Source organism: Psychromonas algicola (assembly GCF_004378355.1).
GTDB lineage: Bacteria > Pseudomonadota > Gammaproteobacteria > Enterobacterales > Psychromonadaceae > Psychromonas.
In genome coordinates, this window is sequence record NZ_SNUB01000004.1 from 1 (window position 1) to 115,343 (window position 115,343).

General features: G+C 36.6%; 90 protein-coding genes, 1 tRNA gene, 1 pseudogene and 1 riboswitch (1 of these 93 running past the window's edge). Of the genes and pseudogenes, 33 read left to right on the forward strand and 59 right to left on the reverse strand.

The annotated features are described in order from the left end of the window. Positions 1-156 precede the first annotated feature (156 nt). Complete coding sequence (locus tag E2R67_RS02880; protein ID WP_134289440.1) at positions 157-4,722, reverse strand: ATP-binding protein; 4,566 nt, start codon at positions 4,720-4,722, stop codon at positions 157-159. A 691-nt stretch (positions 4,723-5,413) separates the two neighbouring features. Then, on the reverse strand, positions 5,414-5,629 hold the full coding sequence (rpmE, locus tag E2R67_RS02885) for a 50S ribosomal protein L31 (RefSeq protein ID WP_134289441.1): 216 nt from the start codon (positions 5,627-5,629) through the stop codon (positions 5,414-5,416). Between the two features lie 362 nt (positions 5,630-5,991). On the opposite strand from rpmE, the gene priA reads away from it, so the two are divergent. Further along, positions 5,992-8,226 carry a primosomal protein N' gene (gene priA, locus E2R67_RS02890; protein ID WP_134289442.1) on the forward strand — a complete coding sequence of 745 codons (2,235 nt, stop codon included), beginning with the start codon at positions 5,992-5,994 and terminating at the stop codon, positions 8,224-8,226. Positions 8,227-8,354: 128 nt separating this feature from the next. On the opposite strand, the gene relA is transcribed toward priA, so the two are convergent. Both relA and rlmD read right to left on the reverse strand, forming a co-directional pair. Next, positions 8,355-10,568 (reverse strand): GTP diphosphokinase, encoded by a 2,214-nt coding sequence (gene relA, locus E2R67_RS02895; RefSeq protein ID WP_134289443.1) that lies wholly within the window; start codon positions 10,566-10,568, stop codon positions 8,355-8,357. 113 nt (positions 10,569-10,681) lie between these two features. Then, positions 10,682-12,019 carry a 23S rRNA (uracil(1939)-C(5))-methyltransferase RlmD gene (gene rlmD, locus E2R67_RS02900; RefSeq protein WP_134289444.1) on the reverse strand — a complete coding sequence of 446 codons (1,338 nt, stop codon included), beginning with the start codon at positions 12,017-12,019 and terminating at the stop codon, positions 10,682-10,684. A 113-nt stretch (positions 12,020-12,132) separates the two neighbouring features. On the opposite strand from rlmD, the gene barA reads away from it, so the two are divergent. After that, positions 12,133-14,907, forward strand: coding sequence for a two-component sensor histidine kinase BarA (barA, locus tag E2R67_RS02905; protein WP_134289445.1), 2,775 nt, complete (start codon positions 12,133-12,135; stop codon positions 14,905-14,907). A gap of 52 nt (positions 14,908-14,959) precedes the next feature. On the opposite strand, the gene E2R67_RS02910 is transcribed toward barA, so the two are convergent. Further along, positions 14,960-16,069 carry a mechanosensitive ion channel family protein gene (locus E2R67_RS02910; protein WP_134289446.1) on the reverse strand — a complete coding sequence of 370 codons (1,110 nt, stop codon included), beginning with the start codon at positions 16,067-16,069 and terminating at the stop codon, positions 14,960-14,962. 313 nt (positions 16,070-16,382) lie between these two features. Here E2R67_RS02910 and E2R67_RS02915 point away from each other — a divergent pair, with 313 nt between their 5' ends. Beyond that, the gene (locus E2R67_RS02915; protein ID WP_134289447.1) at positions 16,383-17,396 is read left to right on the forward strand and encodes a LacI family DNA-binding transcriptional regulator; all 1,014 of its coding nucleotides are present in this window, start codon (positions 16,383-16,385) and stop codon (positions 17,394-17,396) included. Positions 17,397-17,623: 227 nt separating this feature from the next. On the opposite strand, the gene E2R67_RS02920 is transcribed toward E2R67_RS02915, so the two are convergent. The 8 genes from E2R67_RS02920 to rplU all read right to left on the reverse strand — a co-directional run bounded on the left by E2R67_RS02920 (position 17,624) and on the right by rplU (position 25,140). After that, the gene (locus tag E2R67_RS02920) at positions 17,624-18,883 is read right to left on the reverse strand and encodes a carbohydrate porin (RefSeq protein ID WP_134289448.1); all 1,260 of its coding nucleotides are present in this window, start codon (positions 18,881-18,883) and stop codon (positions 17,624-17,626) included. A 121-nt stretch (positions 18,884-19,004) separates the two neighbouring features. Next, positions 19,005-19,328, reverse strand: coding sequence for a PTS lactose/cellobiose transporter subunit IIA (locus E2R67_RS02925; protein WP_134289449.1), 324 nt, complete (start codon positions 19,326-19,328; stop codon positions 19,005-19,007). A gap of 94 nt (positions 19,329-19,422) precedes the next feature. Then, positions 19,423-20,838, reverse strand: a complete 1,416-nt coding sequence (locus tag E2R67_RS02930; protein ID WP_134289450.1) for a glycoside hydrolase family 1 protein — start codon at positions 20,836-20,838, stop codon at positions 19,423-19,425. Positions 20,839-20,907: 69 nt separating this feature from the next. Next, positions 20,908-21,213 carry a PTS sugar transporter subunit IIB gene (locus E2R67_RS02935; RefSeq protein ID WP_134289451.1) on the reverse strand — a complete coding sequence of 102 codons (306 nt, stop codon included), beginning with the start codon at positions 21,211-21,213 and terminating at the stop codon, positions 20,908-20,910. A gap of 42 nt (positions 21,214-21,255) precedes the next feature. Beyond that, complete coding sequence (locus E2R67_RS02940; RefSeq protein WP_134289452.1) at positions 21,256-22,599, reverse strand: PTS sugar transporter subunit IIC; 1,344 nt, start codon at positions 22,597-22,599, stop codon at positions 21,256-21,258. A gap of 401 nt (positions 22,600-23,000) precedes the next feature. After that, positions 23,001-24,167: an Obg family GTPase CgtA gene (cgtA, locus tag E2R67_RS02945; RefSeq protein WP_134289453.1), complete on the reverse strand. Its 1,167-nt coding sequence runs from the start codon at positions 24,165-24,167 to the stop codon at positions 23,001-23,003. A gap of 387 nt (positions 24,168-24,554) precedes the next feature. After that, complete coding sequence (gene rpmA, locus E2R67_RS02950) at positions 24,555-24,812, reverse strand: 50S ribosomal protein L27 (protein ID WP_113818176.1); 258 nt, start codon at positions 24,810-24,812, stop codon at positions 24,555-24,557. Positions 24,813-24,828: 16 nt separating this feature from the next. Next, a complete protein-coding gene (gene rplU, locus E2R67_RS02955; protein WP_025563511.1) occupies positions 24,829-25,140 on the reverse strand; it encodes a 50S ribosomal protein L21 in 312 nt (103 codons plus the stop codon). A 474-nt stretch (positions 25,141-25,614) separates the two neighbouring features. Between rplU and E2R67_RS02960 the strand changes: the two genes are divergently transcribed. The 7 genes from E2R67_RS02960 to ispB all read left to right on the forward strand — a co-directional run bounded on the left by E2R67_RS02960 (position 25,615) and on the right by ispB (position 31,985). Further along, entirely contained in the window at positions 25,615-26,391 is a 777-nt protein-coding gene (locus E2R67_RS02960; RefSeq protein WP_134289454.1) for a DUF3450 domain-containing protein, read from the forward strand. Further along, positions 26,391-27,743 (forward strand): MotA/TolQ/ExbB proton channel family protein, encoded by a 1,353-nt coding sequence (locus tag E2R67_RS02965; RefSeq protein WP_134289455.1) that lies wholly within the window; start codon positions 26,391-26,393, stop codon positions 27,741-27,743. The genes E2R67_RS02960 and E2R67_RS02965 overlap by 1 nt, the downstream gene beginning before the upstream one ends. Before the next feature lie 2 nt (positions 27,744-27,745). After that, complete coding sequence (locus tag E2R67_RS02970) at positions 27,746-28,255, forward strand: MotA/TolQ/ExbB proton channel family protein (RefSeq protein WP_134289456.1); 510 nt, start codon at positions 27,746-27,748, stop codon at positions 28,253-28,255. Continuing rightward, positions 28,256-28,654: an ExbD/TolR family protein gene (locus E2R67_RS02975; RefSeq protein WP_134289457.1), complete on the forward strand. Its 399-nt coding sequence runs from the start codon at positions 28,256-28,258 to the stop codon at positions 28,652-28,654. Next, entirely contained in the window at positions 28,626-29,285 is a 660-nt protein-coding gene (locus E2R67_RS02980; RefSeq protein WP_134289458.1) for an energy transducer TonB, read from the forward strand. The genes E2R67_RS02975 and E2R67_RS02980 overlap by 29 nt, the downstream gene beginning before the upstream one ends. Before the next feature lies 1 nt (position 29,286). After that, positions 29,287-30,627, forward strand: coding sequence for a tetratricopeptide repeat protein (locus E2R67_RS02985; protein ID WP_243836935.1), 1,341 nt, complete (start codon positions 29,287-29,289; stop codon positions 30,625-30,627). Between the two features lie 386 nt (positions 30,628-31,013). Beyond that, positions 31,014-31,985: an octaprenyl diphosphate synthase gene (gene ispB / locus E2R67_RS02990; protein WP_134289460.1), complete on the forward strand. Its 972-nt coding sequence runs from the start codon at positions 31,014-31,016 to the stop codon at positions 31,983-31,985. 98 nt (positions 31,986-32,083) lie between these two features. Here the strand turns inward: ispB and E2R67_RS02995 are convergent, their stop codons facing one another. The 9 genes and pseudogenes from E2R67_RS02995 to tsaE form a co-directional block, all read right to left on the reverse strand. After that, complete coding sequence (locus E2R67_RS02995) at positions 32,084-33,397, reverse strand: adenylosuccinate synthase (protein ID WP_134289461.1); 1,314 nt, start codon at positions 33,395-33,397, stop codon at positions 32,084-32,086. Positions 33,398-33,572: 175 nt separating this feature from the next. Next, positions 33,573-34,439: a protease modulator HflC gene (gene hflC / locus E2R67_RS03000; protein ID WP_134289462.1), complete on the reverse strand. Its 867-nt coding sequence runs from the start codon at positions 34,437-34,439 to the stop codon at positions 33,573-33,575. Then, positions 34,439-35,620 carry an FtsH protease activity modulator HflK gene (hflK, locus tag E2R67_RS03005; protein WP_134289463.1) on the reverse strand — a complete coding sequence of 394 codons (1,182 nt, stop codon included), beginning with the start codon at positions 35,618-35,620 and terminating at the stop codon, positions 34,439-34,441. The genes hflC and hflK overlap by 1 nt, the downstream gene beginning before the upstream one ends. 137 nt (positions 35,621-35,757) lie before the next feature. Continuing rightward, on the reverse strand, positions 35,758-37,089 hold the full coding sequence (gene hflX / locus E2R67_RS03010) for a ribosome rescue GTPase HflX (protein WP_134289464.1): 1,332 nt from the start codon (positions 37,087-37,089) through the stop codon (positions 35,758-35,760). Between the two features lie 286 nt (positions 37,090-37,375). After that, entirely contained in the window at positions 37,376-37,603 is a 228-nt protein-coding gene (hfq, locus tag E2R67_RS03015) for an RNA chaperone Hfq (RefSeq protein WP_134289465.1), read from the reverse strand. A 177-nt stretch (positions 37,604-37,780) separates the two neighbouring features. Then, positions 37,781-38,716 (reverse strand): tRNA (adenosine(37)-N6)-dimethylallyltransferase MiaA, encoded by a 936-nt coding sequence (miaA, locus tag E2R67_RS03020; protein WP_134289466.1) that lies wholly within the window; start codon positions 38,714-38,716, stop codon positions 37,781-37,783. A gap of 1 nt (position 38,717) precedes the next feature. After that, positions 38,718-40,577, reverse strand: coding sequence for a DNA mismatch repair endonuclease MutL (mutL, locus tag E2R67_RS03025; protein WP_134289467.1), 1,860 nt, complete (start codon positions 40,575-40,577; stop codon positions 38,718-38,720). A gap of 1,238 nt (positions 40,578-41,815) precedes the next feature. Beyond that, positions 41,816-43,162 (reverse strand): annotated as a pseudogene (locus E2R67_RS16990) (N-acetylmuramoyl-L-alanine amidase); the annotation flags it as partial. After that, entirely contained in the window at positions 43,159-43,617 is a 459-nt protein-coding gene (gene tsaE / locus E2R67_RS03035; RefSeq protein ID WP_134289469.1) for a tRNA (adenosine(37)-N6)-threonylcarbamoyltransferase complex ATPase subunit type 1 TsaE, read from the reverse strand. The pseudogene E2R67_RS16990 and the gene tsaE, both read right to left, overlap by 4 nt. 330 nt (positions 43,618-43,947) lie before the next feature. Here tsaE and queG point away from each other — a divergent pair, with 330 nt between their 5' ends. Next, on the forward strand, positions 43,948-45,141 hold the full coding sequence (gene queG / locus E2R67_RS03040) for a tRNA epoxyqueuosine(34) reductase QueG (protein WP_134289470.1): 1,194 nt from the start codon (positions 43,948-43,950) through the stop codon (positions 45,139-45,141). 54 nt (positions 45,142-45,195) lie between these two features. Here the strand turns inward: queG and tsaD are convergent, their stop codons facing one another. After that, positions 45,196-46,221, reverse strand: coding sequence for a tRNA (adenosine(37)-N6)-threonylcarbamoyltransferase complex transferase subunit TsaD (tsaD, locus tag E2R67_RS03045; RefSeq protein ID WP_134289471.1), 1,026 nt, complete (start codon positions 46,219-46,221; stop codon positions 45,196-45,198). Positions 46,222-46,504: 283 nt separating this feature from the next. Between tsaD and rpsU the strand changes: the two genes are divergently transcribed. The 5 genes from rpsU (at position 46,505) to E2R67_RS03070 (ending at position 51,340) form a co-directional block, all read left to right on the forward strand. Further along, positions 46,505-46,720 (forward strand): 30S ribosomal protein S21, encoded by a 216-nt coding sequence (gene rpsU, locus E2R67_RS03050; RefSeq protein ID WP_025563760.1) that lies wholly within the window; start codon positions 46,505-46,507, stop codon positions 46,718-46,720. Between the two features lie 18 nt (positions 46,721-46,738). Next, the gene (locus E2R67_RS03055; RefSeq protein ID WP_134289472.1) at positions 46,739-47,182 is read left to right on the forward strand and encodes a GatB/YqeY domain-containing protein; all 444 of its coding nucleotides are present in this window, start codon (positions 46,739-46,741) and stop codon (positions 47,180-47,182) included. A 243-nt stretch (positions 47,183-47,425) separates the two neighbouring features. Beyond that, positions 47,426-49,174, forward strand: coding sequence for a DNA primase (gene dnaG / locus E2R67_RS03060; protein ID WP_134289473.1), 1,749 nt, complete (start codon positions 47,426-47,428; stop codon positions 49,172-49,174). A 95-nt stretch (positions 49,175-49,269) separates the two neighbouring features. After that, entirely contained in the window at positions 49,270-51,111 is a 1,842-nt protein-coding gene (gene rpoD / locus E2R67_RS03065; RefSeq protein ID WP_134289474.1) for an RNA polymerase sigma factor RpoD, read from the forward strand. 152 nt (positions 51,112-51,263) lie between these two features. Beyond that, a tRNA-Ile gene (locus tag E2R67_RS03070) sits at positions 51,264-51,340 on the forward strand. 176 nt (positions 51,341-51,516) lie between these two features. Here E2R67_RS03070 and kdsB read toward each other — a convergent pair. The 13 genes from kdsB to E2R67_RS03130 form a co-directional block, all read right to left on the reverse strand. After that, positions 51,517-52,296: a 3-deoxy-manno-octulosonate cytidylyltransferase gene (gene kdsB, locus E2R67_RS03075; protein WP_134289475.1), complete on the reverse strand. Its 780-nt coding sequence runs from the start codon at positions 52,294-52,296 to the stop codon at positions 51,517-51,519. Positions 52,297-52,755: 459 nt separating this feature from the next. Further along, positions 52,756-53,409 carry a sulfotransferase family 2 domain-containing protein gene (locus E2R67_RS03080; protein WP_134289476.1) on the reverse strand — a complete coding sequence of 218 codons (654 nt, stop codon included), beginning with the start codon at positions 53,407-53,409 and terminating at the stop codon, positions 52,756-52,758. Positions 53,410-53,590: 181 nt separating this feature from the next. Further along, positions 53,591-57,064 carry an HAD family hydrolase gene (locus E2R67_RS03085; RefSeq protein WP_134289477.1) on the reverse strand — a complete coding sequence of 1,158 codons (3,474 nt, stop codon included), beginning with the start codon at positions 57,062-57,064 and terminating at the stop codon, positions 53,591-53,593. A gap of 222 nt (positions 57,065-57,286) precedes the next feature. Then, positions 57,287-58,288 (reverse strand): KpsF/GutQ family sugar-phosphate isomerase, encoded by a 1,002-nt coding sequence (locus E2R67_RS03090; protein WP_243836936.1) that lies wholly within the window; start codon positions 58,286-58,288, stop codon positions 57,287-57,289. Between the two features lie 117 nt (positions 58,289-58,405). After that, positions 58,406-60,145, reverse strand: a complete 1,740-nt coding sequence (locus tag E2R67_RS03095; protein WP_243836937.1) for a polysaccharide biosynthesis/export family protein — start codon at positions 60,143-60,145, stop codon at positions 58,406-58,408. Beyond that, positions 60,145-60,555, reverse strand: coding sequence for a hypothetical protein (locus E2R67_RS03100; protein ID WP_134289478.1), 411 nt, complete (start codon positions 60,553-60,555; stop codon positions 60,145-60,147). Before E2R67_RS03100 ends, E2R67_RS03095 begins: the two co-directional genes overlap by 1 nt. A 56-nt stretch (positions 60,556-60,611) precedes the next feature. After that, the gene (locus tag E2R67_RS03105) at positions 60,612-61,691 is read right to left on the reverse strand and encodes a KpsE/RkpR family capsule polysaccharide export protein (RefSeq protein ID WP_134289562.1); all 1,080 of its coding nucleotides are present in this window, start codon (positions 61,689-61,691) and stop codon (positions 60,612-60,614) included. A gap of 157 nt (positions 61,692-61,848) precedes the next feature. After that, on the reverse strand, positions 61,849-62,514 hold the full coding sequence (locus tag E2R67_RS03110) for an ABC transporter ATP-binding protein (protein ID WP_134289479.1): 666 nt from the start codon (positions 62,512-62,514) through the stop codon (positions 61,849-61,851). Next, complete coding sequence (locus tag E2R67_RS03115; protein WP_134289480.1) at positions 62,511-63,293, reverse strand: ABC transporter permease; 783 nt, start codon at positions 63,291-63,293, stop codon at positions 62,511-62,513. The genes E2R67_RS03110 and E2R67_RS03115 overlap by 4 nt, the downstream gene beginning before the upstream one ends. A 248-nt stretch (positions 63,294-63,541) precedes the next feature. Further along, on the reverse strand, positions 63,542-64,750 hold the full coding sequence (locus E2R67_RS03120; protein ID WP_134289481.1) for a capsule polysaccharide biogenesis protein: 1,209 nt from the start codon (positions 64,748-64,750) through the stop codon (positions 63,542-63,544). Continuing rightward, the gene (locus E2R67_RS03125; RefSeq protein WP_243836938.1) at positions 64,747-66,654 is read right to left on the reverse strand and encodes a capsule polysaccharide biogenesis protein; all 1,908 of its coding nucleotides are present in this window, start codon (positions 66,652-66,654) and stop codon (positions 64,747-64,749) included. Before E2R67_RS03125 ends, E2R67_RS03120 begins: the two co-directional genes overlap by 4 nt. 5 nt (positions 66,655-66,659) lie before the next feature. Next, entirely contained in the window at positions 66,660-66,872 is a 213-nt protein-coding gene (locus tag E2R67_RS16815; RefSeq protein ID WP_243836939.1) for a hypothetical protein, read from the reverse strand. A 579-nt stretch (positions 66,873-67,451) separates the two neighbouring features. Further along, positions 67,452-69,092 (reverse strand): sensor domain-containing diguanylate cyclase, encoded by a 1,641-nt coding sequence (locus tag E2R67_RS03130; RefSeq protein WP_134289482.1) that lies wholly within the window; start codon positions 69,090-69,092, stop codon positions 67,452-67,454. Positions 69,093-69,693: 601 nt separating this feature from the next. On the opposite strand from E2R67_RS03130, the gene E2R67_RS03135 reads away from it, so the two are divergent. Beyond that, a complete protein-coding gene (locus tag E2R67_RS03135; RefSeq protein WP_134289563.1) occupies positions 69,694-70,083 on the forward strand; it encodes a DUF2750 domain-containing protein in 390 nt (129 codons plus the stop codon). A gap of 98 nt (positions 70,084-70,181) precedes the next feature. Beyond that, positions 70,182-70,838 (forward strand): DUF1007 family protein, encoded by a 657-nt coding sequence (locus E2R67_RS03140; RefSeq protein WP_134289483.1) that lies wholly within the window; start codon positions 70,182-70,184, stop codon positions 70,836-70,838. Positions 70,839-70,895: 57 nt separating this feature from the next. On the opposite strand, the gene bamJ is transcribed toward E2R67_RS03140, so the two are convergent. From bamJ to E2R67_RS03160, 4 genes are all read right to left on the reverse strand, one after another. Further along, a complete protein-coding gene (gene bamJ / locus E2R67_RS03145) occupies positions 70,896-71,369 on the reverse strand; it encodes a BamJ family beta-barrel-assembly machinery protein (RefSeq protein ID WP_134289484.1) in 474 nt (157 codons plus the stop codon). 166 nt (positions 71,370-71,535) lie between these two features. Next, positions 71,536-74,628 carry a multidrug efflux RND transporter permease subunit gene (locus E2R67_RS03150; RefSeq protein ID WP_134289485.1) on the reverse strand — a complete coding sequence of 1,031 codons (3,093 nt, stop codon included), beginning with the start codon at positions 74,626-74,628 and terminating at the stop codon, positions 71,536-71,538. Continuing rightward, positions 74,628-75,776 (reverse strand): efflux RND transporter periplasmic adaptor subunit, encoded by a 1,149-nt coding sequence (locus E2R67_RS03155; RefSeq protein WP_445177026.1) that lies wholly within the window; start codon positions 75,774-75,776, stop codon positions 74,628-74,630. The genes E2R67_RS03150 and E2R67_RS03155 overlap by 1 nt, the downstream gene beginning before the upstream one ends. Before the next feature lie 215 nt (positions 75,777-75,991). Further along, positions 75,992-76,672, reverse strand: a complete 681-nt coding sequence (locus E2R67_RS03160; protein ID WP_445177027.1) for a nitroreductase family protein — start codon at positions 76,670-76,672, stop codon at positions 75,992-75,994. A gap of 172 nt (positions 76,673-76,844) precedes the next feature. Between E2R67_RS03160 and E2R67_RS03165 the strand changes: the two genes are divergently transcribed. The 5 genes from E2R67_RS03165 to purB all read left to right on the forward strand — a co-directional run bounded on the left by E2R67_RS03165 (position 76,845) and on the right by purB (position 82,965). Continuing rightward, the gene (locus tag E2R67_RS03165) at positions 76,845-77,141 is read left to right on the forward strand and encodes a hypothetical protein (RefSeq protein ID WP_134289487.1); all 297 of its coding nucleotides are present in this window, start codon (positions 76,845-76,847) and stop codon (positions 77,139-77,141) included. Between the two features lie 227 nt (positions 77,142-77,368). Beyond that, positions 77,369-79,492: a methyl-accepting chemotaxis protein gene (locus E2R67_RS03170; RefSeq protein ID WP_134289488.1), complete on the forward strand. Its 2,124-nt coding sequence runs from the start codon at positions 77,369-77,371 to the stop codon at positions 79,490-79,492. Between the two features lie 224 nt (positions 79,493-79,716). Continuing rightward, positions 79,717-80,820: a tRNA 2-thiouridine(34) synthase MnmA gene (mnmA, locus tag E2R67_RS03175; RefSeq protein WP_134289489.1), complete on the forward strand. Its 1,104-nt coding sequence runs from the start codon at positions 79,717-79,719 to the stop codon at positions 80,818-80,820. Positions 80,821-80,912: 92 nt separating this feature from the next. Continuing rightward, the gene (gene hflD, locus E2R67_RS03180) at positions 80,913-81,542 is read left to right on the forward strand and encodes a high frequency lysogenization protein HflD (RefSeq protein WP_134289490.1); all 630 of its coding nucleotides are present in this window, start codon (positions 80,913-80,915) and stop codon (positions 81,540-81,542) included. Between the two features lie 52 nt (positions 81,543-81,594). Next, positions 81,595-82,965, forward strand: coding sequence for an adenylosuccinate lyase (gene purB, locus E2R67_RS03185; RefSeq protein WP_134289491.1), 1,371 nt, complete (start codon positions 81,595-81,597; stop codon positions 82,963-82,965). A gap of 104 nt (positions 82,966-83,069) precedes the next feature. Here purB and E2R67_RS03190 read toward each other — a convergent pair whose 3' ends face one another. Together E2R67_RS03190 and E2R67_RS03195 are read right to left on the reverse strand one after the other, a co-directional pair. Next, positions 83,070-84,989, reverse strand: coding sequence for a hypothetical protein (locus tag E2R67_RS03190; RefSeq protein WP_208379447.1), 1,920 nt, complete (start codon positions 84,987-84,989; stop codon positions 83,070-83,072). 274 nt (positions 84,990-85,263) lie between these two features. Beyond that, positions 85,264-86,169: a DMT family transporter gene (locus E2R67_RS03195; RefSeq protein WP_134289492.1), complete on the reverse strand. Its 906-nt coding sequence runs from the start codon at positions 86,167-86,169 to the stop codon at positions 85,264-85,266. Between the two features lie 200 nt (positions 86,170-86,369). Between E2R67_RS03195 and E2R67_RS03200 the strand changes: the two genes are divergently transcribed. Next, positions 86,370-87,497: a ribosomal protein uL16 3-hydroxylase gene (locus E2R67_RS03200; RefSeq protein WP_134289493.1), complete on the forward strand. Its 1,128-nt coding sequence runs from the start codon at positions 86,370-86,372 to the stop codon at positions 87,495-87,497. Positions 87,498-87,565: 68 nt separating this feature from the next. Here E2R67_RS03200 and E2R67_RS03205 read toward each other — a convergent pair whose 3' ends face one another. Then, positions 87,566-88,165, reverse strand: coding sequence for a LysE family translocator (locus E2R67_RS03205; protein ID WP_134289494.1), 600 nt, complete (start codon positions 88,163-88,165; stop codon positions 87,566-87,568). Positions 88,166-88,528: 363 nt separating this feature from the next. On the opposite strand from E2R67_RS03205, the gene E2R67_RS03210 reads away from it, so the two are divergent. Beyond that, positions 88,529-89,143, forward strand: a complete 615-nt coding sequence (locus E2R67_RS03210) for a flavin reductase family protein (protein WP_134289495.1) — start codon at positions 88,529-88,531, stop codon at positions 89,141-89,143. Between the two features lie 70 nt (positions 89,144-89,213). On the opposite strand, the gene adk is transcribed toward E2R67_RS03210, so the two are convergent. The 5 genes from adk to E2R67_RS03235 all read right to left on the reverse strand — a co-directional run bounded on the left by adk (position 89,214) and on the right by E2R67_RS03235 (position 96,215). Further along, positions 89,214-89,858: an adenylate kinase gene (gene adk / locus E2R67_RS03215; RefSeq protein WP_134289496.1), complete on the reverse strand. Its 645-nt coding sequence runs from the start codon at positions 89,856-89,858 to the stop codon at positions 89,214-89,216. A gap of 142 nt (positions 89,859-90,000) precedes the next feature. Continuing rightward, on the reverse strand, positions 90,001-91,902 hold the full coding sequence (gene htpG / locus E2R67_RS03220; protein WP_134289497.1) for a molecular chaperone HtpG: 1,902 nt from the start codon (positions 91,900-91,902) through the stop codon (positions 90,001-90,003). Positions 91,903-92,263: 361 nt separating this feature from the next. Further along, a complete protein-coding gene (locus E2R67_RS03225) occupies positions 92,264-92,614 on the reverse strand; it encodes a hypothetical protein (RefSeq protein WP_134289498.1) in 351 nt (116 codons plus the stop codon). Positions 92,615-92,798: 184 nt separating this feature from the next. Next, complete coding sequence (locus E2R67_RS03230; RefSeq protein WP_134289499.1) at positions 92,799-93,503, reverse strand: hypothetical protein; 705 nt, start codon at positions 93,501-93,503, stop codon at positions 92,799-92,801. A 12-nt stretch (positions 93,504-93,515) separates the two neighbouring features. Next, positions 93,516-96,215: a hypothetical protein gene (locus E2R67_RS03235; RefSeq protein ID WP_134289500.1), complete on the reverse strand. Its 2,700-nt coding sequence runs from the start codon at positions 96,213-96,215 to the stop codon at positions 93,516-93,518. A gap of 430 nt (positions 96,216-96,645) precedes the next feature. Here E2R67_RS03235 and gloA point away from each other — a divergent pair, with 430 nt between their 5' ends. Next, positions 96,646-97,176, forward strand: a complete 531-nt coding sequence (gene gloA / locus E2R67_RS03240; protein ID WP_134289501.1) for a lactoylglutathione lyase — start codon at positions 96,646-96,648, stop codon at positions 97,174-97,176. Positions 97,177-97,357: 181 nt separating this feature from the next. Further along, complete coding sequence (locus tag E2R67_RS03245; RefSeq protein ID WP_166739297.1) at positions 97,358-98,050, forward strand: DUF4303 domain-containing protein; 693 nt, start codon at positions 97,358-97,360, stop codon at positions 98,048-98,050. Between the two features lie 102 nt (positions 98,051-98,152). Here the strand turns inward: E2R67_RS03245 and E2R67_RS03250 are convergent, their stop codons facing one another. Beyond that, positions 98,153-98,818 (reverse strand): TorF family putative porin, encoded by a 666-nt coding sequence (locus E2R67_RS03250; protein WP_134289503.1) that lies wholly within the window; start codon positions 98,816-98,818, stop codon positions 98,153-98,155. 224 nt (positions 98,819-99,042) lie between these two features. Between E2R67_RS03250 and E2R67_RS16915 the strand changes: the two genes are divergently transcribed. Then, on the forward strand, positions 99,043-99,177 hold the full coding sequence (locus E2R67_RS16915) for a YHS domain-containing (seleno)protein (RefSeq protein WP_279587484.1): 135 nt from the start codon (positions 99,043-99,045) through the stop codon (positions 99,175-99,177). 94 nt (positions 99,178-99,271) lie between these two features. Here E2R67_RS16915 and alr read toward each other — a convergent pair whose 3' ends face one another. Beyond that, entirely contained in the window at positions 99,272-100,348 is a 1,077-nt protein-coding gene (gene alr, locus E2R67_RS03255; RefSeq protein WP_134289504.1) for an alanine racemase, read from the reverse strand. A gap of 707 nt (positions 100,349-101,055) precedes the next feature. Between alr and dgcN the strand changes: the two genes are divergently transcribed. From dgcN to E2R67_RS03270, 3 genes are read left to right on the forward strand one after another with little or no spacing between them, the layout of a single operon-like run. Beyond that, positions 101,056-102,060 (forward strand): N-acetyltransferase DgcN, encoded by a 1,005-nt coding sequence (dgcN, locus tag E2R67_RS03260; RefSeq protein WP_134289505.1) that lies wholly within the window; start codon positions 101,056-101,058, stop codon positions 102,058-102,060. A 10-nt stretch (positions 102,061-102,070) separates the two neighbouring features. Further along, positions 102,071-103,048 (forward strand): N-acetyl-D-Glu racemase DgcA, encoded by a 978-nt coding sequence (gene dgcA / locus E2R67_RS03265; RefSeq protein ID WP_208379448.1) that lies wholly within the window; start codon positions 102,071-102,073, stop codon positions 103,046-103,048. 57 nt (positions 103,049-103,105) lie between these two features. Continuing rightward, on the forward strand, positions 103,106-103,963 hold the full coding sequence (locus E2R67_RS03270; RefSeq protein ID WP_134289507.1) for a D-amino-acid transaminase: 858 nt from the start codon (positions 103,106-103,108) through the stop codon (positions 103,961-103,963). Positions 103,964-104,026: 63 nt separating this feature from the next. Here E2R67_RS03270 and E2R67_RS03275 read toward each other — a convergent pair whose 3' ends face one another. The 5 genes from E2R67_RS03275 to E2R67_RS03295 all read right to left on the reverse strand — a co-directional run bounded on the left by E2R67_RS03275 (position 104,027) and on the right by E2R67_RS03295 (position 108,474). Next, positions 104,027-105,739, reverse strand: coding sequence for an ABC transporter ATP-binding protein (locus E2R67_RS03275; RefSeq protein ID WP_208379449.1), 1,713 nt, complete (start codon positions 105,737-105,739; stop codon positions 104,027-104,029). 168 nt (positions 105,740-105,907) lie between these two features. Continuing rightward, entirely contained in the window at positions 105,908-106,339 is a 432-nt protein-coding gene (locus tag E2R67_RS03280) for a GNAT family N-acetyltransferase (protein WP_134289509.1), read from the reverse strand. Positions 106,340-106,527: 188 nt separating this feature from the next. Beyond that, complete coding sequence (locus E2R67_RS03285; RefSeq protein ID WP_134289510.1) at positions 106,528-106,851, reverse strand: AzlD domain-containing protein; 324 nt, start codon at positions 106,849-106,851, stop codon at positions 106,528-106,530. Continuing rightward, a complete protein-coding gene (locus E2R67_RS03290) occupies positions 106,844-107,587 on the reverse strand; it encodes an AzlC family ABC transporter permease (RefSeq protein WP_134289511.1) in 744 nt (247 codons plus the stop codon). The genes E2R67_RS03285 and E2R67_RS03290 overlap by 8 nt, the downstream gene beginning before the upstream one ends. A gap of 44 nt (positions 107,588-107,631) precedes the next feature. Then, complete coding sequence (locus E2R67_RS03295; RefSeq protein WP_134289512.1) at positions 107,632-108,474, reverse strand: AraC family transcriptional regulator; 843 nt, start codon at positions 108,472-108,474, stop codon at positions 107,632-107,634. A gap of 248 nt (positions 108,475-108,722) precedes the next feature. On the opposite strand from E2R67_RS03295, the gene E2R67_RS03300 reads away from it, so the two are divergent. Together E2R67_RS03300 and E2R67_RS03305 are read left to right on the forward strand one after the other, a co-directional pair. After that, positions 108,723-109,484, forward strand: coding sequence for a DUF4303 domain-containing protein (locus tag E2R67_RS03300; protein ID WP_166739298.1), 762 nt, complete (start codon positions 108,723-108,725; stop codon positions 109,482-109,484). A 26-nt stretch (positions 109,485-109,510) separates the two neighbouring features. Next, entirely contained in the window at positions 109,511-111,970 is a 2,460-nt protein-coding gene (locus E2R67_RS03305) for a DUF4303 domain-containing protein (RefSeq protein ID WP_166739299.1), read from the forward strand. Positions 111,971-112,092: 122 nt separating this feature from the next. Here the strand turns inward: E2R67_RS03305 and E2R67_RS03310 are convergent, their stop codons facing one another. The 4 genes from E2R67_RS03310 to E2R67_RS03325 all read right to left on the reverse strand — a co-directional run. After that, positions 112,093-112,476: a VOC family protein gene (locus E2R67_RS03310; protein ID WP_134289515.1), complete on the reverse strand. Its 384-nt coding sequence runs from the start codon at positions 112,474-112,476 to the stop codon at positions 112,093-112,095. Between the two features lie 40 nt (positions 112,477-112,516). Beyond that, positions 112,517-113,365: a PhzF family phenazine biosynthesis protein gene (locus tag E2R67_RS03315; RefSeq protein ID WP_134289516.1), complete on the reverse strand. Its 849-nt coding sequence runs from the start codon at positions 113,363-113,365 to the stop codon at positions 112,517-112,519. A 93-nt stretch (positions 113,366-113,458) separates the two neighbouring features. Then, a complete protein-coding gene (locus E2R67_RS03320) occupies positions 113,459-114,385 on the reverse strand; it encodes a DMT family transporter (protein ID WP_166739300.1) in 927 nt (308 codons plus the stop codon). 323 nt (positions 114,386-114,708) lie between these two features. After that, a riboswitch (FMN riboswitch) is annotated at positions 114,709-114,894 on the reverse strand. A gap of 125 nt (positions 114,895-115,019) precedes the next feature. Then, positions 115,020-115,343 carry the 3' portion of a DUF302 domain-containing protein gene (locus E2R67_RS03325; protein ID WP_134289518.1) on the reverse strand. 126 nt of this gene lie beyond the right edge of the window, so the window shows 324 of its 450 coding nt (coding positions 127-450); its start codon lies off the right edge, out of view; its stop codon occupies positions 115,020-115,022.

A 115,343-nucleotide genomic window follows, 5' to 3' on the forward strand; every position in this document is an offset into this window, starting at 1 on the left:
ATTGATGTGCGAGCGAGTGCTTCTGAAAGTTCCATAAAAAAATCCCATGACCTTTTGAGTCATAGGATTTTGATCTTCTTACGTTAAAAATCAACTAATTTTTCTTAACTGATCGGCATTAAGTCAATCGACTGGCTTTTTTACAAGGTAACAAGTTTATAGAGGCGTTATGATGTATAACAGATCACCGCTTGAAACCTGCTGCCCATTTGCATTAATAATACGTTCAACTCTAAATTTAGTTTTTGCATCGTATAACACAGCATCTTTACGGTTAAAGCTTGCTAATGTAACAGGAGAGAACATTTTCATTGCCTCCATTAAACCTAAGGTTTGCTCTACATTAACGATATCACCTTCCAATACAAAGTCTGGCTCTGCTGGAGATGAAGCTCGGTAGAAGATACCAGCACTTTGTGCAATCACTTTAAGCTCGTTACTACCATCAACCTGAATTGACTCTGCAGCACCTTCTAGCCCAGAAGCAGCAGAGGCTTCCATCTCTTCGATCATTACTTGTTGATCAAGTTGAGCCATGAACTTAGGTAAGTAAGTTGTATCGTAGTTACCGTTTAAGAAAGTCTCATCTTTTAAGATACGTTGTAATAACGGAATATTAGTTGCAATTCCTTTAATACTTACTTTATCTAAGAATTTAAGTAGTTTCTTAACTGTGTCATTTCTATCTTTACCATGACAAATAAACTGTGCTACCAAGCTGTCGTAATAAGGAGAAACTTCTTTTCCTGTTGCAATCATAGACATCACTTCTACATCGTCTTGCTCAGGAATAATACATTCAACAACTTTACCTGGATGTGGTAATAACTGCATAACGCCATCAGAATCTAGTCCCGCTTTCTCAGCGGTTACGCGTACTTCAATTGCGTAGCCTTTTTTCTGTGGTTTCAATGAAGAAATGTCAGCACCAGAAGCGATATCGTATTGTGCTTTCACAATATCAATACAAGATGTTGCTTCTGTTACAGGATGCTCAACTTGTAGACGAGTATTCATTTCCATGAAGTAGATATCATCAGCATCTAAGTCATAAATGAACTCAACTGTACCAGCGCCCATGTAATCAACCGCATTGGCTAAAGCAGCAGTATGTTTTAATGCTTCTTTTTCTAATCTTTCAGGCAACATAGTTGATGCAGATTCTTCAACTACTTTTTGGTTGTTACGTTGAACTGAACAATCACGAATACCTAGTACTTTAGTATTACCAAAGGTATCACGTAATAATTGCACTTCAATATGACGTAGAGAGGTAATGTATTTCTCTAGGTATAAATCACCGTTACCAAATGCACCACGAGCTTCTGCAGATACTTGGTTAAACCCAGCAAACATATCTTCAGCTTTTTCAATAACTAAAATACCTTTACCACCACCACCATTTACGGCTTTAAGTAATACTGGGTATCCCATGCTATTAGCAATATCTAACGCTTGCTCTGCACCAGTCAATATACCATGAGAACCTGGAACTACTGGCACTCCGTTATCTTGTGCGGTTTTAATTGCATTTGATTTATTACCCATGGTTAACATGCTGTTCATGCTTGGGCCAACAAAGTTAATTCCGTGGCTTACACATAAATCTGCAAAATGTGGGCTTTCAGATAAGAAACCAATACCAGGATGTAATGCATCAACCTGCTCATATTCAGCAACTTTTAATACTGAACTTGCATTCAAGTAACTTTCATCTGAAGTATTACCGCCTAAACAAACTAGTTTATCGCCCTCACCTAGCATATCAGCAGGTACAGCAGTCATATCAGGGTCAGAAGCAACTAACACAACGTTAATATTGTTTTCTTTAGCAATACGAATCAATTTAACCGCAGTACAACCACGAGCATGTACCAACACTTTCTTAACTGGTTTCATTAACTCACGAGGATCAGACTGAGAGAAAGTATCATCTTCGATATTACAAACAGGAACAAAACCAGATAATGCACGTTGAATAGTTTCTTCAACTGTCACAACAGGCATTGGCATGTTTTCATCAATATCACGTAACTTATCGTTTAAGTCATCTGAGAACGGGTTAATAACCAAGCCGTCCATTGCACCAGGCACACGAGATAAGTAGTTAGATAATGTAGATGTTGATGGTAAATATGCAGGAACAACCATTTGTCCAGCAAACGGCATATTAGTACCAGAAAGGTAGTAAGTTTGTGCTAGAGGATGCGTTACGAAACTCGCTTGCGCACCACCAGTACAGTCGCCGTAACCAAACATAACAACAGGTAAATCGTTATCACGAATAAAACGTGTAATACGATCATTAACAACCGACATAGAGAAGAGAGCAGCAGCTCCTTCTTTAGTTTGCATACCGCCAGAACTAATGAAAGCAACAACAGGAATATGTTTTTGAGCACATTTAACTAATAGCGCACAGAATTTCTCTGCACTCGCCATATCAAAAGCACCTGCTTGGAAAGATAGGTTAGAAACAGCAACACCTACAGTCTGAACATCACCGTTTTCTAGTTTAAATTCACCAGTACCAGTAATTAAACCACATGGTTTGATATTCTTATCTAAAGCATCTTCAACGGATAAACGGAAACCAGGGAACTCTAATAAGTTAGCAGTCATTAAATCAGCACGAGACTCTTTAAAGTTACCAAAGAATTTTTCAATGATAGCTTCGTGAGAGTTATTCTTTTTACCTTTTTCTGAACGCAAAACAGCTTGAATCAATAGATCTTGATAACCCATAGTCAAACGATTCCAGAAGTCTTTACGACGACCAATTCTTACAGGGTTAATTGCACCATTGTAAGCACTTTCATCATCACGACTGCTGTAATATTCAGGTAATAATTTCTCGAACAAGTAAGTCAAAATAACAAATAGACTTGAGTTCATTTGTGGAGCACCAATACTCTTCCATTCTTCAACCTTAGCTAAGATTTCTCCACGCTCAGATTGTTCAGCAAAGTATTGTAACCAAGCATTAAAGGTTGTTTTTAGTTGCTCATAATCATCATCACTTACTTTACTTAATGCAGCTTTAAGCGAACTACGTACTAATGAAGACACAGATTCACGAGAAAGCTCTTTAGTCGCCATGGCTTCTTTAGCAATAGACGCTAAGTTGCCCATTGTATTATCATATAAAGCATTAAATACAAGCATATGACGACAATGTACGATAAAGCATGCACGCGTTTCAGCATGTGCCACTACATCAATGATGTTTAATTCAGCCAGTTCAGGCCATGAATCCGTAAGCGGTAAGCTTTTTTCATCTTCTAAATGTTTAATGAGAGAATGGAAATTGTTTTCAGCGCTTGTTTTCCAACGATTATATAAAGACCAAGTTAAGTTAATCATTAACGCACTTAATGCATTATTATAATTTTCTTTTGGCTCACCTAAGATCAGTTTAGTGAAGGCATTACGTTCAACCTCTTTATCATCACGTTTCTGTAGGAAAGTTTTCCAACTTTTATTTAATGTATCGTCGTAGATTAATTTGTCTGGATTTTCTAACCAATTCAAAAATACTTGTTGACGATCTGCTTCTATACGCGCTTTTAGATCACCTTCTGGAATGGTTAATTTAGATAAACGGCCGTATTCATTCTTTTGGATCGCTTTAATACGAGAACGCAAAGTCAAGTAACGCATATAACGGTAAGTAGTACCAAATGCATTATTATGAACCGTTGGGTTTTTCGCTAACAGATGTGCATCCGTTGCATTTTCAATAGCAGTTAATTTACTTGATGGATCAAGGTAACGCGCAATACTACGATTGTAGTGCTCTAAAATATCTGGGTATTTACGAACAAAGTTAACCGATTTAGATTCAATCGATAAAATACCAGAGATAATTGCTTTTTGAAGATTATGCTGACGCTCATCTTGGTCAACAGGAGAGTAATCAACAATACCGTCAATACAACCCATTGTTAATAATTCTTCAGGTGAGACACCTACAGATTGAGCACATTCCTGCCAAGATAGGTTGTATTTACGCGCAATACTTTGTAAACCTTTTGGCTGGATAGTATTAAAAATACCATCACGAACAGATAATAAAATATTTGCAGTCGCTAGTGGAATAGCACCACCAGAGTAACCAACACCAACAACAACACCAATAGTTGGGACATCGACGTTAGCACTTTCAGTGATCATTTGAGAAATACTGTGAGCTTGATTTTGACTATTTGCTTCTTCGCCAGCATCTGCCCCAGGAGTATCAATTAAATAAACAATTGGAAGCGATAAATCGGCAAATTTACGGATAGCTTTACTTGCAGCTAAATGATGCTCAGGCATCCATGCACCGTTGTTTGAACTACGCTCTTGCGCAATCAAACCAATACGACGAGTGTAACCACCAAAATCTAATTCCATTTCAGCGGAATAGAAAGCACCGTTTAATTGTTGTGAAACAATTTTACCATTAAAACCTTCAATGATGCTTTTAGCACCAGGACGCTTATTGCTTTCAGCAGGAGTTACCGTGCGTGCAATATAAGCATCGACGTCTAATTTTTTGATCGTCGCTAAGTTCGCTTGGATACGTTTACTATCGATTAGACCTTCTAAACCATCGGTATTTGATGGTAATGAATTATCTGGAAACAAAGAGAAGTCTTTTGCGATATGCTCAGCATGAATAAATAGCGGATCTGCGATGTTATTTACTTCAAACTGAGAAGATGAAGGTTTTCCTGTCATACGATTACCCTTGCAAGAAAGTGGTTAAAATTTTTAATGGGACAATTTACAACTTATTAGCATTTGATTCCAGTATTGTTCTTCAATCAATACGAATCGCGCACTAATAACTTAAAGAATGTGAAGTAAAAGCCAAATGGCACCTCAAATATAGGCGCTATTCTCGTCTATTGAGATAAAAAAAACAACAATAGTGCAATTTTTAACGCGAAATACAGAGAAATAGAACGTTTATTGAGCGTTTTATTACAATTTATCTATCTAAAAACAACGAGAACTTCTTTTTATTTGAGATAAGAATAAATTATATTAGAAATATAACAGACTGATATAAAAGAGCTTATACTCTAATTTCGTTTGTTTTAAACTTTATTTAAAGAACACTCTAAAAAAATATAATGTCTAATAAGTTCTGTTATCGAGCTATCATCTTCTTTTACATAAGCATTACATTTATCTAACAAACAACCTTTAACCATACCTACATTTAATGTTCAGATTTAATACCGATTTAGTTAAATATGTTATCTAAATTTTATGAAGAAAAAACAGTTCAATTCAAGGCGTAAATTGACACCTTTCGAGAGGTTAACTTCGTTAACCTTCTATCAGTAGTATTAAGTAAAACACTTCAAATTTTAGATACAAAAAAAGCACCCAAAGGTGCTTTTTGAAAACGCTATACTTAATCTTATTTAGAAGATAAAGCACCGAAACGTTTTTTGAACTTGTCAATACGACCACCAGTATCAACAACACGTTGAGTACCAGTATAGAATGGGTGACAAGCTGAACAGATATCTAAAGTTAACTCTTCTTTACCAAGAGTAGAACCAACTTTAATAACGTTACCACATGAACAAGTAGCAGTAACTAATTTGTATTCTGGATGAATTTCATTTTTCATAAGTAAAACCTCTAGTAGCCGTGTCGCTGCTCAGCTTGGATGAATTATTTCAACCAACAAAGTACCACACGTATTTTTTAAGATGCGAATTGTATAGTAACAAATTAAAAAAGTACAACTTAAAATAATTAATATTTCTCTTCTCACTTTTTACAAAATAAACACATATGAATTACCTTAAAAAGGTCGTTTTATAATAAATAATATTTCTCCAATTAGGTTCTCTATGTTGACTAATTAAACTATTACTATCATTCGATTTCGCATAAACTAATAAAATTATCACTCTTAAACAGAAGCCACTAACTAAACAGGTTACAATACTTCTTTTATACGACTCCTTTATCGATGATCAAATACCTATGAATGAACCAATAATATGTCGAGTTGCTTTAGCGATTCCTTTACATAAACAATTTGATTATTTGTTACCAGCACATATGGTTAAAGACAACTCAATGACTTTAATAGGCTGTCGAGTATTAGTACCATTTGGTGGCGGCCCTCGTAAGCAAGTCGGTGTGATCACTGCAACGCCTAAAGAATCAGACTTTGCAATTGAGAAACTCAAGTCGGTCACACAATTGTTAGATAAAGCGCCTTTATTAAGTACACCTTTATATGACTTATTGCATTGGGCAGCAGTTTATTACCAACATCCCTTTGGTGATGTGTTTCAACAAGCAATTCCAACTTTATTACGTAAAGGCAAAGCAGCCGCCTTTAAAACACAAGAGTACTGGAAACTTGAGCAAGATGGATTTGACTTTAATCAGCTAGCTAGAGCGAAAAAACAATTGCATGCTGCCACTTTATTGCAAGATTTTCCCTTGTCCTATGAAGCACTTAAGGGAGAAGGAGTTAGCAGATCCACCTTAAATAGCTTACAAGAAAAAAAGGTCGTTGCAGCCTATGAGCAAATGCCTTCTTCAAACTCAACGTGGATCAATAATGTCCAAGAATTACAGCAGAAACCTAATTTAAGTGCAGAACAAGCCATTGCAATAACCAGTGTGACGCAACAGTTAAATAAGTTTCGTTGCTATTTATTAGAAGGGATCACCGGTAGTGGTAAAACCGAGGTTTATTTAAATATTCTAAAAGCGGTTTTAGAGCAAGGTCAGCAAGCATTGATCATTGTTCCTGAAATCGGTTTGACACCGCAAACCATTAAACGCTTTCAAGCGCGTTTTAATGTCCCTATTTACTTAAAGCATTCAGCATTAAACGAGCAGCAGCAATTAGATACATGGTTACACGCTAAACAAGGGAGTGCAGCGATTGTAATTGGCACACGCAGTGCTATTTTTAGTGACTTTACCAACTTAGGTTTAATTATTTTAGATGAAGAGCACGATGCCTCTTTTAAACAACAAGATAGTTTCCGCTACCATGCTCGCGATTTTGCAATAAAGCGCGCCTCACAGGAAAGCATTCCAATATTATTAGGCTCTGCGACGCCCGCATTTGAATCATTAAATAATGCATTATCAGGTCGTTATCATCATTTATTTTTAACGCATCGTCCTGGTAACGCTAAACCACCTAAAAATGATTTAATTAATTTAACAGGCTTACCACTCAAATCAGGGCTATCACCGCAGCTCATTGAATTGATGCAACAACATTTGGCTAAAAATAACCAAGTTATCCTATTTTTAAATCGCCGAGGTTATGCTCCAGTATTGATGTGTCATGAATGTGGTTGGTTAGCTAAGTGTCAACGTTGTGACGCTTTTTATACTTACCATAAAAGTGCCAATTACTTACATTGCCATCATTGTATGGCCACACACCCAGTGCCAGAGCAATGCCATGATTGTGGTTCAACACATTTACACTCTACGGGGGTTGGGACAGAGCAACTTGAAGAAACCTTAAATCAGCTTTTCCCAGATCATCCAACAGTGCGCATAGACAGAGATAATACGCGTAAAAAAGATAGCTTTAACGATTACCTTAACGATATCAATAGTGGTAAATACAAAATATTATTAGGCACACAAATGCTAGCTAAGGGGCATCACTTTCCAGATGTAACTTTGGTCGCTTTGGTAGACGTTGACGGCGCATTGTTTAGTAATGATTTCCGAGCAAGCGAACGTTTAGGCCAGTTATTTACACAGGTTGCAGGCCGAGCAGGACGCGCCGAAAAGAAAGGACAAGTGGTTTTACAAACTTTTCATCCTGAACACAATCTATTACAAGAGTTAATTAATAATGGTTATGGTGACTTTTCTCGTACTGCACTGCAAGAAAGAAAAATGGCACAATTACCGCCCTTCTCTTTCCAAGCTTTAATTAGAGCAGAAGCGTTAAATGCCACACAAGCAGAAAACTTCTTAACGCTTTGCAAACAAACTTTAAATCAGATTGCAGAAACGAATAAAATAGCGGACAGATTATTGATTTTAGGCCCAATTGCCGCTTCAATGGAAAGACGAGCAGGCAAATATCGTTTTCAACTATTAATACAAAGTGAGCAACGCGTATTAATTACAAAAACATTAAATATCGCATTAGCTTATTTTGAAAAGTTACCAGAAGGAAGGAAAGTGCGTTGGTCGATTGATGTTGACCCAATAGATTTTATCTAATAGAAAATGAACCTAACGTTCAATACAAAAATGCCCACTCTTTCCAAAGAAAAGAGTGGGCATTTATTAATGAGACATGCTTTTAATCTTAGTTAATAAACCATTTCATCCAATATCAGAGACGAATATCATAAACGATGTGCATCTGATACGTTCTTCAATTGCTTTAACTTATTAAGCAAGCCATTAATTTCTTTGTTGTTACTTACTTCAATTGAAAGATCGACGGTGGCCGTTAATGTTTTAGCATTAGTTTGGCTGTTTACACCAACTAAATGCACTTTCTCATTAGATAAGACAGTGGTTATATCTTTCAACAACCCGTTTCTATCATCGGCAATCAAACGTAGCGTTAATGTATAACCAGATGATTGTGAATCCCCCCAATTTGCATTAATGATGCGCTCTGGATGTACCTCTTCTAAATCAGCCAATTGTTCACAGTTCTTTCTATGGATAGAAATACCGCGCCCCTGTGTAATATAACCAACAATATTTTCACCAGGAACAGGCTGACAGCAACGAGCAATGTTATGCATCAAATTACCTACCCCGTCGATAATAATATCCTTACCTGTGTTTTTAGGGGCAACTTGTGTTTTGCGGTTCTGTAGCTCTAATAACGCGGCTTCGTCTTGTTGTTCAAGGGTTTTTTGATGATGAAAACCATCTAAAAAATGAACAAGCTGATTAATACGTAAATCGCCATTACCAATTCCCGCATAAATATCATCGGCGGTACCGACATTAAATCGTGAAATAGCAGGTGTAATATCAGTCAGTTTTAAGTTTATTTTTGATAATTCAATTTCTAGTAATTCACGGCCAGCAATAACATTCTTATCACGGTCTTGTTTTCTAAACCAAGTCGCAACCTTATGGCGAGCACGTGGAGCCTTGATATAACCAAGCTGAGGATTTAACCAATCACGACTTGGGTTAGGCTCTTTCTGGGTTAAGATCTCAACTTGATCACCGGTTTTTAATTGGTAAGTAAACGGAACAATATGATCCGCAATTTTAGCACCAATACAACGATGCCCAATTTGGCTATGAATATAATAAGCAAAATCTAATGGAGTTGAACCTGCCGGTAAATCTATCACTTCACCTTTAGGTGTAAACACATAGACCCTATCGTCAAACACTTGGCTACGTACTTCATCTAGTAAATTATCACCATCGCTCATATCCTCTTGCCACGCTAAGAGTTTACGTAACCATGCTATTTTTTCTTCATAGTTATTGGCTGACTTCCCACCAGCAGATCCTTCTTTGTACTTCCAATGCGCAGCCACTCCTAACTCAGAATCGTCATGCATTTGCTGAGTACGAATTTGTACTTCTACAGGCTTGCCACTATCACCTAATACAACAGTATGAATCGATTGATAACCATTAGGTTTGGGGTTGGCAATATAATCATCAAATTCACGAGGAATATGACGCCATTTGGTATGAATAGCCCCTAAAGCAGCATAACAATCTTGCAACTTTTCAACGACCACACGAACGGCTCTCACATCATAAAGCTCATCAAAGGCGAGATCTTTTTTCTGCATTTTCCGATAAATACTATAAATATGTTTAGGGCGACCATACGCTGTCCCTTCAATATTCATCTCAACGAGTGAGGCTTTAACAGTATTCACAAAGTCTTGAATATAATTTTCTCGGTCAATTCTTTTTTCATCAAGCTGCTTAGCAATTTTTTTATAGGTTTCAGCCTGCATATAACGGAAAGAAAGGTCTTCAAGCTCCCACTTTAACTGACCAATACCGAGTCTGTTTGCTAAAGGAGCATAAATAGTTGAAATTTCACGGGCAACTTGCTTTTTAGTTTCTTCGTCTGCAATTTTAACTTGTCTTAAATAACAAATACGCTCAGCTAATTTGATCACAACTGCACGCACATCTTCCACCATCGCCAAGAGCATATGTCTTAAGTTATCAACTTGAGAAGCCGCACTTTTTTCACCACCACGATCCTGAAGGGCACGAATGCCTTCCATTTCCATTGCGCCTTTAGATAACTTAGCAATGCGTTTAGGCCATAACTCATCGACTTTTTCAGGACTTAATACGTCTTGTGCTAGCAAGGGAAAAATCAACGCGGCATTGAGCGTATCCATGTCCATATTTAAGGTCACTAGGATTTCAACCATTTCACAACCAAGTTGTAATGCAGCGCGTTGCTGGTCTGAATCACAAAGTTCACTTACTTTCTTATGGTTATCGAGTAGATTAGCTTGATCTTCTTTACTTAAACCGAATGCAGTCACCCACTTTTTAGGATCTTTTAACGCGCTTTGATAAAAATGTGTATCACGAACAGAAACCATCTCAATGCCCTCAAAAATAATATTTAACTTGTTATTATAAAAAACAAATACAAGTTAATTTCAAACAATCATACTTAAAACTGTTAACTTATAAAGTCGTTACCACTCAAAGATTATTTTTTAATAAATAAAGCCATAGATTCCATATGAGCCGTTTGTGGAAACATATCAATTAACCCTACTTTATCTAACAAATATCCTTGTGCTAATAATAATTCACTGTCTCTCGCTAAAGTAACCGGATCACAGGAAACATAAACGATATGCGTTGGTTTTTTGCTTGCTAAAAATGACATACATTCCGCAGCACCAGCTCGTGCAGGATCAAGCAAGACTTTGTTATAATCCAACTTAGCCCAATCAGCTTTTAGTTCGTTTAAATCACTTAGATCCGCTTGGAAAAACTGAGTATTGGTTAGCCCTGAAAGTAATGCATTTTCAGTGCCTCTATCAACCATTTTTTGAATTCCTTCAACGCCTACCACTTGTTTTACTCTTTTAGCGATAGGTAGAGTGAAGTTGCCTAACCCACAAAACAGATCTAACACTTGATCCGTTGTTTCTAATTCAAGCCAGTTAATAGCCTGTGCTACCATTTGCTGGTTTACTTTCGCGTTAACTTGTAAAAAGTCATCAATATGAAACTCGAATTCACAATCCTGCTCTGGCAATGAATAAGTTAACTTGTGTTCAGCGGTTAAACATTGAATATCCGTCGGGCTACTTTGAGCATAAAAATACAATTGATGTTTATTTGAAAATTCAAAAATTAGTTGAATATCTTGCTCCGACAATGGTTTTAAATGGCGTAAAAGTACTGCAACAGAGTCTTGTGCTTCAACTAACTCTATATGCCCTAAAGATGTTTTACCTTGTAATTCATTTAATAGTGCTTTCAAGGGAACAATCAATTTTTCAAGCGCAGGTACTAACACCGGGCAAACTTGCTGATTAATTAATTCCTTACTCGCAGCACGTCGAAACCCCATGTCCACTTTCTTCGTTTTCTTATTAAACATCACCCCCAAACGAGCACAACGTCTATAATGCCAAGCATCTGCCACTAAAGCTGGTTGTAACTCCTCTGGCTTATATTTAGCAAAGCGTTCAAAAAGCGTCACTAAACCTTCTTGTTTAATAGAAACCTGCGTTGTTTGCTCAACATGCTGTAAATGACAGCCCCCACATTCATGGTAATGTGGACAATCAGGTTCAATACGCAGTTCACTTTGTTTATGTGTTTTTAAAATGCGCCCTTTTTTATAGCGTTTTTTATCTTCAACAATAGTAATATCAACCACTTCATCAACTAAACCACCTTCTACGAACAAAGGTTTGTTTTGATGAAATAACATCCCCCGCCCTTGATGATCTAATTTTTCAATCAGACAGTTTTTAATTACATTATTATTTTGTTTATTTGTGCGCGTTGCTTTAAAGAACTGAGCCATAAGTATTTCACAGGTGAATAAGCTATGCCATGATAGCCATTACGTTTATCGGTATGCTATTGTCACATAAAACATAGCAGCATTCATTACTCGATTAAAATTAGACTTATCCTATGACTAAATATGGCTTACGCGCACAAGTTATTGCTTTTACTATTTTACCTACCGTTATTATTGGAGGTATTTTAGCCGGTTATTTTTCTTTCCATCGCTATCAACAGGCCAATGAGTTTTTAATTGATCGCGCCATTAATATTGCAGAGCCTTTAGCTATTATTAGTGAATATGGTATGCAAGATGAAACAAGGACAATTCTTCGACGACTTGTCAGCGCAACGCACCGACAAAATAGTCCAATGATAAAAAGTGTTGCTATTTTTACCGCAGAGAATGAACTATTTGTCATTAGTAATTACCACAGAGATTCGCAACAACTTCGTTTAGATGAAAACCAACCTATCCCTGATATACCAGAAATTAAAAACTTAGACAAAACCATTGTTGTTTACACGCCGATTGTTGATGAAAGTAATTTCTTAGAGTATCAATTAAGTTTTGACCAACCACGAAAGATCATTGGTTATGTTGCATTAGAAATTAACAAGGATGAAGTTGAGTTACTTCTATATCGAGATGGTGCTTTATCAATATTAGTCGTGCTATTGGGAATATTGGGGAGTTTCTATTTAGCATTCAGACAAGCTGAACGGATCACAGCCCCAATTTCAGGTATGGCCTCAGTGGTTGAAAAAATCAGTCTTGGGCGTTTAAATTCTCGTGTTAAAGGCGAATACAAAGGAGAAATCGGTTTATTACAACATGGTATTAATGAAATGGCTGCAGCGATGTCTAAGCATCATGAAGAAATGCAGGACAGTATTGATTTAGCCACCAGCGAATTAAGAGAAACATTAGACCAAATGGAAGTTCAAAATATTGAACTTGATATCACGCGTAAAAAAGCACAGCAGGCAGCCTCTGTAAAATCAGAGTTTTTAGCCAATATGAGTCATGAATTACGCACCCCTCTCAATGGCGTTATTGGATTTGCTCGTCAGTTATTAAAAACCAAAATGACCAATAATCAAATTGATTATCTGCAAACTATCGAACGCTCTGCGGGTAATCTATTAAATATCATTAATGACATTCTTGATTTCTCTAAATTAGAAGCAGGCAAATTAACACTCGAACATATTCCCTTTGATCTACGTGACTGTCTTGATGAAACAATGCATTTATTAGCACAAAGCGCACATGAAAAAAATATTGAATTAAGTATGCTTGTTGGTGAAGACGTCCCTAAAGAACTTGTTGGTGACTCAATGCGTCTACAACAAATTTTAACTAACCTCATTGGCAACGCAGTCAAATTTACCGAAAAAGGAAATATCGAATTACAGATACAACGTTTTGATGAAAAAGAGGAAACCGATAATACTATTAAGCTTAAGTTTATTATTTCGGACACTGGTATTGGTATTTCAGAACAACAACAAAAGCAATTATTCAAAGCCTTTGGTCAAGCAGATAGTAGTATTACGCGTCAATATGGAGGAACAGGTTTAGGACTTGTGATCACACAAAAACTTGTTCGACAAATGAAAGGTAGCATTGATCTAAAATCAACCCCTAATACAGGTTCAGTGTTCTGGTTCACCATTGAAATAGAAAAGAACCCACGCGCACTACTTACGTCACTGCCTCTAAAAAGGCTTTCAGAGCGTAAAATCCTTGCCTATGAAGCAAATGAATATGCAGTAAAAGCTTGTTCACAACTATTAAAACAATGGCAAATGCATTACATCATGGCAGAAACAGAGTTACAGTGGAAAAAGGCATTAACTGAACATTATGACTGTATCGTACTTGGCCATAACAATAATATGCGTGTTTTATTAAACCAAATAGAACAAGCCAAAAAACATACAGATAATATAATTGTACTACTTAACTCAAGTGATCCGAGTATTTATGAGCAATTAATGAATACAGGTATTACACACTGTTTAAGTAAGCCAATTAACCATAAAAACTTTGCTAACGCTCTTGTTTCAAATGAAACGACTCGCTCTAATTTACATGTTGAAGAGAAAATTCAACGTAAAAATATTAACGTGATGGCCGTGGATGACAATCCAGCGAATTTGAAATTGATATCAGCCATGTTAGCCGATCGCGTCAAGAATGTAACGACCTGTAAAAATGGGCAAGAAGCAGTGGACAATGCTAAGCAATTGCCTTTTGATCTCATTTTCATGGATATACAAATGCCCGTTCTCGATGGGGTGACAGCTTGTGCACAAATCAAAAAAGATTCTTTAAATCAAAAAAGTCCAATCATCGCAGTAACCGCTCATGTATTGCCAGGAGAAAAAGAGCAGTTTTTACAAAAAGGAATGGATGATTGCTTAGCCAAACCAATTGATGAAATTGCTCTACAAAGCATGATTGATAAATGGGTTCCCAATGCAAAACTAATTGAAACGGTTTCCCACAACGCATTAATAGAAACCAATATTAATGACGATATAAGACTCACCAATAAACAATCTTTTGACTGGTCTCTAGCGTTAAAACAATCTGCAGGCAAAACAGACTTAGCCAAAGAAATGCTAATTATGCTACTTAATGAATTTTCAGATATACGTAATATGACTGAGCGTGCAATTCAGGGAGAAGTGGACAATGATCGATTTACTCAATCAATCCATAAATTCCATGGAGGTTGTAGTTATAGCGGAGTACCAAAACTAAAGAATATTGCAGGTTTAATAGAAAAAGAATTGAAACTAGGTGTCGCACCTAACTTATTAGAGCCAGAGCTTTTAGAGTTATTAGATGAATTGGATAATGTCGAAAAAGAAGCGCAGCCTTATTTAACTTAAAAAGGCCTAATGAATAGGCCTTATATCAAGTGTATCGGTAAATTAACTATAGCTATTGAATACTGTCTGATTGATTTAATAATGCACTGTGTTCTTCTTTATCTAAGTGCAATTGACGAGTCGGGAAGGCAAACTCAGCATTATTTTTAGCCACAATTTGTGCAACTTTTAATAAAACATCCTGCTTAATTTCATGGAACAACACCCAATTAGTCGTTTTAGTAAAGGTGTAGATAAAGAAATCTAAAGTTGAATTATTAAACAAATCAAAGTTTACAATTAAGGTTTGTGCTTGATCGATATCTGGATGATTCTCTAGCATCGACCTTACTTCTTTTATGATCACTTCCACTTGGCCAATATCTTTATAACGCAATCCAAATGTTTCTTTAATACGTCGATTACTCATGCGCGATGGGTTTTCAACCACGATATGAGTAAACAAACTATTAGGCACATAAATAGGACGTTTATCAAAGGTACGAATGCGTGTTACACGCCAGCCAATTTCTTCCACAGTGCCTTCGATTGATTTATCTGGACTACGGATCCAGTCCCCTACTTTAAAAGGCTTATCCATATAAACCATTGCTGCACCAAAGAGATTTGAAAGTAGATCTTTTGCTGCCATACCTACAATTAGCCCCCCCATGCCACCAAAAGCAAGCACACCTGAAATACTAACACCTAAGGTTTGTATAACGGATAACGTAATAATGGTTATCACAGACAATTTAGCTAACTTTGCTAATGCTGTCACGGTTGTGGTATCTTTTTCATCATCAGCGACAAAGGTATGTTCCATTTTGTAAATTAATCGCCAAAACACCCAGCCAATTAATAATAAGATAGCTACTTTTTGAAACAGAGGGAGGTATTCAGAAATAGCTAGATCTTCACTTTTTGCAATAACTCTTAATGACATCGAACCACCCATTAAAACGATGATCCAATTAATCGGTCTATTTATACTAAAAAAGACAATATCATCCCAAGTATTCGAGGTTTTAGCCGTTATTTTTTCTGTTCTTTTAGCAAAGGAGCGCCAAAGAAGTTGCAGCAATAAGGTAATACCTAAGACGATTGCAAAATTAACCGACCAATTACCAATATTTAAGGAAATTAACCAGTTACTTAAATATGATTCAGACTGTTCAAACATGTAGATTCCTAATAAATTAAAGGCATTAAAAAAAATAATGATACTGATAAAACAAACGCAAAACTAGTGAGAAATATTAAGCTGGTTAAGCAAAGATCCTTTACTCCTTCTGCCATCTATTAAAAATTTAACTTTTAATGGGGTATTAAAGCTATAGCAGAGTTATACCGCATAATGACAATCTTATAAGTTAACAAATAATATCGCTATATTTATCTTTTTGCTACAATTCATAAAACCCCTATTCCACGATACAGAAAATATATTTTAAATTTTTATTTTTAATGATATTTCTATTTGAATTAAGAGACTTATGCCAACAATAAATGATGTATCCAAGTTAGCAGGAGTATCAAAAGCAACTGTATCCCGCGTTATTAATAATAAAGGGCAAATCAAAGATTCCACTAGAAAACTTGTGTTTCAGGCAATGGAAACCTTAAATTACAAACCCAATACTCTGGCTCAAGCTTTAGCAACCAAAACATCGAATAGTATAGGTTTAATCACTTCGATCTTTGATGGTAACTACTTTGGTGTGCTATTGAAAGAATCCGCTAAACTAGCCGATCAAGCGGGAAAACAACTTATTGTTACCGATGGACACAATGATCCTCAGCGAGAGATGGAAGCCATTGATTCATTAGTGGCACGTCGTTGTGATGTCATTCTATTGTATAGTCGAAAATTAACTCAACAAGATTTTAAAGATATTAAAGCACGTACTAGTGTACCGATTGTTGTTATGAACCGAAAAATTAATGACGCTACTTATTATTCGGTTTGGTTTGATCATTTTCATGCCTCCGCATTAGCTGTTAATCATTTACTTGAGTTAGGCCATACGACTATTGCTTGTATCACTGCATCAGTTTCTTCAAGAACAGTAAAGTTACGTTATAAAGCTTTCCAAGAATGTTTAAAACAACAGCAATTAATACTTAATAAAGATCTTGTTGTTGCAGGTGATTATACGATTGAAGGGGGTTACAACGCCTGTAAGCAAATTATCGCGCAGAAACAGCCCTTTACTGCTTTGTATGCTTTTAACGATGATATGGCGATAGGAGCGATTCGAGCATTACATGAAGTAGGCATAAAAGTACCAGAGCAAGTCTCCGTGGTAGGGATAGATAATGAACCTTTTGGCTCCTATGTAACTCCCTCACTAACCACAGTAGAGTTACCAATAAGAGATATTACTAATGCAGCAATGAAAATTGCACTGGATCTTGCAAATGGTGTTGAAATATCAGTCACAGAAACCACCTTTCGTGGAAAAGTCATCACTAGAGAGTCAACAACAGCGAATTCTCGCTCTATCTAATAACAATCAAATTATCCATAAAAAAGGCCTAACAAAAACTTGTTAGGCCAAGGGCACTCTATGAAATATGACCTGTAAACAGGCTTCAAATATTTAAAAATTAAATTGTATGGCAATTTAAACAACAAGCGTTAAAATAACCATGAAACTACTGGCTCTGTCGCCAAACTGAATCCAGTAGTTTCGCTCTAGCCTATTTATAATAAACTTATAAGTAGGCTTTTTTTTTACCACCAAGATTCGAACATTGCACCAAGAGTAAATGTATCTTGTGCAGTTGTAGTATCTTCAACTTCTACTTCAGCATCACCAACTGTGGCATAAAAACGCAACATAGGACGAGCATTAGCAAAAGCATCAATAGCAATATTTTGTGACAATGTAACTTTCCAAGCCGTATTAGTTGCATCTTGGTTATCAAAATCAACAATCGAATAACCTGCTTCTAACCAAGTTGAATGCACAGAGTTCCAAGTATACAAACCACGTGAAATAACACTGTAGTTAGTCGTATCTAAGCTATCATCCTGGCCTTTTGCATAATTATGGTAAGCCCCTAAATATTCCAATGCCATGGTTTCATTAAATTTAACATTACCTTCCATTGAGAAATACAGTGTGGTTAAATCGTCTTCGCGCGTGAACACGGAATTGTCAGCACCATCAGCATAACGAACAATAAATTTATTCCCTCCCATAGACCAGCTTTGATCAAATACAGCAGCCAGTTGATATGAGTTATCTGATTCCGCATAAGTTGCATCAGAAGCTTCTACCGCATCAGTAAAAATATATCCACCACTACCATCATCTGTAACCGTTGCATCTGAGGCAGCAACAGCATCAACCGCAGCAGCTGGATCATCAGAGCTAAAACCAACATTAAATAAGAAACTTAGCGCTAAAGAATCAGAAAGATTTAAACCATGCAATTTAGAAGTAAAAGCATAATCACCGTTATCTCCAGTACCTGAAGCAGCCTGACCAACAACAGCAAAGTCTAATTTAGTCGAGTCGCCTAATTCAATATTTTTAACACCTGCCCCTTGCCCATCATGAGACATATAAAAATAATCGTTTAAACCTTGCTGTGGACGCTGGTGGAAGTCACGGCCAGCCCATACATAAGCATTAGGTTGAGATTCAAAAATATTACTACCGCCTGCATAGAACTTTTTAAGACCAACATTATCGCCCCAATGCTCTAGCATCACAGCAACATCCCACTTGGCACCTTCAGCATTAACAAACTTTTTAGTAAACTGGAATTCACCACCATTCCCTTCATTACCTAAACGACCTGCAGCATTACCCGCTTTTTGATCATCAGCAGCAACAGTTGTTGAATCTCCATCAGCATAAGCCATGCCATAACGGGCATACCCACTGAATATAAAAGTATCCGACTCTTCAGCCATTGAAGTAACTGGAAAAGCTGATAAAGCAGCTGCGATTGAGAGCGGCAATAATTTTAAGTTCATTTTCATCTTAACTTCCTTATTAAAATAATTAACTTTGGGTAATGCTGTTAACATCAAATAGTTAATGAATAACAGCCGTATAACAAAGTAGTTATGTATTAAAACCAACATACATAACCACAGTGAACTATTTAGCTTGTAGCAGCCGATGAATATTAATCAATTCTTCAATCATCTCCTTCGCTAACATGGCTGTCATAATATGATCTTGTGCGTGTACCATAATGAGGTTAACAGGTACTTTTCCTTCGCCTTCATCCATGCCAATTAAAGCAGTTTGTACTTTATGTGCTTTTTTTGAGGCAGCAAGAGACTGTGTCAATAAACCATCAACTTCATCCCATTTTCCGGCTTTGGCAGCATTTAATGCTTCCATAGCACAAGATTTTGATTCGCCTGCATTGATAATTAATTCCATTACCGTTGCTTCTAATTCGTCACCTGAAATCATGTTTTTCTCCGAATTCTAATTTGTTAACGATTGGCTTTATTACTTTACATAAAAGACTTTATGGTTCTTTCAGCAAAAAATTGAGTAATAAAACTTAATCTTTTAAACTTTCACCGCGAGTCTCAATCACTTCTTTAAACCAATGGAAAGAAGCTTTTTTCTTACGTGCTAAATCATTAGCGTGGTCGACATAAATAAAGCCATATTGTTTTTTATAACCATTCAACCAACTTAATAAATCAATGGCAGACCAAGCGTAATAACCTTTAACATGAACTCCCTGTTTAATAGCTTCACGAACAGCGCATAAATGGTCATTAATAAAATCGATACGAGGTGTATCAAGAATGTCACCATTAATAATTACGTCTTCGTCACCCAAACCATTTTCAGTGATATAAAATTTGATTTGTCCGTAATGTTCTTTAAGCATCACGAGGCCAGAAACAAAACCTTCTGGAGATATTTCCCAATCCCATTTTGTGTACTTTTTGTCAGCCATTTTGACACTTTTATAAACATGGTCGAAACTTGGGTTACCTGGAGATCCGGTTGAGTTTTCGCGTGTAATCTCAACTTTTTCAACTTCACCATTAATTTTCTCAACTCGCATAGGCTGATAGTAGTTCAGTCCCATAAAATCATTTAATGGCGCAGCTTGTTTGATTGTTTTTAGCTCTGCGTCAGTCCAATTAGGCAATAAACCACTGGCTTCAAGCTGCTTTACAACGTATTCGGGATATTCACCTTTTAAAATAGGATCGTAAAACCAATTCATATTGTATTGATTGGCATGCATAGCGGCGAAGATGTTTTCTTCTGAATCATCAACTCCATAAGCAGGACAGAAAACATGACTTAAACCAATTTCACCGTACTGTTTAAGCTTTTTATATTCAATGATGGTACGTGCGTGGGCATAAAAGACATTATGTGTAACATCAAAGTATTTTTTAGGATCATTTTGAATACCAGGGGGATGCGCACCAGACATATAGCCGAGTGATGCAAAGACAACCGTTTCATTAAATGTAATGAAATGTTTCACGCGGTCTCCAAAAGCATTAAAACAAATCTTCGCATATTCTACATAAGCATCACCTGTTTCTTTATTTAACCAAGCCCCTGCTTTTTCCAGTGGTAAAGGCAAATCCCAATGATATAAAGTAACGAATGGAACAATCCCGTATTTCAAGCATTCATCAATTAAATTATTATAAAAATCAATGCCTTTTTGATTTATTTCACCTGTACCTGTTGGAAGAATACGCGCCCATGAAATTGAAAAACGGTAAGACTCTAACCCCATTTCAGCCATTAGCTTGATATCTTCTTTATAACGATTGTAATGATCAATCGCGATATCACCATTTGTGCCTTCGAAGGTTTTACCTGGTATCTTAACGAATTCATCCCAATTGGTAGGGCCTTTACCGTCTTGATCCCAAGCTCCCTCTACTTGATACGAAGCTGTCGCCGCACCAAATAAAAAGTCATTTGCAAATTTCATATTATTACCTTTTAAAATCAGTTTTAAATACAGCTAATAACAACTTGTTATTAGCTGTAATAATATTATTTAAGCTAAAAGCGCTAAGGCACTGGTTAATATTTTTTCACCGTTTACCATTCCATAATCAACCATATCGATAACCTCAACTTTTTTACCGTAAGGTGTTGCGAGCTTTTGCAATTCATCCTTTTTAAAACGGATCTGTGGACCTAATAAAAATAAGTCATACTCTTCAACATGGTCTTGGAAGGATTCAAAGCCTTGTGCTTCAATAAGCACATCCACTTTTTTCTCTTCAGCGGAAGCGCGCATCTTTTTAACAACCATAGATGTTGACATTCCAGCGGAGCATAATAGTAAAATCTTTTTCATATAAACCTCTCTATCTATTCATCATTACGACTAATGATGTTTTTAAGCGTTAACTTTTTGTTGTTCTTTTAACTGTTCAGAAGCTGATTTTAAATCTTCATTTTCTTGTTCTGCAGCTAACTTATCTTGGTATTTAAAGAACGGGAAGTAGACAAACAGAGTCATCACAAAGACACAAATTTGTAATACTGCAGCCGTCCAACCACCAATAATAAATCCACTTAAGATCATTGGTGTTGTCCAAGGCACTTGTACTGCTGTAAATGGGCCAACTAAACCAACGTTAATTGAAAAATAAACCATACAAACAGATAACACAGGCGCTAAAATAAATGGAACAAGCATAATAGGGTTAAATACAATTGGCGTAGCAAAGATGATAGGCTCATTGATATTGAAGATACCCGGAATCAGTGACAAACGACCTAATTGCTTCATTTGCACAGAACGTGAAAATAAAACCATGCAACATACAAGACCAAAAGTAAGACCAGAACCACCTACAGTGATAAATTGATCTACGAATTGGTTAGTTACGATCTTCGCATTTTCACCTGCAATTAAGGCTTCACCAGCATTTACTAAAGACTGATTATGCAACGCATTCGCTGTTACGATAGGTCCCATAATTCCCATTACAATAACTGGACCATGCACACCACACCACCATAGTAGAGAAATCATAATTGCTATAGTTAGCGCACCCCAGAAAGAATCTGACATATTTTGTAATGGCGTTTGTAATATATAATAAATAGTTTCAATCAAAGTGGATTCAAATACACGATCAAAAATGATGTAAGTAAGGAAGGCTAATAAAATAATAACAAAGCCAGGAATCAATGATTTGAAGGCATTTGAAACCCCTTCTGGCACAGCATCAGGTAATTTAATAATCCAATCATTTTTTAATGCTGTTGAATATATTTTACCAACAACCAAACCGATAATAATGGCAGCAATCATCCCTTTACCGCCTAAAAATGCCTTAGGAATAACTCCTCCTATTTCAGTAACACCATCAGGAGCCACGACGAAAGCAGGTAAAAGAATAAGCATAGAAACAATACTTAAGACACCAGCATTAGCACCTGGATAACCTTCATATTTAACATAGGTATAAGCAATACCAAATGCGCCGACTAAAGCAAGGATATCAAATGTTGCACCTACGACTTGGAATAATGGCGTTCTCCATTCTGCGCCAAAAATACCCGCCATAAACTCGTCGTAACCATTAATCGGGATAAAGGCAAACAATAGAAAGACCGAACCGACAATAGTCAGCGGCATTGTCAGCATAAAACCTTCCTTGATAGCGACAAGAGGTTTAGAGTTTACAACCTGCAACACTTTTCCTAATAACCAATTTAATCGATCGTTCATATTATTCTCCCTCAGATTTTCATCATTAATATTTAAACAACGTATGTAGCTGAATTAAATGTAACCGATTACTGTAACCGGTTACATTACAGTAAATCATAAATTCGACCTTACTCACAATTAACCCCAACAATTAATCAAAAACAAGTGAACACGCACACAATATCAATTAATCATTTTAAATCAATAGGTTAAATAACTTAAAAGTTACTTTTAAGTTAAGCAGTAATATTTAATGGAGGAAATTAAGAATAAAGTAACTACGAAAAATTAGCTTAGATCTAGCTATAGCAGCCCTTTAGAGTAATAACAGGCCTTCGCTAGAAGTAAATTTAAGATAATAAAAAACCCATACAAAATACTTTGTATGGGTTTTTACAAATAGAGCTGAAGTTTAAGAATTAATCTCTAACGTAAATAACTTCCATCATTTCGTCTTCATCATCCCAATCTTCGTCATCAATATGCACAGCACCTTCAACCGCATCGATTGCTGATTTATGATAATCATCCCATTGGAATTCAACCTGTTGACGCTCTTCTTCTTGACTGAACTCAGCTGGTAACTCTTCAATATAAGCAACAAGCTCTTTACAAACTTCATGTGTACCAGTCTTAGAAATAGCTGCAACTTTATAAACAGGACCATCCCATTCAAGTGCATCTTTAACGCGTTGCATCACTTCTTCAGCTTCGTCTTCCAATAATAAATCAATTTTATTAAAGATTAACCAGCGTGGTTTTTCAGCTAACTTAGGGCTATGTTTCTTAAGTTCTTCTAAAATAACTAACGCATTTTCAGCAGGATCACTACCATCAGCAGGCAACAAATCAATCATATGCAGTAAAACACGACAACGTTCTAAATGACGTAAAAAGCGAGTTCCTAACCCTGCACCATCAGAAGCGCCTTCTATTAACCCAGGAATATCTGCGATAACAAAGCTATTACCATGCCCCATACTTACCACCCCTAGATTAGGGATCAAGGTAGTAAACGGGTAATCTGCAACTTTAGGTTTAGCGGCAGAGACACTACGGATAAAAGTAGATTTACCAGCATTAGGCAGACCTAGCATGCCCACATCGGCAAGCAATAACAGTTCTAATAATAAATTACGAACTTCGCCAGGTGTCCCTTCCGTCTTTTGACGAGGCGCACGGTTAGTTGAAGTTTTAAAACGTGCATTACCTAAACCGTGGAAGCCACCTTTTGCCACCATTAATTTTTGGCCGTGCTTGGTTAAATCACCTACGATTTCACCGGTATCATCATCTCGACAACGTGTTCCAACAGGTACTTTGATGATCTTATCTTTACCACGCGATCCAGTACAGTCAGAAACTTGTCCATTTTCACCACGTTCAGCGCTATAAAAACGAACAAAACGGAAGTCGATTAGTGTGTTTAAGTTTTCATCAGCTTCTAGGTAAACATCACCACCATCACCACCGTCGCCACCATTTGGACCACCACGTGGAATATATTTTTCAGTACGGAAGCCAACAACACCGTTTCCACCGTCACCAGCGTCCACTTTAATTCTTGCTTCATCAACAAATTTCATTTCAATCTCCAAAAAACACACTCACACTTTACGTGCAATGATTATACTTATTTCTATTGATCATAGTTTATACCAATCACGATAAATAGCTTATCTATTTTACTGGCTAAAAGAGCTCACTTCTTTGTTATAAATTTCGTAAAGGGAACTGCCATTAAAGTATTAAAGTGTTTTACTTAATACTACCGATAGAGGGTTAACGAAGTTAACCTCTCGAAAGGTGTCAATTTATGCCTCGAATTGAACTATTTTTTCTGCACAAAATTTAGATAACATATTCAACGTAATTGGTATGACATCTTTATTTCAATAGAAATAAATAAGCAAATATATAGGTAAAAAAAAACCTCGCATTTGCGAGGCTTTTAAAGTTTTGCTTCGAAAGAACTACTCTGCAACAATGCTCACGAATGAACGTACAGGTTTACCTTTCTTTTCGAACTTAACAGTACCAGTCGCTTTAGCGAATAGTGTGTGGTCTTTACCTAAGCCAACATTTAGACCAGCGTGGAATTTAGTACCACGTTGACGAACTAAAATGTTACCAGCTAATACAGATTCGCCACCAAAACGTTTAACACCTAAGCGTTTACTTTCTGAATCGCGACCATTATTAGTACTACCACCAGCTTTTTTATGTGCCATTTTTAATAACTCCTAATTAAGCGTTAATCGCAGTAATTTTAATTTCAGTAAACCACTGGCGGTGACCAGCTTGCTTACGAGAATGTTTACGACGGCGGAACTTAACGATTTTAACTTTCTTGCCACGACCGTGAGCTACTACTTCTGCAGTAACTTTACTTCCTTCAACGTATGGAACACCAACTTTAACGTCTTCAGCACTTGCTACTAATAGAACTTTATCAAATTCTACAGTTGCGCCAGCTTCAACATCAAGTTTTTCCAAACGAAGAGTTTGTTCAACAGCAACACGGTGTTGCTTGCCACCACTCTGGATAACAGCGTACATGTTTCTTACTCCGTTCAGGCATCTCGTGCGGTTTTATTTCAACCTCAACATCGAGAGCACACTAATTAATTACAATGGTCGCGGATTCTACAGAGACATAGCCAGTTTGGCAATCAGTTTTGGATAAAATATTGTAATTAGTTTCTCTGTTTATCATTTAGCATTTAAAGCGAATGAAAAACACTTATTTTTCAATAAGATAAAACTATCAAAAGTACAATATAAAAATCACAAAAGATGAACGGCAGAATCGCGACAAAACTAAGTTAATGGTTTTACCACCCTTTTTTATTAAGGCTCATTTTACAAGCAAATAACTTCACAATAAATAGAAAATTGAATGAATAAATAAAGAAATAAAAAATAAGATTTATTACCAACTTATTGCCAAACTCCACGCCTTAAGTATAATGATTCTCATTTAGAAGTTGGTATTTCACTGACAATCACGTTTTATTTAATGGCCACAACAATATGAACTATTCAAAAATATGCATAATTAGCTTATTTAGCTACCTATCGCTATTACCAGTGAAAGCTGAAACTGAACTCAACAGCGTTATATCTGCAAAGCAAGAAACGCAACGTCAGGCCCAAAAGACGCAGCAACAAATTATTGAATTAGATGAAAAAACCAGTGAAGTGGTGAATGAATATCGCGCTTTACTTCGTGAAAATGCGATTTTAGACACATACAACCAGCAATTAGATAAACAACAATTACAACAGCAAAAAAAATTACAAAGCCTAGCAATGAACATGGCAAACGTACGTGAAGTACGTATGGAGTTAATGCCATTAATGCAAGAAATGGTAAAAGTACTGACATTATTCGTCAATAATGATGTTCCATTTCTATGGCAAGAACGCCAATTGCGTTTAACCGAATTAAACAACCTATTAGATAACCCTAATGTTAATGTAGCCGATAAATATCGCCGTATTGTAGAAGCTTATCAAATTGAAACTGAGTACGGTGACACGCTAGAAACATGGCAAGCACAATTACCGCTAAGTACTGAAAATAAAGCGGTGCAGCTAATTAAAGTTGGCCGTATAGCCTTATACTATCTCACTCCAGATCAACAAATGGCAGGTTACTGGGATAACAATGCTCGCACATGGAAAACATTGCCTGAAAGTTGGTTAACCAAGGTCAAGCAAGCCTATCAAATTGCTAACAACAAAACCGTACCTAGTTTATTGGCCCTCCCCTATTTACCAGCACAGCGACAACAGGAGGCACAATAATGTTAATGACTCACTGCAAAAAGATAACAGCCATTAGTTTGAGTTTATTGTTCTTGTCAGCGAACGCGACTCCGCTAGATGACTTATTAGAGCAAGTAAAGAAAAGCAACAATATAGAAACGAACATTGATACAAAAGCATTAACAGAGTTTAAAAATGACTTAAAAACTCAACAAGCAAATCTAAAAAAACAACGTGATCGTAATAAAGCATTACAGCAAAAAATGACAAGATCACAGGATAATATTGCGATTAATAATAAAAAGATCGCAACGCAACAACAAGTCGCGAATACTGAAAAAGCAGATTTAGACAAAGTCTTTGATGAATTTAAAAGAGCCAGTCAAGATTTAAGCGGGCAATTAAAGAAAAGTCCAATTAGCGCATCTTTAACAGGCCGTTCAGCTCGATTATCCCCTTACAGTGAAGCAGATTTCGAACCAGACTTAACAGCTATAAAGACACTTTGGTTGCTATTCACCGAGCAGATGGTTGCAACAAGCAAAATAACAACCGTAGAGCAAACGGTCACCATGGCTGATGGTAATAAAGCAGTATTAACGGTCACTAATATTGCAGGCTTTTCCGCCTTTAGCCCTGAAGGGGCCTTATTGTATAAACCAGCAAGTGAAACTTACCAACTATTAACGCCTAAATCAGCAGATATTGATGCTCGGATTGAAGCCTTTGAACAAGTTGATAACGGATTTATCAGTCTACTCATTGATCCAACTTCAGGCGCTTTATTAGAACGTTCAACGCATACACCTGCTTGGTGGAAAGTCTTTTCAGATGCAGGCATTGTAGGTGGAATTATCGTAGTTGTTGGTGTGCTAGGTATTGTTATTGCCCTACTACGCTTTTTGCTGTTAACCAAAGAATCAAAACTAATTCATATCCAAAAACAGCAGTTAACTAAGATTGGCGACAATTCACTAGGTCGTATTATCAGTGTTGCAGATCAACATGCTAACAGTAATGCAGAAGAATTAATGCGCTTTCTCGATGAAGCCGTACTCGGAGAGATACCCGAATTCCGTAAAGGTTTAGGTACCTTAGCGGTACTTGCCACCGTCGCTCCCTTGCTCGGTTTATTAGGAACGGTTGCAGGTATGATTGAAACATTCCACGCAATCACCGCTTATGGGAATAGTGATCCACAAGTACTTTCAAGCGGTATTTCCCAAGCATTATTAACCACTAAATTTGGATTAATAGCCGCCGTTCCGTTATTGCTATGCCATAGTTTTTTAAGTAGTAAAAGTGACAGTATTTTAAATGTGATTGAACACCAAACCGCTGGGTTATTAGCACAGCGTCAACAATCACTTACTAACCGTAGCGAGCTATAAGTATGCAAGCGTTTACTGACTTTCTGAGCGATACATCAGCTATATTTTGGATCATTATGATGCTATCCGTTGTGATGTGGTGGACGATCGCTCGTTGCTATTTACAGTGTTATTTTGAGTACCCTAAGCTTTTAGCGCATTACCGAAGATCTTGGGCAAAGTGGCAAGATCAACCTCACTTATTAGCGATAGCAATTCGCGATGGTTTTACAGCAGAGCTAAATAACTTACTCACTCGGAATCTAATCTTCATCAAAACATTAACCGCTGTTTTGCCTTTATTAGGTTTACTCGGCACAGTGGATGGAATGATTGATAACTTTTCAGTGTTATCTAATAGCTTAGGCGTATCTGAATTATTTAGTAGCGGTATTGCTCAAGCATTACTGACTACATTGGCAGGATTAGTCACAGGTTTATCAGGCTTATTTTTTTGCCATAGCTTAACTAAAAAAACCAATTTACTCACGCTAGATCTTTCACAGCAACTAGTGATAGCAAAAGGAATATAAATGAGAAGTCGATTCACACGTAATCAAGATGCAGTTAATGTCGATTTGACTCCAATGATCGATATGGTTTTTATCTTATTGATTTTTTTCTTAGTCACCGCGTCATTTAACAAAATGAATGCCATTGATATCCAACGTCCAGATGGCAGCACAAATGATTCACAAGATGCCGTTGCACTCGTTATTTCAATTGATCCTCAAAATGGTGTCTGGCTCGAAGGAGAGCCAATTGATATTCGAAAATTACGCAGCCGTGTTAAATCACTAAGCGGTGGAGAACACACCTCGGTCATGTTAAATGCAGATCGCTCAGTAAATACAGGACGATTAATCGAAGTATTAGACCAAGTTAGATTAGCAGGAGTAAATAATGTTGCAGTTGCTACAGCCGGGCAGTAAACACTTCTCATTTGCTGCATTCACACTCGCAATCGTAGTGAACGTTAGTTTAGCGGGGCTTATTTATGGATTAACCATTGGGAACAGTAAACAACCAATTAAAGATCCACTCACAATAAATTTCCGCCAATTTACTGACTCTACGGTAGAGGAGCAGAATAATGAACCTGAGTTAGAGCCGATCGAAGAGCCGCAACCAATAACAGCAGCATTACCTCCTGCAGTGCAAGCAACATTTGATGCTCCAGACATCAGCTTTAACAACAGTATTAGTTTACCGGCGGTTTCTGTACCTACTTTTAATGTTTCTCCACAGCTTGTGGATGTAACCAGTGCAATTCAACCGGAAGCGGTATTAGCAGAGCCACAAATAGGATTAGCGAAAATACGTCATAAAAGTAACCCAGAATATCCCTATAAGGCACGACGTTTGAAAATAGAAGGCTATGTATTACTACACGTATTGATTGACGATGCAGGACGCCCAAAAGAAATTAAAGTCATTGAAGAGCAACCTCGTGGTTATTTTGCTAAAGCATCTCGTAAAGCAGTTGGCCGCTGGGAGTTTGAAAAAACACCAGCAGGTACAACAGAATGGAAAAAAGTAAAACTAGGCTTTGAACTCAACTAACATGAAATCACATTACTCATCATTTTTTACCTCAGTGTTGTCATTATTGTGCATCAGCTTATTGTTTATTCCTCAAGTAAGCGAAGCTCAAGTGCCCCCTTCTATTTATAATCGTTATCAAACATTGGCAACCTCGTTTACTCAAATAATCGAAGAAAAAGAAAAACAACCAACCGAGGAGTCGAAGCAAAAGTTAATCGAAAATATTAAGCTTTTTTATCAACAGCAAAGCACCCATTCATTAGAGCGTCAGCTACTTGCAAGTAACTTATATTTACAAGTTTTGCTAATGCAACAAAATTACTCACAAAGCTATCAAGTGGTTGAATCATTATTAAGCCAATCTCTAAGCCAACAGCAACAACTCACTTTTCACCAGTTGGCTGGCCAGTTAGCAGCACAATTTAAAGATGCGAGCGACGCAAGCTCAATGCAATGGTCATTGGTTGAAAAACATTTTACGGCTTGGTTTTCTATTCTTAAAAAATTAGATAAAAAACAACGAAGTAACTATAAAATAAGCGAGAAACAAGAAGCAAGTAATGCGGCTTTATTAGCTCAAGCTTTTTATCTTCAACATAAATTAAACGAAGCACTTTTTCCTGCTAAACAAGCTTACAATTTATTTCCTAAAGAAGAGCCTTATTTAAAGTTATTACTTGCGCTTTTACAAGGGTTAGAAAAATACAAAGAGCTTAACCAATATTTACAAATAGCTGTGATCGATTTTCCTCAATCGGAGGATTATTGGCACCGTCTTGCTTATAGTTATTTAAGCCTAGATAACAATGAGTTGGCATTATCTACACTTGCCATCACACGAAACCAAGGTTTGTTGAATACACAAGGCTATAAAATATTAGCTTCACTGTATTTGCAATTACAACAACCCAGACTGGCTGCTGATGTTTATCTTGAAGGAGCAAAGAACAAGCGACTTGAAAAAGATGAAAGCTATTATGAAATATTAACTAATGCTTGGTTAATGGCCAGAGATAGAAAACAGGCATTAAATCTACTTGCATCAGCAAAGAAAGCAGGATTTCAATCTAACAAACAGGAACAACAGCAAGCACAATTGCTTTATTTAGAAGGACGCTGGGAAGAAGCTGAAGTTGCTTATAAGTCATTATTAAGAAACCACATAGAAGATAAAACTCAATCAACGACGAAACAACAAGATAAAAACAAACTCACCATAGACAAATGGCACTTTTTACTGGCAATGAGCCAAATTGAACAAAATAAAAAAACACAAGCCAAAGCAAGCTTATTAAGCCTACAAACTAAGCAATATCAAGGTTATGCAAAAGAATGGATAGCACAATTAGAAGAAAAATAACGAAGTAATGAGAGTGCATTTTGAAAAACAAAAAAGACTAAAGTTCAATCGCTTATGCTTGTTATTTAGGTATTAATAGCGTGAATTAAGCAAAACATAAAAAGGTTAAATTAATGATAAATTATTTAAACAAAATGATTTAACAGAAGAATAAGTTACCAAATAGATAAAAGCCACACATTAAACGAATAAAGACAATAAATATCAACAAGTTAACTTACAGAAAGAGTAAACAATTAATCAACAACAATAGTGAAGCCTTAAGTACTACACTTATTCCTCAATTAATAAACCTTATTAACCAACTATCCCCTGTTGAGATATTACTCATAAACGGCAATAATAGTGCTCTCGCTTTATATTGCGTCCAATGGAAATTTTTACCTATGAATATTAAACAAATTCAGCAGCTTTCTTCTGTAGATATGACTCAAGTAAATCAATTGATTACTGAGCAATTAAGCTCCGATGTTGCGTTAATAAATCAGCTTGGTTTTTATATCATTAATAGTGGAGGCAAACGTATACGTCCTCTTATTACCGTGCTGGCGGCACAGGCAATTAATGTTTATAACCCACAAATGACCAAGCTTGCTGCGATTATAGAATTCATTCATACGGCAACGTTATTACATGATGACGTGGTCGATGAATCTGATTTACGTCGAGGTGAAAAAACAGCAAATGCATTATTTGGTAATGCAGCTAGTGTGTTAGTGGGCGACTTCCTATATAGCCGTTCATTTGAAATGATGACAGAGCTTGAAAACTTGAAAGTCATGAAAGTATTAGCTAGCGCAACTAATGTGATTGCTGAAGGTGAAGTATTACAATTAATGAATTGTAATAACCCCGATACAACAGAACAGACCTATATGGATGTTATCTACTTTAAAACAGCTAAATTGTTTGAAGCAGCGACACAATTAGTGGCGGTTTTAGGTGAGCAACCTAAGGCAATAGAAGACGCACTACTCGACTACGGTAAATATCTAGGCACAGCCTTCCAATTAACCGATGACGTTATGGACTACGCTTCAGATGCTGATGAAATGGGTAAAAACACGGGCGATGATCTAGCCGAAGGAAAACCAACTCTTCCGTTACTCTATGCAATGCAACAAGGCACCCCAAAGCAAGTAGCCTTAATTAGAGAAGCCATTGAAAAAGCCAATGGGATGGATTATTTTGACGAGATAATGCAAGCGTTAAAAGAAACCAATGCATTAGAATATACCAAACAACGAGCAATTGAAGAGTCAGAGAAAGCCATTTCAGCAATCAGCATACTACCAGAGAGCGAATACAAGCAGGCATTAATAAGTTTAGCGAATATTGCAGCAAATAGAATAAGTTAGCTAATGAGAAACTTTTCTTTTGTATAACAATTTATAAAAACAAAAAAGCCGTAAATTAATTTACGGCTTTTTACATTGTAGCGAATTAAACAATCAGATTAGTTAAATGGATTAACCTGAATCATTGTTTCGTTACGATCTGGACCAGTAGAGATAATATCAATTGGTACGCCAGTAATTTCTTCTAAGCGTTTGATATAAGCTTTAGCGTTCGTAGGTAACGCATCATAGCTTGTTACACCAAATGATACTTCAGACCAACCAGGCATAGTTTCATAAACAGGAACTGCTTGTTCATAACCATCAGCTGCCATCGGTGGTACATCGACTACTTTGCCATCAGGCATAGTGTAACCAGTACAGATTTTAATTTCTTCTAAGCCGTCTAAAACATCAAGCTTAGTTAAACAAAAACCAGTAATACTGTTTAATTGTACTGCGCGTTTGATAGCAACCGCATCAAACCAACCCGTACGACGTAAACGACCAGTCGTAGCACCAAACTCATGACCAACTGTACCCATGTGATGACCAGCAGGATCTAACTTATCAATGCCATCATAAAGTTCTGTAGGGAAAGGACCTGAACCCACACGTGTTGTGTAAGCTTTTACGATACCTAACACATAGTCAAGATGCGTTGGACCAAAACCACTACCAGTAGCAACACCACCAGCTGTAGTATTTGAAGAAGTTACGTAAGGGTAAGTACCATGGTCGATGTCAAGTAATGTACCTTGAGCGCCTTCAAATAAAATATTTTCACCACGACGACGAGCTTTATCAAGTTCATCGGTAACATCAATAACCATACTAATTAATAGTGGCGCCATTTCTGTCATTTGAGCAAGTACATCTTCGTAGCTTACTGGATCAACTTTGTAGTAATTAACTAATTGGAAGTTATGGTATTCAACAACTTCTTTTAGTTTCACTGCAAATTTTTCCATATCGAATAAGTCATCAACACGTAAACCGCGACGAGCAACTTTATCTTCGTAAGCAGGACCGATACCGCGACCGGTAGTACCAATTGCTTTATTGCCACGCGCTTTTTCACGAGCAACATCTAATGCAACATGGTAAGGAAGAATTAAAGGACAACCTTCACTGATTGAAAGGCGTTCTTTAGCAGGAATACCTCGTTCGATAAGCATGTTCATTTCTTTAAACAATGCATCAGGCGCTAATACCACACCATTACCGATAACACATTTTACATTTTCACGTAAAATACCAGATGGGATCAAATGAAGAACAGTCTTCTCTCCATCAAGTACTAGTGTATGACCAGCATTGTGTCCACCTTGATAGCGAACAACCCATTGTGCTTTGTCTGTTAGTAGGTCAACGACCTTCCCTTTACCTTCATCACCCCATTGAGTGCCAAGAATTACTACATTTTTTCCCATCAGAATCACATATCTCTAGCGAATTAAGCGGGGATTTTAGCAAAAAGAGAACAGTTGAATCAATATCTTTGTGAGTTAATCCGAATATATATAATTGCAGATACAAAAAAGGCCGATAAATCGGCCTTATTACAATGAGTTAGTACACTTTTATAAAAAGTGATTCAGCAAAAATTTATTTTTGACTGCCCATATATTTAAAGAAATCAGAGTCAGGACTTAATACCATTACGTCTTGTTTGTCTGCAAAGCTTTTTTGGTAAGCTTGCATACTACGCATAAAGGCATAAAACTCAGGATCTTTAGAGAAAGCCGCAGAGTAAATCTTCGATGATGCAGCATCACCTCGACCACGAATTTCAGCTGACTCTTTATTTGCTTGCGCTAACATAATTGACACTTTACGGTCGATATTCGCGCGGATCACTTCAGACTTCTCTTGACCCTGTGAACGATGCTCTTTTGCAACCGCTTGACGTTCAGCACGCATACGCTTGTAAATACTATTGCTCACACCATCAGGTAAGTTAATGCGTTTGATGCGAACATCAATCACTCGAATGCCTAATTCAGAAGAACGCGCCATACGCTTTAACGCCGTTTCCATGACTTCTCCACGCTTACCAGAAACAATATCAGTAATAGTATGAGAGCCAATTTCATTACGTAAACCGTTATTAATTTTACGTTTTAATAACGCTTCAGCTTGCATTTTATTACCGCCAGTCGCTAAGTAATAAACGGCTAAATCTTCTATTTGCCATTTCACGTAAGAATCGATAATTAAATCTTTCTTTTCTGAAGTAACAAAACGATCAGGTTGATCATCTAACGTTTGTATACGTGTATCCATGGTACGAACAGAATCGATAAATGGCACTTTAAAATGTAAGCCAGGTGCAAAAACAACAGGCTGACCTTCACTATCACGCTTTACTTTACTGAATTGCATCACGATACCATGCTGCCCTTCAGACACAACAAACGCGCTGGTCATAAAGACAAACAATAGAATGGCTGGCAGGATTAATAATTTCTTCATTAGTATGTTCTCCCAGTGCTACGAGTACTTGATGAAAGTCTATCGCTGCTTGTTGCACGTTCGTTTTGATCCGCTTCTTCATCGGTACGAGAACGCGTTTCAATTTCAGTTTCAACAGGTAAAAGCGAAGCAGAGTTGTTACTGTTACTCATTAATTTATCAAGTGGTAGGAAAGTTAAATTTCCACCCGATTTATTATCAATTAACACTTTTGAACTCTTACTTAACACTTGCTCCATTGATTCAATATATAAACGCTGACGCGTCACTTCAGGGTTAGCCTGATATTCAGGTAACAACTGATTAAATTTAGCAACGGCACCTTGTGCTTGTAAAATAATACCTTCTTCATAAGAACGTGCTTGTTGTTCAATTCGTTTCACTTGACCACGAGCAATCGGTTCTTTCTCACGCTCATAAGCTTCAGCTTCACGTACAAAACGCTCTTCATCTTCTTGTGCTGCGATTGCATCATCAAAGGCATCTTTAACTTGTTCTGGTGGACGTGTTTCTTGTAAATTCACATCAACAATATCAATACCCAAATCATAAGGTGCAATGATTTTATCTAACATTTCCCATGTTTCTTGACGAACTACTTCACGGCCAGTCGTTAGTGTATCGTCCATTGTTGAGTGACCAACAACAAAACGTAAAGAACTATCTAATGCTTGCAATAAACTATTATCAGCATTGGTTACGCTGAATAGATATTTTTCAGGCGCAACGATACGGTATTGAACCTCCATCGCTACTCGAACAATGTTTTCATCTTCAGTTAACATGAAGCCACTAGTAGGCATAGTACGGAAAGCTTCAACATTAATTGGAATGATTTGGTCAATAAACTTTGGATTCCAATGTAAGCCAGGCTCTACTTGAGAGTGGTAAGCACCTAAGCGTAATACAACACCACGGTCAGATTCTTTTACTGTGTACCAGCCACTCGCAAACCAAACAACGGCTAAAACAGCAACAACAGCAATTGCAACAAACTTGCCTCCGCCATTACCACTTGTCGGTCCTTTTGCTGGTTTTTTACCAAACAAACCACCTATAGTGTCAGAGATCTTTTGAAAGATAACATCAAGATCTGGTGGACCTTGTTCGTTCTTTTTGTCGTTTTTGTTCCACGGGTCCTGATCTTTTTTATCATCCTTTCCCGGTTCATTCCAAGCCATGTTAGCTCCCGATTTACTCATAATTTGAATTAAGAAATTCTGTTTAATAATGAATCATTTAACAGAATTTACCCTACACTAAAATTCTTACTGCAATGTAACAATGTTCACTCTAATAATAAAGCCTTTATGACATATTAGGTCCAATCTTCTTTTTCTAACTCTTCTACAGTTTGATAATTAGGATCAACTATAAACTTCTCTATGTAGTCTCCTTCTTGTTTTATCAACCTTTGCCAATCAGTGTTATTTAAACGAATGTCGATAACACAATCACCATTCTCTGCATATTGTTCATTCTCAATACACTCTAATTCATAAAATAATGCACGTAATTTACCTTCAGCAGGCGGAATAGATAACTGTAATGAACGTATTTGCCCAGATAACAAATGAGTTAACGCTTCAAACAGTAAATCAACACCTATATCTTTTTGAGCTGACAACCAAACTCTAACAGGCTTACCTAAGTCATCATAATCAATACGTGGCTCAGGTGTTTCTAGCGCATCAATTTTATTCATAACCATAAGATGAGGCACTTCACCTGCATCAATTTCATCTAATACATGATTAACCGCATCAACGTTTGCAAGATAGTTTTCATCTGAACAATCAACAACATGCAATAGTAAAGTCGCTTCACGTGTTTCTTGTAAGGTTGCTTTAAAAGCAGCGACTAAATCATGTGGTAAATGACGAATGAAACCTACTGTATCAGCCAAGATACAAGTCCCCACATCATCCACCGATATTTTACGTAACGTTGGGTCAAGCGTTGCAAACAATTGGTCTGCCGCATAAACTTTTGCTTCAGTAATCTGATTAAATAAAGTCGATTTACCCGCATTGGTATAACCAACCAAAGAAACCGTTGGGACTTCATTACGTAGACGAGAGCGACGCCCTTGTTCACGTTGTTTAGATACTTTCTCTAATCGTGACTTAATTGTAGTAATACGCGCGCCGAGCAATCGACGATCAGATTCAAGTTGTGTTTCACCTGGACCACGCATCCCAACCCCACCTTTTTGTTTATCAAGGTGAGACCAACCACGCACTAGGCGACTCGACATATAATGTAATTGGGCTAATTCTACTTGTAACTTACCTTCGTAAGTACGTGCTCGTTGTGCAAAGATATCCAAGATGAGTGCGGTTCTGTCTAATACTAAGCACTCACAAAGTTCTTCCATATTACGCAGTTGCGCTGGTGTTAATGCATGATTAAATATAACAATATCAGCTTGCATGGTATGAACAGTATCAGCAATTTCTTGTGCTTTACCTGTTCCAACAAAAAATCGAGCATGAGGAGATTTTCTAGGACCAGTAACGGTTGCCACTGGATTAACCCCTGCTGAACTGACTAACAGCTTTAATTCATCGAGGTCTTCTTTATTATTTTCATCGGTAAAAGAGATGTGAACTAAAACAGCCTGTTCACCGGCTTCGTAACGATCAAACAATTAACTCTCCAATATACTCAGTTTTATACCAATTACATTAAATAAGTGTTCTAAATTTTGCGTAGAAAAAATGGCTTAGTTCAAGGCGTAAGTTGAGATAAAGGGTTGTTTCCTTTATCTCAACTTATAACGAAGAAATAAGTTATTTTAACAAGTAAAATAGATCAGTTAATTAGTATAATTGGCATTATTAACAAATGAGCCTTAATCGTACCACAGCTAAACAATCATTAGATAGAACACTAACTTGTATATTGGTAAGTTAATTCATAAAAACAGTAGAAACTTATTCTTCGTGAGGAATACTTGGTATATCACGAGTTGGCACAACGGTAGAAATCGCGTGCTTATAAACCATTTGGCTTACCGTATTTTTTAATAAGATAACAAATTGGTCAAAAGATTCAATTTGCCCTTGTAACTTAATGCCGTTTACCAAGTAAATTGCAACGGGAATGCGCTCCTTGCGTAGTGTATTCAAGAAAGGGTCTTGAAGTGATTGTCCTTTTGCCATGAGATATCCTTATTATTATTATGACTAACGAATATGAGTATAGAGAAAGGTTAGAAAAAAACTGACGAAAATTGTGAAACATTGATCAGTAACACTTTATAACGCCTGTATTTATAATAACCACGATTTATATCATGCTTTTTTATTGCTGTTTATTTTATTTTGTTTATTGATAGATTAAAGTGTAGACCTAATTTTATCAAAATTATTTATATCAGCACTTTCTAACCAAGTAATTTCTTGTTTCCAACCGCGTAACCAAGTCATTTGCCTTTTAGCAAGTTGTCTTGTTGCAACCACGCCTCTAAAGCGCATTTCTTCTCGGTCTAATTTACCTTCAATAAATTCCCACATTTGTCGATATCCTACGCAGCGCATAGAAGGTAAATCTAAATGTAAATCACCGCGATCATATAGACCCTGAACTTCTTGCTCAAATCCAGCAGCTAACATTAAATCAAAACGTTTTTCTATACGCTCATGTAATACAGATTTCTCTGCTGGAGCGATAGCAAACTGTTGAATATCAAAGGGAATTGGTTCACTTTTTACAGCAGTTAATTCAGTCATGCTTTTACCACTAATACGGTACACTTCAATTGCTCGTGCTAATCGTTGTGGATCATTCACATGAATACGCCGTGCTGAAACGGGGTCAATTTCTCTTAATTCATCGTGCAAAGCTTGCCAACTTGATGCTTCGACTTGTTTTTCAATACTGGCTCTTATTGCAGGATCTGCACTTGGTAAAGGAGATAAGCCTTCAACTAATGCTTTGTAATAAAGCATGGTACCGCCCACTAATAATGGCGTATTTCCACGAGCCACAATATCATGCATCAATGCCAGGGCATCATCACGAAAATCCCCAGCGGAATAACTTTGTATAGGGTCAATGATATCAACTAATAAATGTGGCGCAAGTGCTTGTTCTTCTGTACTTGGTTTTGCCGTACCAATATCCATGCCTTTATAGATTAAAGCCGAATCAACACTAATAATTTCGCAGCGACATTCTTGCGCGAGTTTGATCGCTAAATCAGTTTTTCCAGAGGCCGTCGGCCCCATTAAAAAAATAGCTTTAGGAAGTGAACTTGTTTTAACGTCACTCATATCAGTGAACACCTTGTATTAACAATGATAGATCCGGTTGCTTAAAGCAGCATTTTAACTCAGCCTCAGAAAAGCGAGCTAATGATTTCAATAACGACTCAACTTCCACGACCGATGGTGATTTTTTTGTTTCATGTTCAAATAATAATTCAGCAAGTTGGTCACATAATCTTTTGACACTTTCCTCTGCATCATCAGTAATGACCTGAGTTGAAGCAAATAATTTAGCTAAAATAGCAGCAACAGGAGCATGACGAAAAGCGCTAGGCACCTGATTAACAATAATAAATTTAGATTGGAATTTATAACTAAACCCCAAACGATTTAATAATTGATTAGACTGCTCTGCAATTGTTGCCATATTTTGGTCTGCTTCAAAACGAACAGGTAATAACAAAGGTTGAGAAATAACTTCTCCATCTTGCCAAGCAGTAAACAAGCGTTGTGAAACGAGATGTATATTCGCTTTAGATAATGACATTAATAACAGGCCATTATTAGTTAGCTTACTGAAGGGCAAATGATTTACTTTTAATAATGCATATTCAGAATTAATAAAGGCAACCACTTGATGACTTAAGTTAACTTCTTCTGTTGCAACAAAGGTTTCACTGTTGTTATTAGGTGCAATAGGTTGTTGGTAAGCTTCAGCAACAAAATCGCAATAGGCATCCACTTGTTGATCACTTAAACCTACATTTGCAGCTTGATGAGCCCCACCAGAATACCCTTGAACTCTAGAAGGAGATTGTTGCGTACCATATTCCACCTGTTCATGAAAATGGCTAGGCGGTTGATATGAATGCTCTACCAATCGCCCTTGTTCATTTGCCGTTGCTACATCATTTTGATGACTCAGTAACGAGCTATCGTTAAGCGTAATATTTAATGTACTGCTAATAAAATCATGCACCCAACGTGCTTGATGAAATCTGACTTCATGCTTCGATGGATGCACATTAACATCGACTTCCTTAGCATCACATTCAATATAAATAATGTAACCGGGAAACATGCCCTGCGGCAAAAAGTGAGCATAAACTTGCTTAATAGCATGATTAACTAATTTATCGCGGATCATACGACCATTGATATAACAGTATTGCACATCTGCGAGTGGACGAGGAGATAGTCGGTCTGATACCCAACCAGATATTGTTAATGCTTGATCTGAATGTTCAAAATGCAAAGCATGTTTCATAAACTGTTCACTACAAATCGCAGCAATACGTTTTTCTTGTTGTTTTTGCTCTGGCGCAGCACGGTATTGCCTAACCACTTTATTGTTATGTTTAAGCGTAATGGCAATATCAAAACGACTCAATGCAATACGTTTAATGAGCTCGTCAATATGTTGGAATTCGGTTTTCTCAGTTTTTAAAAAACGGCGTCGAGCAGGCGTATTAAAAAACAAATCTAAGACTTCAACCGTTGTACCTTGAGGATGAGCGGCGGGTTGAACATTTACTTCCATGTCGCGACCTTCTGCAATCGCCTGCCAAGCTTGTTCTTGCTCGGCAGGTTTAGAAGTAAATGTTAAACGAGAAACAGAACTCACACTGGCAAGCGCTTCTCCCCTGAACCCCAAACTAACAATCGCTTCTAAATCATCAAGATGGCTGATTTTACTTGTTGCATGTCGGCTTAATGCTAAGGTAAGTTCTTCTTTACTTACCCCTTTGCCATTATCTTTAATGCGAATGCATTTAGCGCCACCCTGCTCGATTTCAATATCAATACGAGTTGCGCCTGCATCTAAACTGTTTTCTACAAGCTCTTTAACCACAGAAGCTGGACGTTCAACAACTTCTCCGGCTGCTATTTGGTTGGCTAACCTAGCAGGCAGTATTTTAATAGACATAATAATAAACCCGTAGACTAGCTGATAGGAATAGTAAGCACTTGCCCTATTGCAAGCGATTTAGAACGTAATTTATTCACAGAAACAATCACACTTGTTGTTGTGCCATAACGTTTTGCAATAATTGATAATGACTCACCACTGCGTACTTTATGTTGAGTTTTAGTAATTTTTTTCGTAGGTATTTTTAGTTTTTGACCAATTGCTAAGGAATTAGATCGTAAATTATTATGCACTTTCAATTGTAGTGCTGTAGTGCCATACCTTTTAGCAATGGTTGATAAGGACTGCCCACTTCTTACGGTATGCACACTTGGTTTAATCACTGCGATATAATTGGCACTTGGAATTTTTAATTGCTGCCCAATCGCTAATTGTGAAGAACGCAATTTATTATAAGCTTTAAATTGTTCAGATGTACGACCGTAACGTTGCGCAATAACCGATAAAGACTCACCACGTTTTACTTTATGAATCGTTGGAGTACTGGCTTTAAAAGATTGCCCAGAATAAACAGGCACTTTAATAAATTGCCCAATTTCTAATGTTGTTGATCTTAACTTATTATATTGTTTCAACGTGGCAAGGTTAACCTTGTATCGTTGTGCAATGGCGGACAAAGTCTCACCACGCTGTACTTTGTGCATCAACTCTTTCTGAGCGATAGTCACGCCAGATGCAGGAATTTTTATTTGTTGCCCAATTGACAGCGTTGTAGAGCGCAACCCATTATAAGATTTTAACTGCGCAGTGGTTTTATTATATTTCGCAGCAATTAAAGATAACGACTCACCACGCTTAACCTTATGATTGATTTCCTTTTGAGCCACAAAATTAGGTACCGAAGACGGTATTTTAATTTTTTGCCCAATGGTTAACGTTGTTGAATGTAAATTATTGTAAGCCTTAAGCTGTGCAGTTGTTTTATTATATTTAGCGGCAATTAAAGAAAGAAACTCGCCACGCTTAACTTGATGCACGACTTCAGTCTCAACGCTTGCATTGGATGAGAATGAATCAAAGCCACCACCTGGTATTTTAATTTTTTGACCAATCGCTAAAGAAGTTGAACGCAAATTGTTGTACGACTTCAGCTCTGTAGTGGTTTTGTTGTATTTCACTGCGATCAGAGAAAGCGATTCACCACTTTTTACAACGTGTGTAACAAAAGGTTTAATATCTAATGTTGATACATTTGAGTTAGTTGATTCTGCTTTAGCTACCGCATGGTAATTAGTAGGAATGCTTAATACTTGCCCAATCTGCAAAATATCTGATTTTAATTGATTGTGTTGTTTTAACTGAGAACGACTAATACTGTAACGCTTAGCAACGGCAGACAAAGACTCACCACGAGCAACAGTATGTTTTAAAGTTCGTTTATTTTGAGCAAATAAAGTACCTTGAGGTGGCGTGTCGCTGAAGTGTTTATAAATCCCTTTATACACAGCATTGGCTATTTTATTTTGGAACCCAGCTTGGTTTAACAAGCGTTCTTCAGTGCGATTAGTTATAAAACCAGCTTCCACTAAAATAGAAGGAATATCAGGAGATTTCAGTACCGCTAAGCTTGCGTGTACAGGTTTTTTCTTGTGCATATGAGTTACTTTAGATAATTCAGTATTCACCAAATCACCAATGGCATAACCCACTCCCATGGCGTTTCCCATGGACATATCAAGTAGCATTTTATTCAAAAATGGGACACTATCGGAATCTTGAATAATATCACCAGCCCCACCTAGTAGCTCAGAATGGGCTTCATGCTTTTCCATCCATTGACCTAATTCAGAAGTCGCTCGACGATTAGAAAGTACCCAAACAGAAGCTCCGCGAGGACGACTAGAAGTGAATCCATCGGCATGAATTGAAACAAGAAAATCCGCTTTCCCTTTACGTGCAATTTCAGAGCGTTTGTTTAAATTAACAAAGTAATCCCCCTTTCTTATTAAGAAAGCCTGCATCCCTTTTTGAGCATTAATTTTTGCAGCTAAACGCTTCGCAATTTGAAGCGTCACTTTTTTCTCATAAGTATATTTACCTAGAGCACCGGGATCATCTCCCCCATGCCCTGCATCAACGGCAACAATAATGTCTCGGCCATCTTTAGCAACAGCAATGGATTTCGGAACCACCACGACTTCTTGCTTATTTGGTAAATCAATTACTAAACGATGACCGTAAGGTTTAGCCGGAGGTAAACTAAAAACAGTGGCTTTGCTGCTTTCTTTTAAATCTAAAACAAGACGAAATGCGCCAGCTTTATCCGTTGAACTTGCTCTTACATCTTTAACAACCGGACCATCACCAACAATTTCATCTAAATTGGCTTTATTGATGGTTGAGTTTAAATCGATCACTAAACGATCAGGTTTAGTCAGATAATGAATTTCATAACTTGGTTTTTGACCAAGATCGAGAACAACCCTTGTATTATCAGGGGACGGCCAAACACGTACATTTTCGAGCTCATTTTTTTCAGCAGCAATAACACTAAAACTCGGCAAAACAACCGCTAAGCACAAAAATCGAGCAAATGTACTTAACACTGAATTAACCGATAAAAATGCATTCTCAACTATCATAATTGTTCTAATACTCTTAACCCAACATCTGTATTTGCTTGCAAAGTAATTTCTCGCTGTTCGCCAACATAGGCAATCGTTAAATCAATATCCGGCTCAGGTAAAAAGCCAACACCCTTTTCAGGCCATTCCACTAAACAATGACTTGTATCGCCAAAATAATCACGTATCCCCATAAACTCTAATTCTTCAGGATCAGATAAACGGTAAAGATCAAAGTGATACACTTGCCACTTTGATAATTCATAGGGCTCAACCAATGTATAAGTTGGACTTTTCACATTGCCAACATGCCCTAAACCTTGAATAAACCCACGCGTTAAGGTTGTTTTTCCTGCACCTAAGGTCCCATGCAAATAAATACATGTGGCGACATCACAAACTTGACTTAAGCGCTTCCCAAATAAAACGGTTTGCTCAGAATCTAATAATTTTTCTTTTAACAAAGTAGGCATTTGGTTTCACTAACATCCAATATAAATAAAGAGTACTCAAGGTTAATTGATTATATAAGAATATGCATATTAATAAATATTCTAATATTGAAATTTTTAATAACCAGATAATAGCAGAAATCACCTGTTTCATGCCACCTCTCGCCACGTTAGAATGCAACACAAACGACAGCTCAGTGCTAATGAAGACATTAATTTCTGTTTATTGTTCAATACAATCTATGAGTTATACGAAAAAACAAAGTTTTAGAGTGTGTTAAACTCAGCCAGCAAGGTTAAAATGACAGTTTCAACTTACATTTCTTACTGCTAACAATTAAAAAGTTAATCATGACAAATACGCAATCCCCTACAGCGCCTCAATCAGAAACTGCATCCAATAAATATGCAAGTCTATCGACTGATGATTTAGCAAAACTCGCTCAAGATATAAAAGATTGGGGAAAAGATCTTGGCTTTCAAAAAGTTGGGATCACTGATATTAACTTAGCAGATCAAGAAGCCAACTTACAAAAATGGTTGGATAACGACTACCACGGCGAAATGGATTATATGGCAAAACACGGAATGAAACGTGCTCGCCCCGATGAATTATTACCCGGCACCGTTAGAGTTATTTCAGCAAGAATGGATTATTTACCTGAAGAAGCTCAATTTGCTTCAAACCTAGAAAGCAAAGATCTCGCTTATATAAGTCGTTATGCATTGGGGAGAGATTATCATAAAGTACTGCGAAAAAAGCTAAAACAACTTGGTGATAAAATTCATAGTGAAATTAGTGAGTTAGGCTTTCGCCCTTTTGTAGACAGTGCGCCAGTATTAGAGCGTCCATTAGCAGAAAAAGCAGGCCTAGGCTGGGTTGGTAAACACTCACTATTGTTAGACAAAGACTCTGGCTCTTGGTTTTTTATTGGCGAATTATTAATTGATTTGCCCTTGCCTATAGACGCAGCATTGGAAAATCAATGTGGAAGTTGTGTTGCTTGTTTAAAAATCTGCCCAACTCAAGCAATTGTTGCCCCTTATGTTGTAGACGGGAGACGTTGTATTTCATATCTCACCATTGAATTACAAGGTGCAATTCCCGAAGAATTTCGTAAAGCCATGGGGAATCGTATATATGGTTGTGATGACTGCCAGTTAATTTGTCCTTGGAATCGCTTTGCGGAAACAACTCAAGAGCCAGATTATCAAGCAAAAGACTTCTTACAAAAACAACCTTTAATAACTTTGTTCAATTGGTCTGAAGCAGAATTCTTAAAAAATACCGAAGGGTCGCCGATCCGTCGAATTGGCTATCAACGTTGGTTAAGAAATATAGCTATTGCTCTAGGCAATGCACCTAGCAGTATTGAAACCATTACGACATTACAAAATAAGTTATCAGCAAGTGAAGATGAATTGGTTAACGAACATATAGAATGGGCTTTACAAGAGCAGCAACAAAAACTCCCTATTAAAGCGGATAGATTGAATTTACGTTTGATTAATAGCGTCAAAAAAGGATTACCAAGAGACGCTTAAATTAGTTAGCAATCATTAAACCCGTATAAACGTGTTTAATGATCGCAACAAACCTTATGCCGGTTCATTAACACTTGAAAGATCTTGCAAAGGCCAGCGAGGTTTTGCTTTAATCTCAAGATCTTGGAAATGCCCAGCTTTCAAACGTTGCATGCCAGCATAAGCAATCATTGCACCATTATCCGTACAAAATTCACTACGTGGGTAAAACACTTCACCACCCAATTTTTTCATTGTTTCTGCAAGTTGCTCACGTAAAGCACTATTTGCACTTACACCACCTGCAACAATTAAACGTTTTAAACCTGTTTGTTTTAAAGCACGTTTACATTTAATCGCAATCGTATCAATCACCGCTTCTTGGAAAGCGTAAGCGATATCAGCCTGTGTTTGTGCATCGTCACCTTCCTTTGCAATAGTCACTGCAGCAGAGGTTTTTAAGCCACTAAAACTAAAGTCTAAACCCGGACGATCTGTCATAGGACGAGGAAATTTAAAGCGCCCTGCAACACCTTGTTCTGCCATTTTAGCTAAACGCGGTCCACCAGGATAATCTAATCCTAATAATTTCGCGGTTTTATCAAAAGCTTCACCCGCCGCATCATCAATACTTTCACCTAATAAAGTGTATTCACCGATAGCATCAACTTGCACTAGTAAGGTATGTCCGCCAGAGACTAACAAAGCAACAAAAGGAAAATCAGGTTTGTTCTCTTCTAACATAGGCGCTAATAAGTGACCTTCCATATGATGCACAGCAATCGCTGGTTTATCCCATGCAAATGCCAAGCTACGCCCAATACATGAACCAACTAATAATGCTCCTACTAAACCCGGACCTGCTGTATAAGCAATGGCATCGATATCGTCTTTAGTGCAATTAGCGAGTTTAAGTGCATCTTTAATTAATGGTATGGTTTTACGAACATGATCACGCGAAGCAAGCTCTGGCACAACGCCACCATAATCGGCATGTAACTTAACTTGACTATATAATTGGTGCGACAACAACCCTTCTTGGTCATCATAAACGGCAATCCCCGTTTCATCGCATGATGTTTCAATGCCTAAAATTCGCATAATAAACAGCCCTATATAATGTTATCGCTGATTATCAAAATGACCTCAGCTTACTTAAAATAAAAAATTAAACGCATTCTATCGGAAAAGTACAATAAACACTGATTTTTTTCTTTATACTGACAATAAAGAAGCCGATCTAAAGATCATTAGGATCTTTACGCATTTTTCATCAAAATTAATACGGAATTTCTTTACATTTGCCCCTGAATAGGATTAAAATCTCGCACCAATTTAAATGCACTGGTCAATTTACGACCGTAACCATAAAGGTAATAGGCATATGCCAGTAATTAAACTTCGTGAAAACGAACCATTTGACGTAGCACTACGTCGTTTTAAACGTTCTTGTGAAAAAGCAGGTATCTTAGCAGAAACACGTAAGCGTGAATTCTTCGAAAAACCTACTACAGTTCGCAAACGTGCTAAAGCAGCAGCTGTTAAACGTCACTTGAAAAAACTTTCTCGTGATAACGCTCGTCGCGTACGTCTATACTAGAATAGTTAGAGGTTCTTAATGGCTTTAAAAGCAAGATTAAAAGAAGAACTAAAGCTAGCAATGCGCGCTAAGGATAAGTTTCGTTTAAAAACTATCCGCTCATTACTTGCTGCAGTGAATCAAATTGAAATCGACGATAAAGTTGAACTGAATAATGATGCTGTTACGGCAGTCGTTGTTAAATCAGTGAAACAACGTAAAGATTCAATTAGCCAGTTTGAAAAAGCTGAGCGCAACGATCTTGCTGATATTGAAAAAACAGAACTTGCTATTTTAGAAGAGTTTTTACCCCAAGCACTTACTTCGGAAGAAGTAGAAGCACATATCAAACAAGCTATCGCATCAGTAGATGCAAAAGGCATGCAAGATATGGGTAAAGTGATGGGTGTACTCCAAAAAGACATTCAAGGGCAAGCAGATATGGCAGAAGTAAGTAAACTTGTAAGAGCTAACTTACTTTAAGCTGTTTGTTCGTTGTTGATTAAAAAAGCCTCAGCTTAATTAATAAGTCTGAGGCTTTTTTGTTTAATCACAATCATACATCGTTATGTTAAGCCTTGAAAAAAAAGTTATAGATTAGATAGAATAAGTTGTAAAATGCTCCACTTAATTTAATTAACTTTCATTGAACCAATTAGACCTTCAGCTTTCTACTTATAATAAATATACCTAACATTATTCAATTTACATTTATAGGATCCAACAATGGCTGGCCGTATTCCTAAAAATTTCATCGATGACCTTATCTCACGAAGTGATATCGTAGATGTAATTGATAGCCGCGTTAAATTGAGAAAAAAAGGTAAAGATTATCGTGCTTGTTGCCCTTTTCATAACGGCAGTAATAACTCTTCATTTTCAGTAAGTTCAGATAAACAGTTTTACCATTGCTTTAACTGCGGCGTGAGTGGCAATGTAGTGACATTCTTAATGGAATACGATGGCATTGAATTTGTAGATGCTGTTGAAGTACTTGCAGAGCAGCTTTCCATTGAAGTACCACGCGAAGAAACCGGCCACAAACAAAATGCAACAAGTTATGTAGATAGAAAAGATCTGTATCAATTAATGGCAGATATTACCCGCTATTATCAACAACAACTACGTACTCACAAAAACAGTGAAAAAGTCATTAGCTATCTAAAAAATAGAGGGCTATCGGGTAAAACCGCCAAATACTTCCAAATTGGTTATGCCCCTGACGGTTGGGATGAAGTGCGTAAAACCTTTGCCATTAATAAACAAACAGAACAGCAATTGATTGATGCCGGCATGTTGATCAGTAAAGATAACGGCGGTAGCTATGATCGCTTCCGTGACCGTTTAATGTTCCCGATTCTTGATCGCCGAGGCAGAGTGATTGGTTTTGGTGGGCGTGTATTTGACGATACAACACCTAAGTATCTGAATTCGCCAGAAACACCTATCTTTCATAAAGGCAAAGAACTTTATGGATTATATCAAGTCAAACAAGCTGAAAAGGATGTAAAACGCATTCTAGTGGTTGAAGGTTATATGGACGTAGTTGCCTTAGGTCAATTTGATATTAACTACGCCGTTGCATCACTAGGAACAGCCACCACACCGGATCATATTCAACTATTATTCAGACAAACAAGTGAAGTCATTTGTTGTTTTGATGGTGATAATGCAGGAAGAACAGCCGCATGGCGAGCACTTGAAAATGCCCTTCCCGCTATTCAAGACGGTCGAACGTTACGCTTTATGTTTTTACCCGATGGTGAAGATCCTGATAGTTTGGTTCAAAAAGAAGGTAAAGACTTCTTTGAAAAGCTAATTGATCAAGCGATGCCGCTTTCAGACTTTTTATTTCAACAATTGTTAACCCAAGTTGATATGCGCAGTGCCGATAGCAAATCAAAATTAGCACAACTGGCTATTCCGCTATTAACTAAATTACCAGACTCTGTATTCAGACAAATGATGGAAACCCGTTTAATCAGTTTATTGGGGATTGAAAAAGAAGGTTTGCAGAAACTATTACCTGCGCCTCAAGCTGTTGAAAAAAAAGCAACATCACAAAAAATAACACCAATGCGTTTAGCTATTTCGTTGCTATTACAAGATCCACAAATGGCTTATCAATTGGCAGAAATACCAGAATTTAAAGAAATGCAGATACCGGGCTTAACTCTTTTGAACTCACTACTTGAAATATGTAGAGTGACCCCCCATCTATCTACTGGTCTATTATTAGAACATTGGCGTAACGAACCTGAAGAAAAACTATTAATTACACTAGCAACTTGGAAACACCAAGTACAAGAAGATAAATATGAAGAAGTATTTTTTGATATATTAGATAAATTTTTATCAATGCACCTTACGCAACGTATTGAATTTTTGAAACAAAAATCAAGGCAAGGTGAAACTTTAACAAAAGAAGAAACGTTACAATTAACTCAACTTATAAAAGAACAAAAACAGCATTAATGGGATTAGCATTAAATTTAATTTAGGCGTATAATCGAGCGCTTATATTTTTTCCCATTTACACCACATTTTACGACTAATTTTGGATGGTACCTATGGCGCAAACACCTCAATCACTACTTAAAGAGTTGATCATTAAAGGTAAAGAGAACGGTTTCTTAACGTTCGCAGAAGTAAATGATCATCTTCCGCAAGATATCGTGGATTCTGAGCAAATTGAAGATATCATTCAAATGATTAATGACATGGGGATTCGTGTTGTTGAAACAGCACCGGATGCAGATGATCTTATATTATCTGGAACGGATAACGATGAACCTGATGAAGATGCAGTAGAAGCAGCGGCACAAGTTTTAGCAACGGTTGAATCAGAAATCGGCCGTACAACCGATCCAGTACGTATGTACATGCGTGAAATGGGTACTGTTGAGCTATTGACGCGTGAAGGCGAGATCGTTATTGCTAAGCGTATCGAAGAAGGCATCAAAGAAGTACAAAATTCAGTTTCTGAATACCCTGCCACTATCCGTAACTTATTAGATAACTACGATAGCTACGAAGCAGAAGAAATGAAATTAACTGATTTAATCAGTGGCTTCATTGATCCAAATGACGATATGACACAAGCCGTTAGTGCAACTAATATCGGTTCAGAATTATCAAATAAAGAATTAGATGATGACGAAGAAGTAGAAGATGCTGAAGAAGAAGAGGAAGGTCCAAAAGGTCCTTGCCCTGAAGAAGCATTAGAGAAATTTACAGAATTACGTCGTTTAAATAACATCGTAGAAAAATCAATTGCGAAAAATGGTCGTAAACATGCTGACACACTAGCAGCGATACAAGAGCAAGCAGAATACTTCCAGCAGTTTAAACTGATCCCTAAACAATTTGACCGCATGGTGAAATTGATCCGCGGCAATATGAATGCGGCTCGAATACAAGAACGTTTAATATTAAAAATCTGTGTTGAGCAATGCAAAATGCCTAAAGCCGATTTCATTAAAATGTTCAAAGGCAACGAAACAAATAGCGCTTGGTTAGAAAAACTATTATCAGGTAACGAACCTTATGTAGCAGGCATTAAAGAATCTGAAGAAGATTTAGAGCGTTGTATTCGTAAAATGCTAGCCATTGAAGATGAAAGCGCATTAACCATTACTAACTTGAAAGAAATTTCTCGCTCAATGAGCATTGGTGAAACCAAAGCTCGTCGTGCAAAAAAAGAAATGGTTGAAGCTAACTTACGTCTTGTTATCTCGATTGCTAAGAAATACACAAACCGTGGTTTACAGTTCTTAGATTTAATCCAAGAAGGTAATATCGGCCTAATGAAAGCCGTTGATAAATTTGAATACCGTCGTGGTTACAAATTCTCAACTTACGCGACATGGTGGATCCGTCAAGCAATTACTCGTTCAATTGCTGACCAAGCACGTACCATCCGTATTCCTGTACATATGATTGAAACGATTAATAAATTAAACCGTATCTCTCGTCAAATGTTACAAGAAATGGGTCGAGAGCCACAACCAGAAGAATTAGCAGAACGCATGATGATGCCTGAAGATAAAATTCGTAAGGTATTAAAAATTGCTAAAGAGCCAATTTCAATGGAAACGCCAATCGGTGATGATGAAGATTCACACTTAGGTGACTTCATTGAAGATACAACGATTGCATTACCAGTAGATAGCGCAACAAGCGAAAGTCTTAAGAATGCAACAAACGATGTATTAGAAGGCTTAACAGCTCGTGAAGCGAAAGTATTACGTATGCGTTTTGGTATCGATATGAACACTGACCACACATTAGAAGAAGTGGGCAAACAGTTCGACGTAACCCGTGAGCGTATTCGTCAAATCGAAGCAAAAGCATTACGTAAACTACGTCATCCAAGCCGTAGTGAACAACTTCGCAGCTTCTTAGACGAATAAAAAGGTAGTTAAATAGGCAAATAACGCAAAAGAAAGGCAACATTATTTAATTTATTTTAAAAATGTTATCTTTTACGCTGATTAAATAAGCAATCAATCGCGATAAGCTAGACAGGTAAAACAGTAGCTTATATAATCAGCCCACAATTTTAGGCCCTTTAGCTCAGTTGGTTAGAGCATACGACTCATAATCGTCAGGTCCCCCGTTCGAGTCGGGGAAGGGCCACCATATATAGCAAGGCGTAGCAGGTTAATACCTACTACGCCTTTTTTATATCTGCAATAAGGGGTGTAGTTGTGGGTGTAGTTAGGGACTTACTAACATGACGATTAGTCATTTTTATCCAAAAAAAGAGCTCATTAGAGCTCTCTTTAATCATTTAAAATGTCATCTACTTCTTAGCGTTAAGCTTGTTTGATAATATCAATAACCCGAGCTAAATCTTCTTCTGTATCAACGCCGTGTGCCGGTGCAGAAGCAATAATACCGCATTGAATGGTAATACCATGTTGTAGCGGCCTTAACTGCTCAAGGGACTCTAACTGTTCAAGTGGAGAAGCAGATAGTGTTGGAATACGCTTAAGCGTATCAACACGGTACGCATACATACCTATATGACGATAAACATCAGTTTCAGGTAATATCTCACTGCCTGCGGCAAATTCATCGCGTGGCCACGGAATAGGCGCTCGGCTAAAGTATAAAGCCTCATTACTATGACTCAATACCGCTTTAACAACATTTGGGTTGGTAAAATCTGCAAAGGTTTTGATGGGAGTAACCAGCGTAGCCAAACCAGCACCAGATGAATTTTTCAATAAATCAGCAACATCACTAATTAGTTGAGAATCTATTAATGGTTCATCACCTTGCAAATTAACAACAATATCATCATCTGCCCAGCCTGACTTTTCAGCCACTTCAGCCAATCGTTCCGTGCCAGAAGAATGGTTAACGGAGGTCATCGCCACATCACCGCCAAAACCTTTTACCACTTCTGCAATACGCTCATCATCAGTTGCAACCACAATACTACTAAAGCCAGCTTCTAAAGCACGTTGATAAACATGCCAAATCATCGGATGCCCAACAATATCGCGTAAAGGCTTACCCGGTAAACGGCTAGAGCCAAAGCGGGCAGGGATGACTATGTGAATTTGATTCGTTAAAAGAATGTAATTCATTATAAATAACCTTAATAAATAACTTTAAAATATATTCAACATTAACTTTATCAGTAATTTGTTTATACATTCGATGTATCTAAAATTATGATTACTGCCTCACATGACCATTAAAAAGTATAAATTGTATCAGAATAAATACTACGGTGATTCCGTATCTGTTTATCAAAAAATAACGTACTTCATAAGTAATTAAGGAACTTTGAGTTTTATTATTAATGGGAGAATAAATATTGTCATAGTCATAACTAACCTACATATAAATAAAAGAATAATATCAACTACATCAGCAATAAAGGAATTATTAAAGCATATATGATTTATTGATGAATATTCTTTTATAATATGTATTTGACAAAGTTAAGCTAAGCGGCTAACAAAAAAACTCTTCCATAATGTTTTTTGATAATAACTATTAATTATCCAAATATTTTATTAAATTTATTCTAAATTAATACATCAATCATTATCTAACTTTTCAAATTTATAACCAAACGCATTAATATCATCTAAATAAATATCTCTAACCTCTCTACGAGTATGCCCGTTATAATAATGACTATAGTGTTTATGTTTTGATTTGTTTATTACAGGGAGAGCAGGTAACGATATACCATATTCAGATTCTACAAATGCCTGAACAACTTTAAAATCTTCAGGTAAAGATTCAAATCTACATATAAACTTGCTTAGCATACCTGAACGGCTTTTTAAAATACTCATTTGAGAGCGAATATGAACGTCAGAAATTTCTTTATGATGTACTTTTAATTTATCTACAAAATCACTAAAACTCATATTTTTTTGCATATCATAAGAAGATAAGCGTTCATGCCAACCATCTTTTCTATTTATTTTATCGCTATAAGTTGAGATCAGTCGATCCCATGGGTTCCTAACTACAGTAAAAGAAAAACAACTAGGGAATAATTCTTCAGCTTCAGCTTTAGTAATTTGAAATTCAGCAAATATTTTATGTACTTTTTTAGAATCGACCTCTTTTGGTAAATCTAATAATGGTAATAATGATGACTTTACTGATGAATTTGCACACTTGGGCATACCCAAGAATATAATATTATGTTTTGGTAATTTATAATAGACTGGTTGCATGTTAACCTCATAATTGAAAATACTTTCATAGTACTAAAGTTTCGTCATCCAATAATAGGATGATATCCATTCGGTGATAATAAGACTTAAACTTATACAACAATATAAATTGTAAAGTTGATAATATAATTTATTTAAGTCAGGTAAATAGTTTAAATATTATAATTCTTTTCACAATCCTTTATATATTAAAAAACTTGCAAATAGGTTTCAAAAATTTTGAATCTCGTAAAAATGCTCGAGGATTAGTTTTAAATTTTCGTATTTTCCTTTTATATATAGATAAGGTTTGTTCCTTAAAAGGAAGTATTTCAGAATTTGAATTAGATTCGACGTTACTTACAAAATTAGAATTAACTAAAACTTTGGCTCCCTCTTTCCACCAACTATCTTTCAAAAAATCAGAATAATTAGCATTTGTAATTTTCGAATATAAGACACTAGGTATAAGATAGCGTGAATTGTTTCCTCCAAATTGGTCCACAAAAGAAATATCATCAAACATTTTTGCATCCTTAAGTAAAGGGGATTGAATAAATTTAATATAAGATTTAAGTGAACGAGTTGGTGAAACTTCATATATTAGAACATTTCCACCTACAGATTTTTTTATTATCGAAACATAATCTTTAACTCCTTCATGTACCTCTTCTACAACTTTGAACCTACGGTTTTCATCCCCAGAAACATAAACCTCTTTTAGTTCCCCTTCTTTACGAATGAATTTTTTAAAAGAAGGTATTGCTGGAAGAAACAAAAATTCAAACATCCCAATATTTTTACAATATGGATGTTGGCTAAATTTATTCTCTTCAAAATTAGCCAAGTAACCTTTAATATCGAAGCCTTTATCATAAACAGATTTTGCACCATAAAATGTCATAAAGTAATAACCTCCAATATCAGTGCGCCCCCCCAATAATTTACCTAAATAATTTTGTAATGATGCATTATGACCAATATCAACGATTGAGGATTTTCGTTTAGAATTGATACCGGTAGAATCCAGATACTGAAGCAAACAATCGCGTTCTTCTTTGGCCTTAGTTAGAATTAAATCTTTATTAAGAAGTAAAAAAAGTTTAAACTTTTTAAGTTGACTACTGCGTTTTATATCAACTACCTGCTCAATATTATCAAACCCAGCATCCTTTACTTTTTTTATATCTATTTCACTTTTTTGAATGTCAAATCGAGCTTCCATTATTTGATGTAGTGCGACTTTTGAAAACGCAAGAGAAGTAGAGTCTAAAATATCTTGCTCTGTTTCCAAACTAGCAGAACTATAACAACGTCGAGAAGCAAGAAGATAATGAGACTTAGGGGCATTAGGTATATTTGAACTAATTTCATCATAAATAGTTTTGACTAAATAACCATCTCGAGCCAAAAAGTATAAATCTTCAACTCCATCTCTGATCGCTTGTTCAAGAATCCATTTTGTGAAGCCTAGTAAAACTGGACCACAAGCTTCAAAACCCAATCTATACGGCTTCCCTTCAAACCAATCCGTTTTTGTTTGTTTGTTATCATAAAACTTCCGAGAAATAGCACCGTGCATTAAAGATGAGCCTAAACTATCACTAATCTCTGATGGGTGATATATATCAGAGTATAAACGAGATGAAACATAAGTATCTTGGATTAAAGGTATATGTATAGCTGAAATCCCTGCCTCTTTAGCTTTTAAAAAGTCAGATAAATAGTTATCACCAATATGTAGAATTGAACCTCCTACTTGCTCTGATTTTACAAATTCAAACAACGTCCCAGATTTCTTAAGAAGGTTATATTCACTTGAAACATAACATTTATCATAATTACTATAACCGAGCTTTCGTACAATAAATTCAATATCAGAAGCAGGCAAATACATATCTGAAACTAGTATTACTTTTTTACCCAATGCTATTGCATGATTATAGAGTTCCTCCCCTAATTTTCGAACCATCATAACTTCATTTTCAATACGAATTTCTAACTTGCGCAGTTTTACAATACTTTTTTTCGATAAGTTCGTTAATAATCTAATTTTGTTATAGACATCTAGAAAACTAATCTCTTCTTTGTTATCACTTCTGATTTTTTTAATTACATTATTGGCTGCTCGTTCTCTTAAACGCCTAAATCCACCATATTGTATTAATGATTTATTTTCACTAGAAAAAATTGCAGTAGCTTCTGTATCCATTAGATCAAAAACATGATTCGGATGCATCAATCGACGTGTAATTAAGGTGTCAAAAATATCAAATGAGATTACATCATGCTTTTCGATTTCTCTTTTAACGTCAAAAACATTTACAGGCTGATTCGAAAACATGTTTACTGATTGAGTTGAAGACATATGAGAAGCAAATCTATTTAAATCGTCCATAACCTGTTTAGTTTGAATACCAGCAGTAAGCTGATCAAAAATAAGTTGTTCATTTTCAGGTTCTTTAAAATAATCGAATTCAATACTTCCATTACGGTGTTTTTTTATCGCCTCATCCAAGAAAGCATATAGCCAATCACCATTCTGTACCTTAGAATTCATTAATGGGTAATAACGAGTCAATAGATGGTATAAAGCGCCATCAAAATTAACTTTTGCATCTAGGTTGCTGTCTAGAACCACAGCAGCTTCTTCTAATTCCCCTGCATTGAAGGTAGCCAAATGCGAGTTGCCAATCGAAAATAGTGGCTTCCTCCAAAATACAGCTTGAAGTCCAACAGATGACGAAACTGTTGCAACTGCGTCCACATAAGGTAAAATCCACTGTGAACACCAACGAATTTTTTGAATTTTTGAATTATATAAAAGATTAGAGTATTCTAATTGTAATTTCTCAAATTCAGTTTGAATTATAAAGTTTTTATCTGCAGCATGAAAAGTGACGTAGATACCAATAGATGGATCAACTCTTTTTAAAATATACCTTACTAAATCTAATTGGCATTTTATATCTGAATTTTCAGGTAGATTATCATCGAAAGCAAAATATTTCGAAACTTGCAAAGGGACTAATATAACTTTTTTGTAATTCCCTCGTATATCATCAGATTTAATTGGATTATATCTATCAATAAAATCTGCGTAGGTACTTCTAAGTGCAGTAAGACGTTCCAATTGCTTTTCTGTAACTTTCAAATTAATTAATTCATTTTTAAATTTACGAATATAACTATCTTTATAAATACCACAAGGATCAAAGCAACCAAGCTCAGGAAATGGCGCTCGAGATAAAGCCCCAAGCATACTATTTAAGAATGCAGCATTAGGAAATAAACTTTTAAGATAAGGTGCATTACTTTCATAACAAATAATAACATCTGGAATAAATGTTCCTAAAGATTTTTTGCAAAGCTCTTCCATTGCTTTTTTATCTTTATCTGAATACTCTCCTGTATACCATTTACTAGCAATAACGTTACTTTCAGGAAACAAGTCTGATATATTTTTTTGAATAATAGAATGAATTTTTACATCTTCTAATAATTTTTCTTCATTCGCAGCTTTTACAACTTCCTGACTAGATAAAAGATGAACTTCACAATTTGAATTCTTTTTTAAAGCAAGCATCTCTTTTGAAATGTGATTTCTTATTGTTCCTAATCTAAAAAGGGTGTTACCTAACTCTTTACGAGGCTCTATAAAATATAGTACTTTCATGAAAATCCTTAAAAAATATTAAAAATTAGATTTTACGATCCACTAACTAGTTCTTATACAAAGTAGAAACGTTACTTTCTATTGAAACAATTACTCTATGGCTAGCTACAAAAAAATCACCATAACAATTACCAAAATTTAAATATTGCTTACATAATAAACTTGGCTAATTAGAATAAATTCAATCAAACCTAGCCAATACAAAACTCACAATATAAAAATTTAAATTTTATATATATCAATTAATCCAACAACTAAATGTAAATCATTAAGAACAATAAGAGATGATACTTTTCCATCTTGCATTTTCTCTTCAGCGTCATTTAACATGTCATGCTCAAAACACACTATAGGTGCAGCACTCATCACATCTTGAGCTCTAAATTCGCTAAGCAGCTTATCCCCTCCTAACGAACGACGTAAATCACCATCTGTAATGACACCAACGAGGTTCTTATTGTTTGTTACGATTGCGAGCCCTTTACGCCCTTTATTCATCGTGATAATGACATCATTCATCTTATCTAAAATATCGACAATTGGCAGATTTTCATTTGTCATAACATCTTTAACTTGTGTTAACAAACGTTTCCCTAATGACCCTCCAGGATGAAAGCGTGCAAAATCATTCGGTGCAAAACCACGTTTATGCATCAGTGCAATAGCAAGCGCATCCCCTAAGGCCGTCGTTAATGTGGTCGAGGTGGTTGGTGCTAAATTGTTGGGGCAGGTTTCTTTTTCCATTTTCAGCTCTAACACGGCATTTGAGTTTTTAGCCATGGTTGATTCAGCATTGTTACAAATAGAAATAATCGGGTTAGCAAACCCTTTCAACGATGGGATCAATTGTAACACTTCATCGGTTTCGCCACTATTTGAAATGAGGATCACCACATCTTCTTTAGTGATCATCCCTAAATCGCCATGAAAGGCTTCACCAGGGTGAACAAAAAAACTTGGCGTGCCTGTAGAGGCTAACGTAGCACAAATTTTACGCCCAATAAGACCTGATTTCCCCATACCAGAAATAATAATATGCCCTTTACATTGATACATGTAACTTAACGCTTTATGAAACTCTAACTGATTAAAGTTATTGCCTAATGAAAGTAGCGCTTCACCCTGCTCTGTTAATGTTTTTTGAATGCTTTCCAGCGCTGAACCTTCAAATGGTGTTTGCTCATATGCTTTATCAACATTTAATTGCATGCTACTACTGTTCATTTTTACCTTCTTATTTCTATACGTTTATTCGGTTTAATTATTAGTTGTTAATTAGCCTTCGCCAAATAAAGTACATCAACTAATATCAATGATTCATTAACTGGTGCTTAAACTGCACTATATGCTCAAGGCAACATTTGCTGCGACGGCTATTTGATATAAAATTTGAGTGATATCTTTCACTGTTTGCAGGGTTTTTGCTTCCACCTTTGGCATCACGATAATTTGATCACCACGTTGAATTTGTGTATCGGTATCGAAGATTACCGTGCCGTTTGCTCTCACAATAGAGATTCTTTGATCTTCCGCTCGTTCGGTAAATCCCCCCGCCCAAGCAATATAGTCATCGACTTTTGCTTCGCTATTAAAAACGATGGCTTGTGGTACTGTTACCTCGCCAGCCACCTGAACCAGGTCAGTATAATGAGGTATAACAATTTTATCACCTTTTTCTAACAAAATATTCGCAGAATGGCCATTATCAGACACAATCACCTTACCCAGCGGCTGAACTTTGCGTGCTTTTTCAGTGAATTGCATGACCATTTCAGCTTCTTTAGCACGAAGTGATGCATCACCATCGGAAGAAACAGGTGTTGTAAATACGCTACGTTCAAGTCTATCAAGCGAATCATTAAGTAGTTGTTTTTGGCGTTGAGCGACACTTTCACGCAAAATATAAATTGATTTTTGATCGGTGAGTGCTGGGTTGATAGGTATATGGCTGAGTAAATCATGTAATCGAGTAGTGTTTTTAACCGTAAAATATGATGGCCCCATGTAACTGCCCGATATTTGAACATCAATAATTTGTGTATGTTGATCAGCATTAAACACAACGCTATCGCCATCTTGCAATGAAAAACTTTCAAAGTCTGCAGCTTCTAAATACACAGAGAAAGGCCCTGTTTCACGATGTCCATAAACGCCAATATGACTTATTTTCGCTAATGGTTTCGCATAGCTGGCTAATTCTTTACCTGTAGATATTTTATTAATAAGTTCAAATCGAAACGGATTACGTACCGCACCAGATACATTAATCGCTGATTTTTGTGGTTTCACTAATATAATGTCTTTATCTTTAAAGTTTATATTAGGAAGCTGTCCCGTTTGTACGAATTTGTATAAATCAATGGCCATGACCACTTGATTGTTTCTTAGCACTTGAATATCACGATAGCTGCCACGCTCAGAGTCGATCCCTCCCGCGCGCTTCAGAAAATACAACAAACTATCCGACGCCATTCCCGCATATTGACCTGGGCGAATGACAGGTCCAGAAATATAAACACTGACAGGCGTAGCAGATAGTAAATTGACATAGACATTGACATTATTGGTATAGGTCGCTTTAATTTTATTGGTTACGAAGGTATTGATATTACTTGCTTTTACCCCTTGTACTTTTATCGGGCCAATTTTGGGAATAAAAATATTGCCCTGATTATCTACTGTAACGAGATCAGAGTAATTAACCCCACCCCACATCCAAATATTAATTTTATCGCCGGCTGCAATCAGGTAGTTGTTACTCAAACCATCACTTCTTTCAGATTCGTAACCTCCAGCAAATAAATTAGCACCGTAAGGCGGCGGTAGCACTTCCCTAGATGAAGGTAATAGTCGGTTGATATCAACTTCACCCGGTAACAGTAAATCGCTTCTTCCTTTTTGTTGATATGTTTCACTACTCAATGTATTCGTTGCAAGAGAAGGAGCCATACCAATTTCAGGAATACCGAAGCCAGAGTTATTATCTTGTGTACTATCAATTGAACTTGGTTCAAAGGCAGCAAAAACAGGCTGCGCGATAAAGATAAGACATAGCATGTTAAATTTCAGAATATTCATCATTACATCTCCACCGAATAGTGAGTGTCAATTATCTCATTTTCGAGAAACCAACCTTTGTCCATTTTGTCATTGCTATCAATAAAATAATTTTCACAGGCAATCCGTTTACTTACTTCTTTATTGTTATCTTCAAATATTAATTCTCGACACGTTACCCCTAAAGCAGAAACGTAAAATGGACTTAACATAATTTTATAGCGTTGATGTGAGAGCATGGACTGATTTTCATCTTCTAAAAGCGGCCAATACTGTAACGGCAACATGATTTTGTCGGGTTTTTCCATCGAAGGTGTCACTAACGCTAATGAAGCACTGACGGTGCGAGGCCCACTAGAGCAAGCGCTAAGAACTAATAATGAACCCATTATTAGTGTTTTTCTAAGAATAATGCGTGTAAATACTTTTTTCATAATAGACAAACTCAAATAGGTTTAGGGTTAATGGGGATTAAAAAGGTAACAACTAATTAGTCATGATGTTCTTTAATTACCGATAGGATTAATCGCCCAACCAAATAAATAAGCAAAATGACAACAAACCAAGTAAAAATGCTATACAAGCGTTCAGGGTATCGCTGATCTTCCGCCAACCTTGGGTGCACAATCACTAACAAATATTTAAGGTTTTCAAAGGCTTCAGCACGAGTAACTTCTAAACTTGTCAAAGCCGATTTATACAGGTCAGCCGCAAATACAGCATTAAGCTCTAGCTCCTTGAAATCAAAATTTATTTTATTCAGTGATTTTTTATCTTGATTGGTCAACCGAGATTTCTCTTCTTGTAATTGTGACGTTAAAGCCGTTATTTCATAACCTAAGGCTTTTATCTCAGGGGCATCAGCCCTTAAATAAGCTTGAAGTGATTTCAATTGAGTTTTCTTTTCTATCAAGGATGACTCTATTTCATTGATCACAGAAAACAATGCGGCACTTTGCATTTCAGGATTAAACAATGAATTTTTATCTTGAAAATTAATGAGTTTAATTTGTTGTTTTTTCAAATCATTATAAGCTCTTTGTACTTCACCTTTTGCATAGTCCATGTGTTGTTGTGCCATATCATCACCAAGACCATTAATTAGCTTTTTACTAATATCCAATAAGCTTTGTGCTAATAGCAATGCATATTCAGGATCAAAGCTTTCAGCCTCTACTAATAATATTTCTGACAATTCATCATAACGTACAGTGACGTGATCTTGATAGTAAGTAACATATTCTTCTTTTGAACTGTTCTCTCTTAACCGGCTTAGTGCATCCCAACTTTTTTGTTGGTAATGTGCCCTTAAACCAATCTCATTATCTAATGCAAAGGCCATCTCTTGCGATAGAATATACTCTTGTAAAATTAATGCATCTCGTGTTGACGTGGAAGAGCCGCCCAAAGCCATTAACCCCCCCAATTGTACTGATTGACTTGATGCTTGTTTAACCACAAACTGTACTTGACTCACATACCGGGGAGAAGCAATTAACGTAAAATAAACGATCACTAATAATGAAGCTAACAACACTAAGGCGAAAGAGCCTATTTTAGCTCTTGCCATATAAATCGTTTTTCGCGCCTTTATGTAAGCTTTTGAATCTACAAAAAATGATTTAGGATTACGTTTCAACTTTTTAATTTTCCGGTGAGAAGTTGATAATAATTCAGGTTTATTTATTTTATTAGAATTATTACTACTTAGTTGATTTGTATTTTCATTACTTAACATAGATATCCCGATATTTTTTTATTGCCTCACCCAAACTATCAAAAAATATTAAATTTTGTTCATGAATAAGTACTCCCGCATCACAATACTTTTTAAGGCCGCGTATAGAATGATTAACCATAATTAATTTAGTTTTTTCATATTTATCTAGCAATAATTTTTCACTTTTTTTTCTAAAATTAGCATCACCAACCGCGCCTAACTCATCAATTAATAACACATCAAAGTCAAAGTCAAAGCCCATGGTTAAGCCAAAGGTAATACGAGCTCTCATACCACTAGAATAATTTTTTACGGGTTCATCAAAAAACCGTCCTATTTCAGCAAACTCTTCAACTTGTTGTTCAATCGCTTTAGTATTGTTATAACCATGGATACGCGCTACAAATCGTACATTTTCACGCGCGCTCATAGAGCCTTGCAGGCCCCCTTGTAACCCTAAGGGCCAAGATATATTTTTTTGGGAATGAATACGTCCGCGACTTGGCATATCGGCGCCCCCCATAAGTCTAATCAAGGTTGATTTCCCCACACCATTGGGGCCTAAAATGGCAATATTACGATCCGTAGGCAGACTAATATTCACGTCTTTAAAAACGTAATGACGTCCTTTTTTTGTTTTATAGTATTTATCTAAATGCTCAAAATGGATCATGTTGTAATAAACCTCAACCTATTCACATAAAAGGTTGTCAAACCTAAGCTAAAACTCACTAACGCACATATTCCTAGATATAACCAACTGCCAACAGGTGTCACATAAGTACTAAAGTAAGCATCTCGACTAAGTTCCATAACATGAAAAATCGGGTTCCAATCAAATAAATACCAATATGTAGTAGGGATCATAGTCGCACTGTACATTATTCCAGAGATAAAAAGCAGTGGACGAGTGATAATACCTACCATTTTTTTAGCATCTCCCCAATAGGACATTGCACTACATAGCATCAGGCCAAAGCCTATCGCCATTAAAGCTAACAAAGCACTTGCTGCAAGGACTTTTAAAAAGTCATCGGGCACAACATCAAAACCCAGCCAAGCCAAAAAGCTAAAAATAATACAATAGACAATAAGGTAAATAGATAATTCAATGATAACTCTAGTCACAATAGGGTCAATGGCAGACACTTGACGGTAAGCCATTAACGCCTTATTAGCTTCTACCGCTGAAGACAGGTGATTTAATAAATTAGTGAAAAGTTTGAATGGCAGCAAAGCAACAAATAAAAATACGGCAACCGGTATATTGGCCAGACTATGCCGCCCTACTAAGGTAAAGATAAGCCCCAAAACCGCAACAGTAGCAATCGGTTCCATAAGCGCCCAGAAATAACCTAAGCGGTTGGCGCCAAACCGAGTTTTTATTTCACGCATCATTAATGCATGGACCGTATCTCGCATAATAATTAGTGAGGATCTATTTTTATTCACGTGAACTCATTTCAATTTTTGCAATTAATGGGTATTGGTTATTTTCTTTTTCTATTTTTCAATTCACTGTAGGAAAACAAACCAACAACATATAATTATTTTATAAGAGTGTGATAATAGGGGAATCGCTATCTCTTATCAACCAAAACTAAGGTCAACTAAAATGAAGAGCGAACCTAAAATCAGATGCAGTTGGGAGTTTTCATATTCCCCATCTGCATTCTCTTTTTTTACATGGGGTCATTTCATTATTTTTTTGAACGACAAGCTGAATTAATTTTTAAATATAAGTTTTCTGCTAGTTTTTCAGAACGCTTATAAAAGTCACCAGAAATCTGACTCTGTTGGCAAAGATAAGTTCTAAATTTAGCAAATAATAGAGAGTCAACTTTGAAACTATCTTGCCAAAATTCATCCAAATTTTTGCCATAAGTAAGCCCTTCAATATTGTAAATCGCTTTGCCTAAGGCAATAGTGGGTAAACTATGTATTAAAGCAGAAAGTCCAACTGTACTATTAACGGTGACCACTCCTTTTGCATGCTTATAAATATCTGGCAAGTTAAAATCATGCCCATACAAGACTCGGTCGCCTAAATCCAACTCATTAGTTAATTGTTTAATAAACTCGCCATAATGTGCAAAACCACGATTCTGCGGATGATGCTTTATTAATAATGCTTGCTCAGGGCCTGCATTTACGGCAAAAGAATGCATTATTTCTGAAATGGCTTCTGTAACAAATTCAAAACGAGAATGTTCTCTTAATTGAAAATCCACTTCAACTTGTAAAGGCAAAAGAAAAAATTGTTTATCATATTGCTTAATAAATCGTTTATAACGTTTCGAATCACCTAATTTAGAAAACCACTTTTGTTTAAAGCTTTTTAGCCAAAAAATCGTTTCTTGTGGCATCGTCCATGGACGGTGATGAGAATAATGACGGTACACTTTTTTTGTAAAGTGTATATAAAGATAATAGATAGTCGCAAACCAAGCTCGCTGAGCAAAAGTAGGACCTACCATCAATGAGCTTTTTATTGCTTGAGGTTGTATCGCTTGAAATTTTTCAGGATGATTGAATAAAGAAGAGTTTGCATTACACCCATCTTTTTCCAATGTCACAAACCCCATTCGAAGGTAGCCTTCTTCCAATGCCCAAAAATCGATCCCACATTCAGTTGCTACCTGTTTGGCGATTTTATGGTAGAAGCGACAGTCACCATAAACAATCACTGTCGCAATGCTATGCTCTTTAATAAAATCGCTTAAATATGCATGCCATTTTTCACTTTCATCCACATATTCAAAAACATGATCCGCTCCTGAATAATGTCTATCACCTCCGTTAAAGTTAATTTTATAGGTTTGGTGACCCTGTGCTGAGACATAGTGTGCGAATTTTTTAAAAAATGGACCAAGTGGCCCTTGTAAAAACAGTATATTTTTCATTTTCATTTCAAGTACATCGCTTCGTAGAGGTAACGGATTTTGCGGATGAATCGAGAGAGCTTGGTACTTTTCAAAGATCTACTTTGCAAAGTGTTATTGCTGCGCATTGCAGTTAACAAATCAATCACTCTTTCTGGCGATGTTAATAATCCTGTCGTCCAATCAACGTATTTTGGGTACATAATTAAAGTGGCAAAAACTAATTGATTTAAGGTTAATTTATTGTGACGTTCCACAAAATCGAGTAGATCAGTGGTTAAACCCCAACCTGCATAAAATGGTGAACCATAGGTATTAACTTTTTTTCCTCTGAGCAACGCTTCAAATCCAGTCAAAGAGGTTAATGTACACACTCTATCGCACAATTCCAACACGGAAGTGATATCCACGTCCGCAAGATAAACATCAGCAAACGCTAAGGCAGCTTCTTCACCAAGCGCTCCAGGCCTAACACCAGAATAGAGATCGGGGTGTTCTTTATAGATAACGAGGCTATCGGGGTAATCTTGACGTACTTGCTTTAACAAAGCTAAATTCGTTTTTATTGTTCCACGACTATTAGCGATTGACTGATCTTGCTCAAATTGCCCAGGTACTAAAATTATTTCTTGCTGGCTTGCTGATAACTTATGCAAGGTTTGCATTGTAGCCAATGCGGCATCGGATAAATGCTTTTCCCCAACATTGTATTTGCTTACAGCACGTTCAACGACTGACTGAGCGAGTCGATGCGCTCGTAAATTTTGCTCTTCTGTTAGCTCGATTGTATTAAGAATATCAACGATATCAGATGGCTTATCGGGGACATAATACATACTCTGTTTATCAATCACTAAGGATGAAGGTCGACGTAAATCCGCACCGAGTCCAATTGAACGAATAAAACCATCCTCAATAAACCATACTGGACAGGATTTTTTCAGCTCTGCTACCCACTCGCTGTGATTCGCTCCCCACAATAAAACCGCTACATTGGATGTTGATGAGACTATTTTTTTTAACTTATTTTGGTTGTTAATAAAAACAACTTTTTTTGCCATACGTCCGACAAACTGTTTTATAAAAGCACGCTTCCAAAGAGAAAAAGAGAACGCATAACAAACGTCTACTGTTTCACCTTGAATATTCAATTGCAGTGTCAACCAATCTATAATTGTCTCTACTTCACACAATTCGCTTGTTTCAGGATTTAAATAATCTGGATACTTTATTAACGCGGCACTAATAAGCTCAGTCAATGTTAATTTCTGAGTACGTCGTTCGCAAATTTGCTTATCTATCGTTAATCCCCAGCCGGCATAAAAAGGCATGCCATAACAATGAACAGGTACCCCATATAACAACCCTTCAAAACCTAATTGTGAAGTAACGGTATAAACTCGTTCAACCTTGTTGAACAGTGCTTTAATTTCGCAGTCATCAGCTAATAACCGCACTCTAGAATCCGAACAAGTAGTAGTATCAAGATAACCTTGTTTTTTACCTTTAATAACATCGGGATGGGTTTTAACGATGACCAAGTGCTCTGGATAATCAGCCAATGCATCGGAAATCATTTGCGTGAATGCTTGAGTAGAGCCTAAGCCATATTCAACAGACATATCACCAGCTGTTTGATCGACGACTAAAATAACACTATGTTCAGCTTGATCCGCTAACCATTGTGGAAGAGAGTTTCGTTTATGATTATATTTGGAGATTCCAATTTCAGTAAGCTGTTGACATAACCTTTGCCCCCGTTTTTCTAGCTCAGGAGTAAACCATTGTTTTAACGACAAGCATAACAATTCAAGCTCATTAGATCGTGTCGCGTCGTAGTAGATGCCTGTTTTATCTTGAATCAATGATAAGCGCTTTGACTTATCCGTTGGGTGACCTAAATAACCAATAAAACCATCTTCTAAGGACAAGTAATCTAAATTATTTTGAATGGCGAATTGTTTGGCTTTAATTGTATTTTTTTATTACCCCAACCAACCACTCGATCTTTTTCCAAAATTAAAGGACGATTCCGAATAAATCCCCTTTGTATTTTTTTTACTTTGTCGCCCAAAAACAAGCTTAGATCAGAATTAGCGGCAATACCTTTTGATGCGGTCCAGATAGTCGGTTCTATTTTTGTAGGCATGTATTCCTCTAAACTAAATGGAAATTTTATCTAATTAATCACGAATTAAACCGCTATTAAACTCTAAACTGCATTGTTCTTATTTGTGATTAATAATTATACCAATCACGATAAATAGCTTACTTTTAGCACATTAATTTTCTAAAAATAATAGCACAAAAATTTGCGAGCAACAGTACACCTTTAATCATGTTTGAGTATAAATTTGACTCTTTCAACAATTCTTTATATCACAACTTATATCATTATTTACAATTGTTTATATTACTATTTACTTTATTTATATCGATAGTTCTTTTTACTATTCCTCATCGTAACTGGAGTGACATACACTCAAAAAACCATCACTGGGTTAGAAATGTTATGAAAGGTCGACGAAAGTGGTTAAGCTGCAAACAAATCAATTAGCTTATAAAGGTGACATGATCTTTGGACTTAAACGCTCATAGGTGAGCTAGTTATCATCTAATTACAAATTGAATATTAATTATCTAATTTTTTATAATGTATGAACGCTACAGAAAAAAATTAAATTTACCAGTTATAGAGAGACGGAATATAGTGGATATACGGTATATATCACGCTTTTATTATTTTATTTCTTCCTGTCACTTTAGCTCGGTACAAGGCTCTATCGGCTCTCTGCAGCCAATCTTCAAAGTATTCATCAATTAACATCGTTGCCATTCCCGCACTGAAAGTAACCTTGTTAGCGGGTGAAAAATCCATTCCTTCAATTGTTTTACGAATTGTTTCCATATGATCAAAAACCACATCGGAAGTTGTTTCTGGAATGAGAATAACAAATTCTTCTCCCCCCCAACGGCAAACAATGTTTTCTTTACGCACGTTAGAAAGTAAAACCGTTGCAACACGACGTAAAACATCATCTCCAACATTATGACCACACTTGTCGTTAATCGCTTTAAAGTCATCGATATCCAACAAAACCAAGGTCATGCTGTGGCCATGTCTGCTGGCGCGAGAAATTTCTTTTTCAACTAAGACATTAAAAGCGCGGCGATTATAAAGTTGAGTTAAAGAGTCTTTCGAAGCAAGCTCTTCAAGCTTATCATTCTGCTCACTAAGCAGTTGATTTTTGTTAGAGATCTCTTGAGTTCTATAAACAATCATTTGTTCTAGATTGGTTGTATGATGATATATTTTTTGTGCACTATCGTAAAAAGCTTTCGAGAGCTCTCCGATTTCATCTTTAGCATTTACTAGGATTAAATCATTTCCATTTTTCGCTTCTTTTACACTTTTGGTTAGCTCTACGATAGGCTTGGTTATTCTATTAGACAAACGACTGATTAATAATAAAAAAATCGCCGTTAACAAAATAGAAATCATCAATATATTGCGCATAATATTGTTAATTTCTCGAAAAACCTCAGACTCGTTGGTTGTAATAAAAAAGTTCCAGCCAGGCAAATAATCGATTTTTGAGAAAGTCACTATTTTGGATTCATTATTTATCATGTCTAGATATTGTCCGTATCCATCGTACTGTTTTCTGGTTTGTTTTGTTATTTTATAAAATCCAGGAAAAGTTTCGCTTTCTTCCTCTTGTAAAGTCACTTTCATTACAAAGTCTTGTATTGGATGAGAAACAACAAGATCGTTAGAATCAGTTAACCACGCAAAGCTGCCTTTTGATAATTTAATGCTCGATAGTTTATTAGAAATAACCCCGAGTGGAACAGCGACAGCCAAGGTGGCAAGCCATTTATTATTAATATCTAAACGAGGAACGGCAACAATAACAACAGGATCTGGGGTAAAGCGGCTATAAAGAGGAACCGTAATATTATATGTTTTGTTTTCCCATTGCTCGTTACGTAAAAACAAGGGATGGTCCACTTTATGGTGGCCGCCAGAAGCATCAGTTAAATTTAATTCATTATCAACATAAATCGCATTAATAAAATCTCCATTACCAATATTTATTAACCTCTGCAATTTGTGAATGATTGCAGCTTGATCATTGGACTTTATTTGAGGATCGTCGCTAAGCATGCGCAACATAGCCACATATTTAGCGAACTCTTTGCTTAATAATGCGGCATGCATTTTAGATATTTCAGAAGAGTTTTCTAATTCTAATTTAAGAATATTATCTCTTTCATTCACAAAAACGGCTAATAAAAGCAAAGAAATAAAGGCGATCATAAGCAGAGAATAAGTAGTAACCACTTTGGCTTTTATACTATGAAACATAACACCTCTTAAAAACCTATTGTTTATGCTTACTATGAATACAAGTTGATGATATGGCGTTAAGAATAAATAATATGGGCTAATTCACAATTAAGAAGAAGAGTTATTATTATTATACCAATCACGATAAATAGCTTATCTATTTTACTGGCTAAAACAGCCCACTTCTCCGTTATACTTTTATTTTGTAGATGTCGTAAAGGGACTGCCATTAAATTATTAAAGTGTTTTATTTAAAACTACCGATAGAAGGTTAACGAAGTTAACCTCTCGAAAGGTGTCAATTTATGCCTTGAATTCAACTGTTTTTCCTTCGTAAAATTTAAATAACATATTTAACGCAATCGGTATTATTTAAATTCAGGCTATTAAAGGTAACTGAATAGACTGAAAAATCAACGAAAAAGTACAAGAAATCAACTTACTAAGTACTTTTATAGACACTTTTTTATTTTAATAATACTTTTAAAATACAATTAAACAGCCCACTATTACTATTGAGATAGCTAAATGCTCGTTATTCATTACAACTTTATTCACAATGCTAGTAAAATTAATTATTTACTTTAAGCTAAAACAATACTTAATTAAGAGTGGATATATCATGAACGCTTTACCCCCTGAACGTATTAAAGAAATTCTAAAATTAGACCAACAACAACGCTTTCAATACCTTTGTAAAGAAGTGAATAAACAACAACAAGTTTGGTTGTTAATTGATGAGCACGGTTGTGTGATGCTTAATACTGAAGATGAAGACTGTGTACCAGTTTGGCCAAATAAAGAGTTTGCGGAAGATTGGGCGACTGAAGAATGGTCTCACTGTAAAGCAGAAGCAATTAGCTTAGAAAAATGGCGTCAACGTTGGACACAAGGTTTAGAAGAAGATGAACTATCTATTGTTGTATTCCCTGATAAAGACCTCAATGGTTTAATTTTCTTCCCAGACGAATTTGAACATGAGTTATTATTACAAAATAAAAAAAGATAATAGTTAAACGCTGGCTCTCAATGTCTTTATTAATAGAGCATTGAGTGCTGAGTTCTTTTATCGCAATTCTTTACATTGTCATATTTTAAGAGATTCATATGCTAGCTTACCTTTTTTCTTTAACTCGCATTTTATTTAAAAAATTACTTTTGATTTGTTGCTTATTTGTACCAATATTCGCTTCTGCTCATCCACACTCTTGGGTTGATACAAACACTTATATCAACAGCAACGATACGCATATCACTTCTTTGTATATGACTTGGACTTTTGATCAAGAGACCTCTGAGTATATGTTACAAGGTGAAGATACAAGTGCGGAGCATATCGAAAAGACATTACAGAGGCTTGCTGAAGGTGTGGTTAACAATATGTATAACGAGCATTACTTTACCTACTTTTATGCGAATGAATCACCTGTTCGCTTTAAAGCTGCTCGTTACCCTCAATTAATACGAAAACAAGATAAATTGATATTGAGCTTTGAGATCCCTTTATCTAAGCCTGTCGTTTTTTCACAAAACAACTTTAAATTGTTTATTTATGATCCGACTTATTATGTAGATATGTCTTGGTTAAATGAGCAAGAAATGCAAGTTTCAGAGCAAATCGCAAAACGATGTAAGGGGAATATATTAGCGGCAGGAGCGTCACAGGGAGAGCGTGATTATGTGCTTGCATTAGCAGCAGATGTAGCACCTGATGATGGTCTTGGAGAACGCTTTTCTCAACAATATGAATTACTTTGCAATTAAGATTCAAAGCCGTTAAAAGCATAAAACCCTGAAGGATTTTATGCTTTTAAGTTGCTCTTAGTTATTAATTTTTATTAATTCCACTTCAAAAATCAATAATGAGCCAGCAGGTATTTTACCTACACCTCGATTTCCATAAGCAAGTTTACTTGGGATGTAAAAACGGAATTTATCACCTTCAACCATCAACTGAAGACCTTCTGTCCATCCTGGAATGACCTGCTTTAATCCAAAAGAAATTGTTTTATTGCGATCCACAGAGCTATCAAAGACAGTGCCGTCCATTAAAGTTCCATGATAATGAACTTCAACATTACTTTCAGCCGTAGGGTGAACTGTGCCTTCACCTTTTTCTAATACGATATATTGCATACCAGAATCAGTGCTGATAACACCTTCTTGGGTTGCATTTGCAGTTAAATACACCTCTCCTAACTGAATGTTTTCAGAAGCATTTTTACCTGAGTTCATGCGTTGAAAAATAAAAAATGCAAGTATTAGAATTAATACTATTAAAATGAATTTGAGCATATTGTTACCTGTTTATGATATGAATAAAATTAACTTTTCCGCTGTAATTTAACATTAAATAGTGATTCTCACTAAATGAATTAATCTAATTTCAGGAAAATAATAAAACTCATGTATAAAAAAAGCGAAGTCTTTCAACTTCGCTTTTTACAGATAAAGATTACATTTACTTACTTAAACGTAATTCTTCATTTAATAATTTTTCTACATGGCCCGGTGAATGTGTATTACCTGAAATTAAGCGATACATTGCAGGGATAACAAATAAAGTGACCACTGTCGCAAAGGCCATCCCGAAGAAGATAACCGTCCCTACTGCAATACGACTTTCCGATCCCGCGCCCGTTGAAGTAATTAATGGAATGGCTCCCGCTAAGGTTGTAAATGCAGTCATTAAAATAGGACGTAAACGACGCACAGAAGCATCAAGGATCGCCGTTTCTAATTCAAGCCCACGATCTCGCAGTTGGTTCGCAAATTCAACAATCAAGATACCATTTTTAGTTACCATACCTATCAACATGATCATGCCGATTTGACTGTAAATATTTAAACCTTGAGTCATTATAACCATACCAATGAATCCACCTAGCACCCCCATTGGAACAGTAAACATAACCACTAGTGGGTTAATAAAACTTTCAAATTGAGCTGCTAAAACTAAATAAGCCACCAGCAACGCTAAACCAAATACAATTAACACGCTACTGCGGTTTTCTTTATATTGCTTAGATTCACCGCTATAGGAAATATTAATATCCACTGGTAATAACTCTATTGCTTTAGCATCTAAGTAATCTAATACTTCACCTATCGACTTACCTTCTGCAGCTTCGCCTCCAAGAGTAATAGACTTCTGTTTGTTATAACGAGAGAGTCGATTGGCTGAAGCAATTTCTTCAATATCAGCAATGGTATCTAATGTGATTAGTTCGCCGTCATCGGTACGCATATAAATCTGGCTTAAATCACTAACATTATTGAAACTATCTTCATCACCACGTAGATAAACATCATATTCTTCACCACGCTCGACATAGGTAGTCTCGCTAGTTCCGCCAAGCATGATCTCTAATGTTTCAGACACTTCTTTAAGGCTCACACCTAACTCTGCAGCGCGTTGTTTATCTAAGTTAACCACTAACTCTGGTGTCTTTTCTGAATAATCCAAATCGCCATTTACTAACATGCCGTCGGCTTCAGCGTGTTGTTTTAATAAATTTGCATATTCTTCTAGTTCCGAATAATCCGAACCACCTAATACGAATCCAATTTGGTCACCAGACCCACCTCTAAATCCTGGTAATAAAGGTCTAACTCGTACATCAGGTAAACCTTGTAATGCTTTTCGCACTATACCCAGCGCTTCACTCGCGGGAACGGTTCTATCATTCCAATCCTCTAACACCATGATAACAAAACCAGTTTGGTCACCAGCATTACCACCAAAGGCAGGAGCTTCAGTACTAAAAGATTTAATCACACCTTTACCAAGTAATGGCATAAGGCGCTCTTGAACTAAATCCATATTAGTTGTCATGCGGTTATAACTTGTTGCTTCAGCGCCTCTTACAAAAGCAAAAATAACACCACGATCCTCTTTAGGTGCTAATTGCGAAGGTACTTGTTGCATTAAGAAATAACTGCCACCAATACAAGAAAGGATAATCAATGGCGCTGCTAAACGTGCTTTTAAAGCATGAACTAAACCAGCACGATAAACATTTTCTATGCGATGGAATTGTTTATCAATCCAAAGATTAAAACGATTTTTTTGCTGTTTTTCAGAAAGCATTTTGCTTGCAAGCACAGGTGTCAGCGTTAATGCGATGAAGGATGAGAAAATAACCGACATAGATAAGAGCACTGAGAATTCAGTAAATAATAATCCAACCATGCCATCCATAAAGGAAATAGGTAAGAAAACCATGACCAATACTAACGTGGTTGCAATAACAGCAAACCCAACTTCGCGAGTCCCCTTATAAGCTGCCATTAATGGCTTTTCACCTTTTTCAAGATGGTGGAATATATTTTCAACCACAACAATCGCATCATCAACAACCAGTCCGATAGACAGAATAAGGGCCATTAAGGTGATCAGGTTGATGGAGAAACCAAAGTAAGATGCCGCAATAAAAGAAGAGATTAGTGAAACAGGTACTGTTATCGCTGGAATAATCGTTGCTCGAGCTTGCCCAATGAAGATATAAAGCACAAGCACAACTAATCCCCCCGTTAATAACAAGGTACTGTAAACTTCTTCAATAGAACGTTCGATGAAAATAGTTGAGTCGTAATTCACCTGCAATTGCGTATTTTCAGGCAGAAACTGTTGAATATTATCAACTTCTTTACGCACCGCAGCAGCAACCTCTAATGGGTTCGCATCAGACTGAGCCACAATACCTAAACTTAAGTTAACAATTCCGTTATTTTTAAAGGATGAACTTTCATTTTCTGCACCAATATAAACCTGTGCAACATCTTTTAAATAAATAGGATCGCCATTATTCGCGGTACGTACTACTAAATAATCAAAATCTTCTGGCTCTGCATATAAACGAGCGGTTCTCACTGACATCACTGTGGTGTCGTTACGTACTTCACCGCCGGGGCTTTCAACATTTTCAGTTTGTAAGGCGCTAACAATATCGCTAGTCGTCACTGAACGCCCTGCCATCAATTCAGGGAATAACTTAACGTACATGACTTTATATAAACCACCCGATAAATTAACCGAGCTCACTCCACTTATTAAACTGAAACGATCAACTAATGAACGCTGTGCATAATCAGTTAGCTGTGTTCTGTCCATGGTGGTGGAATTAAGATTAATATATATGGAAGGTTCACCCGAACCATTGTTTTTAGAAACTATAGGTTCATTAGCTTCATCAGGTAAGGCACGTTCGGCTCTTGCTACGGCGTCACGAATATCACTCACACCTTCAGTTAAATCCCAGCCGAGATCGAAAGTAACTGTGATACGAGAACGACCATTTCGCGTTACTGATTTAACTTCATCAATGCCACTGATTCCTGTCACTTGCTGCTCAATAACAGCAGTCACTTGGCTTTCCATGATAGTTGCGCTTGCACCAGTATAAGTTGTGGTAATAGAGACAACAGGATTTTCAACGTCTGGCATTTCTCGTACAGATAACTGAGTAAATGAAACAATACCAAAAACACATAACAACAGGCTTAACACTATGGCCATGACTGGCCTTTTTACCGAAGTATCAGATAACCACATTATTTAGCATCCTTCTCAGTAGAAGCCGTTGCTTGAGTTAAGTCTGTCACATTTAAACCATCACGCATATTGACTAACCCTTGCACAACAATTCGCTCACCTAACTCTAAACCCGATTCAATTAACACTTGGTCACCAATACGTGCGCCTAATACAACTTGTCTGCGCTCGACTGTGTATGCTTTAGTATTCGCTCCGCCCTTCTGACCTGCGCGGCCTTTTTGAGCAGGCTTAGCTGTTTCTGCTGAATCTGCTTTTTTCTCTTTCGGCGCTTTAGCGGCTTCTTTAAGTACATACACAAAGCGTTTAGTCCCTGAGTATTCTAGCGCTTGAACTGGAATAATAGGTGCGTCTATCGCATCAAAAACCAAAGTCGATGACAACATCATGCCCGGTTTTAATTGCTCATTGTTATTATTAAATAATAATCGTACACGTAGGTTTAAGGTATCTGAGTTAACACGAGAATCCACTGCTTTAACATATCCAGTAAAAGTTGTGTTTTTCCATGCTCGACTTACAGCAGACACATCCATTCCTACATTTAACATAGAGAGGTAACGCTCAGGAACAGGTAAGTCCAATGTCATTTCAGCAAGGTTATCTAATGTTAATAAAGTTTCACCTACAGAAACCAACTTACCTTCACTAAAATCGATTAAACCAATCGTACCCGAAAAAGGAGCCATGATACTGTGATTATCCACCAGCACTTGAGCTGCTAACAAACGTGCATTGGCAATTTCTACCGTAGCCAATTGCGCATTATATTCAGTTTGTGTAATGGCCTGCTTTTTGATTAGTAACTGATATTCTTTTAGCTTTCTTTTTTCATCGATTAAATAAGCATTGGCTTCAGCTAAGAGAGCATTTGCTTTTGACGCATCTAATTCAATTAATAATTGCCCCTTTTTAACTTTCTGATTAGCTTCCACATTAATTTTGATCACCTTTGCAGAAACTTCTGAAGCAATACTCACGAACTGTTTAGATTGTAGCTTCCCAATAAGAGACAAAGACTGAGAGACTTGGTGAATGGCAACCTCTTCAGTATGCACAGGAGTAGGCGGAGCGGTACGGGCTAACGTATTAGAACTAAACCAAACCAACATTAAACTAATAATAACAGCATTCAATTTATTCATTATTTTTATTCTCATAGAAAAGCCTGTTTCACAGTAAAACAGATAGTTATATCAAGGTATAATTGTCATCATAAAGCAAAAATAACTAAACAATGTGAAGAAAATATGGAGATTTCGTTTTTCACTTGAAATTGAAGATTATTGTGACGCAGGTATCTTTAAGTAGAATTGTAAAAGTAGGCTCAAAAAAACAAGCCTACAAAAAGACTTTTAAATGACTAAATAACCATTAATACTTTGTCCATTGCTAAACGAGATTTAGGTAATTTTGCATTATAATCTTCAGATTGATCATGGTAACCAATGGCTAAAGCCACTTCACATTCATACCCACCTAATTCTTTAGCAAATATTTCACTTACGAGTTCACTATCAACACCTTCCATAGGAGTAGAGTCAATTTTTAAGCGCGCTAAAGTATGCATTGCATTACCTAATGCGATATAAACCTGCGGCTTGGTCCAATTCGCGTTGTTGCCATTTGAATCTGTATTCATATCTGCAAAAGCATAAGAGCCAAAAGCTGTTTCCTTTTTTTCTGCCGGTAAGCGTTTATCAACAATATGTTGGTCGACTACCTTTTCATAATCTGCACGTGTATAAGCAGGATTATGTGCAAATAAAATAATATGAGAACAAGCGAAAATATGTGGTTGATTAAATTGATGCTTATTCGCGAAAGAATCAAACATTCTTTGTTTTGCAGCATCACTTTCAATAACGATGAACTTCCAAGGTTGCGAATTAATAGAAGAAGGAGAAAGACGCAAAGCTTGATACAAAACAGCTAAGTCTTGTTCTGACACTTTTTTACTTGGATCATATTTCTTAGAAGTATAACGCGTTGTTAAATCACTAATAATTGCTTCATGCACTTTACTTTTTTGTTCATCGTTCATCATCGTACCTACCATTAATAAAGTCATTCATTGCTTAATGTCATATTTAAATGACACCGACAAAGAAGTTGTTTTCATTTTATTTTTATTCTCTTCCTCTTTTGGCGAATAAGGACATAAAAACATTTTTGCTGTAAAGTCTTCATCATATTCCTAAAAGGAGCAAGATTAAATGCCAGAAGGTATTAATAATATACAAGAATCACTAGAGCAAATAACACAATCACTTAATGCAATGCATCTTTCACAATTAACAGCTTACGCATATGGTTTGCCTCCTCTATTTTTTTGCAGCCAATATTATGAATTAGATGATGAATCGATCATCGAACAATGTAAGCAGCGATTAGTTAAATTAATAAGCAGTGACGAAACCACAGTATTACAGATAAGTAAATTATTAGCAGATAAAGAGTACTTTGATGCAGAAGAAGCTCGATTGAGAGTTGCTCCGACCCCAAGCGAATAAATTAGCTATTATCCGGGTTGTATTTAAAGTAAATACAATCCCTCTTTTATTAAAATCCCCCTTCAAATAAATAACCAAATACTTACATAAACACCATCCTAAAAAACAAAAAAGCAAATAATAATCAATAAAAGCAAAATAATACCTCTTAATTTCAATCTGGTGCTTACATTTTGTTACATTCATGTATAGGGTTTAGCCAGTTTTTATTATATGAGGAATAAAATATGAACCTGTCAGCTAAAGAGCGACATTGGTTACCAGTATTTGGTGCAACAGGAAAGATTGCACAAAGAAGAGCTTGTTGGTTAAACCGAGGACGTAAAAAGGTATTAGAGCAAACCTTTAATAGTACCGCTGAAACACGGGTACATATTTTAAAATCTTGGGTAAATACCCAATGGAATTTTCTTAATGATGCTTCATTATATCTTGCCACTAAATCACAAGATGAATGGAAAACCTATCTTCAAAGTTTATTGGCACGAGGCAATGACTTCTCCGAATTATTTATATTAACCACCGATGGCACACTTGCCGCATCTAGTTTACATTCTTCATCTCCACGTACTATCAACACAGAGATTCTTAATAAAGGCTTACAGTCTCCCTTTTTACATGGCCCTTATATTGATCCATTAACTGAAAGTATCGGACCATCAAGTTCAAAATTTCATGATGCGGTTACATTAATGTTCTATCAGCCACTAGTTGTCGATGATCAAGTCATTGGCTGCCTATGCGCTCGTGTACCTAACGATGTAATGGGCGATCTTATTCAACGTGAAGCAGGCCACATTTATGGCGAGTCCGGTGATAATTACATTTTCATGGTGAAATCAAACCAAGATCCTTCCATTATCGCAGGTACCGCTTTATCACGTTCTCGCTTTGAAGATAACGCATTTTCCCATGGAGAAAACCTAAAATCAGGTGTACATACTGATTGGGGAACCGTGAAAATTAAAGCACATACAGAATTTGAAATTCGCTTTACCGATCCAGCCACCAACGAATTGCATCCAGGTGTTAGAGAAACCATTAAAAACGGCGACAACTTATATGTTGATTACCCGGGTTATTCCGATTATCGACATATTCCAGTAATAGGAAAAGGAATAACCTTCCAATTACAAGGGTCTCCCGATGTATGGGGAATGATGTGTGAAGCAGATTTAGAAGAAGTATATCGACACCGCTCATTGACCTATACCTTAGGTAAAAAGCTATCTTTAGCTGTTTTACTTACTTTTACAGTAGCTTCATTATTAACTCATTACTTAGCACTTTCTTATTTACAAAGCACTGTCACCTTAGGTATTTCTTTGTTTATTGCCATGATGTGTTTTTGTATTTGTGCAGTCAGACCCGTTACTGAACGCTTAAGAGAAATGAATGCGGTTGTACAAATGCTAGCGGAAGGAGATGCTAATCTAAATCAACGTTTTGATACCTCTAAGTTCAGCGCCGATGAATGTGGTGATATGGGACGTTGGATCAACAGCTTTATCGATCGTTTGGATAACATGTTAGGGGAAATGATCCACGCCTCTAGCGAGGTAAGAGAAGTAAGCGAATCAATGCATCGTCGCTGTATTAGCGTTGATAATTCTACTCAAATCACAACCAAATCTATTGAGACTATGTTGACTCTATCTGGCAGTCAGCAAGATGAAATTGGGCATGCGACGCATTCAGCACAATTGATGAATGAATTGATGATTGATGTGTTCGCTAAAACACAGGAAGAATATAAACAAGCCCTTGAAAATACAAATAAAATTAAAGAGATTGTTTTAGCTTCTTCTAAAAGCGTTCATGATGTGAATGATCAAATGAAAGAAATTGGCGCAATAGTAGGTTTGATCACCGACATTACAGACCAAACTAACCTACTTGCATTAAATGCAGCGATTGAAGCAGCAAGAGCCGGTGAACATGGCCGAGGTTTTTCTGTGGTAGCAGATGAAGTGCGTAACCTTGCCACTAAAACCTCTGAAGCAGCCAACCATATTGGCAATATCATGTCTAAACTCAGTAAAGAATCTGAGATGGCAGTGAAATATATGGAGCAAGGGGTTACTAACGTAGACCAAAGCAATTTAGCAATGGATTCAGGCGATAGAAACTTAAGCTTAAAAACAGCTGTTGAAGATATGTTTAATACCATGAACCAAATCGCAAGTAACAGTGAGTTACATGGTGAAACAGCAAAAGAAGCACAACACACGACAGTAGAAATGGAGGTTTCGTCGCAGCAATTAATACGTCAAACTACCTTAATGAAAAACTCTATTGCACGTCTAAATCAATTAGCAGAACGTTTTGAAGTAACCAAACGCTCAGCCTAAATGGTTTAATCAAAACGGGTAGTTACCATTACTACCCGTTTATTTCTTGAGCTTTTAAATGACAAATAATAACCTCGCTTAACGTCATATCTGATGCACCAATTCCCTTATAAAATAAACACAATAAATAATAATCCTCATTTGTTAAACAGATGTCACATTATTAGTTTAATTGGCCATGAATTCTGCTAAAATCTGGCGCTGAATTCGTTGGAGAATAATTTATGAAAGACAATAGCCAAACTAAAGTGATCGTCGGTATTTCCGGCGGCGTTGATTCCTCTGTATCTGCTTATTTATTGCAGCAGCAAGGTTATCAAGTAGAAGGCTTATTCATGAAAAACTGGGAAGAAGACGATACTGATGAGTATTGCTCTGCCGCTCAGGATCTTCAAGATGCACAAGCAGTTTGTGACAAGTTAGGTATCAAGCTACATACCATCAACTTCGCAGCAGAATATTGGGATAACGTATTCGAACACTTTTTAGAAGAATACAAAGCAGGCCGCACGCCAAACCCAGATATTATGTGTAATAAAGAAATTAAATTTAAAGCCTTCCTAGAATTTGCGGCTGAAGACTTAGGCGCAGATTTTATTGCAACAGGCCATTACTGTCGTCGTCGAGATGTCGATGGTAAAGCACAACTTCTACGCGGACTCGATACCAATAAAGATCAAAGCTACTTCCTTTACGCAGTAGGTGGAGAGCAAATTGCACAAACACTCTTCCCTGTTGGCGAATTAGAAAAACCTGAAGTACGCCGTATTGCTGAAGAGCAAGATCTCGTCACTCATAACAAAAAAGACAGTACTGGTATCTGTTTTATTGGTGAACGCAAATTTACTGATTTTCTACAAACCTATCTACCTGCTCAGCCAGGTGATATTGTCACACCCGATAATGAAGTGATTGGTCAACATCAAGGTTTGATGTACCACACATTAGGTCAACGTAAAGGTTTAGGGATTGGTGGTTTACAAAACTCCAATGAAAATCCTTGGTACGTTGTGGGTAAAGACATGGAAAATAACAGATTATTGGTGGCACAAGGTGCTGACCACCCTGCTCTATTTTCTTATGGTTTAATCGCAAAACAATGTGATTGGGTAGATAGAACGCCTAAAACAGAAAACTTCAAATGTACTGTTAAAACACGTTATCGCCAAACTGATATTCCATGTACAGTCAATCCGATTGATGACGATACCTTGGAGGTTATTTTTGACCAACCACAGGCAGCCGTTACACCGGGGCAGTCAGCCGTATTCTATCTAGACGAAGTTTGTTTAGGTGGTGCGATCATTGAACAGCATTTACAAAAATGATTAATTAAAACAACTAAAAATAACAACAAGAGTTAGTTCGTAGATAAACATCAATATTGATCAACATTTATTAAATAAGAAGTGGTTTCATTATGTCATACCATAATCTAGAATCTCGCAGCATCGCTTTTGCTGCTATGTGCCAAGCAGCTTACTTAGTTGATAAGATTGCAAGCAAAGGTATTTGTCCAGATGCAGTCGCATTTAACGCTTCATTACATTCAATCATGCGTACAGATGCTTCATCACCATTAGAAATATTTGGTGGGCACGAATCATTAAAACTAGGCTACCAAACCGTGATTACGCAGTTAGACAATGAAAATGGTAGTCGTAATCTTCAGGTGACTAAATACGTAGCAGGGCTACTGGCATTAGAGCGCAAATTATCAGCGAACTCAGGCACATTAAACTTACTAGGTGAGCGCATCAATCAAGTCAATCGTCAATTAGCCACTTTTGAAATTGATGACAATAGCGTACTAAGTAATCTAGATTCAATTTATCGCGATCTAATCAGTAACCTAGGTCCAAAAATTCAAGTAAATGGTAACCCAACCTATTTACAGCAAGAGCATACACAACATAAGATCCGCGCACTATTATTAGCAGGCGTGCGTGCTGCCGTATTATGGCGACAAGTGGGTGGTAAACGCCGTCAACTATTCTTATCGCGTAAAGCGATTGTGCATCAAATAAAATTAAACTTACATCGAACTTAATCCGTTTTTTCAGATGGGAAAACAACTCACTATTTACATTTAGGAGCAACAAATGGAACTTTCAGGACTAACAGCTGTATCACCAGTTGATGGCCGTTACGGTAGCAAAACTGCAATTTTACGCGATATATTCAGTGAATTTGGTTTAATCAAATTCCGCGTACAAGTTGAAGTGCGTTGGTTACAAAAACTAGCACAAACAGATGGTATCGCAGAAGTTCCAGCTTTCTCTGCTGAAGCAAATGCTCACTTAGATGCAATTGTTGCAAACTTCAATGAAGCAGACGCACAACGCGTTAAAGACATCGAAGCAACAACCAATCACGATGTAAAAGCAGTTGAATACTTTTTAAAAGAAAAAGTCGCAGATGTAGCAGAATTAGACGCAGTTTCTGAATTTATTCACTTTGCTTGTACTTCAGAAGACATCAATAACTTATCTCACGCGTTAATGTTAGCGACCGCTAAAAACCAAGTTATCTTGCCTTACTGCAACCGTATCGTTGATGCAATTAAAGAAAAAGCAATTGAATACAAAGCAATGCCAATGATGTCTCGTACACATGGTCAACCAGCTTCTCCAACAACATTAGGTAAAGAGTTTGCAAACGTGGTTGCTCGTCTACAGCGCCAAGTTAAGCAAATTGAAGCGACAGAGCAACTAGGTAAAACTAACGGTGCTGTTGGTAACTACAATGCTCACCTTAGCGCTTACCCAGAAGTTAACTGGCAAGGTTTTGCTGAAGAGTTCGTGACTAGCTTAGGCGTAACCTTCAACCCGTTCACAACACAAATCGAACCACATGATTACATTGCAGAATTATTTGATGCGATCGCACGTTTCAATACCATCTTGTTAGATTTTGACCGTGACGTGTGGGGTTACATCTGCCTTGGTCACTTCAAACAGAAAACAATTGCGGGCGAAATTGGCTCTTCAACCATGCCACACAAAGTAAACCCAATTGATTTTGAAAACTCTGAAGGTAACTTAGGTCTAGCAAATGCTATCTTCGATCACCTAGCAGCGAAACTACCAGTTTCTCGCTGGCAGCGTGACTTAACAGACTCAACGGTATTACGTAACTTAGGTGTTGCTATCGGTTATTCTGTTATCGCTTATGAAGCAAGCTTAAAAGGTATTAGCAAGCTTGAAGCAAACGAAGCTAACATGTTGAAAGATTTAGATGCAAACTGGGAAGTGCTAGCAGAGCCAATCCAAACGGTAATGCGTCGTTACGCTATCGAAAAACCATACGAGAAACTAAAAGAGTTAACACGTGGTAAACGTGTAGATGGCCCAGGAATGGCTGAATTCATCGATACACTAGAATTACCAGAAGCAGTGAAAACAGAGCTTAAAGCAATGACACCTGCTTCATACATTGGTCAAGCGGTTGAATTAGTAGAAAAAATGGCTTAAAGCCGATTAATTAGCTTCAAAAAATAAAAAGGCCAATCAATTAACATTGATTGGCCTTAAACAAAGATTGCAATATGGATATGCTTTATTAAATAAGTATTTTACTAATAAACATAAACCGCGCCAGAGGTATAAGCTGTATCATCGCCTCCCTCTTCAGTTTGTTTATTTTCAGTTCCATCTGTAATAATGCCGGTTTGACTACTGTCTTCCAATCTGGCACCAACGGCTAACGTAGTTCCATCATTACTTAACGCTAACCCATCCCCAAAGTCATCACCTGCTCCGGTATTAGACGCCTTTATATAAGCACTTTGAACCCAAACACCATTATTATTAGTAAATAGATATACGGCTCCAGAATCAGTGGCAGTATCAATGTCACCGCCAGTGGCTGTGCTTTCAGAACCATCAATAATAATACCCGTTGCACTATTATCTTCTCGGTAAGCACCAACCACTAATGTATTCCCATCTCCACTTAAAGCAATACTACGACCAAAATAGTCTAAACTTTCTGTATTAGATGCCTTTATATAAGCACTTTGAGTCCAACCAACACTACTATTAGTAAATAAGTATACGGCACCTGAATCATTCTCTTTGCTTATATCCCCAGTACTTTCTGAATTATCTGTAAAAATACCGGTTGCACTGTTATCTTCTTTGGAAGCACTAACAGCTAACGTATTTCCATCATGACTTAAGCTAAGATTACTACCAAAAGAATCATTATTGCTCTTATTTGACGCTTCAAGGTAAGTAGTTTGCGACCAAATATCACTGCTAGCATTAAATATGTAGACTTGTTCGTCTGCAGTGCCTACCGCTAGAGTATCACCATTAAAGCTCAAAGCTGCAGCAAAGCCAAAGCCTGCCACAGTGGTTTCAGGCGCTTTAATGTAAGCCGTCTGTACCCAAGAGCCATCTGCATTTTTACTATATGAATACACTGCACCAGATGCACTTGCAGTACCAATCTCTTGTGTTGTCTCTGAGCCATCGGTTATAACGCCAGTCAACCCATTATTGTCACCTGACGCTGTTACAACAAGCGTATTCCCATCACCACTTAAAGCAACTTTACCACCAAAGTACTCACTTTCACCTGGAATAGATGCTTTAATATAAGCACTTTGTGTCCAAGCACCATCATTGTAATTAAATACATACGCGGCACCGGACTCATTAAGCGTAGAGGTATTCGTAATCTCAGAAGAGTCCATAAACACTCCTGCGGCATCATTGCTCTCACCATAAGCGCCAACAACAAGTGTCGTACCATCATCACTTAAGGCAAGATCAGAACCAAAACCACTATAAGAGCTTGGGTTGGATGCTTTAACATAAGCCGTCTGTACCCACTTACCACTGTCATTACTGAATATATATACGGCACCAGACTCATCAATCGTACCAGCATCAGACACTTCAGATCCGTCAGTTATCACTCCCGAGGCAGAGTTGCTTTCACCATATGCACCGACAGCCAATGTATGACCATCACCACTAAGCGCAACACCATTTTCACCAAAATAGTCACCTTCACCTGCATTAGAGGCTTTGAAATAACCAATCATTTTAGTAATTTCGTCTGTACTTACATTTGCTTCAGAGGAAGCTTCAAACTCGCTGCCCGACGACGCTAAAATAAAATAATCCGTTGACATGGCATTCACTAAACTAGGTATCGCGACTGTTGCTGTTAATTCATCTGTCACAGAGCCTAGTGAATTACAATTATTAACTTGTGATACGTCTTTTTCACATATTGTATAAGTGGTGGTTTGATTATTATTTGTGGTTGCAGTTTCCCATGAGAAACTCATTGTTTTAATATCAGTAGCAGAAGATTCAATACTATTTAGATTGAATGTGGTTAAAATAACCGGACTACTCTCTGAGGCGTTATCAGAATTACTACTTTTTTTACTATCACTACAAGCAGATAAGAGAATAGTCAAAATGACGACAGTAAACATACGTAAATGACAACGAAGTAAGTTTAATATAAAGAGGGTCATACGAAAATTCCTTGAATTAATAGGTAACCACAGGAGTGAGAGTACTGTGTTATAAATAGCAAATGAGATTTAGTACTATGTTGTTTAGGATGTGCCGCTCAAAAAACAAGACAGAATTGTCCTTTTAAAATTTAATGTTGTCAATAGTACAATATCAATTTTAAGGGATTTAGGAATATAAGAAAATCACACTAGTAAACATCAATTATTTAAGAAACTGCATTTACTATGTGAATTTAGGAATCGTTTTAAGTGACTAAGATTAAATTAATTTTTATATTTTAGTTTCCTTTCTCAACCAAAGTAAAAAAGGCTGTAAACCGCTATAACAGGCAATGCCAACAGAACAAATGATAATAGAAACCGCCATTTGTAAGCTCATGTGCTGGTCTAAAAACAGCATCGCTAAAATCACCGAAACAATAGGTACCAACGCCATAATAGTAGAAGCAGAGACCGCTCCTAACTTGTTGATTGAATAACTCATGCAAAACAAGGCTAAGATACTTACTACTACACCTTGATAAACACCTTGCAGTAAAATTTCATCGAATGGTGCAACGTTAAAATGGCTAGGTAAGAAAAACCAAATAGGCGTAAAGAAAATCGCGTTAATCAAAGGCACAGCAATTAAAATAGTTTTAATATTAATTTGCCATATCTTCATAGACACAGAGTAAAAAGCAATAAAAAAAGCAGCCAATAATAACCACAGTAATGCACTTAATGACGCTCCACCAGAGCTTGTAAATAATAAAGCATTAGCCACTAAAATTAATAACACACCAAAGTATTGTGAGTTGTTTAAACGTCCACGCTTCCAAACAAACAAAATGGCAGCGCACATGATAGGCAAGGTTCCATTAATAATAACACCTGTATTAGCAGCATCAGAAATCAGCAATCCAATTAAACTTGCACACACATAAAAAGTGCCACAGCAAAGACTACAAAGAATGATCGGCCATGTAAAAATAGCTTTAAGCGAAGTTTTACTTAACAAAGCATAGACAAAAACTAAGGTACCAGCCGTTGCAAAACGAATTCCAGTGACATCCCAAACCGTTAATGCATGAGAGACGCCCCACTTTGAAATAATGATCCAACCAGACCAAATCATCACCACAGCAAGTCCAGCAAATAGGCCGGTGATATTATTAAACTTCAATGATCTTTCCAATTCAATTTCCTTACAATACAAGGCGTTGCTTTTACAAAGCGGTCGATCACAATACTAATGATTGAATTACAAAGCAATGATTTAAATTTCATCACTCTTATTAAAGCTTGTTATAGATAACAAACTAAAGTGGATCACTACCGTAAAAATCAATCAACTGCTACACTCCTGCTCATTCCAATACTCAAAGGCGTTACCCCATGTTTGAACTTAATTTTGAAATTAACCAGTTTTTAGATACATACTGGCAAAAGAAACCAGCACTCATTAAACAGGGGTTTGTAGACTTCCAAGATCCTATTGCTGTAGATGAATTAGCAGGATTAGCCATGGAAGAAGATTTAGAAAGTCGCTTGGTTTATCAACAAGATGGAACATGGCAAGCAGAGTTAGGGCCTTTTAAAACCTTCGATAAATTAGAAAATGATGGTGCCACTTTATTAGTGCAAGCCGTTGACCATTGGCATCCAGATGCACAGCAACTGGTACGCCCTTTCCGCTTTTTACCAAACTGGCGTATCGATGATTTAATGATCAGCTATTCAACACCAAAAGGTGGAGTCGGCCCACATATTGATAACTACGACGTATTTATCATTCAAGGCCAAGGCAAACGTCATTGGCGTGTGGGTGAACGTCAGGAACTTCCTGAGTTTGCAGCACATGGTGCGTTAAAACATTGTGCTGAATTTGAAGCGGCTATTGATGTTGAAATGGAACCTGGCGATATTCTTTATATTCCAAGTGGTTGTCCACATGAAGGATACGCAGTAGAGCCCTCAATCAATTACAGTGTCGGTTTTCGAGCGCCAGATCAAAATGACTTACTAAGCAGCTTTACCGATTATAATATTGATAACAATGAAGACGCATTGCGTTACACCGATATCCCAATGCAAGTACGTGAAAAACCGGGACAAATTGAACAAGTTGAATTAGAAAAAATTCACCAAGTGATGTTAGAAAGCTGTAAAACGCCAGAACATTTAATGCCATGGTTTGGACGCATGATCAGCGAAGCAAAACATGATTTAGACATTGCGATTCCGGATCAAGCAATTGAATGCGAAGACATTATTGCTTTTCTAGAAGATGGCGCTCAATTTACACGTTTAGGTGGTTTACGCGCAGTTTATTTTCAACAATCGCCAGAGCAAGTCTTCATTAACGGTGATGCTTACGATTTTACTGGCTTTACCGACCTTGCCCCCTGTCTTTGCGATCAAGATGAAACAGCAAGTGAATTAGTAGAAATATTTAAAGATGCACCAGAAGCCTTAGCGTTATTCACTCACCTTGTGAATCGAGGTTATTGGTATGCAGAATAAAGTACGCTGAATAATCTGGTTAAAAACCTAGCTGCATTTCCTATACAGAATAGGAAATGCAGCGCTCGTTATGCTATTAAGCTGAACGCTCCAAGGTACAATGATATACATCCCACCAAACTCATAAAGACACCCGGTAAATAATACAAAATAGCTTGGCTTTTTTGATAGCTAAATAACTGTTTAGCAAGTACCGCATAAGCCAACATAATCGACATATCAATAATCACCCAAATACTCACAAAGATAATAGATTGCTGTACAAACGACTCACCAACAACAATGAATGAAGGTAAAAAAGCTAAAAAGAATAAAATATCTTTAGGGTTAGAGAGTCCCACTTTCATAGTGCGCCAAAAGCAATCTTTATGATGTGATTGTGCTTTTTCAATATGTACCTTACTACGTAAAATAGAAACACCTAAATAAGCAAGATATAACCCACCAATCACCCTGCCCCAATCTAAAATTGTTTCATCAATTTCAAGCGCGAAATGAATCACAATCAAAGAAACCACCAACAGTAAAAAGGCAGAAATCGCACCGCCGATAATCGTCCCCGTTGGCCAGCCGTGTTTTGAATCAGATATCACTAAGGAAATAACTGGCCCTGGCGAAGAGATGAGCAAAGTAATCGACAGAGCAAAAGTAAGATATAAAGAAACCATGGTGATCAATCCGAAAATTATAAATAGTTGAAAACATCATATTCTGTTTGCTTCTAATTTCCAATAAAAACAAGGTCTTAATCACCCCTTGATTTTATTACTGTTATTTAACTGTCACCTATTTAGTGATCACCATAAATATGTCAGGATAGAGAAAGCTATTACACCAACCATCACAGGTAATACCAATTACATTAAATAAGTGTTCTGAATTTTGCGCAGGTAAAATGGCTTAGTTCAAGGCATAAGTTGAGGTAAAGGGTTGTTTCCTTTATGAAACTTATAACGAAGAAATAAGTTATTTTAACAAGTAAAATAGATCAGTTAATTAGTGTGATTGGTATAACTACCAAGGAAAAAATTATGCTATTGGATTTTTCAGAGCTTGAAACTAGCGAACGTTATCATTTAATGACACAAACCATTATTCCGCGTCCTATTGCTTGGGTATTGACGGACTCAGGAGATGAAAACTACAACCTTGCTCCTTTTTCTTATTTTACTGCGCTATCAACAGAGCCAGCATTATTAATGATTTCAGTGACTAAAAAACCTAATGGTGACGTAAAAGATACTTTAACCAATGTATTAAAAAACAAAAAGATGGTGATTCATATTGCCTCTGACGAACAAGCAGAATTGGTTACCCAAACAGCCGCAACCTTAGATCATGGTGAATCAGAATTAACAGAAACCAATTTAACAACCACCATTTTTGAAGGTTTTTCACTGCCGCGTTTAACAGAATGCAACATTGCCTACGGTTGTGAATTATATGAAATAAAAGAGATTGGTGATGCACCACAAACACTGATATTTGTTGAAGTGAAACAGCTTTATATTAACGATAAAGTGCTCAATACAGATAACCCACAGCGTATTAAAATCGCAGCAGATAAAGTCAAACCATTAGCACGATTAGGTGGAGGAGAATACGCTTCATTAACCAAACCTTTCAGCTTAAACCGACCTAGTTAGTTTCTGTTTATTACGGATATAAAAAAGGGGCTCTCGCCCCTAAAGTATATTGCTTGTTAATAATTAAGTATTAACCAAGGATCGCTGCAAGTTCTGCGCTGATCACATCAACTGCTTTAGTGCCATCAAACTTATGATGTGCTCCGTTACCTTGAGCTGCTTCATTTTTATAATAAGCAATCAAAGGTGCAGTTTGTGTATGGTAAATATCTAGACGCTTACGAACTGTTGCTTCTTCATCATCAGGACGAATCACAAGATCTTCACCTGTAACATCATCTTTACCTTCCGTTTTTGGCGGATTGTAAACGATATGGTAAGTACGACCAGAGCCAGAGTGAACACGACGGCCAGCCATACGCTTAACGATTTCTTCGTCAGGCACATCAAATTCAAGTACGAAATCAATAACCACACCCGCCGCTTTCATTGCGTCTGCTTGTGGAATAGTACGAGGGAAGCCATCTAGTAAGAACCCTTTTGCACAATCTTCTTGTGCAATACGTTCTTTTACTAATCCAATGATTAAGTCATCAGAAACCAATTGACCTGCGTCCATTAATTCTTTTGCTTTTAAACCAAGTTCAGTACCGGCTTTTGCAGCTGCACGTAACATGTCACCCGTAGAAATTTGTGGGATACCATATTTGTCCATCATAAATTGAGCCTGAGTACCTTTACCTGCACCTGGAGCACCTAGTAAAATAATGCGCATGTTAGCTTCCTATATTATTAAAAATCATTAAAAAATAATTAAAAAAAATCAAACTGAAATCTACACGTTTTTGCGTGATTTCTCAAGATGAAGAACCTAAAAGGCCAGCATTAAGCTGGCCTTTGATTCATTTATGAGCGACTTAGCCTAATAACAGCTTATTAATACGAGCCACAAATTCAGACGGATCATCTAAACTACCCTTTTCAGAAAGTACTGCTTGTTGTAATAACAGCTCAGTCCATTCAGCAAATAACTCTTCATCAGCCATATCAGCTAATTTAGTGATCATCACATGCTCTGGGTTAATTTCGAAAACAGGCTTACTTTCAGGAACTGGTTGTCCCATTTGCGCCATCAATTTCGCCATTTGTGTGCTCATATCGTCACTATCAGCAACAATACAAGTTGGTGTAGACGTTAGACGTTGCGTTAAACGTACATCTTTAACTTTATCGCCTAGCACTTTCTTAACACGTTCGATGAAGCTAGCAAATTCAGTTTCTTGTTTTTCTTGCTCTTTCTTCTCTTCTTCAGAATCTAGTTTACCTAGATCTAAATCGCCTTGCGTTACGCTTACAAACGTTTTACCGTCATACTCAGGTAAATGGCCTAATAACCACTCATCAACACGATCAGATAGTAATAAGACTTCGATACCTTTCTTACGTAGCACTTCTAAGTGCGGGCTATTTTTAGCGGCATTGAAGCTATCAGCAGTAATGTAGTAGATCTTATCTTGCTCTTCGTTCATACGTGAAATGTATGCATCTAAAGACACAGTTTGATCGGCAACATCTGCTTCAGTTGAAGCAAAACGGAATAACTGAGCAATTTGCTCTTTGTTACTTGGATCTTCAGCAGGCCCTTCTTTTAATACTTGGCCAAACTCTTTCCAAAACGCGTTGTATTCAGTTTCATTTTTCTTAGCAAACTTAGTGAGCATAGAAAGTGCACGTTTAGTACAAGCACTACGTAGCTTAGTCGTTACGCGAGTATCTTGTAGGATTTCACGCGATACGTTTAGTGGTAAATCGTTTGAATCTAACACACCTTTTACGAAGCGTAAGTAAGTCGGCATAAACTGCTCAGCGTCATCCATAATGAAGACACGTTGAACGTAAAGTTTTAAACCATGTGCTTTTTCACGATTCCATAAATCGTATGGTGCGCGTTTTGGGATGTAAAGTAAGCTTGTGTATTCTTGCTCACCTTCAACTTTATTGTGAGACCATGTTAGTGGATCTTCAAAGTCATTCGCAATGTGCTTGTAGAATTCTTTGTATTGCTCATCTTTTAATTCAGATTTAGCGCAGCTCCATAAAGCCGTTGCTTTATTCACACTTTCCCAAGCCGCTTCAACAGCAGGAATTTTTTCACCATCTGGACCGTCAGATTCAGGCACTGCTTCTTTATACATTTCAACTGGGATGCTGATATGGTCAGAATATTTAGATACAACAGTACGTAATTTGTAGTCGTTTAAGAATTCAGTTTCGTCATCACGTAGATGTAGAACAATTTCAGTACCACGATCCGCTTTCTCGATATCAGTAACAGTGTAGTCAGCTTCACCTGTTGATTCCCAAGAAGTCCCCGTTGAAGCTGCTTCGCCAGCTTTACGAGTATTCACAGTTACTTTATCAGCAACGATAAATGCAGAGTAGAAACCTACACCAAATTGACCAATTAACTGTGAATCTTTAACTTGATCACCAGATAGTTGCTCAAAGAAATCACTTGTGCCTGATTTAGCAATGGTACCTAAATGCTCGATCACTTCATCACGCGTCATACCAATACCATTATCGCTAATAGTGATTGTTTTTGCTTCTTCGTCAAAGCTTAAACGTACGCGTAAATCTGCATCGTTTTCAAAAAGGCTACCGTCAGATAGTGCTTTAAAGCGTAGTTTATCAGCAGCATCTGCCGCATTAGAAACAAGTTCACGTAGGAAGATTTCTTTATTTGAATATAAAGAGTGGATCATTAATTTAAGCAGTTTACCGGTGTCGGCACTGAAAGTATGATTTTGTTGTTCCATTGTTTTATTTCTCTCTTAACTAGATGGTTATTAAGTTTGTTAGTTGATAGAGAGATGGAGACAGTTAGATCGATTTCAAGAGGTAAAATGATTTTTTTTAGTCTTGTTGATGAGGTAGGTGGAAGTTGAATCAAACTTTGAGTGATTTTCTAGTCAGGTTATTGACTCGCCTAAGCTCATCGGTTGATATAGATATTACTCGTTATAAGTTGTAGCTGCGACAATTAAGTAACTTGGAGCGTAATATTCATCCTACCTTTTTAATTAATATCCAAAGGTGGCTTAAAAGCCACGTCCCAAATTTATCTTAAATTAATTAGCATTACCACTGTCGCACCACAGTTAAGTACGTTGTTAAAATTTAGTTTCTAGTGACAATGACTTTAATTGACTTTCCGTAATTAAACTTCTCTGATAATTGAAACGTATAGTCCTTCCATATTGTTGGAGGAAAACGTTCTACTTCAGACAATCCGTCTTCAAATTCAGATTTACCTTCTCTTCCGTTCACACAAAGGTAGATCTCTTCGGATTTTTCATTTTTAGAAAGATCTAATGTTACTATTGCTTTTGTAGGACCACCAACATATGGTCGCTTATGAGTAAAGTATGTGACTTCAGCCGAGAGGAACTCATCTATAGCAATAGTTTCATTGATACTTAATTCAACGATATCGCCATATTTATAGTTTATTTTATTCATATTTTTCATCAATCCTACCTATTTCGCCTAGATGTTTTGTTCCGGAAAATTAGAAAAGTCTTTAATGTCAGCAATGAAATTCTACAGTTCGCCCTCTATTATTATTTGATGCACAGTGGCGTAGTTAAAATTAGACCGTGGGTTAAAGACCTTACCTGGATTCTCTAGATTTAAGACTACTTTGCCTTGTTTATTAATAAATTATTGGATTTTGATTAAGTAGAAAATCTTCCATATTCTTAAAGTTACGGCTGCCTGCCGAAGCACTATAGAAATCTTCTCTCATTAAACTTTTCAATTTACAATGCTGATCATCAATATCGTAAGACACATCTTCAATACCTGCTTTCTGCCACTTACTAAGTACATTTGTATGAATAAGATAAATACTATTACTTGCAGTGAGGTGTACTTTTATAATGGGGCGCAATTCAGACGCAACATGCTCTAATCGAGTTTCAACTCGTTCATGAAATAAGTCTTTATGAAATGATAATGCAGTAAAACCTTGTCGTTTTTCTCCGGCTGCATCGATAATTTCAGCCTTTGTTCTGGTTATACCAAGTGTCTCAGAAAAAGTAAGGTTCTCAGCTAATTCATTAGTAACCATTAGGCTCTGATTTCCCCAACACATTGATACTTTTGGCAGGCGAAGCTGCTTATCTCCAATTTTATTTTTCAATGAGCTGCGTTTATTTTTACCGTCAGTAATGAAGGTCAGAGATTCATCACCTAAATAGAGTTGCGGAGTATATTCACTGTCCACTTTAGGCTTCCAAATGAAGTCATATTCATTTAACCACGCATTTGAATCACCATCTTCATCGGCGTATACATCACCGAAGTCGATCAACTGTAAAGGTAAATAATCTTTTAAAATTCCAGTCATATCTCTCATGTTTTATCTCCTTTATATTTTGGCTAATTCAGCGGTCAGTTGTTGATGATAATCTTGCCAAGTTTTAGCCCAAGATGGAGAAAGTTCTTCTAGCTCGATTTCTTTACGAGTCTCTAAATCTACATTGCCTTCTTGAAGTTGATGGTCAAAAAATAGCTCTGCAATTAACTCTTCCTGCACTCTTTTTCTTCGACGAGGATCTGTGCTTAATAGCTTAACCCAACGAAGTTGTTTGGCTTTATTTGGCTCCGCTAGTATTTGTGGCAATATTTTAGGAGCATGTTCGCTGTATAGGTCATTATCTAAGTAAAATTCTTTTGTGTTAAGAAAGGCTGACGTTGCCATAATATATTCAGTAAATGATATTTCACCTTCAATATATTGCTTTATTGCCTGTTTGTTGATTAATGTTCGCTGTTCAATAGTTGGCATCTTATGAAGCGTTTCAATCACTTCTGTTGCCTCAACATTTTCAAGAATAGTAAGGCTATTAACGGCAGGCCATTCTCCCTCGTTTTCAACACAATGCGAGGCAGAATCAATTAACAATTCATGGTGTTTTCCGGTACATAATAATACCGCAAAATTCATTTCAGCTTTGTTTGGCTGCCTCTGAGTATGAAATGTCACAGGAAGCTCTAACTTTCTAGGTAAATCTTCTGAGTGATCAGCAAACATCACTTTATTTTTATCGAAATGGTTAGCAAAGGCCTTGTTATCATCATGACTCGCTAGTTTTACTAGCTCAGCTAATACAGTATCGTTTTTTTCAGCTAACGGATTGGAAAGCTCTGGATTAATTCGATAAACATCTAGATAAAAATAATCTCTGTCATAAGCGTTAAATTTATCGATAGCATTATCCCAATGCGCTTTTTCTTGATCGTTTAGTTGAACATATTCATTTAATAGTGGCTCGTATTGCTCAAAACAATAATTAAAAGCGATTCGTAATTTAAAAGCGACTTGCGCATATTTATCAATATTTATCGCAGTTAAGCATTGAAAGAATGTTTCTTCTAATTCAATACTAGAAAAACCATCCAATGAAGATCGATATAAACGGGAAAAGCAAGACAGTGTTGCTTGTGGAGCAAGTCCCATCATTAGCTTAATGAGTCGATCAGCCGTTTCATTATGGCTTGCATTTAAACGCCAATAACACGATGCCAGTATTACTAAGAAATCACTGATATCACTGAAGAGTTCAAACACTGGCTGAGGAGAATTTACATCAGACTGCCAATCTACTGTAAGACTTGTACGTAATGCTTGAATTAAGGAGTCAACATCAATTGAATCATCACCTTGCAACCAAGGAGATAAGCTTTCTGGTACAAAACTGCTATTTTCTGCAATTACCATCATGATATTTTCTAACAACTGATCATCAAAAAATTGAGTTAAAGCTTCTGTGTAATGGTCTTTAATTTGTTCTTTTTTATCTAAATTTAATAATATTGCAGCTAATAATAAGCTACTTGATTCATCATTTTCCCAAAGAGTGTAGTCATAAGCATTACGCGCGCCTGAAAAGCAGTGAGTTATTACACTTAAATTCTCATTTCCTATGACGTAATAATTATCAATAGCTGCCAATATTTCTATAATTTCTCGCTCTTGTTCAGGTGAAATCCCTTCAGCCGTTTCTTCGCACACCACAGAGAAGCGGCCTGCATAAGATGTTTCTCTCATACTTTCCGTTAACAATTCAAATATATTGGGCTCAAAGTCTTGTTGGTCAAACAAGTAGAAGAAGATATCTAAAATACGTAAAAAACACGCTTTCTGCTCAGAGGTTGTATTTCCAGTTTTCAATAGCTCTTTACTAAGAGGCTCTAATATCTTAAATAAAAAACCATGAATCTCGTTCTGCGACGGTACACTGTCATAAAAAGAACAACTTAGAATGTGTTTGAAGAAATCAGGAGCAACCTTTTTAGCGTGACTTAATAACACTACTTTATCTAAATCTATAAAAGCATTGGAGTCTTTGAGTTGTTGTTCATATTCTCCATTCAAAACATACTGCCAAAATAATTCCCCTTGAGGCAGGTTGATCATGAAAGGATGGAGCATTTTTAAACTAGGAGTTAGATTATCCGCTTCAGAGTTGTTATTCATTGATCTTGTTTCGGTGTCTACCTTACTAACCAATTTCTTTAAATTAGTTAGTTTTTGTTTAAAGAAACCTTGTTTATTTTCGACGTTGTTTTTTACTTCAACAGTATCAACCAAGCCTGTATTTTTATCTGTGTATTGTGCAATACCAGGCCAGTTTTTAGTATCAGTAAAGTCATTAATCATAAATGATGCTGAGTTTTTATCCGCAGCTAAAGACTCAAGTTGCTTTATTCCCCAATAAAATGTGTCTTTTGCCACGCCAATCGGGTTGTGACGGAATACAGAAACGTTAACCATAATGTCTTGTTGTTTAAATGTATTCACAATATTTTCAGCAATGTTTTCCATGTCGATATAATCGCAAAACAAAGATGCAAAACAAATATCGTCATTAAGTTTAAATAAAGAAAAATCATCCTCCAACTCTGTTTCAAATAAGGATTCTAAAACGTTGAACCTTCTAACAGGATCACCCTTTGAATAAACAAAAACAAAGCAAGGATCATCATAAGAATCAAGATCTAGAACATATCTTTGAATCACAGAAGGAATAGAAAATGAGGAATTATTACTTTTTGCATCAGTCATAGTGGTGGTCTTTGTATTGTGTTGCCATTAAATATGAATAGCTGTCATTTATAAGAATTTATTTCACTAAGACTCTTTTTAAATGAAGTCAGATTACGATACATGAAGCATAATCTACGTGATTAAAAAAAGATACAAGTTGGTACTCTGCACAGTATAAAAATAAGTCAGTTAATATTTAAAATAAACGATATTAATTAAAATAAAACTAAGATGTTGTAACTCTTTTATCTTCAGCTTTAAAATAATTTATTAACGTAATGTTATTATTTCCAAGAGATGAATGATTCTAGGTAACTATAGTCTCTCTACCTGAGCAACATAAAATTTAGACTTAATAATGTTTTATTTTTTATGTTTATATCTTTATTATATATAAAAATATTGGTTCTAAACCAAACACATTTGTTACTCAATTAAGGGCTATCTCATGTCAAATTACAATGAATCTGCAGATCAAATTACTAAAGCAACCAGCGACTATGTGATGCAGCAAACTATGCTGCGTATTAAAGATCCTAAGGACTCGCTTGCATTTTACCAAAATGTATTAGGCATGAAGTTATTGGGTAAATATGACTTTCCTAGCATGCAATTTACCTTGTACTTTTTAGGCTATGAACAAGAAATACCAGAAGGCGACGATAAAGAAAAAACACAATGGGTATTTGGCCGTTCTGGGTTAGTTGAATTGACTCATAACTGGGGAACGGAAACTGACGAAAATTTCGCAGGTTATCATAGCGGTAACGAAGAACCAAAAGGCTTCGGGCATATTGGGATCACTGTGCCTGATGTTTACGCTGCCAGTGAAAGGTTTGAAAAATATGGCGTTGAATTTGTGAAGAAGCCAGACGATGGTTCAATGAAAGGGCTGGCATTTATTAAAGACCCTGACGGTTATTGGATTGAAATACTATCAGCCAAAGGCATTACGGATATTATTCATTCACAAAAATAGTACTCTCATAAATCTAAGTGACGAGATTAAAGCAAATAAAGCTTTATCTCTCACTTAAAAAAAATGGCAAAATGCGCGTTTAATCATTCCTAAATTTAATATCTGTTGACTATCATTTAAATAACCTCTAAATATTACCTATACTTAGTATCCCATAAAGATTTTACTTTAAGGAATGTATTTGGATCATTACAACAATGCCCCACTATTATTGCGAAAGAGAATTGAAGTATTACTTGCGAAACTTGAAGTGACTATCACTCAAGAGAGCAAGGTCGCTTTCGCAAAGATCATTTCAAAGAATCCAAACTTACACATTTATTCTATTGGCCTCTTTTACAGTTCAGAAGGTTGGGATGCAATCACTCCTATTCTTTTCTCTGAAGAGGGTTTGCAGTATGTAGCAGAGAGTTATGCATTTAATTGTGCAGATAAGCTTGCAGCCAAAAAAACGGCATTACGCTGGAGCCCTTGCGATAGTCCACATTATGATGATGATTCTTTTTTTAATATCATGCCGATAACAAAAATACTGTTAAAGGAAATGTCTAAGACACTAGATATTGCCGATCCTATGTTTAAGCAATACCAATGGCCTGAAGGTTATTTAGGAAACTACAATTTGTTCTATGAGTTTTTAACCCATGTTTATCAAAAAATACAAAATGTAGTAATCTCTGGATTAAGGGAAGTATGGAAAACACCTGCATTACGTGATTTTTTCATTGCTAATCGTTGTGCGTTAACCTTAAGTTCAGATCCAATATCCAATGAGCAACTGCTAGATTACGCAGCAAAACTCAATACCGAAGTAACTTATAACAAGCTAAAACAGGAGCTTGAAAAAAGTTCACAAGTACAAAAAATTCGGTAAATAAATTATTTTAAGAAACAACAAACAGAACGTTTATTACAAATAATCCTCTTGGCGATTAAACCAAGAGAATAATAAAAATATTATTGTTGGAAAAATTAACTAGAAGTTTTTACGAACACCAAAAACAAATTCTGTTTCTGCATCATCTTCATCGTTATCATTACCGAATGGTGTGCTATCACTTATGTAATCAACACCAGCATAAATATCAATACCATATAATTCAGGAAAATCACGACCTAATTCGACACGTCCTGTTAATGCAGAATCGTCTGAATTATCAGGTAACCAAAAACCCACAGCAGCATCTAAATATATTCTATATTTTATAGTTTTTTCATAAGTAACTTCAGGGTACCAAGTGTTCTTTTTAATGCCTCGATACAGGGAAATATCTAAACCTTTAAGTGGAGAAGTACCTATTTTGAATTCAGTTTCATCTATTTCAGAATCCAATAAAAAGTTATAAGTGATAACTTCTAAATCAATATTAAAGCTATCAAATTTATTATTGTAACCAAAATTCACATCCAATTCCGCTGGAATTCCCTCTGCGCCATCAACAGATTCGATGTTGATAATACTAGCTCCACCGTAAGCATTCCCTACATTACCAGTAGCTTTTAAGTAAACTGCAAAGTCATTATCAGTTCGAGTTATGCCGCGAAATAAGTAATCACTCATAAATCCAATTTGTTTAACGGTTTCAGCTTGAACACTTGCTGTTCCAAGTACCATTAAGAATGTTGCAATAATTTTTTTCATTATGTTTCCTATGTATTGATAAAGTATTCAATATTGTTAGTTAATACAAAAAAGATTAAACGGCTTTTATTTTTAGACGATAGTTTCATGAAGGCAAGAGTTTATCAGCAATTCAATAGGAGTTATATGATCATATTAAGTCACTATATTCTGGCTGTAACAACACTACTGAGCTTTATGACGGCAAGATGTAGATTCGGTTTTGGCATATCCGTGGTGATAAGTTGTACTTAAACCTAAGCAAAACAGTACAAAAGAAATGGTTAACCGATGTATCTGGATATCTTGAAACAGCACAGGAAAACTGGGATGGAATTAAAGGGTTAACTGAAGAGCAAATTGCACAAATCAATAACTAATTTTTTGATTTTAAAGTCGTTAACTTAATTGGTTAGTATATAGAAGTCATGCTATAGGTACTCTAATTAAATAGGAGTACCTAATTTAATTAGCCTAATTTGTATAAGTTTTTTTAACTCGGCCAGTGAGCTTAATAACTAATTCATAGGCTAGCGTACCAATGTGGAGAGCGACTTCTTCGACGGGCAAATTCTCCCCCCAAAAAATAACTTCATCACCCACTTTATCTTGTGCATTTAGGCCAAGATCCAGTGTGATCATATCCATGGATATATTGCCAACAATCGTTGCTTTTCGTCCATTAACCAATACAGGCGTTCCATTTGGCGCTGTTCTTGGATAACCATCTCCGTAACCCATAGCCACAACACCAATACACGTGTCTTGAGAAGCAACCCAATTGTGACCATAACCTACAGCTTCACCTTTTTTATGTTCGCGCACTGCAATCAATTTTGATTTTAATGTCATCACAGAGCGTAAACCTTCTTCTGCACCAGTAGACTCAACGCGCGGTACAATACCATATAAAGCAATTCCTGGACGTAGCCAGTCATAGTGGGCATCAGGCCAATATAAAACACCTGCAGAGTTACTTAAACTTCTTGGGCCTGAGTAACCTTTTGTGGCTTCTTCAAAGCATTTTATTTGCTGTGTAGTGGCATCAGAGTCTAATTCATCGGCGTTATAAAAATGGCTAGCAAAACCAATTTCATCATAACTGTTAGGTGAAGCTTTAATACGTTCATAATATGCAGCCACTAATTCAGGAGAAATCCCCAACCTGTGCATACCAGTATCAATTTTCAACCAAACCTGTATTGGCTTATCTGCTTTAATACTTTCAAATTCTTTTAACTGCTGCTCATTATGAATCATAGTATGAAAACCGAGTGCAGAAGCCGACTTTAATTCATCGACGCAAAAACAACCTTCCAATAATAAGATCGGTTGTTTAATTCCCGCATTACGTAATTCAATTGCTTCTGGTATTCGAGAAACAGCAAAAGCATCGGCTTCAGGTAATGCTTTCGCAAATTGAACTGCACCATGACCATACGCATTTGCTTTAATAACGACTGCAACTTTAGCTCTGGGGCATTTACCGTGAAGCAACTTAAAATTATGTTGCAAAGCTGCAATATCGATAATAGCTTCAGCAGTTAACATGGACATTCCTTTAATTAATAGAGATTAAAATATTAGGTAAGACTTTATTTTTAATTAAAAAGCATTAATTGATTACTTTTAAAAATGAAAACCTTGCACAACAGCAAACAGGTGAATTGATTATAAAACATCAATTTCACAGAATAATATAATAAAAAAGAATTAAACAAACAACACTAAATTAATACCCGCTATTTTACTGTTGATTTATTCTGACCTTTACAAGCTTCTAAAACAACTCCGATTAGTAAAAGTGCACCAACAAGGAACAAAAAAAACACCAAAAACGTGCAACCAACCCTTTTAATTAGGGATTTCTGTAAAATAAAAATAGTTTTATGAAAGGATTTATCGCTTTTATTAAAGTACATTTAACTATGCCTCAGAAACACAAAACAAGTCGTACAAAACAAAAAATTGTTCACTAGATAAAAAACAACTCCAAACAGAACAATAAACTGCAAAACAACATTAATTAAGAATAATAAACTAAAACGAAACTGCTAAAGTATCTGCGAATAAAATAGCTGTAAACAAGATAGATAAAGTTGTAGGTAAGTTGGTTCAAGTTTCATTTTTTGGCATGTAACCTGCTCTATCAAACTAGCTAGGCTTAATTAAATTTTAATGCAACTCATGCCTAACAGTGCTACTTAGCCATTAAGCAAGAATAAAAATAACTTCTACTACCAATAGGAATATTAAACATGGAAATTCAAAAACCTTACCTATTATTTTTAGGCGATGCACAAGATCCTCTAGCAGCTAAAGTTGCACAAGGCATCAAACAGTGGCATCCAGAATACTGTGCTGGTCAATTCCGTATGGAAGATTGTAAAGCAGACTGTGGTTTAACAGACATGGATATTGCACAAGCAAAAGCGGCTGGTGTTAAAACATTAGTCATTGGTGTGGCTAATCGCGGTGGCATTATTTCTGAAAAATGGTTAGCAGTTTTAAAACAAGCACTTGAAGCAGGTATGGATTTAGCTTCTGGTCTACACAATAAATTAACTGACATTAAAGAATTAAAAGAGCTAGCAGATAGCCTAGGTCGCAATTTATTTGATGTACGTTTCCCTACACAAACATTCCCAGTGGCAAGTGGACTAAAACGCTCGGGCAAACGTGTATTACAAGTTGGTACCGATTGTTCAGTGGGTAAAATGTACACTGCATTAGCACTTGAAAAAGAAATGCTAGCACAAGGTATGAAAACAAGTTTCCGCGCAACGGGTCAAACTGGTATTTTGATTAGTGGCTCTGGCGTAAGTATTGATGCAGTTGTTGCTGACTTCATCGCTGGTGCAGTTGAAACGATTGCACCTGCAAATGATGCAGATCATTGGGATGTTATTGAAGGCCAAGGTTCATTGTTCCACGCTTCATTTTCTGGTGTAACGGCAGGTCTTATCCACGGTTCTCAAGCTGATGCATTAGTGTTATGTCACGAACCAACACGTGCTCATATGCGTGGTTTACCGACTTACCCTCTTCCAGACTTAAAAACGTGTATGGAACTTAACTTAACAATGGCGCGCATTACTAACCCAGCCGCTAAATTTGTTGGTATTTCAGTTAACACTTCACAACTATCAGAAGCAGAAGCAGCTAAATACTTAGCGGAAGTTGAAGCAGAGTTTAACCTACCAGCTGTAGACCCATTCCGTGAAGGTGTTAGCCGTATTGTTGAAGCATTAGCAAAAATTTAAGGGCTGAATGATGAAGGTTAACCTATTACACGAAAGCTGGCTTATTGAAGGATCTTTTACTATCTCTCGGGGTAGTAGAACCCACGCGAATGTTGTTGTGGTTGAATTACAACAAGGTGGACATACTGGCCGTGGGGAATGTGTTCCCTATGCGCGCTATGATGAATCAATCGAGTCAGTCATTGCTGAACTGGCTGCTTTAAAAGACAAGATAGCAGCTGGGTTAACCCGACAAGAAATGCAGACTTTATTACCAGCAGGTGCAGCACGTAATGCGTTAGATTGTGCCTACTGGGATTTAGCTTGTAAGCAATCAGGCCAACGAATTTGGCAACAACTTGAAATAGCAGAGCCTAAACCTTTAATCACCGCTTTTACATTATCGCTAGATACACCTGAGCGTATGAAAGAAGCGGCAATTAAAAATGCACATAGACCTTTACTAAAACTAAAACTTGCGGGCGAAGGCGATGTTGAACGTGTTACCGCTGTTCGTGAAGGGTCACCTAATGCAAGAATTATTGTAGACGCCAATGAAGGTTGGAATGAGCAACAATATTTAACCATGGTACCTGAGCTAGTAAAACTGGGTGTGGAAATGATTGAGCAGCCTTTACCTGCTAGTGATGACGCTGCACTTGAGCACTTGCCTCGCCCAATTACACTATGTGCCGATGAGTCATGCCATGATCGTAGCAGCTTAAAACATATTATTGGTCGTTACGATATGATCAATATTAAGCTGGACAAAACAGGCGGACTCACTGAAGCCATTGCGTTAAAAGAAGAAGCTGAAGAAGCAGGCTTAACGATAATGGTCGGTTGCATGTTAGCAACCTCTCTTGCTATGGCTCCTGCTCTTATCGTCGCACAAAATGTTCAAATTGTTGATCTTGATGGCCCATTATTACTGGCTGAAGATCGTCAACCTGGTATTGAGTTTGATGATAGTTTAATGAATGTTTACCCTGCTGAGCTTTGGGGCTAATTATCTATTTTATACATAGCGATAATCAGACTATCGCTATATAACGAGGATTAAATTATGGGACGTATTGTCTACCTAGATGGTCAATATCTTAAAGAAGATGAAGCTAAAGTTTCTATTTTCGATCGTGGTTTTCTTTTTGGCGATGCCGTTTATGAAGTAACGGCTGTGATTAATGGTAAATTAGTCGACAACGAAGGCCATATGATTCGTCTACAACGTTCATGTAACGAATTACAAATTGAACTATCTGTTGCATTAACAGAAATCACTAATATCCAGAAAGAGCTGATTAAAAAGAATGCCCTAAATGAAGGTGGTATTTATTTACAGATCAGCCGCGGCTCTGCTGGCGATCGTGATTTTGGCTACCCAGCCAATGTAAAACCGACATTAGTGTTATTCACTCAAGCGCGTGAACTACTTAATAGTCCAAAAGCGACTAAAGGTATGAAAGTGATCACCACTGAAGATATTCGCTGGAAACGCCGCGATATCAAAACAGTTGGTCTACTTGCGCCATGTATGGCTAAACAAGGTGCTATCGAAAAACAAGTTGATGATGCATGGTTAGTAGAAGATGGTTACATCACTGAAGGTAGCTCAAACAATGCTTATATTGTGACGCAAGAAGGCGTATTAGTAACACGTCCATTAAGCAATGATATTTTGCACGGTATTACGCGTAAAGCATTACTTGAACTTGCTGAGAAAGAAGCAATCAAGATTGAAGAACGCTTATTTACCGCAGAAGAAGCTTACCGAGCAGCTGAAGCATTTGTTAGCTCAGCAACAACATTTGTATGGCCTGTAGTTGAAATCGATGGTCACACAATCGGTGATGGTAAACCAGGTACTGTAGCGAAAAAATTACGTGAGATTTACATTGAGCTAGCAACAAAAACAGCTGAGTAATATCACTTAAACTTCGATTTTCAAGGCAAATAGAATAACTATTTGCCTTTATTCTCTCCGACTTTACTCTCCTATAAATCCACCTGATTGGCGCTTCCAAAAACTCGCATATTGACCATCTAATTTAAGCAATTCATCATGTGAGCCTATTTCAGTAATTTCCCCTTTATCTAACACTAAGATTCGGTCCATTTCTGAAATCGTTGATAATCTATGCGCGATAGCAATCACAGTTTTACCTACCATCATTTCATTTAGTGTCGCTTGAATTTGCGCTTCTACTTCACTATCTAGTGCGCTGGTGGCTTCATCTAAAATCAAGATAGGCGCATCTTTGAGGATCACTCGAGCGAGTGCGATACGCTGACGTTGACCACCTGATAATTTCACGCCACGTTCGCCAACTTGAGAATCATAGCCTTTATTACCAGCGCTATCTTCAAGATCAAGAATAAACTCATGGGCCTGCGCTTTTTCGGCAGCAGCAATTAAGTCTTCTTCGCTTGCATCGGGACGGCCATAGAGAATATTGTCTCGAATACTACGATGTAACAGCATACTTTCTTGTTGCACCATACCAATATTAGCGCGAAGACTTTCTTGAGTTACCGTTGAAATGTCACATCCATCAATTGAAATACTGCCTTTTTCTGCATCAAATAAACGCAATAAGGCTTTCACTAAGGTTGATTTACCTGCACCAGATCGTCCGACAACGGCCACTTTTTCACCGGATTTAATAGTAAATGACAAATCCTTTAAACCGCCCGCTTCCTTTCCATAATGGTGTGAAAGATGGCGAACAACGATTTGCCCTGCATCGAGATTTAAATCTCCAGCAGCGTCAACATCTTGCATATGAATAGGTTGTGCAACAGTTTCCATACCTTCTGAAATAACACCTAAGGATCTAAAAAAAGAAGATAAAGCCGCTAAGATCCAACCTGTCATCGAGTTAATGCGTAAAGCTAATGCGCCAGCAGAAGCAACGACACCCACAGTCGTAATTTCATTGGTCCACATATACAAAGCACTGCCCACAATACTGACAATCAATACACCATTGAGCAAAACAAGCCCGGCATCCATTGCAGTTACAATACGGTTTTCAGCCATATAAGTTTGGCGATGGCTTTCGAAAATACCCGTTGCGGTATCGGTTTCTCGTTGAGTATGTGAAAATAACTTAACCGAGTTGATATTAGAATAACTATCCACGATAAAGCCTAAGGTACGACTACGCGCTGATGAACTTGCTCGTGCTGCTGGACGTACACGTTTTAATGACCAACGTAATAAAGCGACATAAAGTATTAACCAAAGGCTTAAAGGAATAAGTAATAATGGATGCGCATTCGCTAATAAAATGCCAGCTCCAACCATATAAGCAACAGTGAAAGTCATCGCATTCATCACTTGAAAAACCAAATCACCTAAAGCAGCTGGCATTTGTACAACGCGATTTGCAATTCGTCCTGCAAAGTCAGATTCAAACCAACCAACAGGCTGCTTTAAAACATGCTGATGTGAACGCCAGCGACCCAAGGCAGCAACATTGGGTTGAATTGCATTTTTAATTAATGCGGTATCAATGGTTTGGATTAACGGTCTAAGAATAAGAATAAAGACAACAACAATAATTAGCTCAACCGCATAATTTGACCAGAACTCTGATGGGGAACTTTTAGAAATTAAATCGACCAATCGCCCAAGGTAAAAAATTAAAAACACCTCCGCACCTGCGGTTGCAAAAGAAGTCGCTACATTTAAAGCCATAATTTTTCGAAATGGCTTAAAAAACGAATTCATAAATGGCCATATTCTATTCGGTGGTACGTCGCTGTCAGAATAGTTAATATACGGATTTACCCAATTTTCTAAAAAATCCAAAACCCGCATTATTTTCTCCTATTATGATTGTTAATGTTTTTTATAAATGCTGTTTCAATCTGTTATAGACTGGTAATAAATATCAAATTCGCTTTCATGAGTTTTTATGAACCCATTAGCTATATAAAAGTCATTTGATTTACTACCTCGTAAAGCACCCAAACGCACAGGTAATCCTTTGTTATGAGATGAAGAAACTATTTCACTAATGACCCTCTTGCCAATATTCTTATTTTGATACTGTGGTTTTATATAAAAGTGATCTAAATAAAAGTGGTCTTCAGCAGCTCGTAAAACATAAAAACCGAGCAAGTCACCATTTGTAAGCAATTTAATTGTTTCGTCAGGGTTAAACGTTTTAAGAAACCGATTTCTTACTATGCTTTCATCAAAACGCCCTAGAGCATCCAAGCTAGGTTTCATTGCAGCAGCTCTAATCTCTGCCAGTGTATTTCCATCATGTTTAGTTGCTTTAATATATTTCATATATCTCCCTAAGAAAATAAAACGTTTAATAATAAAAAAGCTAAAAAATAGTTTGATTGAATTGAGACTATATAAAACCAACCTTTAATTACAAATAGTTAACATAACAGTTTAATAAATAAATTAACTGTATTTGCCTCCAAAAAAGAAGGATGATCACAATAATATTTGATAAAAAGAATAAAATATTAAATTAATCTAAGAATTAAAAAAATCGACATACTTAACACCACAATGAGGAAAGTATTCTTTAACTTCAAGCTTAAAAAGACACAAACCAAACCAGCAATTAAAAATGGATTAGTAAAGAAGGACTGTTCAATATTACTCTCGCTTAAGAAAACAATAGGAACCCACATTGCAGTTAATACAGAAGGGGCTGTATAACTTAAAATGCTTTTCGCTTTAGTGCCTAGCTCAAAAGGTAGCTGCTTTGATAAAAACAAGTAGCGGCAGCTGAATGTAATACAGCTCATACCCAATAAAATGATCCAATAGTTGTCATTATTCATTAACGAACTCCTCTACTGTTTTTACACAAAGCATTTCAACCAAAAAACCACTCAACATTCCTATTAACGTTGCAAGAATCAAAGCGTACTCACAGCCTAAAATAGAAAAGATAAGAACACTTACGCCACTTACCACAACGGATAAGAGTGTTGATTTATTTTTAATTGAAGGAATCACGATGGCAATGAAAGTGGCTGCTATCGCAAACTCTAACCCCATGTTTTCAATATTAGGAATAAACTGTCCGATATGAATACCTGCAAATGTAGAAAAATTCCAAACTAAATAAAATACAACACCCGCTGTGAGCGCATAACAATGGCTAAACAGTTTATTTTTTTCTAGATAAGCACAAGTTACTGCGAACATTTCATCTGTCAGAAAAAAGGCAATGCAACAGCGCATCAAAAAAGAACTTTTCTTTACGTGCTCTCTAAACACTGCGGAATAAAGTAAGTGTCTTGAACTAATAACAAAAGTAGAAGTGAAAATTGACGTTAATGCGCCCCCCATCAAAGTTAAACTAGCAAGCTGCGCCGCGCCAGCAAAAACAAGTAAAGACATCAACTGAGCCTGTAGAGGTGATAAACCAACTTTTATAGCCAATGAGCCACACAAAATCCCCCAAGGAATAACAGCAATTGCTAAGGGTAAAACATCCATCGTTGCTTGATAGATAATTTGCATTTTTTCTTGTTGGATTCCACGATTAACAGTGATTGAACGGTTAGACATATTGACTCCTGTACGCATTAAGTAACAGGAAGTCTAAAGCGCTATTAACTAAGTGTATTGTATATTCTTGCTTGTTTTTGAAAACGACTCGGCGTGGTGCCTAATGCTTTTTTGAAATGGTGCGTAAAATGGCTTTGATCATAAAAACCACAATCAGTTGATACTTGGCTTGGTTTAACACCTAATTTCAACAATGCTTTGGCTTTTTTTAATCTAACTTGTATTTGGTAAGCATGTGGGGAAAGGTTAAAGTGTTTTTTAAACTGACGAATAAAATGAAACTGACTTAAATCAGCCACTTCAGCAAGTTTGATTAATGAAATATCTTCTTCTGGATAACTATCTAAAAACTCTTTCGCTAATAATAACTTACTACGACTACCACTGGTTTCTTTTGGTAAATCAAGGAAGGAAGAGTGCCTCAAGGTTAAACTCATTAAAGCGGAATAAAATAAAGTTTCCATAAGTAATTGAGAGCCATTTTCTTCCAGTTGTGCAAAGATCAACCTTAACTGATCAGCGAGATAGGGGTCATTAATAACGGAAGATTGAAAGTAAGGCGCGAGATTTTTACCGTGATATAAATCGGTACTAATCTGCGAAAAATGCTCAGGTGTGGGGTACATCGCTTTATAACCCCAACCATTTTCTGCAGCCGATTGTCCCGTATGAACATCATCGGCATTCACTAAGATAATACTGCTTTGTCCGGCAACATGAGATGCCCCACTTCGGAAAAATCGTTGCGCACCATACTCTATAACACCAATGGTATAACCTTCATGGACATGTTTAGAAAAGTTTTGTTTGGTGTAATTGGCATTTACTACTTCAATTCCATTAAAAGCATTCGCAATGGTAAAGTCAGCACTTTCTTTCAATGACATAGTACGACGCCTTTTAGGATAAATAGATACAAAGCATTAGTGATACGTTAAATAAATGCAAGTATACAAGTTTTCAATGCTTAAAAATTGTATAAAATTGCGCATTTATTTAAGAAATCTATTATCGGCAACTTTAACAATTATTTAATGATTTTCTCTTACTGTCTTAAATAATACACATCATGGTAATATTCACACAATTATAAAGCTTTTAAAATTTAACCAGTGAAATAAAGTAAGGGATCAAAGTGGAGCATTACAAAAACGCACCGCAAAAGTTGCGAGACGAATTATCTCCTTTATTTGCAATACTGGAAGAGACGATAGCGCAAGAAGTTGAAAGTGCTTTTACAGCTATTATTGCGAACAATCCAAATTTAACACTTTATTCACTTGGTCTTTATTATCATGGATGGGGGTATATCATTCCTACTTTTTCTTCAGAGGAAGGATTAGAGCAGGTAGCTAAACATTATATAGAAGCAGTAGAACAGATTGATAAACGTTATGGAAAAGGTTCTGATCAGGAGTTTGACCTAGAAAAGAAAACATTAAGGTGGAGCCCTTGTGATAGCCCGCATCATGGCGAAGAAGAGCTTGAATCTATGATGCCCAAAACAGAAGCATTGTTAAGCAAGTTATCATCGATAATGGATTTCGCCGATCCAACGTTTGAAAAATATCAGTGGCCACAAGCTTACCAAGACGATAGTGAGCTTTATGACGATTTCTTTTCTGAGCTTTATTATCAATTTGAAGAGTTTGTGATTTCGGCAATGAACAAAATTTGGGAAAATAAACATCTTCACGATTTTTTTGTGACAAACGATTGTGCGTTAACTTTAAATGCTGGCGATATTTCAGATGAAAATTTTCTCGAGTATACTGAAAAACTAAACAGTAAAAGAATCACTCAAAAGTTAACACAAGAAATCCAAGATTGGCACGAAGCAAGTAAAGAGCTCAGTAAAATTCGCCGTGATAAACGACAACAAGAATTAACAAACTAACCCGAGAATTAAAGCAAGGAATTAAAGTGGAACACTATAAAAATGCACCACAAAAACTACAAGACGAACTATCACCTTTATTTGCAGCGCTTGAGAATACTATTGCACAAGAAGTTGAAAGTGCTTTTACAACCATTATTGCGAACAATCCAACTGTACAACTTTATTCGTTAGGACTTTATTATCATAGTTGGAATTACATATTACCTACATTTTCCTCAGAAGAAGGCTTAGAGCAGGTTGCTAAGCATTATGCAGAAAGTTCCGAAGCAGACATCGAATTAGAAAAGAAATCATTAAGATGGAGCCCTTGTGATAGCCCACATCATGGTGAAGATGAACTTGAATACATGATGCCTAAAACAGAAGCTTTGTTAGAAGAATGGTCATCAATAATGGAATTAGCAGACCCAATATATCAACAATATCAGTGGTCGAAAGCTTACCAAGACGATAGTGAGCTTTATGACGATTTTATTGATGAACTATATAATAAGTTTGAAGAACTTGTCATTTCGGGAATGAATAAAGTCTGGGAGAACAAACAGCTTAACGAATTTTTTGTAAAAAATGATTGTGCATTAACGTTGAATGCAGGTGATAGTTCATACGAAGACTTTCTGATACACGCCAAAAAGCTAAACAGCGAAAAAATAACTCAAAAGTTAACACAAGAAATCCAAGACTGGCACGAAGCAAGTAAAGAGATCAGTAAAGTTCGTCGAGATAAACAACAACAAGAATTAACAAACCCACCCACTACAACATTAACCTTAGCCGACTTTCAAGATGTGATTGATAACTTCAATCCAAGTTTCAAAGAAGTCGATGGCGGTATTTTCTTAGATATTGAACATGACTATCCATTGTTCGGATCTTCGGAAAGAGAAGCGGCAGCAAACAGAATTCCATTAATGGAAGTACTCGAAGCATCTCCACACTATAAAGAGCTTCGTAAACTTTACGGTCACTATATGGGGCCTGCGTTCAAAAAAGATGATTTATTACCTTGTCTATGTCGAGCACTTGTTAATAAATTAGGTCACGCATTAACTGAAAAATATTCAAATAGCGCCTTTAGTGTTTACATGTGTGTTGATCGAAACACCTTATATTATATAACCTTCATCAGTTATAGAAATGATGGCTACCAATTTTTTGATGCCTCTGACGAGTATGCTCAGCAAGATATATTAGCGCGCCAAGTTAGTGAAATTCATGCATTTTACTCCCCTAAAGTCGCCTTTGAAGAAACGCCAAGTATAATCAGTTCATTGCAAAAAATACAAAGTGACGAAAACAATCTATTCTCCAACCGAGTGAATGCTTTATTTATTCAACTAGAAACAGCGATGAATAAAGAAATTGAAGCTTCTCTTCTTCGACTCATTGAAGATACTTCTCAAGATGAAGTTTACTCTTTAGGGCTTTGCTACAATCCGACAAGCTGGGAGTACTTAATCCCATTCTCAATGACCAATACTAAGTTAGTGGCTGATGCCGAACTTGAATTTTCTCGATATCATGAGTCAGCAAGTGTTAGCTTAAAGTCTCAAGCGTTGAAGTGGGATAAACATTACCTTCATACAAGTATTGAAGATGCTCATAAAACTATGATGCCAGAAACTAATGCAGTGTTAACGCAGATGCATTCAATCTTAATTTTCTCAGATTCAGAGCTTGAGGCATATGCACCAACAGAAGATACAGAAGCCTCATTTGAAGAACTACAACAAGGTATTTTTTCTATCATCTACGAACTTGTTATCAATGCGCTTAATCGAGTAAGAAGAAATCAAAAAATTAATGCTTATTTAACAGAGAAACAATCAGTATTAGCGCTTATTTCAGAACAAGCTTCCTACGATGATTTCTTTATGCAAATCATAAAATTAAATGGAGTGATTATTCACAAGCGAGTGAAAGAAGAAGCTTCACAAGGCTTTATCATTGATCAGGAATTGCGTGAGATTAAAGAAGATATAGAAGCAGAAACATTAGCAAAATCTGTGTTTGAAAAGCTCTCAATGCAAGATTTTCAAGATGTTATAGATAACTTTAATCCAAGTTTTGTTGAGCAAGGTGAAGCTATTTTGTTATACGAGATTGGAGAGCAGCCCCCGATAGTTCCAGCTGAAATTGAAGAGATGATCAATAGCATCCAACTAATGGATTTATTACAAGATTCCCCTCATTTTGAAGCAATTCAACAACTCTATAGCAATGGCATTGGGCCAGCATTAAAACCAGGAGATATTTTACACCAGTTATGCGAAGCGATTGTAGATAAGCTCGGTAATGCATTATTAACAAGTTTTAGAGACAAAGCTTTCTTGATACAAATGCACAGCGATCGTTATACGCCTTACAGAATTACTTTTATCACAGATAGAGGTGATGGGTATAAGTTCTTTGAAACACCAGAGGATGTAAAAATTCGTGGCTTTACACCTGAAGCTTGTAAAATAGAACGCTTCAGTCATTAGCGTTTATTGAGCATGATTTTGATGTTTAATAAATTTCAGCTCTAAGATATTTTCTATAACCCTGCTTTAGTTTCTACTAGGCAGGGTTAAAATAACGCTTCAAATTAGAATAGCTTGAAACTTTATTGTGGAACAAAATAAGTTGCACAGATCTTATGTCCCGATGGGTCACGTAAATAAGCTAGATACAAACTTCTAGTCGCTCCGACTCGAACACCCGGCGCATCTTCACAAGCAGTACCGCCATTTGCTACACCAGCAGCATGCCACGCATCACCTTGCTCAGGCCCTGTCACGTTAAAACCAACGGTCATGCCATTACTCACAGTTGTAGGTTCACCATTAATTGGATTAGTTAATCCAAACACGCCATTGGGTGTAAAATAAAAACAACGTCCTCTTTCATCAATCACACCTTCTGAGTAACCTAATACTTCCATAAGCGCATCATAGAATTTTTTGGATTTTTGAATATCATCGGTACCAAACATCACGTGACTAAACATTTTATTTTTCCTTGTTTTTAATTCTTAGATTTATATTCGATTACACAAAATTAATATCGGCGACCTTTACAACATCACCCGAGATCCACACATTAGAAACCACATCATTTTCAGCTTCTACATAAGCTTCTATTTGACTTGGACGACCAACAAAGCGACCTTGTGAAATAGTGATTGGTTTATTGAAACTTGCTAAAGCATATTTAGTTAAATAAGCGGCTGTCGGGCCAGCAGCACTTCCAGTAGCGACATCTTCTACAGCACCAGCATTATCCCAAGTTCGGCCTTCAAAATTGATAATATCAAAGACATAAACAAACTTAGCACTAAAAGTCGCTAATAAAGCTTCAAAATTAGCAGTCGTTATTTTTGTGTTTTCAATACCGTTAACGATTGGAACAATCAAGTAAGGCAAACCTGTAGAAATAACTTCTAAGAGATAATCTGAAGATACGTTTTTTGACGTTAAATTCAAAGCCTGGAGCACTTGTGCTGTTTCATCGTCAAGCAAAGTGCGAATGAAGCTGGGTACGCCTTGGCCCATAGAAGCATGAAAATAACTTTTTGTTTTCTTGGTTTTAACAATAATAGATGTTTTATTTAATTCTATTTCCCATTCTTTTACTGCATCGCTTCCAGACTCATCATGTAAATGTGCAGCTAAACCGATAATGGGATGACCAGCAAAATCCAACTCTTCTTCAACGGTAAAGATCCTCGCTCGAATAGATGACTCATTAACTGAAACAAAGATAGATTCGAATTGACGCATTTCCTGTGTCAGTGAAAGCATTTTCTGATCATCCATTATATTGTGATCATAGAAGACAGTTAAACCGTTACCTGATAATGGCCTGTTAGCAAACACATCAACTAATTTACATTTCATAACTAAATACTTTCCTATTCGACTTTTTTATTCACGCCTTCCTATTCCACGAATAGTCGGACACATTTAAAACATATGCCCTATTAAAGCTGTTTAACTTGATTCAAGTACTGTCTTTACGGGTAACCTAAATTGCACCATAGTACTAGCAACAACTAACGTCGCTGCACCAATCATTTGAATTTGAGTGATTTCTACATTTAAGAAAAGCCAATTAATAAAAATAGCGGCTACAGGGAAAAGCATCTCAGCTAATGTTGCCCAGTGCGCAGGAATTCGCTTCAGACCTTGATAATAAAAGTACATGCCAACTAAACCTGACATCACGGCTAGGATAAGAATTTTCTGCAAGATACTAATCTCAATAGTCGTGATTAAGCTGGGTGTCATAAAAACAAAAGGTAACATACCCAATAAACCAAAACTAAAACGCCCCGCCATAAGATCAACACTATCAATGCCTTTGCTACTTAGTTTTTTACCAAACACAGTAGCGCTTCCCCAACTGACAACGGCAAATAGTGCTAGTCCATAGCCCCATAATGCAACGTTATTAGCTTCAACATCCCCTTCCTTAAAACTAATTAATAGCTTTTGTAAGTCAGGCCAAATAAGTAACAAACTGCCTAATAAAGCAAAGCCTAACCATAAGAAAAAACGTGGACTTATTCTTTCCTTTAATAGGAAATAAGCCAAAGTCACCGCCACTAAAGGCTGTAATTTTTGCAGTAATATTACTACGGTGGGATTTGATAAGTAGAACGCTTCAGTAAAGGCTAAGGTACCTAAGGCAGAGCCAAAAACACCAATGACAATAAAGGGAATTAAAGTTTCTCGACGCATGAAGTTGAAGCGACGACGCTTAACAATAAAAACGCCAATAATAATAGTAACTAGAATTAGATGTTCAAATAAAACAATCTGTTGTGCACTCGATCCACCAAAAAGCAATGGATAACGAATAAGTGTATCTGCGGCCCAAAGTAAGCACGCAAAAAAGATAAAGATAATACCTGTCATAACATTTCCTAAACAAAAAAGGAGAGAAAGACAGAGCGCGGAAAGAATCATCCAATAGCAAAAATCCAATCATTAAGATTCAATGCCAATGAATAAACAAACAATGTTAAGTGCCACAGCATAACGAGCCACCTTATCGAGCAAGGAAGTTATTCGTCACGCCATTAATTTAATGGTAATTAATACACCAAATCAATTAATTTTTTAGTTCACTTTAGGCTCATATAAAATACTGATAATTCAATTAAAGTTAACGATATTTTCAAGAAGCTTAAATGGCTTATTAATAATTGGGTTTGGCATCACCACTTTCATACTGTTTGTATCGATCTTCTTCCATCCGGACTTTAACCGTCGGCTTTGGCGTCTCACCAAATCTGCTTGACCCTAATACATAAGTAAAAAATGAGTTAGGCGCTCGTGGGCTCTTTTATCAAAGACTCATTGAATGAAGAATCGTTAATAAAAATACCACCGGTGGGGAATTTCACCCCGCCCTGAAGTCGAGTGAGTTTACGATAATTAAGTTAAAATTTGAGTTATTAACTTAAATTCATAAGCTCATTGACATCATAATAAGGTTTTAATAAAAAACAAGAAAAATGATCAATGTCTCATTTGTTTTTGCTTGTATTTACTTAGATGCTGCATTAGTTAACGCACTCAATACACCAGCGACTTTAGTTAATACTTTGTCACACCCTTTTATATTATGACGTTCTTTGATGTACTCAGGGTTGTTGTAAGAAAGCCAAGTTTTATTATCAGCGTCAGTCCAAACCAATATTTTTTGAGGAAAATCGATAGCCGATTGTTGTGAACATTGCATAATTGGCGTACCTACTTTTGGATTACCAAAAATAATAACTTCTGTTTCTCTTAGTTTAAGATCAGCTCCTGCGGCATTCTTTTGATGATCAATTCTTGCAAAAAGTGTTAATCCTTTTTTCTCTACAAT

Excerpts from the sequence above, each read along its gene's own strand:
- tsaE (WP_134289469.1), bottom strand. The coding sequence starts at position 43,617 with ATGCCTACTTTGTTAAAAGAAAAATTATTAGATTCTGAGCAAACCGTT.
- E2R67_RS03170 (WP_134289488.1), top strand. The coding sequence starts at position 77,369 with ATGAACCTGTCAGCTAAAGAGCGACATTGGTTACCAGTATTTGGTGCA.
- E2R67_RS02910 (WP_134289446.1), bottom strand. The coding sequence starts at position 16,069 with ATGTTTGAACAGTCTGAATCATATTTAAGTAACTGGTTAATTTCCTTA.
- gloA (WP_134289501.1), top strand. The coding sequence starts at position 96,646 with ATGTCAAATTACAATGAATCTGCAGATCAAATTACTAAAGCAACCAGC.
- E2R67_RS03290 (WP_134289511.1), bottom strand. The coding sequence starts at position 107,587 with ATGTCTAACCGTTCAATCACTGTTAATCGTGGAATCCAACAAGAAAAA.
- E2R67_RS03110 (WP_134289479.1), bottom strand. The coding sequence starts at position 62,514 with ATGATCCATTTTGAGCATTTAGATAAATACTATAAAACAAAAAAAGGA.
- rpoD (WP_134289474.1), top strand. The coding sequence starts at position 49,270 with ATGGCGCAAACACCTCAATCACTACTTAAAGAGTTGATCATTAAAGGT.
- E2R67_RS03310 (WP_134289515.1), bottom strand. The coding sequence starts at position 112,476 with ATGTTTAGTCACGTGATGTTTGGTACCGATGATATTCAAAAATCCAAA.
- E2R67_RS02915 (WP_134289447.1), top strand. The coding sequence starts at position 16,383 with ATGCCAACAATAAATGATGTATCCAAGTTAGCAGGAGTATCAAAAGCA.
- purB (WP_134289491.1), top strand. The coding sequence starts at position 81,595 with ATGGAACTTTCAGGACTAACAGCTGTATCACCAGTTGATGGCCGTTAC.
- htpG (WP_134289497.1), bottom strand. The coding sequence starts at position 91,902 with ATGGAACAACAAAATCATACTTTCAGTGCCGACACCGGTAAACTGCTT.
- rpmA (WP_113818176.1), bottom strand. The coding sequence starts at position 24,812 with ATGGCACATAAAAAAGCTGGTGGTAGTACTAATAATGGTCGCGATTCA.
- E2R67_RS03250 (WP_134289503.1), bottom strand. The coding sequence starts at position 98,818 with ATGAAAAAAATTATTGCAACATTCTTAATGGTACTTGGAACAGCAAGT.
- E2R67_RS03270 (WP_134289507.1), top strand. The coding sequence starts at position 103,106 with ATGGGACGTATTGTCTACCTAGATGGTCAATATCTTAAAGAAGATGAA.
- E2R67_RS03190 (WP_208379447.1), bottom strand. The coding sequence starts at position 84,989 with ATGACCCTCTTTATATTAAACTTACTTCGTTGTCATTTACGTATGTTT.
- E2R67_RS03095 (WP_243836937.1), bottom strand. The coding sequence starts at position 60,145 with ATGATGAATATTCTGAAATTTAACATGCTATGTCTTATCTTTATCGCG.
- rplU (WP_025563511.1), bottom strand. The coding sequence starts at position 25,140 with ATGTACGCTGTTATCCAGAGTGGTGGCAAGCAACACCGTGTTGCTGTT.
- E2R67_RS02965 (WP_134289455.1), top strand. The coding sequence starts at position 26,391 with ATGTTAATGACTCACTGCAAAAAGATAACAGCCATTAGTTTGAGTTTA.
- bamJ (WP_134289484.1), bottom strand. The coding sequence starts at position 71,369 with ATGCTCAAATTCATTTTAATAGTATTAATTCTAATACTTGCATTTTTT.
- E2R67_RS03055 (WP_134289472.1), top strand. The coding sequence starts at position 46,739 with ATGGCTTTAAAAGCAAGATTAAAAGAAGAACTAAAGCTAGCAATGCGC.
- cgtA (WP_134289453.1), bottom strand. The coding sequence starts at position 24,167 with ATGAAATTTGTTGATGAAGCAAGAATTAAAGTGGACGCTGGTGACGGT.
- E2R67_RS02880 (WP_134289440.1), bottom strand. The coding sequence starts at position 4,722 with ATGACAGGAAAACCTTCATCTTCTCAGTTTGAAGTAAATAACATCGCA.
- mnmA (WP_134289489.1), top strand. The coding sequence starts at position 79,717 with ATGAAAGACAATAGCCAAACTAAAGTGATCGTCGGTATTTCCGGCGGC.
- E2R67_RS03210 (WP_134289495.1), top strand. The coding sequence starts at position 88,529 with ATGCTATTGGATTTTTCAGAGCTTGAAACTAGCGAACGTTATCATTTA.
- rlmD (WP_134289444.1), bottom strand. The coding sequence starts at position 12,019 with ATGGCTCAGTTCTTTAAAGCAACGCGCACAAATAAACAAAATAATAAT.
- E2R67_RS03105 (WP_134289562.1), bottom strand. The coding sequence starts at position 61,691 with ATGGCAAGAGCTAAAATAGGCTCTTTCGCCTTAGTGTTGTTAGCTTCA.
- E2R67_RS03165 (WP_134289487.1), top strand. The coding sequence starts at position 76,845 with ATGCCAGAAGGTATTAATAATATACAAGAATCACTAGAGCAAATAACA.
- rpmE (WP_134289441.1), bottom strand. The coding sequence starts at position 5,629 with ATGAAAAATGAAATTCATCCAGAATACAAATTAGTTACTGCTACTTGT.
- queG (WP_134289470.1), top strand. The coding sequence starts at position 43,948 with ATGACAAATACGCAATCCCCTACAGCGCCTCAATCAGAAACTGCATCC.
- E2R67_RS03160 (WP_445177027.1), bottom strand. The coding sequence starts at position 76,672 with ATGAACGATGAACAAAAAAGTAAAGTGCATGAAGCAATTATTAGTGAT.
- E2R67_RS03320 (WP_166739300.1), bottom strand. The coding sequence starts at position 114,385 with ATGACAGGTATTATCTTTATCTTTTTTGCGTGCTTACTTTGGGCCGCA.
- E2R67_RS03205 (WP_134289494.1), bottom strand. The coding sequence starts at position 88,165 with ATGGTTTCTTTATATCTTACTTTTGCTCTGTCGATTACTTTGCTCATC.
- ispB (WP_134289460.1), top strand. The coding sequence starts at position 31,014 with ATGAATATTAAACAAATTCAGCAGCTTTCTTCTGTAGATATGACTCAA.
- E2R67_RS03225 (WP_134289498.1), bottom strand. The coding sequence starts at position 92,614 with ATGAAAAATATGAATAAAATAAACTATAAATATGGCGATATCGTTGAA.
- alr (WP_134289504.1), bottom strand. The coding sequence starts at position 100,348 with ATGTTAACTGCTGAAGCTATTATCGATATTGCAGCTTTGCAACATAAT.
- E2R67_RS02995 (WP_134289461.1), bottom strand. The coding sequence starts at position 33,397 with ATGGGAAAAAATGTAGTAATTCTTGGCACTCAATGGGGTGATGAAGGT.
- E2R67_RS03275 (WP_208379449.1), bottom strand. The coding sequence starts at position 105,739 with ATGGCTTTAAATGTAGCGACTTCTTTTGCAACCGCAGGTGCGGAGGTG.
- E2R67_RS02960 (WP_134289454.1), top strand. The coding sequence starts at position 25,615 with ATGAACTATTCAAAAATATGCATAATTAGCTTATTTAGCTACCTATCG.
- E2R67_RS03230 (WP_134289499.1), bottom strand. The coding sequence starts at position 93,503 with ATGAGAGATATGACTGGAATTTTAAAAGATTATTTACCTTTACAGTTG.
- kdsB (WP_134289475.1), bottom strand. The coding sequence starts at position 52,296 with ATGAATTACATTCTTTTAACGAATCAAATTCACATAGTCATCCCTGCC.
- E2R67_RS02940 (WP_134289452.1), bottom strand. The coding sequence starts at position 22,599 with ATGAACGATCGATTAAATTGGTTATTAGGAAAAGTGTTGCAGGTTGTA.
- E2R67_RS03280 (WP_134289509.1), bottom strand. The coding sequence starts at position 106,339 with ATGAAATATATTAAAGCAACTAAACATGATGGAAATACACTGGCAGAG.
- E2R67_RS03100 (WP_134289478.1), bottom strand. The coding sequence starts at position 60,555 with ATGAAAAAAGTATTTACACGCATTATTCTTAGAAAAACACTAATAATG.
- miaA (WP_134289466.1), bottom strand. The coding sequence starts at position 38,716 with ATGAGTGACGTTAAAACAAGTTCACTTCCTAAAGCTATTTTTTTAATG.
- E2R67_RS03080 (WP_134289476.1), bottom strand. The coding sequence starts at position 53,409 with ATGCAACCAGTCTATTATAAATTACCAAAACATAATATTATATTCTTG.
- hfq (WP_134289465.1), bottom strand. The coding sequence starts at position 37,603 with ATGGCAAAAGGACAATCACTTCAAGACCCTTTCTTGAATACACTACGC.
- mutL (WP_134289467.1), bottom strand. The coding sequence starts at position 40,577 with ATGTCTATTAAAATACTGCCTGCTAGGTTAGCCAACCAAATAGCAGCC.
- E2R67_RS03150 (WP_134289485.1), bottom strand. The coding sequence starts at position 74,628 with ATGTGGTTATCTGATACTTCGGTAAAAAGGCCAGTCATGGCCATAGTG.
- relA (WP_134289443.1), bottom strand. The coding sequence starts at position 10,568 with ATGGTTTCTGTTCGTGATACACATTTTTATCAAAGCGCGTTAAAAGAT.
- tsaD (WP_134289471.1), bottom strand. The coding sequence starts at position 46,221 with ATGCGAATTTTAGGCATTGAAACATCATGCGATGAAACGGGGATTGCC.
- adk (WP_134289496.1), bottom strand. The coding sequence starts at position 89,858 with ATGCGCATTATTTTACTAGGTGCTCCAGGTGCAGGTAAAGGTACTCAG.
- E2R67_RS03295 (WP_134289512.1), bottom strand. The coding sequence starts at position 108,474 with ATGTCATTGAAAGAAAGTGCTGACTTTACCATTGCGAATGCTTTTAAT.
- E2R67_RS03200 (WP_134289493.1), top strand. The coding sequence starts at position 86,370 with ATGTTTGAACTTAATTTTGAAATTAACCAGTTTTTAGATACATACTGG.
- rpsU (WP_025563760.1), top strand. The coding sequence starts at position 46,505 with ATGCCAGTAATTAAACTTCGTGAAAACGAACCATTTGACGTAGCACTA.
- priA (WP_134289442.1), top strand. The coding sequence starts at position 5,992 with ATGAATGAACCAATAATATGTCGAGTTGCTTTAGCGATTCCTTTACAT.
- barA (WP_134289445.1), top strand. The coding sequence starts at position 12,133 with ATGACTAAATATGGCTTACGCGCACAAGTTATTGCTTTTACTATTTTA.
- hflK (WP_134289463.1), bottom strand. The coding sequence starts at position 35,620 with ATGGCTTGGAATGAACCGGGAAAGGATGATAAAAAAGATCAGGACCCG.
- E2R67_RS02975 (WP_134289457.1), top strand. The coding sequence starts at position 28,256 with ATGAGAAGTCGATTCACACGTAATCAAGATGCAGTTAATGTCGATTTG.
- E2R67_RS03085 (WP_134289477.1), bottom strand. The coding sequence starts at position 57,064 with ATGAAAGTACTATATTTTATAGAGCCTCGTAAAGAGTTAGGTAACACC.
- E2R67_RS02920 (WP_134289448.1), bottom strand. The coding sequence starts at position 18,883 with ATGAAAATGAACTTAAAATTATTGCCGCTCTCAATCGCAGCTGCTTTA.
- hflD (WP_134289490.1), top strand. The coding sequence starts at position 80,913 with ATGTCATACCATAATCTAGAATCTCGCAGCATCGCTTTTGCTGCTATG.
- E2R67_RS02980 (WP_134289458.1), top strand. The coding sequence starts at position 28,626 with ATGTTGCAGTTGCTACAGCCGGGCAGTAAACACTTCTCATTTGCTGCA.
- E2R67_RS03120 (WP_134289481.1), bottom strand. The coding sequence starts at position 64,750 with ATGAAAATGAAAAATATACTGTTTTTACAAGGGCCACTTGGTCCATTT.
- dnaG (WP_134289473.1), top strand. The coding sequence starts at position 47,426 with ATGGCTGGCCGTATTCCTAAAAATTTCATCGATGACCTTATCTCACGA.
- E2R67_RS16815 (WP_243836939.1), bottom strand. The coding sequence starts at position 66,872 with ATGCCTACAAAAATAGAACCGACTATCTGGACCGCATCAAAAGGTATT.
- E2R67_RS02935 (WP_134289451.1), bottom strand. The coding sequence starts at position 21,213 with ATGAAAAAGATTTTACTATTATGCTCCGCTGGAATGTCAACATCTATG.
- E2R67_RS03090 (WP_243836936.1), bottom strand. The coding sequence starts at position 58,288 with ATGAACAGTAGTAGCATGCAATTAAATGTTGATAAAGCATATGAGCAA.
- E2R67_RS02925 (WP_134289449.1), bottom strand. The coding sequence starts at position 19,328 with ATGATTTCAGGTGACGAATTAGAAGCAACGGTAATGGAATTAATTATC.
- dgcN (WP_134289505.1), top strand. The coding sequence starts at position 101,056 with ATGGAAATTCAAAAACCTTACCTATTATTTTTAGGCGATGCACAAGAT.
- E2R67_RS03130 (WP_134289482.1), bottom strand. The coding sequence starts at position 69,092 with ATGTTTCATAGTATAAAAGCCAAAGTGGTTACTACTTATTCTCTGCTT.
- E2R67_RS03140 (WP_134289483.1), top strand. The coding sequence starts at position 70,182 with ATGCTAGCTTACCTTTTTTCTTTAACTCGCATTTTATTTAAAAAATTA.
- E2R67_RS03315 (WP_134289516.1), bottom strand. The coding sequence starts at position 113,365 with ATGAAATGTAAATTAGTTGATGTGTTTGCTAACAGGCCATTATCAGGT.
- dgcA (WP_208379448.1), top strand. The coding sequence starts at position 102,071 with ATGAAGGTTAACCTATTACACGAAAGCTGGCTTATTGAAGGATCTTTT.
- E2R67_RS03285 (WP_134289510.1), bottom strand. The coding sequence starts at position 106,851 with ATGAATAATGACAACTATTGGATCATTTTATTGGGTATGAGCTGTATT.
- E2R67_RS02985 (WP_243836935.1), top strand. The coding sequence starts at position 29,287 with ATGAAATCACATTACTCATCATTTTTTACCTCAGTGTTGTCATTATTG.
- E2R67_RS02930 (WP_134289450.1), bottom strand. The coding sequence starts at position 20,838 with ATGAAATTTGCAAATGACTTTTTATTTGGTGCGGCGACAGCTTCGTAT.
- E2R67_RS03235 (WP_134289500.1), bottom strand. The coding sequence starts at position 96,215 with ATGACTGATGCAAAAAGTAATAATTCCTCATTTTCTATTCCTTCTGTG.
- hflC (WP_134289462.1), bottom strand. The coding sequence starts at position 34,439 with ATGAAGAAATTATTAATCCTGCCAGCCATTCTATTGTTTGTCTTTATG.
- E2R67_RS02970 (WP_134289456.1), top strand. The coding sequence starts at position 27,746 with ATGCAAGCGTTTACTGACTTTCTGAGCGATACATCAGCTATATTTTGG.